Source organism: Clostridium amazonense, assembly GCF_056431285.1.
This window is the reverse complement of sequence record NZ_JBWKMH010000028.1, coordinates 1-115,343: the sequence shown is the minus strand read 5'-3', so window position 1 is coordinate 115,343 and position 115,343 is coordinate 1. Positions and strand designations below refer to the sequence as shown.

The 115,343-nt window shown below is 26.6% G+C and carries 81 protein-coding genes, 1 tRNA gene, 1 pseudogene and 3 riboswitches; of the genes and pseudogenes, 15 read left to right on the top strand and 68 right to left on the bottom strand.

Going from position 1 to position 115,343, the window contains the following annotated elements:
- Window positions 1-668: 668 nt before the first annotated feature.
- Window positions 669-2,861: a catalase/peroxidase HPI gene (gene katG, locus AC07E4_RS12050; protein WP_478216519.1), complete on the bottom strand. Its 2,193-nt coding sequence runs from the start codon at window positions 2,859-2,861 to the stop codon at window positions 669-671.
- A gap of 598 nt (window positions 2,862-3,459) precedes the next feature.
- Between katG and AC07E4_RS12045 the strand changes: the two genes are divergently transcribed.
- Window positions 3,460-3,903 carry a hypothetical protein gene (locus AC07E4_RS12045; protein WP_478216518.1) on the top strand — a complete coding sequence of 148 codons (444 nt, stop codon included), beginning with the start codon at window positions 3,460-3,462 and terminating at the stop codon, window positions 3,901-3,903.
- Between the two features lie 106 nt (window positions 3,904-4,009).
- Here the strand turns inward: AC07E4_RS12045 and AC07E4_RS12040 are convergent, their stop codons facing one another.
- The 5 genes from AC07E4_RS12040 to AC07E4_RS12020 all read right to left on the bottom strand — a co-directional run bounded on the left by AC07E4_RS12040 (window position 4,010) and on the right by AC07E4_RS12020 (window position 8,508).
- Entirely contained in the window at window positions 4,010-4,735 is a 726-nt protein-coding gene (locus AC07E4_RS12040) for a DUF421 domain-containing protein (RefSeq protein ID WP_478216517.1), read from the bottom strand.
- A 267-nt stretch (window positions 4,736-5,002) separates the two neighbouring features.
- Window positions 5,003-5,752, bottom strand: coding sequence for a propanediol utilization microcompartment protein PduB (gene pduB, locus AC07E4_RS12035; protein WP_478216573.1), 750 nt, complete (start codon window positions 5,750-5,752; stop codon window positions 5,003-5,005).
- Window positions 5,753-5,867: 115 nt separating this feature from the next.
- On the bottom strand, window positions 5,868-6,737 hold the full coding sequence (locus tag AC07E4_RS12030) for a PhzF family phenazine biosynthesis protein (protein WP_478216516.1): 870 nt from the start codon (window positions 6,735-6,737) through the stop codon (window positions 5,868-5,870).
- A gap of 69 nt (window positions 6,738-6,806) precedes the next feature.
- Window positions 6,807-7,415, bottom strand: a complete 609-nt coding sequence (locus AC07E4_RS12025) for a methyltransferase (protein WP_478216515.1) — start codon at window positions 7,413-7,415, stop codon at window positions 6,807-6,809.
- Window positions 7,416-8,202: 787 nt separating this feature from the next.
- Window positions 8,203-8,508 (bottom strand): hypothetical protein, encoded by a 306-nt coding sequence (locus AC07E4_RS12020; protein WP_478216514.1) that lies wholly within the window; start codon window positions 8,506-8,508, stop codon window positions 8,203-8,205.
- A 154-nt stretch (window positions 8,509-8,662) separates the two neighbouring features.
- Between AC07E4_RS12020 and AC07E4_RS12015 the strand changes: the two genes are divergently transcribed.
- Window positions 8,663-11,629: a DEAD/DEAH box helicase gene (locus AC07E4_RS12015; RefSeq protein WP_478216513.1), complete on the top strand. Its 2,967-nt coding sequence runs from the start codon at window positions 8,663-8,665 to the stop codon at window positions 11,627-11,629.
- 42 nt (window positions 11,630-11,671) lie between these two features.
- Here the strand turns inward: AC07E4_RS12015 and AC07E4_RS12010 are convergent, their stop codons facing one another.
- The gene (locus AC07E4_RS12010) at window positions 11,672-12,061 is read right to left on the bottom strand and encodes a (deoxy)nucleoside triphosphate pyrophosphohydrolase (RefSeq protein WP_040329565.1); all 390 of its coding nucleotides are present in this window, start codon (window positions 12,059-12,061) and stop codon (window positions 11,672-11,674) included.
- Between the two features lie 439 nt (window positions 12,062-12,500).
- On the opposite strand from AC07E4_RS12010, the gene AC07E4_RS12005 reads away from it, so the two are divergent.
- Window positions 12,501-12,935, top strand: coding sequence for a VanZ family protein (locus AC07E4_RS12005; protein WP_040329567.1), 435 nt, complete (start codon window positions 12,501-12,503; stop codon window positions 12,933-12,935).
- A gap of 668 nt (window positions 12,936-13,603) precedes the next feature.
- On the opposite strand, the gene AC07E4_RS12000 is transcribed toward AC07E4_RS12005, so the two are convergent.
- The 4 genes from AC07E4_RS12000 to AC07E4_RS11985 all read right to left on the bottom strand — a co-directional run bounded on the left by AC07E4_RS12000 (window position 13,604) and on the right by AC07E4_RS11985 (window position 19,425).
- Window positions 13,604-15,109 (bottom strand): CotH kinase family protein, encoded by a 1,506-nt coding sequence (locus AC07E4_RS12000; protein ID WP_478216512.1) that lies wholly within the window; start codon window positions 15,107-15,109, stop codon window positions 13,604-13,606.
- Window positions 15,110-15,452: 343 nt separating this feature from the next.
- Window positions 15,453-17,201 carry a 1-deoxy-D-xylulose-5-phosphate synthase gene (locus AC07E4_RS11995; protein ID WP_478216511.1) on the bottom strand — a complete coding sequence of 583 codons (1,749 nt, stop codon included), beginning with the start codon at window positions 17,199-17,201 and terminating at the stop codon, window positions 15,453-15,455.
- 220 nt (window positions 17,202-17,421) lie between these two features.
- Window positions 17,422-17,952, bottom strand: coding sequence for a hypothetical protein (locus AC07E4_RS11990; RefSeq protein ID WP_478216510.1), 531 nt, complete (start codon window positions 17,950-17,952; stop codon window positions 17,422-17,424).
- A gap of 174 nt (window positions 17,953-18,126) precedes the next feature.
- Window positions 18,127-19,425, bottom strand: coding sequence for an MATE family efflux transporter (locus AC07E4_RS11985; protein WP_040329570.1), 1,299 nt, complete (start codon window positions 19,423-19,425; stop codon window positions 18,127-18,129).
- Between the two features lie 254 nt (window positions 19,426-19,679).
- On the opposite strand from AC07E4_RS11985, the gene AC07E4_RS11980 reads away from it, so the two are divergent.
- Window positions 19,680-20,426: a hypothetical protein gene (locus tag AC07E4_RS11980; protein WP_478216509.1), complete on the top strand. Its 747-nt coding sequence runs from the start codon at window positions 19,680-19,682 to the stop codon at window positions 20,424-20,426.
- Between the two features lie 169 nt (window positions 20,427-20,595).
- Here AC07E4_RS11980 and AC07E4_RS11975 read toward each other — a convergent pair whose 3' ends face one another.
- The gene (locus tag AC07E4_RS11975) at window positions 20,596-24,549 is read right to left on the bottom strand and encodes a glycosyl hydrolase family 18 protein (RefSeq protein ID WP_430828567.1); all 3,954 of its coding nucleotides are present in this window, start codon (window positions 24,547-24,549) and stop codon (window positions 20,596-20,598) included.
- Between the two features lie 62 nt (window positions 24,550-24,611).
- Window positions 24,612-24,696: riboswitch (cyclic di-GMP riboswitch) on the bottom strand.
- Between the two features lie 193 nt (window positions 24,697-24,889).
- Between AC07E4_RS11975 and AC07E4_RS11970 the strand changes: the two genes are divergently transcribed.
- Window positions 24,890-25,621: a LytR/AlgR family response regulator transcription factor gene (locus AC07E4_RS11970; protein WP_040329572.1), complete on the top strand. Its 732-nt coding sequence runs from the start codon at window positions 24,890-24,892 to the stop codon at window positions 25,619-25,621.
- A 607-nt stretch (window positions 25,622-26,228) separates the two neighbouring features.
- Window positions 26,229-26,966: a sensor histidine kinase gene (locus tag AC07E4_RS11965; RefSeq protein WP_478216508.1), complete on the top strand. Its 738-nt coding sequence runs from the start codon at window positions 26,229-26,231 to the stop codon at window positions 26,964-26,966.
- 41 nt (window positions 26,967-27,007) lie between these two features.
- Here the strand turns inward: AC07E4_RS11965 and AC07E4_RS11960 are convergent, their stop codons facing one another.
- The 19 genes from AC07E4_RS11960 to AC07E4_RS11870 all read right to left on the bottom strand — a co-directional run bounded on the left by AC07E4_RS11960 (window position 27,008) and on the right by AC07E4_RS11870 (window position 58,710).
- Entirely contained in the window at window positions 27,008-28,840 is a 1,833-nt protein-coding gene (locus AC07E4_RS11960; protein ID WP_478216507.1) for a hypothetical protein, read from the bottom strand.
- Between the two features lie 135 nt (window positions 28,841-28,975).
- Entirely contained in the window at window positions 28,976-30,043 is a 1,068-nt protein-coding gene (locus tag AC07E4_RS11955; protein ID WP_040328307.1) for an FUSC family protein, read from the bottom strand.
- Between the two features lie 2 nt (window positions 30,044-30,045).
- A complete protein-coding gene (locus tag AC07E4_RS11950; RefSeq protein WP_040328305.1) occupies window positions 30,046-30,492 on the bottom strand; it encodes a MarR family winged helix-turn-helix transcriptional regulator in 447 nt (148 codons plus the stop codon).
- A 208-nt stretch (window positions 30,493-30,700) separates the two neighbouring features.
- A complete protein-coding gene (locus tag AC07E4_RS11945; protein WP_478216506.1) occupies window positions 30,701-31,444 on the bottom strand; it encodes an HAD family hydrolase in 744 nt (247 codons plus the stop codon).
- A 43-nt stretch (window positions 31,445-31,487) separates the two neighbouring features.
- Entirely contained in the window at window positions 31,488-32,684 is a 1,197-nt protein-coding gene (locus AC07E4_RS11940) for a phosphoribosyltransferase domain-containing protein (RefSeq protein WP_040328303.1), read from the bottom strand.
- 9 nt (window positions 32,685-32,693) lie between these two features.
- On the bottom strand, window positions 32,694-33,776 hold the full coding sequence (locus tag AC07E4_RS11935) for an HpcH/HpaI aldolase/citrate lyase family protein (RefSeq protein ID WP_040328301.1): 1,083 nt from the start codon (window positions 33,774-33,776) through the stop codon (window positions 32,694-32,696).
- Window positions 33,777-33,978: 202 nt separating this feature from the next.
- Complete coding sequence (gene potE, locus AC07E4_RS11930) at window positions 33,979-35,322, bottom strand: putrescine-ornithine antiporter (protein WP_040328300.1); 1,344 nt, start codon at window positions 35,320-35,322, stop codon at window positions 33,979-33,981.
- A 121-nt stretch (window positions 35,323-35,443) separates the two neighbouring features.
- Window positions 35,444-37,693: an ornithine decarboxylase gene (locus AC07E4_RS11925; protein ID WP_478216505.1), complete on the bottom strand. Its 2,250-nt coding sequence runs from the start codon at window positions 37,691-37,693 to the stop codon at window positions 35,444-35,446.
- A gap of 215 nt (window positions 37,694-37,908) precedes the next feature.
- A complete protein-coding gene (locus AC07E4_RS11920) occupies window positions 37,909-39,054 on the bottom strand; it encodes a PucR family transcriptional regulator (RefSeq protein WP_478216504.1) in 1,146 nt (381 codons plus the stop codon).
- A gap of 373 nt (window positions 39,055-39,427) precedes the next feature.
- Window positions 39,428-40,942: a bifunctional metallophosphatase/5'-nucleotidase gene (locus AC07E4_RS11915; RefSeq protein ID WP_040328297.1), complete on the bottom strand. Its 1,515-nt coding sequence runs from the start codon at window positions 40,940-40,942 to the stop codon at window positions 39,428-39,430.
- A 104-nt stretch (window positions 40,943-41,046) separates the two neighbouring features.
- Window positions 41,047-42,315 (bottom strand): ABC transporter substrate-binding protein, encoded by a 1,269-nt coding sequence (locus tag AC07E4_RS11910; protein ID WP_040328294.1) that lies wholly within the window; start codon window positions 42,313-42,315, stop codon window positions 41,047-41,049.
- Between the two features lie 17 nt (window positions 42,316-42,332).
- On the bottom strand, window positions 42,333-43,628 hold the full coding sequence (locus AC07E4_RS11905) for an MBL fold metallo-hydrolase (protein ID WP_478216503.1): 1,296 nt from the start codon (window positions 43,626-43,628) through the stop codon (window positions 42,333-42,335).
- Window positions 43,612-44,430 carry a carbohydrate ABC transporter permease gene (locus AC07E4_RS11900; protein ID WP_040328290.1) on the bottom strand — a complete coding sequence of 273 codons (819 nt, stop codon included), beginning with the start codon at window positions 44,428-44,430 and terminating at the stop codon, window positions 43,612-43,614. Before AC07E4_RS11900 ends, AC07E4_RS11905 begins: the two co-directional genes overlap by 17 nt.
- A gap of 8 nt (window positions 44,431-44,438) precedes the next feature.
- The gene (locus AC07E4_RS11895; RefSeq protein ID WP_040328289.1) at window positions 44,439-45,320 is read right to left on the bottom strand and encodes a carbohydrate ABC transporter permease; all 882 of its coding nucleotides are present in this window, start codon (window positions 45,318-45,320) and stop codon (window positions 44,439-44,441) included.
- The gene (locus AC07E4_RS11890) at window positions 45,320-46,390 is read right to left on the bottom strand and encodes an ABC transporter ATP-binding protein (RefSeq protein ID WP_040328288.1); all 1,071 of its coding nucleotides are present in this window, start codon (window positions 46,388-46,390) and stop codon (window positions 45,320-45,322) included. Before AC07E4_RS11890 ends, AC07E4_RS11895 begins: the two co-directional genes overlap by 1 nt.
- Window positions 46,391-46,704: 314 nt before the next feature.
- Window positions 46,705-47,364 (bottom strand): class II aldolase/adducin family protein, encoded by a 660-nt coding sequence (locus AC07E4_RS11885; protein WP_040328287.1) that lies wholly within the window; start codon window positions 47,362-47,364, stop codon window positions 46,705-46,707.
- A 28-nt stretch (window positions 47,365-47,392) separates the two neighbouring features.
- On the bottom strand, window positions 47,393-48,448 hold the full coding sequence (gene mtnA, locus AC07E4_RS11880) for an S-methyl-5-thioribose-1-phosphate isomerase (protein ID WP_478216502.1): 1,056 nt from the start codon (window positions 48,446-48,448) through the stop codon (window positions 47,393-47,395).
- Between the two features lie 766 nt (window positions 48,449-49,214).
- The gene (mtnK, locus tag AC07E4_RS11875; RefSeq protein WP_478216501.1) at window positions 49,215-50,426 is read right to left on the bottom strand and encodes an S-methyl-5-thioribose kinase; all 1,212 of its coding nucleotides are present in this window, start codon (window positions 50,424-50,426) and stop codon (window positions 49,215-49,217) included.
- Window positions 50,427-50,631: 205 nt separating this feature from the next.
- A complete protein-coding gene (locus AC07E4_RS11870) occupies window positions 50,632-58,710 on the bottom strand; it encodes a DUF7507 domain-containing protein (RefSeq protein WP_478216500.1) in 8,079 nt (2,692 codons plus the stop codon).
- Window positions 58,711-58,904: 194 nt separating this feature from the next.
- Between AC07E4_RS11870 and AC07E4_RS11865 the strand changes: the two genes are divergently transcribed.
- Window positions 58,905-62,342 (top strand): COG1361 family protein, encoded by a 3,438-nt coding sequence (locus AC07E4_RS11865; RefSeq protein ID WP_478216499.1) that lies wholly within the window; start codon window positions 58,905-58,907, stop codon window positions 62,340-62,342.
- Window positions 62,343-62,386: 44 nt separating this feature from the next.
- On the opposite strand, the gene AC07E4_RS11860 is transcribed toward AC07E4_RS11865, so the two are convergent.
- The 14 genes and pseudogenes from AC07E4_RS11860 to AC07E4_RS11795 form a co-directional block, all read right to left on the bottom strand.
- Window positions 62,387-63,250 (bottom strand): DUF11 domain-containing protein, encoded by an 864-nt coding sequence (locus AC07E4_RS11860; protein WP_040328279.1) that lies wholly within the window; start codon window positions 63,248-63,250, stop codon window positions 62,387-62,389.
- Window positions 63,251-63,286: 36 nt separating this feature from the next.
- Window positions 63,287-63,814 carry an SPOCS domain-containing protein gene (locus AC07E4_RS11855; RefSeq protein ID WP_051540256.1) on the bottom strand — a complete coding sequence of 176 codons (528 nt, stop codon included), beginning with the start codon at window positions 63,812-63,814 and terminating at the stop codon, window positions 63,287-63,289.
- A gap of 125 nt (window positions 63,815-63,939) precedes the next feature.
- Window positions 63,940-64,959, bottom strand: a complete 1,020-nt coding sequence (locus AC07E4_RS11850; protein WP_478216498.1) for an ABC transporter ATP-binding protein — start codon at window positions 64,957-64,959, stop codon at window positions 63,940-63,942.
- Window positions 64,959-65,945 (bottom strand): ABC transporter ATP-binding protein, encoded by a 987-nt coding sequence (locus AC07E4_RS11845; protein WP_478216497.1) that lies wholly within the window; start codon window positions 65,943-65,945, stop codon window positions 64,959-64,961. The genes AC07E4_RS11850 and AC07E4_RS11845 overlap by 1 nt, the downstream gene beginning before the upstream one ends.
- An 11-nt stretch (window positions 65,946-65,956) precedes the next feature.
- Window positions 65,957-66,802 (bottom strand): oligopeptide ABC transporter permease, encoded by an 846-nt coding sequence (opp4C, locus tag AC07E4_RS11840; RefSeq protein ID WP_478216496.1) that lies wholly within the window; start codon window positions 66,800-66,802, stop codon window positions 65,957-65,959.
- 36 nt (window positions 66,803-66,838) lie between these two features.
- Window positions 66,839-67,807, bottom strand: coding sequence for an ABC transporter permease (locus AC07E4_RS11835; protein ID WP_040328272.1), 969 nt, complete (start codon window positions 67,805-67,807; stop codon window positions 66,839-66,841).
- A 102-nt stretch (window positions 67,808-67,909) separates the two neighbouring features.
- Window positions 67,910-69,559, bottom strand: a complete 1,650-nt coding sequence (locus tag AC07E4_RS11830; protein ID WP_478216495.1) for an ABC transporter substrate-binding protein — start codon at window positions 69,557-69,559, stop codon at window positions 67,910-67,912.
- Window positions 69,560-70,016: 457 nt separating this feature from the next.
- On the bottom strand, window positions 70,017-70,844 hold the full coding sequence (locus tag AC07E4_RS11825; protein ID WP_040328270.1) for an energy-coupling factor transporter transmembrane component T family protein: 828 nt from the start codon (window positions 70,842-70,844) through the stop codon (window positions 70,017-70,019).
- Window positions 70,841-72,532, bottom strand: a complete 1,692-nt coding sequence (locus tag AC07E4_RS11820) for an ABC transporter ATP-binding protein (RefSeq protein ID WP_040328311.1) — start codon at window positions 72,530-72,532, stop codon at window positions 70,841-70,843. Before AC07E4_RS11820 ends, AC07E4_RS11825 begins: the two co-directional genes overlap by 4 nt.
- A gap of 147 nt (window positions 72,533-72,679) precedes the next feature.
- Window positions 72,680-73,108 (bottom strand): annotated as a pseudogene (locus AC07E4_RS11815) (ECF-type riboflavin transporter substrate-binding protein); the annotation flags it as partial.
- Between the two features lie 169 nt (window positions 73,109-73,277).
- A riboswitch (SAM riboswitch) is annotated at window positions 73,278-73,394 on the bottom strand.
- Window positions 73,395-73,577: 183 nt separating this feature from the next.
- Entirely contained in the window at window positions 73,578-75,272 is a 1,695-nt protein-coding gene (locus tag AC07E4_RS11810; RefSeq protein ID WP_478216494.1) for a methyl-accepting chemotaxis protein, read from the bottom strand.
- A gap of 520 nt (window positions 75,273-75,792) precedes the next feature.
- A riboswitch (SAM riboswitch) is annotated at window positions 75,793-75,909 on the bottom strand.
- Window positions 75,910-75,991: 82 nt separating this feature from the next.
- A complete protein-coding gene (locus tag AC07E4_RS11805; protein ID WP_040328268.1) occupies window positions 75,992-76,468 on the bottom strand; it encodes a GyrI-like domain-containing protein in 477 nt (158 codons plus the stop codon).
- 95 nt (window positions 76,469-76,563) lie between these two features.
- Window positions 76,564-77,094 carry a glutathione peroxidase gene (locus AC07E4_RS11800; protein ID WP_478216493.1) on the bottom strand — a complete coding sequence of 177 codons (531 nt, stop codon included), beginning with the start codon at window positions 77,092-77,094 and terminating at the stop codon, window positions 76,564-76,566.
- Window positions 77,095-77,404: 310 nt separating this feature from the next.
- Complete coding sequence (locus tag AC07E4_RS11795; protein ID WP_430828538.1) at window positions 77,405-78,538, bottom strand: deaminase domain-containing protein; 1,134 nt, start codon at window positions 78,536-78,538, stop codon at window positions 77,405-77,407.
- An 888-nt stretch (window positions 78,539-79,426) separates the two neighbouring features.
- Between AC07E4_RS11795 and AC07E4_RS11790 the strand changes: the two genes are divergently transcribed.
- Complete coding sequence (locus tag AC07E4_RS11790) at window positions 79,427-79,894, top strand: GreA/GreB family elongation factor (protein ID WP_430828537.1); 468 nt, start codon at window positions 79,427-79,429, stop codon at window positions 79,892-79,894.
- Window positions 79,895-79,982: 88 nt separating this feature from the next.
- Here AC07E4_RS11790 and AC07E4_RS11785 read toward each other — a convergent pair whose 3' ends face one another.
- The 5 genes from AC07E4_RS11785 to aroC all read right to left on the bottom strand — a co-directional run bounded on the left by AC07E4_RS11785 (window position 79,983) and on the right by aroC (window position 90,882).
- Window positions 79,983-85,268, bottom strand: coding sequence for a DUF7507 domain-containing protein (locus AC07E4_RS11785; RefSeq protein WP_478216492.1), 5,286 nt, complete (start codon window positions 85,266-85,268; stop codon window positions 79,983-79,985).
- A gap of 694 nt (window positions 85,269-85,962) precedes the next feature.
- Entirely contained in the window at window positions 85,963-86,520 is a 558-nt protein-coding gene (locus AC07E4_RS11780) for a lytic transglycosylase domain-containing protein (protein WP_040329121.1), read from the bottom strand.
- Window positions 86,507-87,136 (bottom strand): dephospho-CoA kinase, encoded by a 630-nt coding sequence (gene coaE, locus AC07E4_RS11775; protein WP_040329124.1) that lies wholly within the window; start codon window positions 87,134-87,136, stop codon window positions 86,507-86,509. The genes AC07E4_RS11780 and coaE overlap by 14 nt, the downstream gene beginning before the upstream one ends.
- Window positions 87,123-89,744, bottom strand: a complete 2,622-nt coding sequence (gene polA, locus AC07E4_RS11770) for a DNA polymerase I (RefSeq protein ID WP_478216491.1) — start codon at window positions 89,742-89,744, stop codon at window positions 87,123-87,125. Before polA ends, coaE begins: the two co-directional genes overlap by 14 nt.
- Window positions 89,737-90,882: a chorismate synthase gene (gene aroC, locus AC07E4_RS11765; RefSeq protein WP_478216490.1), complete on the bottom strand. Its 1,146-nt coding sequence runs from the start codon at window positions 90,880-90,882 to the stop codon at window positions 89,737-89,739. The genes polA and aroC overlap by 8 nt, the downstream gene beginning before the upstream one ends.
- Window positions 90,883-91,322: 440 nt before the next feature.
- Between aroC and glsA the strand changes: the two genes are divergently transcribed.
- Together glsA and AC07E4_RS11755 are read left to right on the top strand one after the other, a co-directional pair.
- The gene (gene glsA / locus AC07E4_RS11760) at window positions 91,323-92,237 is read left to right on the top strand and encodes a glutaminase A (RefSeq protein ID WP_040329127.1); all 915 of its coding nucleotides are present in this window, start codon (window positions 91,323-91,325) and stop codon (window positions 92,235-92,237) included.
- Window positions 92,238-92,891: 654 nt separating this feature from the next.
- Window positions 92,892-92,973: transfer RNA gene (locus tag AC07E4_RS11755), tRNA-Leu, on the top strand.
- Between the two features lie 742 nt (window positions 92,974-93,715).
- Here AC07E4_RS11755 and AC07E4_RS11750 read toward each other — a convergent pair.
- Window positions 93,716-94,465: a hypothetical protein gene (locus tag AC07E4_RS11750; RefSeq protein ID WP_040329128.1), complete on the bottom strand. Its 750-nt coding sequence runs from the start codon at window positions 94,463-94,465 to the stop codon at window positions 93,716-93,718.
- A gap of 186 nt (window positions 94,466-94,651) precedes the next feature.
- Between AC07E4_RS11750 and AC07E4_RS11745 the strand changes: the two genes are divergently transcribed.
- Window positions 94,652-95,137 carry a DUF4883 family protein gene (locus tag AC07E4_RS11745; protein WP_040329130.1) on the top strand — a complete coding sequence of 162 codons (486 nt, stop codon included), beginning with the start codon at window positions 94,652-94,654 and terminating at the stop codon, window positions 95,135-95,137.
- Window positions 95,138-95,263: 126 nt separating this feature from the next.
- Here AC07E4_RS11745 and folK read toward each other — a convergent pair whose 3' ends face one another.
- From folK to AC07E4_RS11710, 7 genes are all read right to left on the bottom strand, one after another.
- A complete protein-coding gene (gene folK, locus AC07E4_RS11740) occupies window positions 95,264-96,088 on the bottom strand; it encodes a 2-amino-4-hydroxy-6-hydroxymethyldihydropteridine diphosphokinase (RefSeq protein ID WP_478216489.1) in 825 nt (274 codons plus the stop codon).
- 45 nt (window positions 96,089-96,133) lie between these two features.
- Window positions 96,134-96,946 (bottom strand): dihydropteroate synthase, encoded by an 813-nt coding sequence (gene folP / locus AC07E4_RS11735; protein WP_430828838.1) that lies wholly within the window; start codon window positions 96,944-96,946, stop codon window positions 96,134-96,136.
- Window positions 96,947-96,985: 39 nt separating this feature from the next.
- On the bottom strand, window positions 96,986-97,462 hold the full coding sequence (locus AC07E4_RS11730) for an HD domain-containing protein (protein WP_040329134.1): 477 nt from the start codon (window positions 97,460-97,462) through the stop codon (window positions 96,986-96,988).
- Window positions 97,463-97,487: 25 nt separating this feature from the next.
- The gene (gene folE, locus AC07E4_RS11725) at window positions 97,488-98,042 is read right to left on the bottom strand and encodes a GTP cyclohydrolase I FolE (protein ID WP_478216572.1); all 555 of its coding nucleotides are present in this window, start codon (window positions 98,040-98,042) and stop codon (window positions 97,488-97,490) included.
- 145 nt (window positions 98,043-98,187) lie between these two features.
- Window positions 98,188-98,928, bottom strand: a complete 741-nt coding sequence (locus tag AC07E4_RS11720) for an aminotransferase class IV (RefSeq protein ID WP_242838431.1) — start codon at window positions 98,926-98,928, stop codon at window positions 98,188-98,190.
- Window positions 98,929-98,975: 47 nt separating this feature from the next.
- Window positions 98,976-100,331: an aminodeoxychorismate synthase component I gene (pabB, locus tag AC07E4_RS11715; RefSeq protein ID WP_478216488.1), complete on the bottom strand. Its 1,356-nt coding sequence runs from the start codon at window positions 100,329-100,331 to the stop codon at window positions 98,976-98,978.
- 19 nt (window positions 100,332-100,350) lie between these two features.
- A complete protein-coding gene (locus AC07E4_RS11710; RefSeq protein ID WP_478216487.1) occupies window positions 100,351-100,944 on the bottom strand; it encodes an anthranilate synthase component II in 594 nt (197 codons plus the stop codon).
- 291 nt (window positions 100,945-101,235) lie between these two features.
- Between AC07E4_RS11710 and AC07E4_RS11705 the strand changes: the two genes are divergently transcribed.
- The gene (locus AC07E4_RS11705; RefSeq protein ID WP_478216486.1) at window positions 101,236-102,051 is read left to right on the top strand and encodes a PHP domain-containing protein; all 816 of its coding nucleotides are present in this window, start codon (window positions 101,236-101,238) and stop codon (window positions 102,049-102,051) included.
- A 435-nt stretch (window positions 102,052-102,486) separates the two neighbouring features.
- Window positions 102,487-103,026, top strand: coding sequence for a 50S ribosomal protein L25 (locus AC07E4_RS11700; protein ID WP_430828524.1), 540 nt, complete (start codon window positions 102,487-102,489; stop codon window positions 103,024-103,026).
- Window positions 103,027-103,102: 76 nt separating this feature from the next.
- On the opposite strand, the gene AC07E4_RS11695 is transcribed toward AC07E4_RS11700, so the two are convergent.
- The 5 genes from AC07E4_RS11695 to AC07E4_RS11675 form a co-directional block, all read right to left on the bottom strand.
- The gene (locus AC07E4_RS11695; RefSeq protein ID WP_478216485.1) at window positions 103,103-103,987 is read right to left on the bottom strand and encodes a class I SAM-dependent methyltransferase; all 885 of its coding nucleotides are present in this window, start codon (window positions 103,985-103,987) and stop codon (window positions 103,103-103,105) included.
- A 21-nt stretch (window positions 103,988-104,008) separates the two neighbouring features.
- Window positions 104,009-105,052 (bottom strand): DNA polymerase IV, encoded by a 1,044-nt coding sequence (locus tag AC07E4_RS11690; RefSeq protein ID WP_040329145.1) that lies wholly within the window; start codon window positions 105,050-105,052, stop codon window positions 104,009-104,011.
- A gap of 161 nt (window positions 105,053-105,213) precedes the next feature.
- Entirely contained in the window at window positions 105,214-106,599 is a 1,386-nt protein-coding gene (locus AC07E4_RS11685) for an aminopeptidase (protein ID WP_040329146.1), read from the bottom strand.
- 164 nt (window positions 106,600-106,763) lie between these two features.
- Window positions 106,764-107,678 carry an HPr(Ser) kinase/phosphatase gene (gene hprK, locus AC07E4_RS11680; RefSeq protein ID WP_040329148.1) on the bottom strand — a complete coding sequence of 305 codons (915 nt, stop codon included), beginning with the start codon at window positions 107,676-107,678 and terminating at the stop codon, window positions 106,764-106,766.
- A 14-nt stretch (window positions 107,679-107,692) separates the two neighbouring features.
- Entirely contained in the window at window positions 107,693-107,878 is a 186-nt protein-coding gene (locus AC07E4_RS11675; protein ID WP_040329149.1) for a DUF896 domain-containing protein, read from the bottom strand.
- A gap of 269 nt (window positions 107,879-108,147) precedes the next feature.
- Between AC07E4_RS11675 and AC07E4_RS11670 the strand changes: the two genes are divergently transcribed.
- The gene (locus AC07E4_RS11670; protein ID WP_074432712.1) at window positions 108,148-108,309 is read left to right on the top strand and encodes an aspartyl-phosphate phosphatase Spo0E family protein; all 162 of its coding nucleotides are present in this window, start codon (window positions 108,148-108,150) and stop codon (window positions 108,307-108,309) included.
- 78 nt (window positions 108,310-108,387) lie between these two features.
- Here AC07E4_RS11670 and AC07E4_RS11665 read toward each other — a convergent pair whose 3' ends face one another.
- Window positions 108,388-108,786 (bottom strand): hypothetical protein, encoded by a 399-nt coding sequence (locus AC07E4_RS11665; RefSeq protein ID WP_040329150.1) that lies wholly within the window; start codon window positions 108,784-108,786, stop codon window positions 108,388-108,390.
- Window positions 108,787-108,969: 183 nt separating this feature from the next.
- Here AC07E4_RS11665 and rocF point away from each other — a divergent pair, with 183 nt between their 5' ends.
- Window positions 108,970-109,866: an arginase gene (rocF, locus tag AC07E4_RS11660; protein WP_040329152.1), complete on the top strand. Its 897-nt coding sequence runs from the start codon at window positions 108,970-108,972 to the stop codon at window positions 109,864-109,866.
- A gap of 40 nt (window positions 109,867-109,906) precedes the next feature.
- Here the strand turns inward: rocF and AC07E4_RS11655 are convergent, their stop codons facing one another.
- The 4 genes from AC07E4_RS11655 to AC07E4_RS11640 form a co-directional block, all read right to left on the bottom strand.
- Window positions 109,907-111,085: an FprA family A-type flavoprotein gene (locus tag AC07E4_RS11655; protein ID WP_478216484.1), complete on the bottom strand. Its 1,179-nt coding sequence runs from the start codon at window positions 111,083-111,085 to the stop codon at window positions 109,907-109,909.
- Between the two features lie 199 nt (window positions 111,086-111,284).
- Window positions 111,285-113,570, bottom strand: coding sequence for an RNA polymerase recycling motor HelD (helD, locus tag AC07E4_RS11650; RefSeq protein WP_478216483.1), 2,286 nt, complete (start codon window positions 113,568-113,570; stop codon window positions 111,285-111,287).
- Between the two features lie 305 nt (window positions 113,571-113,875).
- Entirely contained in the window at window positions 113,876-114,349 is a 474-nt protein-coding gene (gene def / locus AC07E4_RS11645) for a peptide deformylase (protein ID WP_040329155.1), read from the bottom strand.
- A 104-nt stretch (window positions 114,350-114,453) separates the two neighbouring features.
- Window positions 114,454-115,005: a hypothetical protein gene (locus AC07E4_RS11640; RefSeq protein ID WP_040329156.1), complete on the bottom strand. Its 552-nt coding sequence runs from the start codon at window positions 115,003-115,005 to the stop codon at window positions 114,454-114,456.
- Window positions 115,006-115,343: the final 338 nt, after the last annotated feature.

The window sequence follows — 115,343 nt, the reverse complement described above, 5'->3', positions numbered from 1 at the left end:
ATTGATTTAGAAAATCTTATTAATTTGTGTTTTATTTTCAAGACCTGAACCCAAGGACGGGTTCAGCGATTGCCTAGACAGGACGTCGTGTGAACTAAATTTAGAAATATGTAATTGAAAATTCAATGTATATTTTTTATAAATCAAGGAAGTAATTCACATCAATAATGGTATTTTATTAATGTGAATTGCTAACGAAGAGTTATGAAAAATAGACTAGAATTTAATTACATAGCTCTGAATTTAGTTCACTAATAGCCGTTTAGTCTTGAAAATAAAATGGCAAATTTATTAGAGTTTCTTTCAAATTTTTATGAATACCGTTTTAAATAATTCCTGTTTCCTTTACTAATATTATTCTCATTTCATATTTAAATAATTTTAAATTTCATCTTGAATCCTTATATATTTTTCATTTAATTTTTAAGACCTAATCCAAGGGCGGATTAGCTGTTGCACCAGACAAGGACGTCGCTTCAACAGGTAGTCTTTAAAATTAAATGGAAAGATATTTACAGCTTCTTTGAAAATTTCACAGATTAGTGTTTTAAATTTTTTCATTATATATGTTACTATTAAGATTTTTTATTTTTTCTAATGTTTAACTATATAACCTTAATTCAAAAAATAAAAACCCCTTAAATTGAGAGGTTTTCATTTTATTTATACTATTTTTTTATATCAAATCTATCTGCATTCATAACTTTATTCCAAGCAGCTACAAAATCTTTAATGAATTTTTCCTTGTTGTCATTACATGCATATACTTCAGCAACTGCTCTAAGTTCAGAATTAGATCCAAATATAAGGTCAACTCTTGTACCTGTCCATTTTTCTTTTCCTGTTTTTCTATCATAACCTATAAATTTTTCTTCTTTAGATATTGGTTTCCAAATAGTATTTATATCAAGAAGATTTACAAAGAAATCATTTGTAAGACATTCTAATTTATGAGTAAATACACCATCTTTAGAATTATTATAGTTTACATTTAATACCCTCATTCCACCAATTAATACAGTCATTTCAGGAACAGTTAATGTTAGCAGTTGTGCACGATCAATTAACGCTTCCTCTGGTTTTAATGTATTTTTATCTTTTATATAGTTTCTAAATCCATCTGCCATAGGTTCAAGTACAGCAAAAGAATTTACATCTGTTTGTTCCTGAGTTGCATCAGTCCTGCCTGGAGTAAATGGTACTTCTATATGATATCCTGCATTTCTTGCAGCTTTTTCAATAGCAGCACATCCACCAAGAACAATAATGTCTGCCAATGAAACTTTTTTACTTCCTGATTGTGATTTATTAAATCTTATTTGAATTTTTTCTAATTCATTTAATGTTTCTTTAAGCGTTTCTGGCTCATTAACCTCCCACTGTATTTGAGGCTCAAGACAAATCCTTGCACCGTTAGCTCCCCCACGCTTATCAGAACCACGAAAAGTTGATGAAGATGCCCAAGCTGTTTTAACAAGTTCTGATACTGATAGTCCTGAATCTAAAATCTTTTTCTTAAGATGTGAAATATCTTTCTTATTAATAAGTTTACAATCAACTGATGGTACAGGATCTTGCCAAATAAATATTTCTTTTGGAACTTCTGGTCCTAGATATCTTGAAATAGGTCCCATATCTCTATGAGTCAATTTAAACCATGCACGAGCAAAATCCACTTCAAATTTTTTAGGATTCTCTAAGTAATTTCTAGCTATAGGTTCATATATTCTATCAAAAATTAATGATAAATCTGCTGTAGTCATCATAGGCCTATGAAGCTTTAATGGGTCAAATGCATCCTCTACCATATCTTCTTCATCTACATTTTTAGCTAACCATTGGTATGCTCCTGCTGGACTTTTAACCAATTCCCAGTCATATTTAAATAAGGTTTTTAAGTAATTCATATTCCACTGTGTAGGATTTTTCTTCCATGCACCTTCGATACCACTACTTATAGTATCTTCACCTTTTCCACTTTTGAAAGTACTCTTCCATCCAAGCCCTTGCTGCTGAATAGGTGCAGCTTCTGGTTCTGGTCCAACATAAGTTGCAGGACCTGCCCCATGACATTTACCAAAAGTATGTCCACCTGCTATAAGCGCAACAGTCTCTTCATCATTCATAGCCATACGCCTAAAAGTTTCTCTAACATCATGAGCTGATGCCACTGGATCAGGTTTTCCATTTGGCCCTTCTGGATTTACATAGATTAGTCCCATTTGAACAGCTGCAAGAGGATTTTCAAGTTCTCCACCTATAGGTTCACGATCACTATCAAGCCATTTTTTTTCACTTCCCCAGTAAATATCTTCTTGAGGCTCCCAAACATCCTCACGTCCTCCACCAAATCCAATTAAATTTACTCCCATAGATTCTAATGCACAATTACCAGCTAGAATCATAAGGTCAGCCCAAGATATTTTATTTCCATATTTCTTTTTAATTGGCCAAAGTAAACGTCGTGCTTTATCTAGATTAATGTTATCTGGCCAACTATTTAGTGGTGGAAACCGTTGTGTTCCTAGTCCTCCGCCACCTCTACCATCAGAAACTCTATAAGTTCCTGCACTATGCCATGCCATACGAATAAAAAGTGGTCCATAATGACCATAATCAGCAGGCCACCACTCCTGAGAATCTGTCATTAACTTAGATAAGTCTTCCTTTACAGCTTTAAAATCTAGCTTCATAAACTCTTCACAATAATTAAATCCTTTAGTCATAGGATTACTTAGTTCAGAGTTTTGACGTAAAACTTGAAGCTTTAATTGATTTGGCCACCAATCTTTATTGGTATTTCCATCACTTGTCATACTTTTATTTCTATTACCTGTCACAGGACACTTCATCTCCATCATAATATAAAATCTCCTCATATACATTATTAACACTATTACAATTTATTATATAAATAGTAGAATTATACTATTGCTTCAGTATAAATCTGTACTTTGTACATATAATTTTTAATGTTAAATCATCATTTTAAAAATTTTTAGAGTGATTTTTGTATTCTTCTAATTATATGTCATATTAAATTTTTAAGTCTTATATCTATAACATGATGGACAGTCATTTGTATATTTAATTCCTTTTATTTATTGTATCTTCCTATTATTTAATAAGATACTAATTATAATAATCAAAGCAAGTCCCTATATCTATGAAGGTTCTACTTTCTACCATGAATTACAATTACAAATTTAAAATATTCTTTTTATTAATTGAAAATTCATTTCTACTTTTTCAAGAAATATAATTTTTCATTATTGACATTTATATTAATTTAAAATTATACATTTATAGTTAAGTTAATTAATAGATTTTATTGAGATATTATGGTAATATCAAATAAATATTATCATTACCCACACTAGAAGTAATTTTAATTTACATAAATATAGGTGAAAATTTACAGTGTTATGAAAATGATATTTATACAGTAGGAGGATATTTATGAGCTTAGATTTTAAAGAACTTTTTATGATGAATCCCAACACAAACAATGAATACCCAAATTTTGAAAATAAATTACAACCTCGTATAGAATTCGATAATACTTCTCTTAAAGAATTATTTATAAAACACCAGGTTGAAATTATGGAAATAGTTTCAAATGAAACAAGAGAATACTTGGAAAATGAAGATCTTTGTAATGATGATGAAAATATGTTTCCTCGTAGATGTGAACTGACAGGCGAATGGTATGTTGGTGATATTACTATTAGTGAATGTGATGAGAACATTTTTCTTAGTGTTGAAGCACGTTTTTTAGGTTTTTATGAAAATCCTTCTCTTAGATTTCCAGTGGATGATTATTTAGGCTTAGAAGTTTGGTTATATTATGATACTGAAAAAGAACATTTTACTTATGATTGTATCAATAGTGCTTCTATTTAAAATACATAAAATGATTTTTAGGTGTTCAAGTTCCAAAATATAATCTTGAACACCAATATATTCAATTCCAAGCTTAATATTATTTTAAACATATTTTATTTAATAGTTATTCTACTCCAAACTTACTTTCTGGATTAAAATTATTAGGATACTTTTCTGAAATAATAAGCTTTTTATTTTTATCTACACCTGCATAAAAAATATCTTTAATATTATTTATATTTTTCTTTTTTATTTCAGCTTGTAACCATTTTTTATCTATGCCTGCTATTTTAAGATTCTTATCTATTATTTTTCCGTCAATTATAATATCATTTAGCAATGAACTATTTTTTACATTTAACTCCATATCATATGGTGTTACTGGCTTTTTATTAGATTTTATTAAAACTGATAATTGACCATTTCGCTCCATTATTGCAAATTGTACATCCTCTAAATTGAAAACATCCTTTTCTCTTAACTTCATCATAAGTTCATTTACTGTAATCTTAAGTTTTCTTACATTCTTATCAATAATGCGCCCATTTTCTATTAGTATCAGAGTCTTAGCATTCATTATCCTTCTAGCTGTATAACTTTTTAAATTTAAATAGCTAGTTGCTATAGTTAATAATGTAAACATTAGTAATGCTGTAATTCCTGAAAATACTACATGATCTTTATCAATAACAATTTTAGCAATCATTGACCCTACGGAAACACCCATTATAAAATCGAAGAAATTCATCTGTGAAATAATTTTAATACCAATTAATTTACTAAGTATTAATGACAATATATATATTAAAATACATTTAATTATTGTGATAAATAATATGCTACTATACATAAAAATTACTCTCCTTATTTTAACTATAGATATATTTTAATCAAGTGCAGTAATTATATGCATTTTCATTATTTACTTCATCAATAAAATTATTTTACCATTTTTAAATTACAAATGATTTTATCACCTATTTTATAAGCTTTTTAAAATATTTATTTTTATAAGAATGAATATACAGAAAAACCCCAATACAACAAATTATTTTGTTATACTGAGGTACATTAAGTATATATTTATATTACATCTGATAAATATATACAAACTTTATTATAGATATGGTTTTCCTGTAATAGATGTAGGATTTTGCCCCATTGATTTAGCAATAGATAGTCCTACTTCTCTAGCTGCAATTACCGCTTGTCTTACAGCATCTGCATCTCCTGTTACAGTTATTATAACTTCATTTGAATGTGCAGTTCCTTTGTTTGGACTTAAATAATTAACAAGCTCAACATTTGCAGTTTTCATTGCAGTATCTGCCATTACAACTCCAATTCCTGCTGGTGCCCCTACAATTATTCCAAAAGCTTTTCCTATAGGTGCATTAAATCCTTTATTTAAAGCAAGACTTGCTCTTGCAGTATAGTGCATATCTAAATGACCTGCATCAAATACATAAACTTCTCCAAAATTTCTTTCTACATTCTCAAGAGTAATCTCTACAGCTTTTCTTACATCAGATACATCTTCTGATGCAAGTATAATTAATGAGCCATGGCCTGGTCCACCTTTTGTATCTCTTGGAAGTTCAATGCTAACTACTTTTGCATTTGTAGCTTTTACCGCTTCGTCTGCCGCCATAATTTGAGAGCCTGCTCCTGTCCTGTTACTTATAATTCCTACTGCTCTCTGACTTTTATCTAATCCCATATTTTCACGCAATACACTGTCTACATTTGCTATAACAAGTCCTACTGTATCGCCATATTTTACTGCACCCACAAATTCAGATATTGGTGATAGTTCATTCATTGCCTCATACTCCTTTTGAGATAATTTTTTATCTTTTGATTTTATAATTTTACTAATTTAATTCTTTGTAGTCAAATTTTCTTCAGTTCTTAAAGTTTTCGTTACAATTTTAACTTTTTAACTTTGTTTAAATCTTGTTTTTATAAAATCCTATAATTAACTATATTTCAATTTCCATCTCTTTTAAATTAAAAGCACTTCCTCCTACTTTTATATCTATAACTTCATTATTTTTAACTTTAAGTTCTACATTTATTTTTGAAGGTTTATTCATTGAATAACCTTGTTCCATTGTCATATTTATCTGTTTACAAGAACTAACTTTTCCATATTTAAATAAATAACAAGCAAGTGCTCCATTTGACGTTCCCGTTGCTGACTCTTCATCTATACCATAAAGTGGAGCTAGATTTCTACACTGTGCCACTGAATTCTCTATAGTTTCAAGAGTGAAAATATGATACCCAACAACATTATACTTTTCACTTACTTTTGAAATAGCATCAAAATTTGGTTTTATATTATTTAATATTTCTATACTTTTCACAGGAATAATAATATCTTTAAGCCCTGTTGATACTATTTGAATTGGAAGATTTTCCATAAATGACTCTGTACTAATATTTAATGTTTCAGCTATTAGTTCCCTATCTAAAACTTTTCCATATATTGGTTTATTTTGATTCATCATAATAGATAAATCTTCATTAACATTAACTTTTAATATTCCTGCCTTGGTTTCCTGAGTATATTCACCACTTTCTATAATTCCTTTATTTGCAAGTAATGAAAATGTAGCTATGGTTGCATGTCCACAAATATCTACTTCCTCTATAGGTGTGAAAAATCTTACTTTAACATCTGCCATTTTTGATTTCATAACAAATGCTGTTTCGCTAAACCCTATAATAGATGCTATTTTTTTCATTTCTTTCTCTGATAAATTATCGGCTTCAAGCACTACTCCTGCAGGATTTCCTCCATCTACCGATTTTCCAAATGAATTTAATATATATGTTTTTACCTTCATAAATGATTCCCCTTTTCAACTCTACATTTTAAAACCCTATCTACACTTACTTATACTATTTTCATTGATTTATATATAAGCCAATTTATATATTAAAAACTTATATCTTCTATCATTTTTAACGTTATCTACTTTTATTTCTTTATGTAATGTAAAAAGCGTATACTCATCTAAAAATGATATATACTCATCTGCTGGATAAAAAAGTATAATTTCAATATCTCTTTTAGTCTCATAAACTGATTCTAAAATATTATTTACTACCTTCATAAATATTTCCATTGAAAATGGATTAAAAAAATAAAATTTATTATCCTCTGGCTTAATATCATATTTTTCAGCAAATGTACAAACAAAATTAACTTTGCTTTCATCAATTTTATGTTTTTCTAAAAAACTTTTTTTATTGTCCAACGCTTGTTTATAAAAATATGTATTCATTTCTATTCCTGTAACTTTACATTTACAAAAGTAATTCAAATAAAAATTCAATCTACCTTTTCCACATCCAAAATCTACTACGGAATCTAACTTATCTATTTTACATTCTTCACATAATTTATTTAATGCTTCATAATCTGTTGGTTCATATCTATTGTAATGTATAGTTGTTTCTTTCAAATCTTGCTTTCCTGAAGTTTTTACATTTAATAATTTTTCATAATATTGTTCTTCCATCTATAATCCTCTTATTTGTTATAATTTTAATTTATTTCAATATATCGGGTTCCAAGCTCAAATTTAAAGCAATCTCTTTCTCAAATGATACTCTTAAGCTTACAGTTTATTCCTGTTTTTGTATTTGGAAGAAAGTAAGAGTGAATAGTGAAAAGTTATGGTGAATATTACGGGGATTGAAATCCCCACTACAATGTTTTATTTGTACTTCAAATAAAATCAGTATAATATTTATCCATAAAAAGTTCATTTTGGAGAATAAATTCCCCATTACAATGTTCTTACTAATCACAGTTTCAATAGTAACTATCCCTATTACTTTGGATATTTTATAAAATTCGGTTTTTATATTGTGTTTAAATAATTTGCTTTGCAAATCTAATAAAAAATCATTTTTTTAAATTGGATCTCCAATTTTTACATTCACTTTCAACTTTCAATTTTCCATTTTCAATTAAATTAATTAGAATTCCCAAATGAAACAAAAATAATTGTACTTTTCAACTTGTATTCCTATATAGGGTTCCAAGTTAATCTTCATAATTATTAGTTCCAAAACTTGGATACCCTTAAGAGTGAGACTAGCTTGGAATCATTTTATACTAAGTATTTCTTTTGAAATCAATATATTTACAGCTTTAAAAATAGTTTTGAATTTGAACTTGTTTCCCTATATTATATCACATATTAATATTGAAATATTTTTCCATAAAAAGTAGGTAAACCATTAAAGATTTACCTACTTTTTATTTTATTACATTTTAAAATCTTATTACTAAATCAAAATTTATTCTTTACAACAATTTACATGTGTATAACTAATATGTTCATCTGGAAATTTAGCATTACATATTTTATCACCAATATTTATAGTTTCCTTACAGTATTCACATGTGCTAGTTTTTATTGCCTTGAACTCAACTCCATTTTTCTTAGGTTTATTTTGTTGTAATTTATTAATTTCATCCTTATTTATATCATATAATAATGAATTAATATAATTAGAAAAATTACCATTACACTTTATTTTAGCTTTTTTGTTTGCAATTATAAAAACATCTTCTTGTAACGCTATAGTCTTTTTTACAGTCATATAAAATCTCTCCATATATTAATTTATACTACCATAGTATGAATACACATATTTCTTGTAAGTCTAAATATTATTTTTTATCCTTATTTAGTTAATGTTTAAACGTTATCATGTTATAATAAAATTACTATTTTGTATATAAAAGGGTGAATTTATGAGTATTTTAAAAAGTAATAATTTAAAAGATTCTTTAAGTAGTATTAATGTGAAATCAATTAAAGAAAATAATTTTGCATTAAAAGAAGAACTGCTTAAAGCTAGTGAAACAGGTTTAATTAATAGTATGGTTGATTCAAATTTAGCACTGACACCAAAGTTAATTATTAATGATTATTCTAAAGGTAGCAAAGTATTAAATGAAATTATATATGAGTTAAATAAATGTGAAGAGTTTTTTATTTCTGTTGCATTTATAACTAATAGTGGCATATTACCTCTTTTAGAAACTTTAAAAACACTAAATAAAAAAGGCATTAAGGGTAAAATATTAACAACTGATTATCTTAATTTTAGCGAACCTAAAGCATTAAAAAAGCTTCTAGAATTTTCCAATATTGAGGTTAGAGTATATAACAAAGAAAACTTTCATACTAAGGGATATATATTTAAACATAGTAATCATTATAAACTAATTGTTGGTAGTTCTAATTTAACACAAACTGCTTTAACTAAAAATAAAGAATGGAATTTAAAAGTTTCTTCTCTTGAAGAAGGACTTTTAACCGAAAATGTTGTTTGTGAATTTAACACTCTTTGGAATGATGCTAACGACTTAACTTTAGATTGGATAAATACATATGAAAATATCTATAGAAAGCAGCTTGAATATACTAAAAAAACTACTATCCCAAGCATTGCTCAATATAAATTAAGACCTAATAAGATGCAGGTAGCCGCAATTGAAAGTTTAAATAAACTAAGAGAAAGTGGAGAGCATAAAGGACTTCTTATTTCAGCCACTGGAACTGGGAAAACATACTTATCAGCATTTGAACTTAGAAACTATAATCCTAAGAAAGCTTTATTTGTTGTACATAGAGAACAAATAGCAAGACAAGCATTAGAAAGTTATAAAAATGTATTTGGAGACACTAAATCTATGGGGATTTTATCTGGTAATAGTAAAGATTTAAATAAAGAAATTATATTTTCTACAATACAAACTTTATCTAAAGATAAGATTTTAAATAGTTTTAGTAACGATGAATTTGATTACATTATAATTGATGAGGTTCATAAAGCTGGTGCTAATACGTATCAAAAAATAGTCAATTATTTTAATCCTGACTTTCTTCTTGGTATGACAGCTACCCCTGAAAGAAGTGATGATTTTGATATATTTAAAATGTTTAATTACAATATCGCATACGAAATAAGGCTTAAGCAAGCTTTAGAAGAAGATTTATTATGTCCATTTCACTATTTTGCAATTTCTGATATAACTGTTGATGGTACTCAGCTTAATGAAAAATCTGATTTTAAGTTTTTGGTAGCCCATGAGCGAATTAATTACATTATAGATACAATTAATTTTTATGGTTACTGTGGAGATAGAGTTAAAGGTCTAGTATTTTGCAGTAATAAAAATGAAGCTATAATGCTTTCCAATATTTTTAATTCTCGTGGATACAATACTGTTGCACTAACTGGTGATAATACTCAAGAAGAAAGAAATACCGCTATCGAAAAATTAGAACAAGATGAAAAAAATAATTCCTTGGACTATATTTTTACAGTAGATATTTTTAATGAAGGTGTAGATATTCCTTCTGTTAATCAAGTTGTAATGCTAAGGCCAACTGAATCATCTATAGTGTTTATTCAACAATTAGGTAGAGGTCTTAGAAAAAACAAATCAAAGGAATATGTTGTAATCATTGATTTTGTCGGTAATTATGATAAAAACTTTTTGATTCCTATTGCATTATCTGGTGATAGAACTTTTAATAAAGATACTCTTAGAAAATATGTTTTAGAAGGCTCAAGAATAATTCCAGGTTGTTCCACAATTAATTTTGACGAAATATCTAAAAAGAAAATTTTTGAATCTATTGATGTTGCTAATTTCAATGATATAAAACTAATTAAAGAAAGCTATAAAAGTTTAAAACAAAAACTTGGCAAAATTCCAACATTATATGATTTTGATAAATATGAAGCTATAGATCCACTAAGAATTTTTGATAACAAAAATTTAGGTTCTTACCATATATTCTTAAAAAAATACGAAAAAGATTATGACGTCCAATTAAATGATACTGAGGAATTATTTATAGAGTTTATTTCTAAAAAATTAGCATCAGGTAAAAGACCTCATGAACTTTTATTATTAAAATCTATACTAAAAAATGAAACTAATCTAATAGATAATTTAATTGTAACTTTAAAAGATACCTATAATATTAATTTCAATAATATTACTAAAACTAATATTATTAATATCTTAACAAATGAATTCCCTACTGGTACAGGAAGAAAAACTTATTCTAAATGTATCTTTATTGAAAAAACAGATAATGAATATGTTGCATCTAAAGAATTTCTTAGTCTTTTAAAAAATGTATTTTTTAAAGATATGATTTATGAATTAATTGACTTTGGACTTAGAAGATACTCTAAAAATTACAGTAATTCATATAAAGACACATGTTTTCAACTTTATCAAAAGTATACTTATGAAGATGTTTGTAGATTATTAGAATGGGAAAAAGGCGAAGTTGCTCTTAATATAGGTGGTTATAAATTTGATAAAACAACTAAAACCTATCCAGTTTTTATTAATTATGATAAACATGATGGCATTGATGATTCTATTAATTATGAAGATAAGTTTATATCAGAGTCAAAATTAATTGCAATATCTAAATCTGGAAGAACTACATCTTCTGATGATGTTGTCCAAGCTTACAATGCAGATAAAGACAATGTAAAAATGTATCTATTTGTTAGGAAAAATAAAGATGATAAAATCTCTAAAGAATTTTATTTTTTAGGAAGTATTCGTGCTATCGGTAATCCAAATCAGTTTATTATGAAAAATACTAATAAAACTGCTGTTGAAATAGAATATCAATTGCTTACACCTGTTAGATCTGATATTTATGAATATATAACTTATTAATTTTTTAAATATAAATAGGCAATGAAGTTTAAATTCCATTGCCTATTTATATTTATCTTTTATACTTTCAACTACTAAAATATCAGCTGGCACCCATCTTTCATTATCTAATTCATCTATCGTTACCCATTTAACATCATTATGTGCATTTAAATGTAACGTTCCTCCTGCTATTTCACAGACATAGCAATGCATTGTTAAATGAAAATTAGAATAATCATACTCTACTGTTGTTAAATATTCTAATTTATCTATATCTAATTCAAGCTCTTCTTTTATTTCACGATGAAGTGCCTCTTCTCTATTTTCTCCACTTTCTATTTTCCCACCTGGGAATTCCCACATATCAATAAATTCCCCATATCCTCTACAAGTAATAAAAAACTTATCTTCTTTTCTAATTACAGCAGCAACTACTTCTATTGTCTTCATCTGTATAACACCTCTTTTAATCTTTTTGTAAAACTGTAAATTTTATCTACATTAATTTTAACACATAATCTTTTTTTATAATAATATTAATAATTCTCTCTAACTTAAATTAATTATCCTTCTATTCCTCATAACTTAACTGGTTTGATCCTAAAAACATATTACACAAAATTCAATAGACATTAGAATTTTCTAATTTGCTTGTATTTAGTTTTTATATTAACTTAATTTATTGAAAATTTATAAAGAATTTTAACTAATAGCATAGTATTTAGCTTTGGCATTCCACATGTTAGCATATAGATTTCCTTTTTTTAATAAATATGATCAATTCCTTATATTTATTTAAAAGAAAATTTAGTAAAGCCTACAATTTGCATCACTATTAAAAATTGTGATTTAATTAGAATATAATAGTTTTTGCATTGGAGGGTTATTTATGAAAAGAAGAGTTATTTTCTGGACTTTATCTATATTTACTATGTTTTTTATATTTCTTATGTCGCATAGGGATGCCACTACTTCAAATTCTTTAAGTGTTCCCCTTGTTAATTTGTGTGGCTTTTTAGGTCTTGATGTTACAAGTTCCAATTTTGATATTATACATACTTTAATTAGAAAGCTTGGTCATATAAGTGAGTTTTTCTTTTTAGATTTTTGTTTATATAATGGACTAATTTGTGATTTTACTTTTAAGAAGTCTGTATTTTTGGCTTTTATAATTAGCTTCTTATATGCTATATCTGATGAGTTTCATCAATTATTTATTCCTGGAAGATGTGGCAACATTACCGATGTTATGATAGATTCATTGGGTATGCTACTCTTTATTTCAATTCTTCTAATTTATAAAAATATAATAAAAAGTAGATAAACCATAAAAGACTATTTATTTTTATCTTAATTAACTATATTACATTAAAAATAGTATTTATTCAACGTCCTTGTTCTTTGACTATTTTATATGCTTTAAATCCATTTCAAATATAATTTCAAGTGTTATAAATTCTTTGTGATTATCGTATATTTTAGTTTTATTTCGCAATTAAATTCTAACATCCCTAATCTACTATTAATTTTTTATTAGTCCGATTTGATTTTACATAAATAATCTTGCTGAACCTTTTCATCCTCAACAATTGCTATCTTCATTTTTTCACCCCTCTTCATTTAAATTATACATTTTTTACTAATTTCAACTTATACAAACATGTAAATTATACTTATATCCCAATTATAGTGTTCCAAGTTCAATTTCAAAATAACAAATTTGTCAATTGAAAAATTTTTTTCTTTAATCAATGAAAAGGAATTATTTAAATAAGTATTTCTTTTAAAATTGATTTAGAAAATTTATTAGAGTTTCTTTGAAATTTTTATGAATAACGTTTTAAATAATTACTGTTTCCTTTACTGACATTATTCTCATTTGATATTTGAATAAGTCTAAATTTACATATAATAAAAAAACAGATAATGATTAATTCACTATCTGCTTTTTATTACTTGACATATTTAATTTGCACTTCATATTTTATGCTTTTATTTATTTAATTGATTTTTGATACTTTTACTCATTTGTTCTGCTAATTCTAATATTCCAGGTAAAGTTTGAGTTTTGCCTCCTTTTTCTTTCATACCATTTTCCTCAAACTTCTCATTAACTCCTTCTGGTAATTCCATTTCTTGTGGCAATTCTGTTTTTTTCATATCATTAGGGTTTCTCATTTCACCTCTATCTTCGGGAGGCTGTTTATCCATATTATCTTTATTAAGCATATCCATACCTTCTGGTGGATTCATATTTTTACCCATATTTTGTTTTGTATTTTCTATAGATGTTTTTATGTTTGTTTCAAATTCTTCATAAGTATAAAAAGCACTTGGATCATTTTTTACATCTTTTGAAATCAAATTATAAATGTCTTCTGTCATATTCTTTAGATAATCAGAATCTAAATATTTGTTTACTATTTCATCAAGATAATTATAATATTTTTCTTTATATTCTTCATTGGAAAATAAAGTATTTATAAGTGGTCTTTGCTCTAATTTAACCATTGATGGTGAATCAATATTAATCAGTTCTTCACTATTGGAATTTCCTTGCTGAAAACCACCAAAAGCCATATTAAAATCCCATGGTATAATTGTAAACTTGCCATTTTGTTCATACAAGTAATAATTATGAGCAAAAGTTCCTTGATAGCTATCTAAATTTAATATAGCAGTATTTATTGCTATATACTTTAAAGCTGAATCAACATCTAAATACTTTTCTATATCTTCACCACTATTTAATGCAGATATCATATTAATAACTTTTTGAAAATCTGCATCTGAATCGCTTTTTAGTTCTAAATTTTTGTAGTTGTCTATACTCTCTCCATTATAAATTAAAGCACCGCCATCCTTACCTGTAGATTTATATAAATCTCCTTTAGTATATTCAAAGTTATTTTCAATAAATGGTTCCAATATACTTTCTACAGCTAAATATAATCCATGATATTCACCATTTATCCATATCTTTGCATAGGCAAACTCTGGTGTTTTTAGACCCATATCTTTAAATATACTATATGCTATAAATTCCCTCATATAAGTTGGATCAGAATAACAATTATTTAGATTTAATTGAGTAAGTCCACTCATTGTTTGATTTTTTTCATATTTATCAAAGTTTATTTTAAAACTATATCCGTTTGATTCATCATCACTTGCCACTGCATTTAAACTTGAATTTCCTTTAGTTCTTATTGCAACATTATTATATTTATCTCCATTTATAGTTACATTAGCATTTTTATGTTCTTCATCTTTAGCATTATCAAACATATCTTTTAGTTCATTTTCATCAATATCAATATTTATTTCCATTATTTTGCTAGCGTCAAAATACTTTTCTCCATATCCATTGCCCACCTGTAATTTATCATTACTTTCACTTACTACTTTATCTTTATTAGTTAAATTAGATGACAATATTAAAATACTTAAAATAGCTAATACAGCTATAATTACTATAATATTTTTCTTGTTTTTCATAAGATTCTACCCTCCAATATAATTACTTATTTCTATGTAATTATACAAATACTACCTTAATCCAAACTTAAATTTATAGTCTTATTTAAATAAAAATGGGGTTGTATCAAAATAACTTAGTTAATAAATGAATTAATAAGTTTAATTTAAAATTATAAACTATATTATTAAATTAATGAAAAATATAAGGCTATTGGTAAACTTTAAATACCAATAGCCTGTTCCTTGATTAACATTATTCTCATTTAATATTTGAGTAATTTCATTTTTCAACTTGTAACCCTATATTTTAACAAAAATATTTTTGATACAGCCCCATTTTCTACTAAATACTTTTGAAAATTTATTCAATTATATTTTTTAAATCTGCTATTATTAACTCTTCTGTTAAATGATATCTTTTATATAATTCATTTAATTGAACATTATCTGTAAATTCTTTAGTTGCACCAAAATTTAATACTTTCATATTTTTATCGCCATAAAATCTTGTAATTTTTTCACCAAATCCACCATCTAATACTCCATCTTCTAAAGTTATTATTATTTCATGATTTTTTAATAATTCATTTAACACATTTTCATCTATTCCACTTGCAAATCTAGGATTAATTAAAGTAGCATTTATATCTAATTCTGCTTTTAATTTTTCTTTTACTTTTTTTCCAAGACTATAGAAATTTCCTAACCCTATTATGGCTACTTTATTTCCAGATTCAACTACTTCATAAGTATTTATATTGTCAAAATTAGGTTCAACATAATTTCCAGTTGATACTACCTCCATATTAGGAACACGTATAGCTACTGGGTATTTATTTTGATTTATTCCCCACTTCATCATAGCTACATATTCTTCTTTATTTGCTGGAGCTAAGTACACTATATTAGGTATATTAGATACTAATGGTATATCAAAAATTCCTAAATGTGTAACATCTCCCCCAGTAATTCCTCCACAGTAAATCATAATAAGTGCAGGATTATTATTTATTGCAAGATCTTGTGATAATTGATCATAAGTTCTTTGTATAAATGAACTATGAAAACCTAAAACTGGCTTACCACCTTGAGATGCTATTCCTGATGCAAGTGCAACTGCATGTTCTTCTGCTATTCCAACATCTATATATTGATTCTTTAATTTTTGTCTAAATGTTCCCATTCCTACTACATTAGGCGTTGCTGCTGTTATTGCTACAATACTACTATCTTTCATAGCCATTTGTATTAGTAATTCTTCGCCTATGCCTTCATAACTTTCTTTATTAAATTCAACTAAAGGTTTCTTTGTTTCCAAATCAAAAGGCATAACCCAATGGAATGATTCCTTATTTTCTTCTGCATCTTTATACCCTTTTCCTTTTAATGTATTTATATGAACAACTACTGGATGATTTATATCTTTAACTTTTGAAAATGCTTCAATTAAAGATTTAATATCATTTCCATTATTAACATAATAATAATCAAGTCCTAATGATTTAAAAAAGTTGTTATCTGCTTTTCCATCAGTTTCACGAAGTAATTTTAGATTTTTGTAAAGTCCCCCGTGGTTTTCTGCAATTGACATATCATTATCATTTACAACTATTATTATATTTTTTCCGTATTCAGCTGCATTATTTAATCCCTCATATGCTTCTCCACCACTTAAAGATCCATCTCCTATAACAGCTATAATATTTTCACTACTACCTTTTATATCTCTAGCCTTTGCTAATCCACATGCTAAACTCACAGATGTAGATGTATGACCTACTGTAAAAAAGTCATGTTCACTTTCATTAGGTTCTGTATACCCTGAAATAGTTTTGTATTCATTGGAATTTATAAATGCACTCTTCCTACCTGTTAAAATTTTATGAGTATATGATTGATGTGAAACATCATATACTATTTTATCTATTGGTGAATTAAAAACATAATGCATTGCAATTGTAGCTTCAACCATTCCTAAATTAGGTCCAAAGTGTCCACCTGTTGAACTTACTTTTTTTATTAATACTTCTCTTATTTCATCACCTAAAATTATTAATTCATCACTACTAAGCTTCTTTAAATCTTTAACTTCATTTATATTATTTAACATAAAAATTCCTCCTAAATATCGTTTATATACTTTTAAAGTTTTAAAATTATAACCATATATTTATTGTTAACTTTGAACTTCTACATTAGTATAAACTTTGGAGTTAACTCTAAGTCAATAATTATTTTTAATTTTATTTTATATTTAAGTATTTATAGCAAAAAAAATAGATAGAATATTTACATCTATCTATCTTTTTATTATATATTTTATCAATTATTTATACATTAATATTCAATTCATTTGTAGTCTCTTCTATACTTTCATTTACATAGCTTATATTTACATTATTTGCTGAATTGCTATCAGCTTTATAAGAACTACTCATTTCTCTCATTTTAGCACTGTTTTCTAAATAATTAATATGTGATGTATCTAATTCCTTCATTTTTTCTGCATCAAATCCATTTTCATTAATAGCATCTGTTAAATCTTGTCCAGCTTTTAACCCCGCTTCTTTAAATGCTACCATAATTTCATTTACATCTTCTGATGTTAAAGTTTCTTCATCATATTCTTCAAGTATTAAACTTACTAAATCCTCTTCTTCATCGCTTAAAGCATTACTTCCACCTTTAGTTGGTGGGGGTCCTTGTGGTGGTGCACCCTTAACATTTTCTGTGTCATTTGCAATTTCTGTATCAGTTACATTATCTGTTTTACTTGAATTATCTGTAGATTGAGCTTGTCTTGCAGCATATTGTTGCCAAACATTTATACTTTGCCCACCTTGTCCAATTGAACTTATCATAAATTTCTCCTTTCGTAACTTAATATTTAAAATGTAGTAATATTTTCATAATTTATTATAATTTTTAATGCTTAAACCAATCTTAAATTTAAAAATTATTTATACAAGATTTGAATCTAAACATAAATAAATTCACAAAAATAGATAGGCTTTAAAAAACCTATCTATTTATCCTTATTTTTTCATTTTATTGCTATATAACAAAGCTAGTAGTAAATAATTTATTGTTATTCCAATGTATATTCCAAATAGTCCAAATTTTTTGGATAAAAATGAAATCCAAATTGTAGATGCTATTGAAACTACTATTGTGCATTTCAATACAAATTTTTCACTATTCTTACCTTGTAAATAACTTTTATAAATTTGATGAAAAACATTTATTAATTGTACTAAGATAACAATTATAAATATCTCTATTACTCTTTGAATAACTTTTATATCATTACTTATAACACCAAAAGTTAGTTTTGGAAAAGTCATTATTAAAATTCCAATTGTGGTAACTACAATACAAGACAAAGTTATAGCAGACTTTAATATATTTCTAGCACAATTCTCTTCACCCGAAAAACTCTTTTGCAGTGACAATGTCATTGCCGCAGATGAAAATGCAAATATTGGTAATGAAATAATACTTGCCATACTTTCAGAAAGACCATAAGCAGCAATTTCATATACATTAAGCCTGGAAATAATGCCCGTTAACATAAATGTAAATACTGTACATTCCATAAGATCTTGTCCTAAAAGTGGAACATATAATTTAATAAGTTTTTTTATTGTTTCTTTATCACAACAAATCTTAAGTTCGAATGTATCATCTTTATAGATTTTTATGATATAAACTAATATTCCACATAATAAACCTAAAACACTTCCAATTGCTGCACCTTTTACTCCACACTCTGGAAATCCAAATTTTCCATAAACTAAAATGTAATCAAATACTATATTTATGACAGTAGCCACTATTGTACTATATAATGTTATTATTGTATTTTTTAGATTTCTATAATAAGCAGAGAAGATAAATATAATCATATTTAACATTATTGTTACTGATGAAATATAAAAATAGTCTAAACATTTTTTTAGTATATTATCTTCAATTGCAAAGATATATTTAAATAAAAAATTTCCTCCTAATAATGATACGATTATCACAATAAATCCAACTAATATAGAAATAATCATTGTTAACTTAAAATCTTCTCTAAATTTATCAATATGATTTTTTCCCATACGTTCTGCTGCAATTATATTATATGCCACTGAAAGCATTCCTAAAGAACCAGTCACAGTATATATAACTGAACTTGCAATACTTATTGCTGCAAAACCTTCTGTAGAATAGTTTCCTACAATTGCTTTATCAAAAACTTCAAATAATGTAGTAACTAAATAGTTCATTAATATAGGAAATGACATTCCTAGTAAAATCCTATAATATTCTCTTTTTTCTTTTATCATAGTTATTCTCCATTTTTCAAATAATCTTTTATATTTTTACTTGATTAAAGAAGAATAGCTGTTTTTATAGCCTATTCTTCCAATAGGCTGAAAACATACAGATAATTCATTAAAATCTCTCCTTTTTACATTTTATGATTATATTGTATCACAACATAAAAAATAATTTAAAATTAATTGATATTTTTCTATAATTTGTAATATAAACTTGAGAATGTTATTATTTTAATGTACATAAAATTAATTTCTAAGAGGTGATTAAAATTAAAAATAAGAAAAAAGCTACGCTGATAATAATTTTTACATTAATGTTTTTCTTTTTTAGCATTAACACATATTATAAAACATTTAATAAAAAAAATATTATTAAAAATGATAAGGTATATGATCTTAACAATTCAGATTACATTTTATCTCAAAACAAATTACAAAGTGATAATAATATAAATACAGATAACCTAGCTAACTATTATTATATAAATGAATACACTAAAAGACATAATAATTATAGAGACCTATTAGGTGTTTATATAGATTTATTTGTGCCTCCAAATCTTCCTTTAGGTGGCGTTATTGATTGCACATTAAATATTAAAGTTACTAACAGTTTTCTTAAAAACTTAAATTCTAATAAAACTATGAATTCCAAAATTCAAATGTGCAAAAATGAAAACATAATTGTTGAATTATATCTTGATGATGATAGTAATGATTGTTTTGACTGGAGTTCTATTCGTAACCTTAATGACACTAAAAGTGAAGCTTACTATAATAATTTTGATAGCAATGTACTTACTAAAAATATTAAAGTTGAATATGGTAAAAATACTACTTTAGATTCTTTTAATCTCAATTTTATGATTAGAAGCTTTAGTAAATTAAAATCACCACCTAAAAAAGTAACTGCTTTTATTAGCATTCCTTTTTATAATAAAGCTACCAATAAAACAGAAGTAGTAAAATTTAAAAAAGCTATTGAATATAATGATAGTACAATTTAACAATTTGTTTAAAAACTATATTTATTCATATCTATATAAAAAAACCTCAAAGACACATTTTTGAAATTATATCTTTGAGGTTTGCTTTCTTATAGTGATTCAAACTTGCATTCAAAATTATCAATTATAAGATTTGAGTTTGTTTTCCTATAATTTTACATTTTTATTTTTATCCTACTACTCTCCATGATTCATCGCTGCCTGGAAGAGTATTTGTCCACCACTTAGCTTCATATACTTTTCCATTATAAACTACACGTGTTCCACCTACACAAATCATTCCTTCATAATAATCTAAACTTCCATCTTCATTTGGTATAATTTCTTTTTCCCATGCTTGTGATTTATCTGGATTTTCTCCTTTTACCCACCATTTTGCTGTGTACTTGTCACCTTTATATATTACAGTATCTCCTTGTAAGTATACCTTATTTGCATCATAAGTATCACTAGTTTGTGATTCCTCTTTTACTGTTATTACTCTAGTTGCTGTTGCTGTTTTTCCATTGCTATCAGATACCTTATATATTAATTTGTATTTACCTGACTTACTAGTATCTACTTCACCTTCAATTTCTATTTTATCTGTTAAAGTTCCATCTTCTTTATCACTTGCAGTTACACCTTCCATTGGGTCAAAATTATCTCCAACTTTTATAGTCTTATCAATTACTCCTTTTAATATTGGAGCTGAATTTATTCCTGGATTTACTTCGCCATCTATACCAAAATTCTTAAATATATTACTAAATTCATATTGATTTAATACACCTTCATTAGATTCAGCCATAGAATCTCTATTTATAGACCACATTGATGTCATGCCTATCCCTTTATCTATTGCATGATTAACCACTAGTTCAGTCCATTCTGTTGTAAATAGTGGATGGGCTGCTCCTTCAAATCCTATTGATGGAGTTGTTCCTATCTTTCTATAAGCTTCTTCATCTGTAAGTGTTACATCAGCATATTTTTTAAAATAATTTTTTAATTGATCTTTTGTGCTATCTACAGCTCTTAATGATCCAGTTCCATAATTTTCTCCTGGAAGCAATGTTCCATTGCCATAAGCCATAGTCATAATATTTACTAATTTAACATCTACACCTTGTGATAAATATGCTTCTAAAACATCTAGTTGTACTGATGTAAGCCCACTTGGTAGTACTGCTAATGTTAATACTACGTCAACCCCTGTTGCATCTTGTAATTTTTTTATAGCTTTAGCATTAGCTATATTATGATTCTTATTAGTTGCTGGTCCACCTTCAATATCTAAATCAAGCCTTGTTAAACCATATCCCTCTACTATTTCCTTGTAAGTGTTAAATAGTATATCCACATCTTGAGTTACTTCCCAAATTGATACTCCATTTAATCCGCCTAAAGATATTGTTACATCACCACCAAGTTCTCTAACATCTTTTATAGATTTTTTTATTCCTTGGTATTGGGAATTATCTGCATTTTTCTCATTTAATACATCATATCCTCCCCAACCCCAATTTACTTTTCCATTAGATATTCCACTTGTTGATTGGATAAATCCTAAATTGAAGAATTTTACCCCTGTATCTTCAGCAATTTTCTTTAAATTTAAAGCTCCATCATTAGAAAATTCTCCACTATTCCAACGAGTCATATCTGCATATGGAGAATTTACTTGTGATGGCCACTCTATACCTTGTCCAACCCCAAAGTCTGATTTTGGATCTTCTGGCTCTCCTGTTATGCTCTCTTCAACGGTTATAGTTCTATTTCTATTGACAGTTTCACCTTTACTATCACTTACAGAATATGTTAATTTATATTTTCCTACTTTATTTGTATCAACATTTCCTTCTACAACTATTTTATCTGTTAAATCTCCATCTTCTTTATCATTTGCAGTTATTCCTTCTAATGAATCAAATTTGTCTCCAATATTTATAGTTTTGTCTATGACACCCTTTAAGATTGGTGCTTCATTTATTTCTGGTTCTGGAGTTGTAGTTTTTTCTTCTACAGTTATAATTCTATTTTTTGTTGTAGTCTCACCTTTGCTATCACTTACAGAATACTTTAATGTATACTTTCCTTGTTTATTTGTATCAACATTTCCTTCTACAACTATTTTATCTGTTAAATCTCCATCCTCTTTATCATTTGCAGTTACATCATGTAGTGGATCAAAGTCATCTCCAATATTTATAGTTTTATTGCTTAATCCTATTATAATTGGAGCATTATTTATTTCTGGCTTTACTTCTTCATCAACTTCTCCAAATATTGTTTGTCTATTCATATCAGGACTGTTTGACGACATACGTTGAACTAACTCTACACTTTCAATTTTAGCATCACCTAATAATTTAAATGTGTAACTTTGACCTTGCTCTATATTTTTGCCTTCCCATACAGATTGTAAATCAACTACTGTATATCCATTTTCATAAGTTACCGTACCTGCTGTATAATCTCCACTCTTTAGTGACTTATCTGATTTTATATATAATTTAGGTGCTTTAATTGTTTCTGCACCTTTTTCAACTTCTCTTAATACTGAATCTGTTTCTTCTGATCTTTCATTATTTTTTATAGTTATTTCATATCCTTTTCTGTCTGCTCCCCATTGCTGTTCATATGTACTAACAGTAGCAGTTACATCTAAATCTGAATAATTTATTTCATACTCAGGTAATTTTTCATCACCAAACAATACATTTTTAGTGGCACTTTGTAATTCATCTCTTTTACTAGTATTATTAGTTGATGCATCTTGAGAAGACATCCAACCTATAATTCCACCTAAATTATTTTCATGAACATATTTTCCTTTTTCTTCTATGGACTTAACATTATCATAAGTAAAAAACTTGCCTGTGCTTTCATCATAAAGATATGGTGCTTTTGCTTTTTCATCCCAATACTCTTTTAAACCAGGATATTGAGATTTTAATTTATCTAAACTTCTATATGCCCATACTCCACTAGCTCGTCCACCATCACCAGATTTTAATGGTGCTTCATTTGGTGCTCCATAAGAAGGAGTTTGATCTGCATCTCTTCCATTTTTTTCAGCTTCTCCAAACAATCCTGGAAGCTCAGCATTACTTCCTTTTTCTACCTTGTTCCAACCTCTTGTATAATAAGCAGCTCCTATAACTATCTTTTCTGGTTCAGCACCTTTTTCAATAAGGTAATTTACTGATTCATCAACTGATAATTTATTTCCTGACTGATTATTTATTGGATCATTTTCATTTGGATACAATCCTGTTTGATGACCACTATAATTATCCCATGCCCCTCTTAGGTCATATGTCATTATATTAGCAAAGTCAACAATATTGAATAATTTATCCACATCTATTCCTGAATCCACCTTACTTTTAGCTGCTGGAAGCGCTACTGTTAATTCATAATATTTATTTGTTTCTATACCTTTATTATTTAATTCTACTCTTAATTCTTCAAGTAGTTTTATATAATTTTCTTTATCTTGTGGTTTTGCATTTGGTGTTCCCTCGTCATTAGCATTATCAACTAAATCAGCTTCTCTAACTTCACTTGGATATTCCCAATCTAAATCTACAAAATCCATGTTAGTGTAATCTATAAATTTGATTATGTTTTTTATAAAATTCTCTCTTGATTTAGAATTTGAAGCCATCTCAGAAAAATCTCCTGATTTAGACCATCCACCTACTGATATACCCAATTTTAGATTTGGATTTTCAGCTCTTAATTGTTGTAGTGCAATTAAAATACCTGCATTTGGAGCACCCCACTGTACACCTTCTTGTCCAACTGGTGCACCTACTGCTGCATCTTTATCTGTAAATATTAAATTACCATTTGCATCAAAATCTATAAACGCAAAGTTTAGATGTGTTAATTGATCTGCTGGAATATCTTTAGGATAAAAGTTACCTTGACCACCCCATATTGACCAATCTCCATAATACATAACATTACGTTTTCCTAATGAATCTTTATTATCACTTTTAGATACTTCTTCACTTTTAACTGTTTGTGCAAAAACTTCCATACTCGGTATTAATGCACCTGCTCCCATTGAAGATATCATTGTTGTCATCATTGTTGCTACTAATACTTTTTTCATTAATTCTTTATTTTTCATCCTTCATTTCTCCTTCAATTAATTTTTTTGTTAAATTAATCCTCAGAGCCTATAAAATACTCCTCGGTAGCTGGCTGACATAGTTTTAACACCTTAGTCCCTATAGCTTTGCGTCCTTAAATTTCTTTAAGTTTGCCTTTTCTTCATATTTTAAATAATATGTTTTTTCTTTACACTGCTAGTATATAAATTAAAATCATCAAGGTATATACCTTTGAAAGTTTTGATATGTTTTTTGTAAGTTTTAGATAATAATATTTTTCTATTTTATTGTGATTTTTTTTGAAGTAATATATAATCTTTTTACAGTATATTTAAACAGAAAGGATTTTTATTAATTATGATAAAAATAGGACTTTGTGATGACAATAAATTATATCTAGAACAGCTATCTAAAATAATAAAAAATATATCCATTTCTACGGATATTAAATTTGAGATTAGTATTTTTAATTCTGGTGAAAGCCTACTTGATTTCTATTCTAACCATAAAGATTATTTTGATATACTTTTTTTAGATATATTAATGGACGGTATTAATGGTGTAGATTTAGCTAAATCTATACGAAACTATAATTACAATGAATATATAATATTTATTACTACTAGTAAGGAATATGCTTTGGATAGTTACAGTGTAAATGCTTACAATTACATATTAAAACCCTTTTCCTATGACACTATAGAAAAACTTATTTTAGATTTAAATGAAAAGATTAATTTAAATGGCAAAAACATTATTTATGTAAAAAATAATCAAGATATATGTTCATTTAACTTAAATAATGTAATATACTTTGAATCTAATCTACGAAAAATTACTGCTCATTTATTAAATGGAGAAAAAATTACATTTTATAATAAAATGTCTACTTTTGAAAATGAATTATCATCTAATATGTTTGTTAGATGTCATAGAAGTTTTTTAGTTAACTTAGTTTATCTTAAAAGCATTATAGGTTTTAACATTATAACTACTACAAATGATTCTGTACCTATAAGTAAAAAATATCTAAATTCAACACGAGACATATTTACTAATTTTATAAAATCTAAACTTTTAAATAATTAATAACTTTATCTAATAATGTATAAAGGAGTGATGAAAAATTAGCATAGAATATTTATTTATTATTCTTGGACTTATTGGTATATATTTACCTTATTCATACCATAAATTTTTTAAAATTAATTTAAAATGTTTTTTACATTTAACTACTCCATATTATACTTTGCTATCCACTTTGTTTTTGTTGGTTTATACAAACAAAATTGATTTGTTAAGATTTTCTCTCTATCTTTCTTTTATATGCTGTTTTATATATGTTTTCTCTAATAAAAACTTTTTTAGTTTTTTAATACTTTCACTTAAATCCTATTATATTTTTCTATTATCATTTACAACCATTTTTAGCTTATATGAAGTTGCTAGCAAAAATAATATTTATTTTTTAGCTTTATCCAATAATAAATTTATAAAATTATTCTTAGCTTCAATAATTTTATATTTTTTATGTGAATTTTTATTTTTTAAAAATTTTACAATTGATAAATTCAAGTTTATGTTTTCATCATTAAACATGTTTATACCTATTTTTATTTTTATTTTACTTATAGTAAAAAATTATAGTTTTTTCTTCATTCTTAATTTTTCAAAGCACTCTCATTTAGTAAGTACTATGTTTTTAACTTCTTCTCTAATTGAAATATTTTTTTGTATATTTATAATTATTGGTATATCTAAGGCTTATGATTTATCTATTTATAAACATAAAAATAAAATACTAAACATGCAATATGAACTTCAAGTAAGCAATCTAAATCAATTAGAAGAATATCAATCTGATATTAGACGAATATCCCATGATATTATAAATCACAAAATAATTTTATATAATTTAATGAAAAATGAAGATTATACAGAAGCCCTTAAATATTTAGAAAAATTCGGCACTGGATTTAATAGTACTAACTATGAAGTTTTTACCAATCATAAAATATTGAATGCTCTATTTTTAAAAAAGAAAGAAATCTGTATTTCCAATAATATTAATATAACATTAGATATAAATATACCTACTAAGGTAGAAATATCAGATTTTGATTTATGCATAATTATAGGTAATTTAATAGATAATTCTATAGATGCTTGTAAAAAATCTAAAAATGAAAAACCTAGTTATATAAATATAAAGTCAAAAATTATTAATAATAACTTTGTTTTTGAAATAAAAAACAACTTTGATGGTTTAATTAAGACTGAAAAAAAGATATTTTTAACTTCAAAAAAAGATTCAATTAACCATGGTTTTGGGTTATCTAACGTGAAAAGTACAGTTCTTAAATATAATGGTTGTTATGAGTTCTCCTTTGATTCTAATGAATTTTCTTCATTTGTTATGATTCCAATAAAATAAGAGTGCAAAATACTAAAATTGCACTCTTATTTTAAAATCTTTTATTTTCTTTTAAATATTTTTTTAATACTTAATATCCCTACACCAAAAACTATTAATAAAATCATAGCAGTATCTAATAATGCTTCAATTTCATTTTTTTTCTTACTTCCTTCTATTATATAATTACTTTTTATTATTTTGTCCTCTGAACTATTTTTAGTTACAATCAATTGTTCTTCTTTTTGTACACTTTCGTCTTTTTTAGTAATTTTACTAGTTAGAATTATATTTCTAATTTCTTCAACTTCATATTTATCATTTTTACCTGTAATATAATTAATGTTTCCATTCATATTTTCATTAATATTTATATCTAAATCATTAATTATATCACTGTCTAATTTATTTAACATTTCAATTATAGGCTTATAGGACTCTTTATCATTTTTATCAACTATAATTTCTATATAAAAATCATTATTATCATTAATTTTTAATACTTGACTTAAAATTTTATCCTGTACTCTTATATTGTATATGCTATATTCAGATGTTTCCCTTTTTTCTATTACTTTCAAATTCTTAAATTTTATCAATTTCTTTAAATACTCATCCATGGTATGTATTTTATTAATAGAAGCTAACTCTCTATTTACTTCTATTCTTACTGGATTCTCTTCATTTCCATACCCATCAAGTATAATCATATTCTTTAAATTTTGAGTTATTTCACTCTTAGGCACTTTAAAAACATCTTCAAATTTATTATTTTCTTCTTCATCTAAATTTTCATCTTCACTGGAGTTTTCATCTTCTCCTCCTAAATTACTATCTTCATTGGAGTTTCCTTCTCCTCCTCCTAAGTTACCATCTTCATTGGAGTTTCCTTCTTCTTCTCCTAAGTTACCATCTTCATTGGAGTTTCCTTCTTCTCCTCCTAAGTTACCATCTTCATTGGAGTTTCCTTCTTCTCCTCCTAAGTTACCATCTTCATTGGAGTTTCCTTCTTCTCCTCCTAAATTACCATCTTCATTGCTGTTTCCTTCTTCATCTCCTAAGTTACCCTCTCCATTAGAGTTTCCTTCTTCTCCTCCTAAATTACCATCTTCATTACTGTTTCCTTCTTCTCCTAAGTTATCATCTTCAGTTGAATTTTCTTCATTATACTTCTCTATATTAATTAATTTTTCTCTCATTTGTTCATAAGACTCATCGTTTTTTTCTAATCTTATCTCTAACTTAATATTATTTATTTCATCTATTGTGATAGTATGCATTTCATATTCATCATGTTCTAAATTAATAGATTCATTTGCTAATTTTCCAAGTTTAGATAACTTCTTTAAATATACATCTAGCTTTTCTATTTTTTCATTTGTTGAAATATTTTTATCAACTTCAACTTGAAGTGATTTTTGACTTGAAGTTATATTTTTGCTTAATACAGGAATAATATTACTTGAAATTAAATCGTTATTAAAATCATCATTAGAATATTGTTTCACATCCACTACTATATGTCTCATTGAATCTGTATTATCACTAGTTGATGCAATTATTTCTGCCCTTCCAACATTATTTGCATATAATATTGCTTTGCTCCCTACAGCATCTAAATTTACCACATTTGTTTTACCATCTAACTCTCGTATACTCCACAAAATGTTTTCATTTTTCTCTCCATTTACATATGCCTCTACAATAATATCTCCACCAAGATAAAAAGTAGTATTTTCATCTAACCATTTAATGTGTAAATCTTTTATTTCTTTCTTTTTTTCTTCAAAATCTCTATTTGACACATTTGTGTTATATTTTGCATATACATTGGAATATGTACTTAATGTAATTCCAATAACTAGTGATAATGCTATGCCTATTTTGCTACTCATTAATAATCTCCTATATTCTTTGTTTATTATATATATTTTTCGTATCAGTTCAAGGAATATTTATATTATAAAACATAAATAATAAGAGTATAGAAAATATTAAAATATTTTCTATACTCTTATCCAGTTGTTTTATTAGCTAGCTTCATTTATACTATCGCTAACAAATATATTTTCATGTACTTTATCAAAAATTTTATCAAAAATCTTGCTATATATAGCTCCTAAAAAATTATCTACTATACGTATAATTATTGCCCAGCCTATGCCAAACATAGGTACTGCTGCCGTTAATGCTCCAAAACAATTAAATGAAGTTTGCCACTGATAAGTAGCAGAAAATCCTACCATGAATCCACCTATCATTCCCATATAACCTCTAAATTGTTCTGGTAAAACAAAATAAATAATACCAAATATTATACAACCTAATATCATATAAATTGGTCTAGTTTTAATACGAAATTCCATTTTTTCCTTACTAGGTTGAAGTACTGACATACATGAGAATCCAATCCACATTACACGAGGTATATGTAAAAGTTCTCCTATTAAAATAGCTGTACATATTCCTAGTGAAAGTTTTAATTGCCATTTACTTCTCTCTGTGGTAAAATCAATATCTTTTATTATTTCTGAAAAACTATTTTTAAAGCTCATTTTTCTATGTTTAAAATAAAAAATTATTGAAACTATTATCCCACCTAATATCAATGCAAAAATACGATTTACATAGTTATCTACATTACTAACTCTATAACCATATAAAAGTAAATATGATAAAACTAATGTAGATTGATTAGCCATCATAACATTATGACATGATAAAATTACAATTGTCATTATTGATATAAAATTTATAATTAATCCTAATATTGGATTGACTATGGTAACTATATATGGACTGATAATAAATATTCCAAATATACCCAAAAGTGCAAATGTTGATTGTCCCACCTTAAAATCTAAATGTGAAAATCTAAAAGTCATCAAAGCTATAACTGTTACAACTCCAACAATACTATTTTCTGTTCCAAATACTACACTAAAAGTAGTAACAATAACCATACAAAATAATAAACATAAAAAATTCTTTATAACAAAAGCTATAATATATTTTCTTTTTAGTTTTTCATCAGTTGTCTCTTGTATTAACGGTTTTAATCTATTTGCGCCTAATTGCATTGCTTCATAAAAAGTCATTATTATTCCTCCTGTCTAGGCTCTTTCATTTTTATATTTGCTTTTTCTATACATTGAATAAGTTTTAAAAAATCCTCTTCCCCTACTCTTCTCCTTAATTCATATATTGGACCCAAATAATGCTTATATATATCATCCAATTTTTCTCTTCCCAAATCAGTTATGGATAAAAAATAACTCCTTTTGTCATTTTCGTCTCTAGTTTTAATTAAATATCCCTTAATATTTAATTGTTCTATTATTCTACTTATTATAGTTTTATTTACCCCCATAATTTTACTTAAGTTCATAGGTGTCATTTTTTCTTCACGAATAGCAAGTTGAGATAATAAATCAAGATGTTCTGATGGTATTTCATACTCTTTAGTAGCACGACGTATTAATGTTCTACTAAACAATCTTATTTCTTGCATTTTTTCCATCATATATTTCCAATCTATATCTTCCATTAATACAATTCACCACTTTTCTCTCTTAAAATTTTTTAATAAAATATAGTTTACTTTGTTAACTATATTTTATTAAAAAATTTTCCTTATGTCAATTTTATCAAAAATAATTTTTATTTTACATTTCATATATTAATTTAAATAAAATTAATATATCTCTAAATATTAAAATCCATGACATCTTATCATGGATTTTAGCTAATATAATTTAATATATCTCTACTATATTAAGTAACTCATCTGTAGCATATATTCCTTCTTGTTTTGTAATTATTGCATTTTCATGAGTAAATGTACTATGTTTAGGCAATATTGCCTGCCCTCTTTTAGTAAATTCTTTATCTACATCACTATCCCCTGATGTTATTAATTTATTTATATTGTATTTTTTTATTATATAATCAACCGCCTTTAACTTATTTATATTCTTATTAATTATAAAAACTTTTGCTGCTACTTGACCTACCATAAAATCCTTATCAAATTTATTACATATAATTTTATATTTTTCTATTGCATCTAAATCACTTTTAAATTTTACGTTAATATAAAAATCTTCTATATTTATAATTTCTTCATATTTAATATTTAATTTATTTATAACACTAATATTGTTTTCAATTTCACTTAATGTCACAAAACCTCTCATATAATTATCCCATTCTAAATCTAATTTTCCATTTATATATATTTGTGCACCATTAGAACATATCATTATTTTGGGATTGTATTCTCTTATAAATCCAACTCTTAAAGTCTGCTCAATACTTCTCATAGTACATGGAATAAAAATAAATTTATTTAGTTTTAATAATTGTTGAAGTTTATTATAACTATATTCAGTCATGTAAGTTATCTCTCTATCTCCAATAGATTCTACACATTTAAATCCCTTATTTCTTGAATGAATGATAGTTCTATCTAAGTCTGTTATTAAATATAATTTTTTCATAACTTATCACCTATCTAATTTTTATATTTAACTTAAGATAACTTTACAATTTTACTATTATTATATTTTTAGCAAGTTTTATATTAGAATCATCTTCTGTAATTAAAACTACCTTATCATATTCTTCTTCAATTTTAGATTTATTATAAAAATAGTATTTAACTCCGTTATGATAATAACTATTTTTTTCTTTAATAAAATAATCCTTTTCATCACTACAATAAATAGGACTTCTTGTAGTACTTTTAAAGTATACATCACCTTTAATATATGAGGCTATTCTTGAGGGTATATATATATTTTCTCCATGACCTAATACTAATATTTTTTTATATTCGCCTAATAATTCTTCAATTTTTTCTGCTGCTTTTTTACATTCTTCCTCTAACTTTTGAATATCATTAAATTCAATACCGAATCTTCCTGTAAACTTTAAATTTTCTTCATCTCTTCTTTTCAAAATATCTAGCTTATTTACACTCACTTTATCATCTAACATATTTTCTTCATTATCATAGAAAACACTATTTTCATCTGACTGAATCTCTCCTGAAATTAAAGCTTTTACATTTATATCTACATTGTTTTTCTTAATAAAATCTTCAAATAAATTTTTATAATTTATATTTCTCCAGTCCAAAATAGTTAAAATAGTATACTTTTTAACATTAGTAGTTTTTATAAGTTCTGTTATTATATTAAGCATTGATTTTCCTGTAGTAATTTCATCATCAACTAAAATTATTCTGTCTGCATTTTTTAGTTTATATGGGTTTTCCGGAAAACATTTATGTGTAGTTGAGTGAGAATGCTCTTCTTCAAAATTTAATATAGATTTTACACCCTTAACTTTTTCTCTTGTAGTTGTTATATAATAAGATTGTTCTATTGCAGCTGCTACAGCCATTCCTAATCCAGTTGCTGTTTCTGCAAAACCTAAGACTGTTATTTTTTCATTTGTCTTATAACTTTGATTCATAGCTTTTTTTGCTTGTACTTGAAATTTATTAGGATTTTCTAAGTAATTAATTAAAACATTTATATTATCATTTCTACCATATATAGTAGATGCCAATAAAAAGCCCATTGCTTTACATACATCTGGCTTAACCTCTATATGTTTACCTAATACTTTACTTATAAAAAGAAAATTTCTTTTGCTATTGTTAATTCTTTTACCTATTGAAAATAAATTTTCTGTATCTATTCCATATATATTATTTGTTACTTTAATTTTCAATTTTACATTTTACCCCCTAAATAAATCATTATAAGATAAATTTTTATTCATGACCCCAAAAACTTGTGCTCTATGGTATATTCTTTTTGCCCAATTATAATGTGGTAAAACTTCATTCATTTTGTTATTATTGTATCCTTTAAAAACTCCACCCGTTCTTTCAAAATTTAATATATCCATGGCATCTATATAATCTTCAAATTTAACTGAATAAATAGCATTTACATATAATCCTTGTGTTGGATGAATTATGGTTTTACCACAAAAACCATTTTCCTTATCTAATTCAATTTCCCTAATAAGTCCTTTAACTTCCTTTGAATTTATATCAGATGAAAAATATTCCCACACTGGTGCTGATATAATATAGTCATCTTCACTTCTTCCAAAAATATTAATTATATCAATAAGACAGTCATTAATAACTCCTATATCGTATATACTTCTATTTGAACTTCTTCTTATTCCAAACTTTGAAGAAAAATCTGTGCCTCCTACTCTAATGTTTAATATTAAATCTTTATAATCCCATAATAATTTTTTTAGATATATTCCTTCTGAAACTCTAGTTTCCTTATATATTATTTCTTCAGTTTCAAGTATAGGCATAGCATAAATTTTTTCATTAAACTTATTGTTTAATTTTAATAAATGTTCTAAATAAATTTTCCCACTACTTATATTAAATTTAGGAAATGTAAAGCCTGTAATTAATCTCATTTGTTTTTCAGATAATTTAGAAGTAAAGTTTAAAAATTGATTAATATTTCTTACCCTAATAAATATTAATGGAATTTCATCTTTTCTATTATCATCAAGTTTCAAATAATCATATATTATATCTAATGCTCTTAACAGGTTTTTTTCGCCATTCTCAACATCAGATTCTTTTATAGCATCTTCAAAACAAATTGTTATTGAACTTATATTTTCTAATTTTTTAAGTATTATCTTATTTTCTATGTCCATTAAAGCATTCATGTACAAATTAGAACCTACTGCATATTTTAGTAAATTTTTATTTGTATGTTTGTCAAAATTTATAGGTTCTTTATAAAAATTTTTTTTATCAATACTTTTTAAATGTCTCATAATAAATTCTCCATTTTATAGAATTAAATATTTTCCAAATCTATTTTATATTATGAGAGTTTCAATATTATGTTACTTTTTATACTCCAAGTAAATAATTAACTTATTTATTTTTATAATTAATATTTATATATAAAAATGGTGCACTCCCAATTTAAATTAGGAGTGCACCATTTACACTAAAATAATTATATTTTAAGGATTATGCATGCATTTTTGCATGCTCTAATTCATCAAAATCACTTTTTAAATCAAATCTGTCTGAAACAAAACCATATAATATCCAACCTGCAAATGTTACTATTGATCCATAGAACATTGGCTCAAAACCAGAAGAATATAACGCATATAAACTATATATTGACGCAATTATGGAAATACAAGTTGTAAATTTACGTTTTTTTGCTGGTACATTTTCTGATTTTAATATTACATTAACAGCTCCCATTGATAATAAATATGGTATAACATTTGTAACAACTGCTAAATTAACAAGTATATCAAATTGTTTTGATAAGCTTGGACTAATTGTCATTAAAGCAAGTAATGACTGCATTATAGTTATAATCACCATTCCTATTATTGGTGTTTCATTTTTAGTAACTTTTCCAAATATCTTAGGAAAATATCCTTCGATAGCAGATGTTCTAAATACACCTGCTATAGTAAATTGCCATCCTAATAAAGATCCAAAACAAGAAATTACCATCATTCCCATTACAATTTTACCAACTAATGGACTGAACATTCTTGCAAATGCTAATCCAAATGGGGCATTACTGCTTAATAAGTCTGCATTTGGTATAATTCCTGCAATAACATTAGTAGATACAATATATATAATTGCCGCACCTATTGTTCCACCTAAGCAAGCTATTGGAACATTTTTCTTTGGATTATCAACTGCATCCATATTAGCAGATGCTGATTCTAAGCCTAAAAATGCCCATAGTGTTATTGAAATTGACTTACCTATACCATCAAAGAATGAAAAGTTATTTGGATTCCAAGCAGCTGCATAGTCTGCTCCACTAAACCAAAACCAACCAACTGTTGAAATTACTATTACAGGAAGAATTACTCCCCAAACTGTAAATGAACCAATTTTACCAGTAATTCCTGCTCCTCCAAAATTTAGCACAGTGGCTAACCATAATGTAAATATTGTACATAAACATACTAATATTGGAGAAAGTTCTATATTAAATAGTACAGATGCATATCCTACTGCTGATATTGCTATTGCTATATTAGCTATTACTAGTGATAATCCATATGCATAGTTTGCCATAAAACTTCCAGATTTACCATGTGAATATTCTGCATATCCACCCATTCCACCTGAGTTACGACTAAACATTCCACATTGAGCAAAAGCATACGCTAATGCCATAGAACCTAAGCCTGTTACCATCCATGATAATATAGACATAGTTCCTACTTCCGCTAATTTAGTTGGAAGCATTATTATACCTGATCCCATCATGTTTATTGCAGTTATCATTGTTAACTGAACAACACTCATCTTATTTTTTTGTTCTTTCATAATTCTGCCTCTAATCCTTTTTATTTTAAACTGAATTTTTAATATAGGGTTTCAACTAAATAATCTTATTTTTCATTTTGAAACCCTATTTTAAATTATCTCACTAATTATATTTTACTTTTTAGATAAATTTATTATCTAACACATATCCAAATGCTTTAACTTTACCATTTTCCTGCTCTTCTAAATAAACACCTTGAATTTCTGGCGCAAATCCTGGGAATTCATTAATTCCATCTTGTAAAATTGTAAAGTATTTTTGAGCAGTTTCACTCCAAACCTCTCCTGGAACTACACAGAATACTCCTGGTGGGTATGGAAGTGCTCCTTCTAATGCTATTTCTCCAACTATGTCTTCTAAAGCAACTAATTTAGCATTATTTCTTATTAATGCCCATTTAGCATCTTGAGCTGTCATCATTCTTCCATTGTCTTGCTTTTTATCATTTAAAGATGTAGCTGCAACTTCATCATATGCTTCATTATTAGTTTTATCGTAAACAATTCCTCTTTTAGGTAAGTATTCAGCTCTAAATAATCTTTCTTGATATGTTTTTGCATCATTTTCTTTATAGAAATCATGCATTTCTTGACATAATTGTCTTATTGTATATCCTTTATAACGCTCTATATTTTTATTATATAAGCTTGGTAAAACTTCACTTAATGGAGCATCTTCATTTATTAATTTTTCAAATTTTATAAACTGAGCAACTAAATTCTCCATTTTTGTTGAAGTTTCTGCTGGAGTTAATAAGAATAATATAGAGTTTAAATCATTTTTCTCTGGAATTATTCCTACTTCTCTTAAATAATTTGCAAGTATAGTTGCAGGTATTCCAAAATCTTCATATTCTCCAGTTTCAGCATTTATTCCTGGTGTTGTTAACATAAATTTATTTGGATCAACAAAATATTGATTTTCTCCGTATCCTTTAAATGAGTGCCATTTTTCTCCTGGTACAAATCTAAAGAAATCAATATTGTTAGCTATTTCTTCTGTGTCATACTCTTCCCATTTCTTTCCGTTTACTACTGTTGGTATAAATGGTTTTATCATAGAACAATTTTTAAGTACTGATTTTCTAGTTTCAACACCTAGTTTTATACAATCTGCCCATAAACGTCTTCCTGCTTCGCCTTCTTGCATTTTAGCATTTACATCTAAAGTTGAATATAATGGATAAAATGGACTTGTTGATGCATATAGCATAAATGAATTATTAAATCTCTTATGATCAACATAACGACGTTGTCCTTTTATATGACTATCTTTTTTATGTATTTGTGATGCTTGTGAAAAACCTGCTTGTTGTTTATGTACTGATTGAGTTACAAATATTCCAGGATCATTTTCATTTAATTCAAGTAACAATGGAGAGCAATCTCTCATCATTGGAATAAACTGTTCATATCCAACCCATGCAGAATCAAATAATATGTAATCACATAAATGTCCTATTTTATCAACAACTTGTCTTGCATTATAAATACTTCCATCATATGTTCCAAGTTGAATTACTGCTAATCTAAATGGTCTTTTATCATTTTTTCTTTCTGGTGCAATTTTTTCTATTTCTTCTCTAATATATTTCTCATCGAAACAATGTGCATCAATTCCACCAATAAATCCAAATGGGTTACGTCCTGTTTCCATGTATATAGGTGTTGCGCCATTTTGAACTAAAGCTGAATTATATATTGATTTATGGTTGTTTCTATCAAATAATATTAAATCTCCTGGTGAAACTAAAGATCCTACAACAACATTATTTGATGCACTAGTACCATTCATTACAAAATATGTTTTATCTGCATTATAAATTCTAGCTGCATTTTGTTCTGCATCAACTGCTGGACCTTCATGAATTAATAAATCTCCTAATGCAACGTCTGCATTACATATATCTGATCTAAAAATATTTTCTCCATAAAAATCATAAAGATATCTACCAGCTGGATGTTTACGGAAATACTGTCCACCTTGATGTCCTGGACAATCAAATTGAATATTTCCTCTATCTACATAACTAGTTAAAGCTTTAAAGAAAGGTGGTAATATTTTATCTTCATATTGACTTGCTGCACTTTCAATAACTCTAGTATAAAGTTTTGAATCAAAAGTATTTCCATCAATTACACGATATGCCTTTTCAATAATTTCACTTGATAAGTCATCATTTATTTTTACTATAAATATTGGAACTCCAAATTTAGTATTATATGCTGCATTAATTAATTCTATTTCTGAATCAGTTAACACTACTGCTGCTACATCAGTAAAATCTGTTTTTCCTGCTAATACTACTTCTCTTGTAGTATCAAAATATCTTTTTGCTTCTTCTGTATAAGCAATTTTAAATTTTTTCATATCTTTCCTCCATAACTTTTATTTAATAAATCTTATTACACTTTATATAAACTTATAGGCAAATCTAATTTCCTATATTTAAAAATAATTAATTTATAATTCCTAGTTTTGCCACAAGAAATATGATACACCACTATTAATAAATATTGTTTTGTAATATTTTAAAATTAAAAACGTAATCCATTGTAAAATTTACAATAGATCACTTGTAAAATTTACAATGGATTACTAAGAAGTGTATATATTCTAACACCTACAGCTAATTCTTCATAAAAATGTTCATCTTTACAATGAGCACTAATTATTTTATTTATTTTATCAATTCTATATCTTACTGTATTACCATGTTGAAATAATTCTTCTGCTGTGGTTTTTATATCTCCATTATTTTCTATGTACTTTATAGCTGTCTTTAACAATTCTGAATCATTACTCTTATCATATTTTATTAATGGCTCTATTACTTCATTGTAATATTTTTTAACCCATGGATTATCTAAAATAGGTATGAAAACTCTATTAAGTCCTATTTTCTTAAAGAAAGATATTTCTTTCTTATATGTCTTAGAATGTTTAAATGCATATAAACTTTCTTGTATAGATTTATCTAAATTTTTGAGCCTATTATAAATATTGCTAACACCTATTATGTATTCTTTATGTGAAAAACCTAACCATTCTAATCTTCTCTGAATGATATTTTCAATATCATTATAATCTATGCTTTCAAAAGTATTGATAACTAAGTACCCATCCTTATATGGAATAACTTTACTATGATTGTCTTGCATATCATCATGTGAAAACTCACCTATACCATCCAAAGTGCTACTTTTTCTTTTGCAATATGCAACAATATTTACATCTTTAAAGTTAGGATTTATATTATAAGCAATTCTTTTTATAGCCTCTCCATTTAAATTATCATACAATATTTTATCTACTTGAAATGCTAAATTTTCACATTTTTTCTTTTTTGTTATGGCTCTATTTACTTGAACTATTACATCTTCTGTGAAAGTATCACTAAATAGCATTATTGGAAAATTATTTTTATTAGCAAGATTTATTACATTTTCGGGAATATAGTCAAAGTATATGTTTTTTATTCCTAAACAAGTAATTCCAATATCAATCATTCTTTTTACACTTTCATATAGTTCATTTATATCATCTTTTATTGCTACTAATGTACTTAATGCAAAATCTCCTGCTCTAAAGTTTTCCTTTAATAATTCTCCTCTTTCATAATCCCAAATAGCTACATTGGTTATATCTTTAATTAAACCATTCTTTCCTGCTATTACTTCAAATCCTTTTAGTATATCTAGTTCCAATGCTTCTTTAACTGTTATAGCCATAAAACTCCCCCTCTTCTACTAAGATAACTACTCATTCGTAAGTTTACTATTTTTAACTTTCGTTTATACATTTAAATACTGTAATTAATTTTATTTGTATTATTAATATTTTTTGTAAATTCTATGCGATATAAATTATAAATAAGAAAAGTTCTAAAATCAAATAAATTTATTATATAATTTAAAAATAAAACTATTTATTTTTTTGTGTTTTTTTAAAATAATTTTAATTTTATTAATATTTTGTATTTTTTCTTTATCTTTTTGATATATAAATTGTATTTTTCTACAAAAATTGCAAATTCATATATAAAAATACCACGAAAATTTTTCGTGGTCAATAAAAATATATATTTATAAAATTTGTTTACTTTTAATATTTAAAAATATAGTTACTATTTTCAATTAGTTTTACACTATGATTTTTTTGTAAATATTCTATTATTAGCTCACTAACATCCATGTTTATTTCTTTTACACATTCTGCATTTTCATAACATGGATATATAGCTGTATTACTAGCACGATAATTATTTAAAACAACTGTATAATAATCTTGTAAATTAATATCATTACCATCTTTTTTCATTGAAACTACTCGATTCCCAAAATTCCTAGTCAAATCAACCTCATATGTTAATCCTCCAAAGGTATCATAGTTATAATTTTGTATTTTAGGAACTAAAAATTCTTCGTTTATTTCTACTTTTCCATTTTCAATGACAAAGTAAGTAGCACTCTTTTCAATTGCTTCTTTTAATTTTTCTCCTGTTATTTTAAGGACTTTTATTGTGTTTGGATATGGATAATTTATTAATACATCTCTTATTGATACATTTTTCTTAAACCCAATAGCACTATCAAATAAGGATAAAACTGAAAAATCTGCCTTTGACACCTCTAATTGAACTTGATGTAAAAAATTAATGAATGGATGTCCTTTTAATCTTGCTTCAAAAATATCATCAAGTATCATATCCTTATCAAAATTTCCTATTTCCCTATCTAAGTATTTTTGTAGTTCAGCTTCTAAATCTGTAAATATACTTTCTAAATCACTATTTATTTTTTCTTGTAAATTAGATACACTAATTAATTCATAATTAATTTCTTTTGATTCTGTATCTAATACTATTTTTGTAAATGTCTCTCCATTATGCATAGGTTGAGTACAAATTACATTATTTATTTTTGTAATAAATGATCTATGTTGATGACCACTTAAAACAATATCAATTGAATCAAAAGTTTCTAAAAGTTCACTTCCTTGATTTTCTTTTGTTAACTTTTCTGTAGGTGTCATGTTCTCATCTAAACTCTTTTCAAATCCTCCATGATAACATACTATAATCATATCAGCTTTTTCTTTTAGTTCATTTTCATATTTTCTATATGCTTCAACAGGATTTAAAAATTTAATATCTTTAATATTTTTTTCTTGTTCCCAATTTGGTATGAATGATGTTGTAAGACCAATACATCCAATTTTAAATCCATTGAAATTAAATATTTCATATGGTTTTCCATTAAATGGCAACCCTTCAATATTTGCACTTAATACTTTATTTGAAACTTTTTCATATGCAGTTTTAAGATACTCTAACCCATAATTGAACTCATGATTTCCTAATACATATGAATTATAACCTATCATTTCTAAACATTTTATAATTGGATTTTCCTTAATATCCTTTTTAGACAAGTAATGAGTAAGTGCTGAACCTTGAACTAAATCTCCACAATCAATTTTTAATGCTGCATCATAGTTTTTTTCATCATTTAGTATGTAACTGCCAATTTTCAAAATTCCTAATGGTTTTTCAGTCACATAATTTGTTGGATATACATATCCATGTAAATCACTAGTTTGATATATAACAATTTTCATATCTATCCTCCATCATAAAAGGGGCTATCTTTTTAAAGACACCCCCCTTTATTAAATATATAAATCTAAAATTTGTAAAGCAAATTTTTTCATTTTAATTTATATTATTCCCAAATAGAACTTAAAGTAGTTTTAAATTCTTCTAATCTTTTAGTTACATCTATTTTAGTATCAGATAATATACTTTCCATAACTGTACCAGCTTCTCTATATGCTGCATCAGCACCACTTAATATAGGATTTGTATATAAGTTTTCTGTTGCTTTAGATAATATTGGAGCTATTAATCTTCCAGAATTCTTGTATTCCTCTGACTCAATTGCACTTTTTCTTACTGGTATATATCCAGTTTCTTCAGCCCATTTTATTTGGTTTTCTTTAGTAGTTAAGAATTTTAAGAATTCATATGCAGCAGTTTTTTGCTCTGGTGTGCCATTAGAGAATACATATAAATCAGTACCTTGTTGTAATGCTGTGCTTGTTGGGTAAGGTGCAACACCTATTTCAAATTTATCACCAACACCTTGTTTAATAAAGTTTTCACCAGCATTTGATCCAACATACATGCCTATAGTTTCATTTGCAAATGGTCCTGATAAATATTTATCTGTTCCAGCAATTCTAAAATAACCTTCTTTTACACCATCTAAGTAGTAGTTAACAGCTTTAACTGAAGCATCACTTGTTACATCAAGGTTTGAATCAAAGCTTTCTCCTTCTGTTTTTACAAAAGTAGTGTAATATGTATTTAATGCGTCAAATCCAGCACCAACTATACCTTTTTTTTCTTTTATTGTTTTAGATACATTTACAAGCTCTTCATAAGTTGTAGGCACTTGTAAATTTAATTCATTAAATAATGTTTTATTATACCATAAAACTTCTGTTGATTTATTGAAAGGCATTCCATATATTTTACCATCTATTTTAGCAGCCTCTCTAAAACTTGGTAATATATCTTCATAATTATCAAATTTTAATGTTTCATTTTCTATGTATGCAGTTAAATCCGTAACTAAATTTTCTTTTATAGGATTAAACATCCAATCAGGATATGCTTGAGTAATTGTTGGTAAGTCTTTTGGACTTGCAACTGTAGCAGTTATTTTTTGTTGTAAATCTTGATAACTTGATTGGTTTTGTAAAGTCACCTTAATGTTTGGATTTTGTTTTGTAAATTCATCTGATAAACTTTGTAAAGATTTTTCTAAATCTCCATTCATTGCATGCCAAAATGTTATTTCTACTGGCTCAGTTATTTCAGTTACTATTTCTTTATTTGATGCATCCCCATCTTTAGAAGAACATCCTGACATAACAGTAGCAGTTGTTAGTGCTGCTAGTGCAAGCGCTGTTATTTTCTTTAATTTCATTTGTTTACTCCTCCAATTTATATAGTTTGTTTTTTTTCTGGTAACAAAACATCACCTGATTTATTATATAGTTTTTCAGGACGGTAAGAATGTATAGGCACTAACAACTTAGGTTTAATTAAATCTATTATTTTAATTAAATCATTAGGATGTGCGTGACCGCTACATGAAACTTTTACAAACTCAATATTACATTCTCCAAATTTATTCACAAATGGTTCGTATGCTGGATCGAACTCCCCTAATGGAACTGCATTTGAATGAATGTATATTCCGCCTTTCTTTAATTTATCTATATACTTAATGGCAGAATTGTCTAATTGCCAGAAAAAATCACCTTCATCGTTTAATAAATCCTCAAAATCAATTTTATATTGCTCATTTAATCCATATTTATTTTCATTTAGTTCATAATAATAAGCTTCATATCCTGTGGCTTCTTTTAGAACATAAGCATAATATGCATCTAACACAACTTTTCTTGAATTTGTTTTTATTATATTTAAAATTCTTTCTATGTTAGAAATATAGTAATTAAACGTTATTTGCTTATTAGGATTCTCTTGCAAAATTTTATTTATTTTATCTATTAAATCTGGCTCATTGTATATTTCTTCACTACTTAATTCTTCATCAAATTCTTGAAAAGATACACTAACACCTTCTATTAACAGAACGTCACAATTTTCACTTTCCTTACAGAAATTTAATGTGTCATTTTTTCTATATCCGTGAAGTCTAATATCGCCAGTATAAGATATTACTAAATCTGGAGTTGTTATTAATAATCCACAGGCACCATATGCATCATGATCTACAGGCATTGCCTTTACTTTTATTTTTCCAACATTTACAATTTCATTTTCTTTTAATCCAGTGATATCTCTTGTGTTTTTCTCTTTCTTCTCATAAAGTGGGAAAAGAAAATCATCATTTATATTTAAAGTATTTAATAATGATTTTGTACCTTCTAGTGTATATAATGGTATAGAAGGATTTAAGTAATTTACTATCTTTGAATGATCTAAATGAACATGTGATAAAAATACAGCAGTATTTTTCCAATCATCTTCCATGGATTCGTATCCTTTTAATGGAATATTAGGATCATATATATTATTTAAATATGGAACTAATTTTTCATCCAATAGTTCTTGTAAATTTGTTGGTTGTACAGGTGCCTTTGGATTATACTCACTTCCAAAATCAAAGAATATATGACTATCTTCGTATGTAATTTCTATAATTGTTCCTCCAATAGTTAAAATACCATTGTGGAATGTAATTTTTGTTTTTTTATCCTTTAACTCCACTCTTAACAACTCCTCTAATAATTTGTTTTCTAAATACTAAATATAAAATTAAAATTGGAACTATAGCAATTGTTGATGCTGCCATTTGTAGTTGTACATTTGTACCACTTTCAGTCGCAAATGAACTTAGTCCATTACTAAGCAATCTCATTTCCTTACTATTAGTCACAAGTATTGGCCATAAAAATGAATTCCATCCATTAATAAAACTTAATATTCCCATAGTGAATAATGATGGTTTTGCTAAAGGAATTAATATTCTTCTAATAAATTCCAAATCACCACAACCATTAACTTTTGCTGCCTTATAATATGATGTAGGTATACTTGTAAGATATTCTTTTAAATAAAATATGTAGAATATACTTGCAAGTGATGGAACTATTAATGCAGTGTATGTATCTAATAATCCAAGCTTTGCAATAGTTTGATAGTTTGTAAATACTGTTACTTCATAAGGTACCATTAATAATGCAGCCATAACTAGTACCAAAATATTTTTAAATTTAAACTCTAACTGTACTAAAGCAAACGCTGATAATACTGATGTTATTACAACACCTATTGTTGATAATCCCGCAACTAAAATTGTGTTGAAGAAATATCTAACAAAGGGCGCTTGCTGCATAGCTAATGAAAAGTTTTCCCATTGAAGTTTTTTAGGAAATAATGTGGGAGGTATGCTAGTTGCCTCTTGAAAAGTCATTAAACTCGCTAAAATCATATATACAAAAGGAAATAATGTAATAATCGCCATAATAACAATAAATGCTTTAGATAAAATTGTGTTAATTTTTTTCATTTTTTCACCTACTTAGATATTCTTTTCAATACATAATTTTGGATTAATGTAAAAATTAAAATTAATATAAACAAGATAACTGCAGCTGCCATACCTTGGCCATATCTATTTTCAACATAGAATTTATTAAATATATAAAACACTGCCGTAGTAGCACTATCTGCAATTCCAGCTTTTCCATTAAATATTGCAAATACTTGAGCATATACTTTAAATGCATTGATAAAATTAATCATTAATAAAAATGTAATTATTGGTATCATTTGTGGTAAAGTTATTCTAAAGAATTGCTCTTTTTTTGTAGCGCCAAACATATCTGCTACTTTATAATAATTCGGCTCAACATTTCTAAGTCCTGAAAGTAAAATAATTATATTAAATGCTAATCCTGACCATATACCAAATATAATTAATGTTGTCATACTCATATTAGGGTCATCTAAAAAATTAATTGGACCTAAATTGAATATTCCCAATATATAATTTACAAATCCATAATCTCCATTTAATAAAAATCTAAATACAATACCAACTGCAATTATACTTGTTAAATATGGTATAAAGAATATGGTTTCTGAAAGACTTTTATTCTTTATTTTTTCATGTATAGTTATTGCTATGAACATTGCAATAATAAGGCATACTGGAACAACTATAAATGCATAAGTTGAAGTATTAAATAATGCTGTATGAAACTTAGGGTCACTTAAAACTATTTGAAAATTTTTAAATCCATTAAACTCAAGATTATTTAATGTTCCTTTTTGGAATGCCATTATAAAAGTTTTCATTAGAGGTAATACACTAAATATTCCTATTATAATTAATGTAGGTAAAAGAAATAACCATGCTTGTGGTGAATTTTCAGCTCTATATTTAAATTTTTTCATTAGTACACTCTAACTCCATTCTCATTGAAAATATAAATACTGTCGTATGTAATATCTAGTCCAATTTCATCACCTTCATTAATTCTACTAGTTATATCTGTAATTGATTTAGCATTTATATCACTAACATTAAAGTTAATAATACAATCTTTACCTATTAATTCCACTGATTCAACATTTACTTTAAATAATGGATTTTCACTTATTTCCAAATATTCTGGTCTAATTCCTACATAATATTTTTTTTCATTTAGTTCACCCTTAAATCTATCTTTTTTCAATAAATTAACATCTATTGAAAAATCTTTAGACTTTAACATTTCTCCTTCTTTTTCCATTTCAAAAATATTAATTATAGGGTTTCCCATAAATTTTGCAACAAAAAGGTTTGTTGGCTCTAAATATAAATTTTGCGGAACATCAAATTGTTGAACGACACCTTCATTCATAAGTACAATTCTATCACTTATAGATAATGCTTCTTCTTGATCATGAGTAACAAATATAGTAGTAATACCTATTTCTTTAACAAGTCTTCTGATTTCTTCTCTTATCTTAAGTCTAAGTCTTGCATCAAGGTTACTTAATGGTTCATCTAACAAAAGAACTTTTGGACTTTGTACTAACGCTCTTGTAATAGCGACCCTTTGTTGTTGACCACCAGACATTTCTCCTGGTTTTTTATCAGCTAGTCCTTCAATACTTGTAATTTTCATGAATTTTTCGGATATCTTTTTAGCTTCATGCTTAGATATTTTTTTCTTTCCAACTGTTAGAGGGAACATTACATTTTCTAAAACTGTCATATGTGGATACAATGCATAGTTTTGAAATACTAGTCCGATATTTCTGTCTTTTGGATGTTTATCAATAACTGATTCATTATCAAATTTGATATCTCCACTGGTTGGATCTAATAGTCCTGCTAAAAGATTTAATATTGTTGTCTTTCCGCAACCACTTGGTCCTAATAAACAAACAAGTTCTCCCTCATTAATTTCAAGATTGATGCTTTTTAAAGCTTCATAACCATTACCATAAACTTTTCTTAGTTTTTCAATCTGTATCATATTTCACCTCTATTATTTTTAACATTTATTTAATACTTAAATAAATAAATTTTAATTACACTAAAAAAAAAGCTTGCTTATATAATATATCTTGTTTCGACATTTTTTGCACTACTCTTTTACATTTTCTTTTATTTATTAACATAATTTTAATATAATCGAAATATATGCTGTACAATATAATAACTTTTCCAAATTTCTAACACTTCCTTTATACTTTTATATTATTTGTATTTTTCTATTATCTATGTACTAATATTAATTCAAAAAAAATTCCACTAATAATTGTGGAATTTTTAAAATTTATTTTCACTTTAATAATTTACTTCAGCTGGATACTTCCAAACTCCAAGTTCTTCTTTAGGTATTAATTCTGGTTCTTGTCCTTTGTTTATTTGAAGTGTTCGGTAATATATTTCTGCAATTTCTTCTACATATGCAGCTTTTAAGTATGCATCCTCAATATCTTTCTCTGAAACTGTAATCACACCATGATGTGCCATTAAGCATGCATTATCTTTTTTTATTATCTCTATAATACTTTTAGCAAGTTCTGGTGTTCCAGGCCTTTTATATGGCGCTACTTTTATTCTTCCACTACCTCCAATAACATTGACAATTTCATATACTATAGGTGGAATTTCCTTGTTTAAAACAGAAAATGCTGTAGCAAATTTTGAGTGTGTATGCACTATAGCTTTTACATCCTTTCTACATTTATATGTCTCTATATGCATTAGCAACTCACTAGTTGGTCTTACTTTTTCATTTACTTCTAATAAATTTAAATTCATATCTACTACACATATATGATTTTCAGTTAATTCTTCTCTTGAAACAGCTGAGGGTGTTACTAAAATATATCCTGATTTTTCATCTCTTATACTAAAGTTTCCTGATTTATGTTTACATAAACCAGCTTCATCTGCCTCTTTAGCTATTTTTACTAATTTTCTTTTCAAATCTTCTAACATAGCTTTACCCCTTTTACTTAAATTACCCTTATTTATTATTTAATAATTTGTATAAGTTTTCGTCAAAAGGAGGATATACAATTCCTTTTTCTGTTACAATAGCTGTTATATTTTTATTTTCTGTTACATCAAATGATGGATTATATACTTTTACATCTTTAGGAGCTGTCCAAACACCAAATCTACATGTAACTTCTTTAGTATCTCTTTCTTCTATAGGAATGTCTTTCCCAGTTGCAGTGTTTAAGTCTATGCTTGGTGTTGGTGCTGCAATATACATTGGAATATTAAAGTACTTAGCTAATATAGACACACCATATGTTCCAATTTTATTTGCAGTATCGCCATTAGCGGCTATTCTATCACATCCAACTATAACTGCATTTATTTTCCCCTCCGCCATAACTACTGCCGCCATATTATCTGTAATGGTTGTTACATCTATCCCTGCCATATTAAGTTCTAATGCTGTTAATGTAGAACCTTGTAGTCTTGGCCTTGTCTCATCTGAATATACTTTTAAATTCCACCCCTTTTTCTTTGCAAGATACATTGGTGCTGTTGCCGTACCATATTTTGAAGTTGCAAGTTGCCCAGCATTACAGTGAGTTAATATTCCCATACCATCCTTTAATAGTGTAAGTAGATTTTCTCCAATAGCTTTGCATATTTCTATATCCTCTTCATGAATTGTCTTAGCTTCATTTCTTAGTGCTATTTTTATATCTTTTATAGGCATTCCTTTTGATTCTTTAGCCTTCTTAAGCATTCTATTAACTGCCCATGAGAGATTTACAGCAGTTGGTCTACTTGAATTTAAATAGTCAGCATCTTTTTTAATTTCTAAATAGAAATCTTCAAAAGAATTTTCTGTAGCTTTCTTTGCTGCAAAATACATTCCATATCCAGCAGTAACCCCTATAGCTGGTGCCCCTCTAACTATCATATTCTTTATTGAAGAGTACACACCTTCTACTGAATTATAATTTATATATTCAATTTCATTTGGTAACTTTGTTTGATCTAATAAAATTAATTCATCTTTTTTCTCATCCCATTTAATAGATAATAGATCTTCCTCCATATAAAATCCCCCTATTCTTTAAATTCACTATTTATTGCCCCTCCCTGAGACTTTATTATATATAATTCCTAGTTTTCTATTTGGAAACAGTTCACAATTATCAATTATGGCGAATATCCCTGCTACAATGTTTTATTTGTGCTTCAAATAAAATTAATATAATATTTATCCGTAAAAACTCATTTTCGAGAATAAATTCACCATTATAATATTCTTACTAAATATAGTTTTAATAGTAAATATACTTTAAAATGATAATAATTTCATTTTCCATCTTCTATTCCTATATTCCAAGTTCAAATTTAAAATAACATCTTTCTCAATTGAAAAACTTTTTTTATTTCATCAAGAAACAGGAATTATTTAAATTAGTATTTCTTTAAAAATTGATTTAGAAACTCTTATTAATTTGTTTTTTATTTTCAAGACCTGAACCCAAGGACGGGTTCAGCGACTGCCTAGACAGGACATCGAGTGAACTAAATTTAGAAATATGCAATTGGAAATTCAATGTATATTTTTTATAAATCAAGGAAGTAATTCGCATCAATAATGGAATTTTATTAATGTGAATTGCTAACGAAGAGTTATGAAAAATAGACTAGAATTTAATTACATAGCTCTGAATTTAGTTCACTAATAGCCGTTTAGTCTTGGAAATAAAATGGCAAATTTATTAGAGTTTCTTTGAAATTTTTATGAATAACGTTTTAAATAATTTCTGTTTCTTGGAATACTACTATTCTCATTTAATATTTGAATAATTTCATTTTTCAGCTTGGAACCCTATATAATTTATAAATTCACTAAAAGAATTAATTTCATTTCTAGTAAGAATTAATTTTTTAGCTATCTTAAGTCCTAATATTTGTGCTTTAGCTCTAAGTTTTAAGTCTTCTATTTCATCTAAATCTTGGACATGTGCCATTCCTATAATTCTTCTCATAATTTCACATGAGCAAAATCCAATAGTTTCATGTAATAAATTTTTTATATACTCTTCTTCATATCTATCAATTTCAGTTATTACATCCTTAGATTCATTGTTCCATAAATAATTTAAATTTGCCAAAAATTCTTCCCATATTTCAGTACATAAATCTAATAGATATTTTCTATAACTTATTATTTCATTTTTAGACTTGTCCATTCTTCCTTCCCAAGATACATAATTTAGTAATATGTTGGCAAATAATAATCCTATATCATAACTATATGGTCCATAAAATGCAAACTCTGCATCAAAAACAACAGATTTACTTTCATCTATAAAAATAGAACCTGTGTGCAAATCTCCATGCAGTAATGCTTCTGACTTAGTCATAAATATTGTTTTTAACTTAGCTGTTTCAAGTCTAAGTTTATTTGAATTCCATATCTCACTTACAACAAAATCCTTAATATTTTCATTAATTTTATTATCTTTAGCATCCATATAAGGATTTGTAAAAACTAATCTTTCAGTTATATCACAAAGTTCTGGACTTATGAACTTTTTCATGTTTTTTTTCTTTTCCATCGGTCCCATTCCAAAGTCAGATGTTAAAAATAAGTTTCTAGCCATAAATTTACCTATTTGTTTTGGAAAGTTAGGATATTTTTGCATACCCATAAGACCTCTTCTTAAAATAATCATATTTTTTAAATCTTCCATAACAGTTAGTGCATATATATTATCATGATGATATACTTTGGAAACAGTACCTTCACAAACTGAATTTTGACATTTCATTGCTTCATATTCAATTCTATTTCTATCTAATGTTAATTTCCAACCATCTCCTGCTATTTTTAAATAAGGTAATGCTTGCTTAACAATTATTGTTTCATTTGTATTTAAATCTCTTACTCTAAACACATAATTTAAATTTCCATCACCAATTTCTTTACTAACAATTTCATGGTTTTCTGGGAAAATACCAAATTCTTTGATATATTCTACAATTAAAGCATCATTCATTTCTTTATAAGTGTTCATTAAATACCTCCATTCTACTTACCTCATATTGAAATAGTTTATAAATCGTAATAATTTCAAATTTAAGTAACAATATTTTTTAATTTCAATTTAGAATCATACATATTATTGTTCATAATTAAATTTATTCTTTAATCATTTATTTATTACATAAAAAAGCCCCCTTAATAACTTAAGGGAGCATATTTCTAATTAAAAGTTAAATTTAACATAAATCTATAACTTGAACTTTATAAACTACTGTTATAATTTGGCCTGGTGTCATTGTATTTAAACTAAATCCTGCTGAAGGATTATAATCTGGATATGATACTCCATTTACAGTTACTGAACCTAATACAAATGTTGAATTATGAGGAGTTTGATCTAAGAATACAACATTTGTCGCATCTACATTGCCTATATTTGTAACTGTAACTGTATAGGTTAATTGTTCACCTATAGTTGCATATTGTTTATTTACTGCTTTTGTTACACTTAAATTACCATATGCTATATTAGTTATAACAATATTAGAATAAGTTGTTTGACTATATGGTGGTTGTTTTGGATCTACCACAAATTCAAATGTGACAACAGCTTGGTTTGTTACTTGATTTGTTGCTGGTACTGAAATTACTGTGACTACAAATGATACTGTAACTACATTACCTATTCCTATATCACCTATATTAAATCCTGTAGTTGGGTTATAGGTTGGCTGAGACACATTATTAATCTTCACAGATCCAGCCTTAAAACTTACTCCAATTGATGGTGTATCCTGGAAGAATACATTATTATCAATAACATTTCCTACGTTTGTTAATGTTATTGTGTAAGTTAATTCATCTCCTATTGTTGCTATTGATTTATCTACTGTTTTAACTACATTTAACTTACCTAAAACTACATTTGTTGTTACAGTATTACTTGTTTGAGTTGTTGTTGTTACTGATCCACTTGGATCTATCTTATAACTAAATTGAACTAAAGAATTATTATTTACATATGCTTGGGTTGGTAATGCATTTATCTTAGCATTAAATGCTACAATTACACTTTGACCTGGAGCTAAATTTGATAATTCAAACCCAACTGTTGGGTCTAATGATGGATATACTACACCATTTATACTTACTGTTCCAGATATATAAGTTAATTCAGATTGTAATATATCGCTAAAGAATAAATTAGTTGCATTCACATTTCCTGTATTCACTATTGTTGAAGTGTAAGTCACTGTATCATTAACTTTTGCATACATCTTATCTACAGTTTTAGTATTTGATAAACTTCCTATATTAACATTAGTGGTTACAGTGTTTGATGTTGCAGTTATTGGATAAGTTGGTCCTTGTGGATCTACATGATATACTCCATTTGATATAGCATAGTTTGTTACTTGTGGTGGTGCTGGAAGTGTATTTATTATAGCTTGGAATTGAACTAAGGAAGTCACTCCTGCTAAAAGGCTATTTGGTAAATTAAATCCTACTGTTGGATCATAACTTGGATAACTTACTCCATCTATTGTTACTGTTCCTGCTTTAAACAACGCACCATTTGATAAAAAGTCTGTAAAGAACATATCTGAAATACTTGTATTTCCTGTATTCTTAACTAATACTCCATAATTCAAAACACCTTGTAGTGTTGAATAAATCTTGTCAACAGTTTTTGTTGCAGTTAAACTAGGCATTATTATTATAGTAGATACTGTATTTGATTGCGCAGTTTTACTATAATATTGTTCATTAGGATTTACCTTATATGAAAATGTTCCTAATGCATAGTTTAATACTGATGAATGAGTTGGATTTGCTATAACTGTAGCTGTAAATACTACTGTAACATAATTTAATGTTTCTATATTCCCTAAACTAAATCCTACGTTTGGATCATAATCTGGCTGAGTTACACCATTAATTTTTACAGAACCTCCATTAAATGTTACATCAGATTGTAAACTATCTGTAAATATTACATTGTCTGCCCTTACATTTCCGGTATTAGTAACTACTACTGTATAAGTTATTACATCTCCCATTGTAACATAACTTTTATCTACACTCTTATTAAGAGTTAATGATCCTACATTTATTTGAGTTGTTACAGTGTTAGAGCTCGCTGTACCTGGTATATCTGGTCCATTAGGATTTATACGATATACATAACTTATATTAGCTATATTGCTTACTAATGAAGGTGTTGGTAATGAAGTTACAGTTGCATCGAATTTAACAACTACAATATCACCAGATATTATATTTCCTAAACTAAAACTTGTATAAGGATCATAACTTGGATAAGATGTTCCATTTATTGTTACTGACCCTTGAACAAAAGTTAATCCATTTGGTATAACATCTCTAAAATTTACATTTTTAGCTACTGTGTTACCTGTATTATTTACACTTACTGTATAAGTGACTAAATCACCTATAGTGGCATAAGCCTTGTTAACTGCTTTAGTAGCTGTTAATGATCCTATATTTATTACTGTAGTTACTGTATTACTATTTCCAGTTTTAGAAATTGGTGGATTAGATGGGTCAATATAATAATTATAGCTATCTGTTGAATAGTTATAAATAGTGTAATCCATTGGTAATGTTTGTACTGTTGCAGCAAATGTAACTACAGTACTTCCATAACCAGGTATATCATCTAAACTAAAGCCTATATTTGGATTATAACTTCCATAAGTCACTCCATTTATTTTTACTGATCCATTTATAAAGCTAGCATTTGATTGTACTATATCCTTAAATAATACATTAAAACAATTAGCATTTCCTGTATTATTTATGGTTATTGTATAGTTTAATATATCACCTATTGTTGCATATGCTTTATCTACTGTTTTTGTAGCTGTTAAATTCCCTAACTTAATAAGTGTTGTAACCTTGTTAGAAGTAGCTACAATAGTCACTGGATTATCTGTTGGTGTTAATTTATAAGTGAAAGTAACATCCGCAGTGTTTTCTACTTTACCACTTTGTGGAAGAGAATCAACATGAATACTGAATGTTATTGTATGATATTGATTTGGTATTAAATCTGACAAATTAAATCCTGTGTTTGGATTAAATGCTGGCTGTGGGATACCATCAACAACTACTGTTCCAGCATTAAATGAAGTTGAATCTGGTATTAAATCCTTAAAATTTAAACTTGTTGCATCTACTGAACCAGTATTTTGAACTAATACTGTATATGCTATATTGTCTCCTACTGTTGCATATAACTTATCTACTGACTTAGTAACTGTAAGTTCACCTGCAGCAACATAAGTTTCAGTTGTATTAGTATTAATTGTAGCTGTTATAACTTCTGCTCCTACAATATAATCATAATTTACAGTAGCATAGTTATAAATTATATTATTTGCAGGTCTTGTATTTATTTTTGCTGAAAATACTACTGTTGTAGTTGCGTTACTTAATATATCATCAAGATTAAATCCTATATTTGGATTATATCCTATCTTCTGACTTCCATTTATATATACAGAATCAGTTATAAAAGATATATTTGAATCTAAAATATCTTTAAAGAATGCATGTTGAGCCGTAGTGTTTCCTTCATTCTTTATATCTATTGTAAAAATTAGAGTGTCATTTATTTTTGCTATTGATTTATTTACAGATTTATTTGCAGATACTATTGTGTCATAAACATATACTGTAGTTGTGTTAGATGTCTTAGTATTAGTTGTAGGACTTCCATTTGGATCTACATAATATGAGTAAGTCACATCTGCACTATTTAATAATTCATTATTCTTTGGTATTGAATTAGCTGTTACATCAAAACTAACTATAGTTTGTTGTCCTATTGGTATATCATCTAAAGCAAATCCTGTATTTGGGTTATAATTTAATTTATTAACACCATTTACATATACAGAACCTGTATTGAATGAAGATTCAGTTTGAACAATATCTTTAAATAATAAATTTTTTAATATAGTGTTTCCTGTATTTGCTATAACAAAACTATAGGTTATTATATTTGTTAATCTAACAATAGTTCTATTAGCAGATTTAGTTACTGTTAAATTACCTAAGTTAACATAAGTTGTAACAGTATTACTAGTTACACTAGATGATATATATTGTCCATTAGGATCTATTTTATATTGATAATTTATAATAGATGCATTAGTTATATATCCATCATTTGGCACACTATCAACAGTAACATCAAAAGTTACTGTAACATTCTTATTTGAATTTATAGTTCCCAATGTGAATCCAATATTAGGATCATAATTTGGATATGATGTTCCATCTATTTTTACTGATCCTGATACAAAAGTAGTATGAGTTGGAACTGTGTCTATAAAATTTGTATTTGTTATATTTACATTACCATTATTAGCTATTACTGAAGTGTAGGTTATGGCATTACCTACTGTTGCATAAGTTTTATTTACACTTTTAGTGTTAGTAACTGACATATTATTTATATTTGTAGTTACGGTGTTACTTGTTAAGCTTCCATCCACATAAGGTGATGTTGGACTTAATTGATATTTAAATGCAATATGAGCACTATTGTCAATCTTAGGTGGTGTTGGAACACTTGTTACTGTTGCTTTAAACATAACAACTACATTTCCACCTGGTAAAACATTACTTATTATAAAACCATTATTAGGATTTGCATCTGGTTTACTTACACCATCTACTACTACAGAACCAGATAAGAATGTTGCTCCAGCTGGTATTATATCTGTAAAGTTAACATTAGTTAAAGTTACCGTACCGGCATTAGCTGCTATAACTGTATAGTTTAAAACATCTCCTATTGTTGCATATGCTTTATCTACTGCTTTAGTTAAAGTGGCATTATAAGTGTTTATAACTGTGGTTACTGTATTACTTGTTGTAGTTTTAGTTATTGGCTGACCATTTGGATCTACATAATAGCTAAATGAAGTTGTTGCATTATTCTTTATAGTATTTGGACTTGGTAAACTATTTACTATTACTTTAAACTCAATAGTTACAACTTGACCATATTCCATTGATCCTAAAGTAAATCCTATTTGTGGATCATAATTTGGTTTACTTATTCCATTTACAATTACAGAACCTTGTACAAATGATGCTTCTGATTGAATAATATCTGTAAATAAAGTATTTATTGCAGTTGCATTTCCCATATTTGTTGCTGTAAATGTGTAAGTTAAAGTTTCACCTACTGCAGCATATAGTTTATCAACATTTTTAACTATATTCACTTGTGCATAAGGATCATAAGTTTTAACTACATTTGAATATACAGTCTTTGTTATTATTGGACTATCTGGATTTTGTTTATAACTAAGTGTAACCTCTGACATATTTGGTATATATCCTACAGGTGGATTATTTGCTATAGAAACACCAAATACTACTGTTGTGGTATCCCCTGGATTCATATTTGGAAGTGGAAATTGATTATCTGGATTAAGCTCTGGATAATTAACTCCATCTATATAAACACTGCCTTCATAAAATGATAAATATATTCCTGTAAAATCTGCAAATTTCATATTAGTTAAAGGTACTGTTCCTGTATTTTGTATAGTTGTTGTATAAACAAGAAAATCACCAACTTGTGCATAAGTTTTATCAACTGTTTTAACTACAGAATACTGTGCTTTATTTATAACAGTTTGAACTGTATTACTAAAAATTGTATTTGATATTGTGCTTCCGTTAGGATCTGGTTTATAACTATATACTAAGCTAGAACTATTATATATTATATTAGGATTTGGAAGAGTATTAACCTTAGCTGCAAAAGTAACTTCTATAGTGTCATCAGCACATACTGTACCTAGTGTAAATCCTTGATTTGGATCATATGATGGGTATGGTATACCATTAATGGCTACTGACCCAGATACAAATGATGCTTCTGATTGTATAACATCTAAAAATACAGTATTAGTAGCATTAATATTTCCATTATTACTTACATACACTTTATAATATAAAGTATTTCCTATTTCTGCATAAGATTTGTCTACACTCTTAACTATATTCATACATACATAATTAGCTATTGTATCAACTTTATTAGAATCTTTTTCTCCATTTATAACAGTTCCACCTGGTGATATTTGATACTTAAATGGAATGTTTGCTATATTTTCTATTAAATCAGCTGGATTAATGCTATTTATTAAAACTTTATATTCTACATTTGTGGTTTGCTGAGGATTTATAGGTGCTTGTAAAGTAAATCCATCAAATGGATTTAGTACTGGTTCTGAAGTTCCATTGACTTTTACACTTCCAGTAACAAATGATGCACCTGGTATTGTTGGCTCTAATACTTGAACATTACTTGCTGGAATATTTCCGATATTAGTTAACGCTAAGTTATAAGTTACTGTATCTCCTACCTTAGGATAATTGTTATTGTTACATCTTTCACCTATTACATCTACATATTGAATTTGAATTGACGTAACATTACTTGCTATAGTTCTTTTTCTTTCATATCCATATTGATTAAATATATATCCAAAAGTAATAAAACTTACATTAGTTACTTTAGTTGATGCTGGTAATGAGATAACTTTAAATTGAAATACTATCTCAGTACTTGCTCCAACTGATAAATTAGGTAATGAAAATCCCACTACTGGATCATAATCAGAATAATTTGTTCCATCTATAACTACAGTACCTGTAACAAAGGAACAACTTGCATCTATTTTATCTTGGAAAAATACGTCTTTAGCAAGTTCAGTACCCACATTGCTTATATTTATGGTATAAGTTACTATTTCATTTACACTCATAGTAGTTTTTGAAGCTGCTTTAGTTATTGCTAATAATCCATCTTGTACTATTACATCCATGGTATTTGTTTTACCATAGTTAGTTATTGTATCTATACCTGAAATAAATTGATAATTGTAGTTTACAAATTGATGTAATAACCCACCTGTTGGTACAGAGTTAATTCTAACTGAAAATAGTACATTTTTAACAGCTTTAGCATCAACAGTTCCTATATTAATTCCATTAATTATATTCGCTGTAGGATTTGATACGCCATTTATTGTAACTGAACCTGGTATAAAAGTAGTTGCTGAATTTATTGTTGCAGATAATATAACATTACTAGCTTGTATATCACCATCATTTTTTACTTGTACTGCATAAACTAATACTTCTCCAACTTCTGCATTATATTCGTTATCACCATCTATATCATATGCATCCAATGTGGCTATTATATTAGGTGCCTTTGCTAATACCTGGGTTCCTAATGCTACTAATTGAACACCATCCCCTACTGAACCTTCTGTTATTTGTCCTGCTAATATTGTTTGATTTGTTACTAATGTTTGAGATATATCTACATTAGTTATATCCCATTTATTTCTTCCTCCTAATTTTTGAATAGGAACAAAACCATCATTATTATTATTTCCATTAGTTCCATTAACATTTAAAAGTCCATTGCTAGAATTTAATGGATCTGCTACATTAATTACACCTGAGAAAAAACTATTTCCTGGGTTGTTTGGAGCTGTTCCTGGATTAGGATTAGGACTATTTACTATATTACCTATATTACTTAATTCTGCAAAAGATGGACCTGCAGACACAATTTCAACACCATTAAGGGGCACTCCATTTGCACATGCCATAAAAACATTACCTTTTAAACTTGATTGACTTGAACTAGTTGTAAAACCTGTAATAGTTGTCTGTAATGGCGTATCTGGTGTTGCTACAGCTATACCTGAATTATAAATAACTTTCTGTGGTAAAAAAGCATTGTTTCTATATACAACTGATAGTGACCATCCACCTCTAGAATTGCTTAATCCTGTATTTGGTATACTTATAGGAACATTTGATACTGTATAATTTCCAGATAATGCAGCCTGTACATAATTTGTTACATCTGCACCTCTATATCTATCTATAGTTCCAGAATTTGAAGTGTAACTATCAGTGTACTGAGGTGTTATTTGATAAGTTCCTTTTGATGTTGTAAATGACACTGGATTATCTTGTATACTTCTAAGGTCAGTAGCACCGGATACATTGCTTTTTACAGTTGAATACCATACAAGTTCAGCATAAAGTATTGTGCTATTAGTTAATATATTTAAATGAGCAGTACTTCCCGCCTGGGTCCAATCTCTTGTTGTAGAGCCATCTGGTTTAATAAGGTCAGAAGTATTTACAACTGGCTCAGTTGAACTTCCACAAACCATAAAACTATTTCCAGTAGCTACTAACATGGCCTTATCAATTGCTGAAAATCTTTGAATTAGCGCCATTATATTACCTCCTGTTTTTGTATTTTTTAAATACATTTTGAAGGTCCTATTAAAAAACCTTATTATATAATATTACACAAAAAACTTTTAGTGATTATTTTAAGTGAAATTAATGGCTACTTTTGTCTTATATTTTGTCGCATAAAATCGGATTTTGAATACAATGTAACATGTAAATTTTAAGGGGTGATACTATGCCTTCTAATATATTAAGTATGAGTATAGATAAAACTCAAAACATTCCCATAATAATTGGAAATACCTCATCATTTGATATAAGTATAAAAAATCTTAGCTCTACTCAAAGATTATATAACTTAGGGATTTCATTAACATTGCCTGATGGCATGACTCTTTCAACATCTACTATACCTCAAACCTCTAGCATTACTAATGCAGATAATAGCACTACCTATTCATGGGTAAACATAAAGGATCTTGCACCTATGGAGGTAAACTTTAAATTTAACATTACAGTAAAATGTAACACTAAGTTTAAAAATGGAACTACAGTTCCTTTTGGGTATAGCTTTTCTGGAATAAGTGTATCTTGTAGTCTAGACACTATGCCTAGAGGATTTTATGACATTGGTAATGAAGTTATTACTTCCCAGATATCTATGACTTATGTAACTGTTAGATTTACTAGTACTATAACCACAGCAGGAAAAGTTTTAAAAGGCGCTGGAACTTCTCTTTCTTTAAATGATTATACTCAAGTAACTACAGCTACCTGTAAATTTTCTAACAACTCAATTTCATCTTCCCTAGTAAATATATCTATATTATTAGATGATGGAATAAGATATATAGGAAATATTACAACGTCTGGTACTGATGCTTCTAAATTTTTAACTCCTACAATAAGCACAGTTAATATTAATGGTAAAATTTATACTCAATTATATTTTGGCAATATTAATCTTTCCATAAATAGTAGTACAACTTTAACTTTTAGTTATGCCGTATGGAATAAGTATAATAATAATCAGGGAAATTATATATATCATGGTACTATGTTAAATATGTATATTAATATGACAGCTGCTGATTCTATTATTTCAACTTCAGATAGTAGTACTAATTTTTTAGCTATGGATTTAATAATAACTACTTCTATAAGTAAATCTACTGTGGATGTACAAACAAATGTAACTTACACTTATGTATATAAAGTTGGACAATACTACAATATTCAAGATATTATAGTTCATTATTTCTTGCCAGATGGAATATTCTATATTTCTAGTTCACAAACACCAACTTCTGTAGTAGATAATCCTACTATGCAAGGTTACTATTTAACTTATAATTTTCCTTTAGCTACTCAAAATTCTACAAAAACAGTAACTATTAATGCAAAGGTTGACAGCTACTATAGATATAAAAAAGATACTCAAGGACTACCTTTACCTGTTGTCGCATATGACCCATTTTTAGCTACTACTGATATACTTGGAACTCTTGTAACATTATTAAATCAAGTCTCTGATAATGCCAGTGTTACTTCTAGTATAGGTATAGGCTCTATAACAAAACAATTTATTAAAGGTTATTATAAAGATGGAACTCCTAAAACTATAAACTCCTTAGCACCTGGAGATTCTGCTGAATATACCTTAACCTACAACGCTTCTACTTTGAAAGCAATTCAAAAGCAGGTTTATATAGATGACTTTTTTCCATTATCAACAGATCCTATAGATAATTTAAATTATATTTATACAGGTATTAATCCGGTTAGTTCACCACAATTAATTAGTCCTCACGGTGTTGATTTTTACTATGGTGATCTTTTGGGTTTATCATCAGGTACTATTAATTTTAAAGTGCCTATTGCCACTCTTGGATCATCTAGTCAAAATATAAATTTAATGAAGCTAAAAGGAATAAACACTTATGGATATGCTTATAGCAATCGTTCACAAGTAACCATTAATATAGGTACTCCAAATTTAAGCTTAACAAAATCTGTATTTGGCCCTAATAAAAACGCTATACAATCAAATGAAATTTACACTTATTCGGTAACTATAAGTAATTCAAATAATTTGGGCACTGAAACAGATGCTTTTGATTTCACACTTAGCGATACTTTATCTGATAACTGGTTTACACTTGATACAAATAGCCTAAATGTTTCTGGCTCTGGAAGTTTTAATGCTCCTGTAGTTCAAGGTAATAATATATCTGTTTATATTAATAAATTAGCTCCTGGACAATCAATAACTTTAACTTATAAAGTTATTATAAGTCCAACTCTTGCTCCAGGTGTTAGCATAACTACTACAGCTAGTAATACTAATCCATATTCTCAAGTATATAATTCTAGCTCCACTAATTTTCAATATAGCAACTTGATAAAAAATGCATCTGTAACATTATCATCACTTGCTATAGCACTTACAAAAACTAACTTTGCTGATACTTTTAAAGTTGGTTCTCCAATAACTTATACACTTACAGTAACTGTGCCACAAGGTACTATTGCATACGGACTATATGTGAAAGATACTTTACCAAGTGGTGGACAAGTTTATTTAGGACCTTCTTATAAAGATGGTATTCTTATTACTCCTACAGTTTCTTCAAATATAGTTACTTTTCCTACAATTGGAACTGTAGATGCTCGAACTTCAACTAAAACTATAACCTATATTATGACTGCCAAAATAAGCAATGCAACAAAGACTGTTAATTCTATAACCTCAACACAAACTAATACTATGCAATGTTTATATCAACAAACTCAAAGTGGAAGTTTTTTAACTCTTAGTAAAAGCTTAAGTATAACAGTAAATCATCCAAATTTAGTCTTAACTTTAAGTGCAACAGATAAAACAAATTCCACTAGTTATACTCAAACTGCTAATATAAACACCAATTCTATAATGCAGTTTAAATTAATTTTTCAAAACAATAGCATTATAAATTTATCTAACGGAACTATAGAAATTCCTATAGCTAACAACTTTTTATTTGTTTCCATAGATACTGCTGTATTATGTAGTGCAATTTATAATTCATCATCAAAAAAAATAATTATATCTGTACCTACATTAACTCCATCAACACTAGGTTATGTTATGTTCACTGTAATACCTCAATCTACTTTAAGAGCTGGTACTACTATAAATACTCAAGCAACTGCCATATCTTATTATAATGATATATCTCCTACTAAAGTATATAGTGGTGAAAAAAGTAATATTTTAAGTTGTATTTTACCTCCAGGTGTTTCTTTAATGCCAAATCCTTTGTATCAAATAGATGATTCAACTGCATTTATAGTTACTCCACCTGGAAATACTGCTATAATTCTTGATTACTTTAAAAATATTGGCGGTGGATATGATGATTTTACTTTGATAATACAAAAAGTTGCTATTCCTTATAGCTTATATATTGACGATATAAAAATAGCTGATATATCTAAAAATACACTTTATCAAGCAGATTTATCTGCAATGTCAAATTTAGCACCTAATACTTCTAAAGTTATAAAGATCACAGCTACTATTCCTATAGGAGAGTCTTTGGGAGTTAGATATGATTTTACGGTTACTACAAAATCTAAAACTAGTCCTTATCCTGAAAAAACAGTATTAAATATAGATCCTCATCCATTCTAAAAAAATAACAACCATTGATTATAGTTTCTATAATCAATGGTTGTTTAATAATATATTAATAAACTTGTAGTTATATATATACTATTTTTATTTAATAAATTAGCTTTTAAATACTCAATATTTATCTTTATATTATCTTTATTTGAATAAATCATACCTATAGGTGCCATCATACATGTAGAAAAACCAAAGGTATCTTCTATATATCTTTTATAGTGTAGTGATTTAAATAAAATTTCATACTTTATTTTACCTATTACTAAAACTGTACATTTGTCTAAATCTATAGAAGTTATCAATTTCGTTTTTATTATTTCTAATTTACAACTAATATCTAATATTTCTTCTATATAGGCATATGTCTTTATAGTATTTCCTAATACTGTTTGAAGAAAAACCTTATTCTTATATTTTACTTTTACCTCATTGCTTTTCTCATTTACTTTTATTGGAGGCTTTTCTATATTGTAAATATAATCATATTCTATATCTGAATAATTTTTTATAAGATTATGAAAATACATTGGTAATACTAACACTTTAAAAGTTATTTTTACTTTTTCTCCACTTGTTAAACAGCCTAAATAAAATCCTTCTTCTGGACTTATACATCTTCTTTTTCTATTATTTACTTCTACTGAATTTTCAATGAATTGTGTTCCTTTTTGTATAGTATCATGAAAAAAAATATTAGTTACATCAAATTCTCGTATATTTTCAATAATTATTGTATAAGTTAATATATCAAATGCATAGGTCTCTTTTTTATCTACATATTTAGTCATTTTTAAAGTATTCTCTATAATTTGTGTTGATACTAAATTACTAAAAATAGTTTTACTTATTACAGGGCTTTGTGGTGATAATCTATATTTAAAATCTATTCTACACTCATTAACTATATCCATTTTTAACCTTACACTCTTACTTGAATAAATTTACATTTAATATTCATCTAAATATTGTATTAATGTAGTGATACTTACCATAGCTTTACCTTTTCCTAAGTTTGCAATGCTCACATCTTCTATTAAATATCTTAAATATACTTTATCATCATTACATATATTTTGTGGTATTATTATAAAAGTACTAAATGGAATTTTAAGTTTTGCTACAGTTTTTTTGCACCTATCCCCTCTAATATAATAGGTTATTATTATACTTAGATTCAGCTCACCAACAATTACCAATTTTTTTCCTGTTAAATGTTGTCCCTCCACTGAAGTTCCTTCTATTGTACCTATTATTTTGCTTGATACTATATTTAAGATTGGATTTGTTGATTCAACCTTACAAATTTCTATTTTTCTATTATCATTATATATTTCATCACATAAATTATTTTCATGATACACATAACTTTTACAGTTAATTGTTTCATATATATTAAGTTGTTTAAAATATTTTAATTCTCCTATACTACTTGAACATGAAAGACTCGGAACCAGTTTTTGTAAATCTATATTCATCTTTTACTTCACTCCATAAACAAAAAATTATTATATATATATTTATCTTATATAATATGAAACCTTTCATTTTTATGTAACTAAATATATAAATTTCAACTTTTTATGTTTATACTGCTCTTCTTTTACTTAGTAGTATTTTTTATTTCAATAATATTATGACAAGCTACAAAATGATCTTGTTTTACTTCTAATAAATTTGGCTCATTACTTACACACTTTTTATTTAAATATGGACATCTTGAACTAAGTTTACATCCTGATACATAACTATCACAATTTGAAATATCTTCATTCAATCTTAATCTTTCTTTTTTCTTCTTTGGATGAATTTTAGGTATTGATGAAATTAAACATTTTGTGTATGGATGTATTGGATTTAAAAATAATTCCTCACAACTTGCTTCTTCTACAATTTTTCCAAGATACATAACACCTACTCTATCACAAAAATAATTTATAAGACTTAAATTATGAGATATAAACAGATATGTTAAATTCATTTCTTTTTTCAGTTTCTCCATTAGTATCAAAATTTGTGCTTGAATAGATACATCTAATGCTGAAGTAGGTTCATCACAAATTACAAATTTAGGCCTTATAGCTAAGGCTCTTGCTATGCCTATTCTCTGACGTTCCCCACCACTAAACTCATGTGGATACTTACCTATATCACAATCTCTTAGACCACATAACTCTAATATATTTATAATCTCCTTATTACATGTTTTCTTATTCACAACTTTATTTTTAATAAGACCTTGCTTTATAATATTTCCAACCGTCATATGTGGATCTAATGATGAATATGGATCTTGAAAAATCATTTGCATATTTTTTCTTATATCTTTAAATTCACTTCTTTTTATATTATGCTTTTTTTCTATATCAAATATTAATTTATTGTCAAACGTTAATGATCCACTAACTTTAGGAATTAAATCTAATATAGCTCTACCTGTTGTAGATTTGCCGCATCCTGATTCTCCAACCAACCCATATACCTCTCCTTTTTTTATATTAAAAGATATACCATCCACAGCTTTTACTATATTGCTATTTTTTTTCAATATACCACTATTATCATTAAAGTAGCATTTTAAATTCTTTACTTCTAATAATACATCCTTGCTTGTAGTACACATTACGCCTCACCATCCGATTTTAAATTATACTTGAAACAACTAACTTCATGTTCTATTCCAACAAAATTCAATTTAGGCCTTTCATTTTGACAAATATCCATTCTAAAATCACATCGTTCATAAAATGAGCATCCTTCTGGAAGTTCTGTAAGTTTAAGAACTTTTCCCTTTATACATTTAGGTATTTCTCCTCTTTTAAAGTTTTCTGGCCTTGAATTTATTAACCCTATAGTGTATGGATGTTTAGGACTATCAAAAATATCTTCAACCTTAGCTTTTTCAACAATTTTTCCAGCATACATAACCATAACTTCATCTGCGACCTCACAAATAACACCTAAATCATGAGTTATAAAAAGAACTGACATGTTAAACTTATTTTTAATATTATTTATAAGTTCTAATACTTGTGCTTGTACTGTTACATCTAATGCAGTTGTAGGTTCGTCTGCTATTAAAAGTTTAGGTATACATATTAAAGCCATAGCTATCATAACTCTTTGACACATACCTCCACTTAATTGATGAGGATATGAATTTAAAACTTCTTCTGCCCTTTTTATTCCAACTAAATTTAAAAATTCTAACACTTTTTTCTTATTCTCTTCTGCCACAATGTTTTTATGTACTTTTATCACTTCACCTATCTGATCTTTTATTTTTAATACAGGATTTAAGGCAATCATAGGTTCTTGAAATATCATAGCAATTTCATTGCCTCTTATTTTATCTAACTCATTTAGATCTAAAGATAATAGATTTTTTTCATTAAACATTATTTCACCATTATCTATATTTCCATTTTGACTCTCTATAAGTCCCATTATTGACATAGCTGTCATGCTTTTTCCACATCCTGATTCTCCAACTATACCTAAAACCTTTCCTTCTTTTAAATTAAAACTAACTCCATCAACAGCTTTAATTTTATTTTTATTTGTATTAAAGCTCGTTGTTAAATTTTTTACCTCTAATATATTTTTCATTTTCTATTTCACTACTCCTTTACTTTAGGATTTAATACTTCTCTAATTGCATCTCCTATAAAATTGATAGATAAAATAGTCAAAAAAATCATTATTCCAGCTGGTGCCCATTCCCACCAATATCTCATAAGTGATTTCATATTTCTAGCTGTAGATAACATATTTCCCCAACTAGGTATAGGTTGCTTAACACCCATTCCTAAATAACTTAATCCAGCCTCTGCTAATATAGCTCCTGCAATCCCCAATGTTGCATAAACAATTATAGTTGGAATACTATTGGGAATTATATGTTTTATTATAATTTCCATAGAATTCATGCCAACACATTTTGCAGCCTCCACAAACTGTCTTTGCTTTAACGCCATAACTTGACCTCTAACTATTCTTGCTATAGTTGTCCACCCTAAACATCCTATTATAAAAACTGAATTCCAAACACTTGCACCTATTAAATCTGCTAGTATAATTGCTATTACTAAAAATGGTAAACACATAAATATATCTATAAAAATCATTATAATATGATCTATAGCTCCACCATAATATCCAGCAATAGCTCCAAATGTTACACCTATAATTAAAGATATAGCTGTTGCTCCGATTCCCACTGCTAGTGATACTCTGCCACCATAGCTCAACCTTACAAAAACATCTCTACCTAAATCATCTGTTCCTAATATATGTTCAAAACTAGGTTTGCTATTAGCTATTGCTGTATTTATAAGATCTCTTTCATGACATGTAACAATGCTCCCAATCAAAGAAAGTAACATTATAAATATTAATATTGCACACCCTATTATTGCCTTTTTATTTTTTAAAAGTTTAAAAATTCTTTTATTGCTATTTATCATTTAACTTCACCTTTTCTACATTAATATTTTTATATTTTATTTAAACCTTATTCTAGGATCTACAATAGAGTAAATAAAATCTGAAAGTAAATTTGCTATTAATATACTTGCTGAAAAAATTAATGCACACCCCATAACTACTGGATAATCTCTGTTAGCTATAGATTGATAAAATAAAGTTCCCATTCCTGGCCATACAAATATAGTTTCGATTAATATAGTTCCTGTAAATATATAACCAAGAGACATACTTAATAATGTAACAATTGGTATTAAAGCATTTCTAAATGCATGTTTATATACTACAAGTTTTTCACCTAATCCCTTTGCCCTTGCAGTTTTTATATAATTTTCGCTAAATACATCCATCATAGCTGACCGTGTATATCTCATAAGTGAAGCTATTTCTATTATTGTCATAGATAAAATTGGCAAAATCATATGTTTACCTACATCACAAAATTTACTGAATCCCGTTAAATTTTTTCCTAAACTAGACATACCCGATATAGGAAACCACTTTAGGTTAACCGCGAAAATTTTAACTACAAGAAGTGCTACAAAAAATCCTGGTATTGAAATTCCTATAAATGCTAGTATTGTAAGTATTTTATCAGTTTTTGAATATGGTTTTACAGCTGATATTATTCCTAATGGTATAGCTATTATCGTTGTTAAGATTAATGTAATCATAGATAATAAAAAAGTATTCTTTATTCTTCTTTGAATTATATCTGAAACAGGTTCGTTATATCTTATAGATGTACCTAAATCCCCCTTTATAACTTTTCCTATCCATTTTCCATATTTAACATGCATTGGATCATAATATCCTATTGACTTCAATGCATCTTCTTTGTCAGATGCTGAAATGCTAATTTCACCTTCAACAATATTTGTATATGGATCCCCTGGTGCAATATTTATAAGAGTAAATATAATTATAGATAATCCTATAAATACTGGAATCATTGTAAAAATTCTTTTCAAAAAGTATTTGCTCATTTTTATACCCTCTAAATCTAAATTCATAAAAAGTAATTGCCTTTCTAAACTTAAATTATTATTAGAAAGGCAATCCTTAACATTATATTTTATTTATAAACTTTAATCTTCCACAAACCATTCATTAGAATACTGACTATATATAGGTTGAGCATTCTTAAAGTTTTTAATTCTATCACTTACAGCCATTGTGCTCTTCCAATGGTAGCTGTAAATTACCGGCAATTCATCATTCAATATTGTAGCAATCTCTTTAAGTATTGGCTCTCTCTCTTCTTTCGTTACCATTGTAGATGCTTTTTGGATAAGTTCATCTACTTTTGGATTATTATACCCAGTATAATTATAACCATTTGGAGGTGTTAATGTTGAAAGATAACTTGGACCTAAATCTCCATCATAGAAGTTTCCTATTCCCATAGAATAAGTATCAAAATCTCCATTCTTAACATCATTTGATAATGCAGTAAATTCCATTGGTTTTAATTCTACATCTATACCTATATCTTTGAAATTTTGTTGTAGCATTAGTGCATATTTAGTTTTTGACTCATCTCCACCAACATACTTATAAGTAAATGTAAATGGATTTCCATTATAATACATCTTTTTATCGTTTTCCTTGTATTCAAATCCAGCTTCTTTGAAAAGTTCTATAGACTTTTTAGGATTGAACTTATATTCATTTAATCCATCTGGATGAGCCCAAAAATTTGATGGATATGGATTGTATGCAACTTCACCTTTTCCTTTTAAAACTTCTTTTACAATTGTTTCTCTATCTAAAGCATAAGCTAAAGCTTGTCTTGTTTTTTTATCACTAAATTGAGGTTTTCTTAAATTAAGTCCAACATAATGATATGCATTATTAGTTATATCTTCAATTCTATAACCTTGCTCTTTATAAGTTTCTTCGTCTTCTTTAGTTAAATTTCCCACACCTATAATATCTACTTCTTTATTAAGTATTTCTGATTCTGCTGTTTCACTACTTACTAATTTAAAAACATACTTATCGATATTAGGTTTACCTTTCCAATAATATTCGTTTGCTACAAGTTCTACTCCTTGATCCGGTGTAAATGTTTCAAGTTTAAATGCACCTGTTCCAATTGGTTTTCTTATCAAATTTGTATCATTTTGTACTTTTTCTACAGTATCTTTATTCCATATATGTTCTGGTATAATTCTCATCATAAATCCAAAATTAATTAAAGCTGATCCATATACTTCATCTGTTGTTATTTCTATTATATAATCATCAATTTTTTTTACACCTTTCAGTTCTGTAGATTTTCCTGTTTTATAATCTTCATATCCAGTTATGTTTTTAACAAACATTGTATATGGTCCTTTATATTTTTCATCAGAACAAAATTTAAATGTAAAATCAACATCATCTGCAGTAAATTTTTCACCATCATGCCATTTCACGTCATTTCTTAGTTTAAAAGTTAATGTTTTGTTATCATTTGAAAATTCGTATGACTCAGCAAGATTTGGTGCTATATCCATATTTTCATCTAAAGATAATAATCCATCATATACAATATTGTTAATAGATGCATCATAGCTAAATGTAAATGATGTCGGTAAAAAAACACCACTTGGAGAAGTTCCTATTGCTTCTGTAACTACTCCACCTGTCTTAACTTTTTTAGCTTGTTCTTTCTTTTCTGCATCACCACAACCTGTAAATGCAAAGCAAACTGTGATGATTAAACTTAAAATTAAGCTTAACTTTCTCTTCATTTTAGTCCCCCTAAATTTGTCATATTTTTAATTTTTTTGTAAAATACTTTTTTACTATATCATTTAACAATCCTTTTTCTACATATTTTTCATATTATTTGAATTTCAAATAAATAACTTAGTATCTATAGAATATTTGATTTTATTAAATTTTTCTATTTGCAGTTTGTTAATAATATAGGGAAACAAGCTCGAATTTAAAACTATTTTTTTAGCTGTAAATATATTACTTTCAAAAGTAATACTAACTTTAAAATGATTCCGAGCTAGTCTCACTCTTAAGGGTATCCAAGTTTTGGAACTAATAATTATGAAGATGAACTTGGAACCCTATAGTTTCACTATAATATTTCTTTACTATATAATTTTTTAAAACAGAAAAAGATGTCATAAAATTTAATTTACAACATCTTTTATACGTTTATAGTTCTATATATACAACTATAAGTTTATATTATTATAAAAATGGATTATAAAAACGTCCTCCATTATATATATTGCAAGCTATAGCCATAAGTAAAATTGTCATCATAATTGCAACTGTTATATAATCTCCTATTTTAAAACTTCGTTCGCTATACCATGTACGTTTCTTTTTATTTCCAAATGCTCTTAATTCCATCCCAGTACTTATTGTTTCTATTTTATCTAGACTTGAAAAAATAAGTGGAATTAATATAGCTACTGATTGTTTTATTCTTTTAGATACCTTTTCCTTTTTAGACATGTCTATTCCTCTTGCTTGTTGTGCAAATGATATATCCATATAATCCTTTTGAATATCTGGAACATATCTTAATGCTATTGCTACTGAGTAAGCAATTTTATAATTTACACCAATTTTATTTAAAGATGCTGCAAATTCACTAGGATTTGTTGCCACTATAAATAATAATGCCATTGGTATTATAGAAAAATATTTTAATGTTATATTAAACTGATAAAATAATTGTTCTATTGTTACTGTGTATGGTCCTACAATCGTAAATAAATCTGTTCTACTATTATATATCTTTACACCTTCCATTGGTGAAAAGATAAATATAGCTATGTTGTTTATAAGTAAAAATACTAGTATAAAATATAGTACAAAAGAAACCTTTTTAAAAGGAACCTTTGAAATTTTAAATACTACTACACTAAATATAAACATTCCTATAAGCAAAAATGTATTATAGGTTACCATTGATGCTATTGCCCAAAGAATTAATGCAATGAGCTTTGATGCACCACTAAGTTTATGAATAGGCGAATCTATCTCAGAATATTCTAGCATTGTATTCATACTTTTCTAATCCTCCTATCATAATCAATAAATCTTTTAACAAAATTTCTTGGTTCTTCTAAATTTGCTTTTAATGCTAATTCATATAAAGATGTTTCTTTTAAGTTAGCTTCTTTTATAACTTCTTCATCTGTAAGTATATTGGAAGCACTATCTTCTGCTATTTTTAATCCATTTGATAATACTATTGCTCTATTAGTATATTCAAGCATTAAATGCATATCATGAGTTATCATTATTATAGTTACACCTTTTTCATTTATATATTTTAAGAACTCCATAATCTCACTATAATGTCTAAAGTCTTGTCCTGCTGTTGGTTCATCTAAAATTATAATTTCTGGATTTAATACAAGAATTGAAGCTATAGTTACTCGTTTCTTTTGACCAAAGCTTAAAGCTGATATTGGCCAATTCCTGAATTCATATAAACCACAAATTTTAAGTGTTTCATATACTCTTTCCTCTATTTCTTCTTCACTTATTCCTCTAATCTTAAGACCTAATGCAACTTCATCAAAAATCATTGACTTAGATATCATAGCATTAGGATTTTGCATAACTACTCCTATTTTTTCAGAACGTTCCTTTATAGTTTCATTTTCAATACTTCTTCCCTTTAATAATATATCTCCACTAGTTGGTTTATAAAAACCACATATAAGTTTAGATATAGTAGATTTTCCAGCACCATTTTTTCCAATAATGCTAACCATCTCACCTTTATTTATTTTAAATGAAACTCCCTTAAGAATTTCCTTATTTTCATCATATCCAAATTTTATGTCTTTAAGCTCAAGAATAGCATCGTTACCACTTTTATTAACAACTTCACTACTTTCTTGATACCAATTATTAAGTTTATGTTTTTCTTTATCTAATTTTAAAGTGTTTATAGCTTCTGGGCATAATTCCTCTGTTATTTGTATACCTGCGTATTTTAATGCTGTTATATATAAAGGTTCTCTTATACCAGTTTTATTTAATAAATTGGAACTTAATAATTCTCTAGTAGTTAAATCTCCAACAATCTTTCCATTATCAATTACTATTATCCTATCAATATCAGAGTGTAATACATCTTCTAATCTGTGTTCTATTATAACTATGGTTTTGTTATCTTTCTTATTTATATTATCAATAAGCTCCATAGCACTCTTACCTGTTGCAGGATCAAGACTTGCTAGTGGTTCATCAAATAAAAGTATATCTACATCTGAAACCATTACCCCACCTAATGTAACACGTTGTTTTTGTCCTCCAGATAAGCTATGAGGTGAAGATTTTAAATGACTATTTATATCCACAATTTTAGAAACTCTATCTACCTTTTCTTTCATCTTATCTTGTGATACACAATCATTTTCTAATCTAAATGCTATATCTTCAGCTACAGTTAATCCAATGAATTGACTATCTGGATCTTGAAGTACAGTTCCTACTACACTAGAAAGTTCAAATATGCTCATATCTTTTGTTTCTTTGCCTTTAACTTTAAGTGATCCTTGTATTTCACCTTCATATAAAAAAGGTACAAGCCCATTAATTGCATTTGAAAGTGTACTCTTGCCTGATCCTGATGGCCCTACAATAAGCACTTTTTCTCCTTCATATATAGTCAAATTAATATTTCTTAATGTTGGTTCTTTTTGTGAATTGTATTTAAATGTAAAGTTACTAAATTCAATTACCGGCTTTTGGGAACTTTTCTTTGAACCATTTTTTAAACTTAAATCATAGTTTTCATAAGAAACTTTACTTTTTTCTTCATTTACTTCTTTAATTAAACTGCCCTTTTGGGTTCTGCTTTTAGCATATGTATACAATAATGTAGTTCCTAAAAATCCTACTATTATTATATTAGATATACTTGCTACCGCACCTTGAATATAAAGTTTATCTATTGGTTCACTATAAATTACAATATCTAATGTTGGTGCTACTACACACCAAGCTATTATATTTGCTAACACTTGATAAATATTAAATATTATTGCATGTTTTTTCGTAAATTTTCCTTTTGAAATATCCACTGATTTTTTTGCAAATCCAATAATAAATCCAGTAACACTAGATGCTATTATCCAACTAAACCAAGGACTACCCCACATCATTAAATCCTTTAAAGTATGTCCTACAAATCCAATTGCAGCTCCTGCTATTGGCCCAAATATAACTGACATTAATCCTAAAAATGCATAACTTGTTTCTAGATTTGTATTTGGAATCCCCGTAGGAATCGATCCAAATCGCCCTAATATCATAAATACAGCTGCCCCAATACCTATAGCTACTATTGTTTTAATGGGTAGCTTATTATTTTTTTTCATCTATTTTTCTCCTTATTTTCTTGTATTTTTTAACTTTATTATATATTATTCAAAACAAAAACGCTAGATAACTCATACCTAGCGTTGAAAAAACATATAATTTTTCTCATCTACTAGCTAAAAGCTACAGGATTTAGCACCACACTTTATATATCATTTATATATAAAAATAGGTTGCTGGGTATCATAGGGCCAGTCCCTCTACCACTCTTGATAAGAATTCAATATTAAATTTACTAATTAATGATATATTACAATATCTTTAATGTCAATAGTATACTCTATAGTTTTGAATTTAATAATAAGATTTCAACTTATATTATCATAAAGTTTATTATTCTTTTAGTCATATTAATCGTTGATATATTAGGAAAACTCTCATTATCTTTATTTAATAACTATCTTATATTTTTTTTATTTTAAATTGTGACACCATATTATTTAAGTTAATAGCCTGTGCTGTTAATTCTTGACTTGCTGCTGCACTTTCTTCTGATATAGCTGAATTTGATTGCACTACTTCTGCTATCTGTTGTATTCCATCATTTATTTGTTCAATTGATTGTGCTTGCTCTTTTGATGCATTTGTTATTTCAAAAATTAATTCAGTAGATTTACTTACTGAATCCACCACTTTTACCAACTTTTCAGCAGTACTATTCACTAATTGTTTCCCATTTTTTACAGAATCTATAGATTTTCCAATTAACTCCATAGTATTTTTTACTGCTTGTCCTGATTGTTGTGATAACTCTTTTACTTTATTGGCTACTACAGCAAAACCTTTTCCTGCATCGCCTGCTCTAGCTGCTTCTATACTAGCATTTAATGCTAGTAGATTAGTTTCTGTAGCTATTGATTCAATGTCTTTAATAATACTACTAATGTTTATAGATGATTTTTCAATATCTTCCATTGCACTTACCATTTCTTTCATACTTTTATTTCCCTCATTTACAACAACCATAGATTCATGTGACATCTCATTTACATCATTAGCTATTTTTACAGTGTTTTGAACTTCATTGCTAATTTCCCCAATAGATGCTGAAAGCTCTTCAATTGCACTTGCTTGTTCAGCAGCTCCTTGTGCAAGATTTTGTGATCCTTCTGCTAATTGATCTGATCCACTGGAAACTTGATTTGATGCTTCATTTATTTCTATTATAATATCACTAAGCTGTCTAATAATTTTATATATAGAATCTTTTATTGGTTCAAATATACCAATAAATTCAACTTCAGGTTCAATATTAAAGTTACCATTAGAAATTTCTCTTAAACCCCTAGCCGTGTCTTTTAGTACATCATTAGTTACTTTTATCATTTTTCTCATGCTATTTGATAATAATCCAAGTTCATCTTCAGAATAATAATTAAGTTCTACATTAAACTCTCCATTTGCCATCTTATCTGCCGCTGTTTCAATTTCTAATATTGGATTTGTCAAACTATTAGTAATATATATAGCTAAAATAGCTGTAATTCCAATTGTAATACCTGCAACTATTATCAAAATAACAATTGTAATTATTTGTATCACTCTCAAAGTTTTATATTTATTTGTTGCAATTTCTTGAGATTGTTTATACATTGATTCTAAGTATGTGTTTGCTTCTAATAGTATTGGCTGATAATTTTCAAAAAATATTTTTCTTCCCTCATCATTAGCATTAACTAAAGCCAATTCATATATTTTTTCCTTAAAATCTTTTGAAGTATTCATTGTATTATCAAATTTTTCTATCAATATCTTATCACCTAAAAAATTATTATTTAAGTAATCTAAATCATCTTTTATCGAATCAAGTTCTTCTTTTGCATTATTTATATATTCTTCTGTTTTACTTTTATCTGGGGTACCAAATGCATAATTTATAAATTTTGAATATGATTGAATTGTTCTACGTATTTCCATGACTTTATTTGTGTTTTGATAAGGACCGTTGTAAAATGTTGTGAAACTTCTTCCTACTAATACTAAGCTTACAATTGATGATATTACTGTAATAATTAGCATAAAAATAATAATAGAAAATATAGTTTTTAATTTCTTTTCAATTTTAAAATCTTTAATCTTATCTTTTAGTTTTTTCATACATACACACTCCTATTTTTTTACAAATTAATATCATGTATTTTCATTATTCTATATTACGACTTATTATTCTAAATATTAATAAAACTTAAATGTATTTAATATAAATTTAATACTTTAATTTTTTTTAAAATTTATTTTAATATATTTAAATATAAATTATTCTTTTTATAATAAAAGTATAAAAATGTAATTGTTTTTTTAAACTTTATATAGTCAAATAAATTTAAATCTCCATCTTCCTTATTAGCTATCAAAATAACTTTTTCTTTATAATCTTCTAACATATTTAACTATAAAAATACAGTAATATGAATTTCTTATATTATAATTTTTTAAAATTTAACCCTCTATATAATAAAATAATCACTTAGGTTTTTCTTAAACCTAAGTGATTATTCATTGTATTTTCTATTCACCATATTTTACTTGTAATTTTATATTAGGATGTTTTTTGCAAAACTGAGTAATTATAAAAACGCTAGATACTTTCCCTCTAGCGTTTGAAATACATAATTTGTTCTCATCTACTAGCTAAAAGCTACAGGATTTAGCAGCACACTTTATATATCATTTATATATAAAAATAGATTGCTGGGTATCATGGGTCCAGTCCCTCTACCACTCTTGATAAGAATTCAATATTAAATTTATTAATCCAATCTATTTATTTTTAATTTAATTATTTAAAATATATTTAATTTTTTCAAAAATAAAATTTATTCCGGTGTTTTCATTTTTATTGGAACAAAGTTATCTGCTTGATGATAATTTAAAGCCTTTATAGCACATTGTGGTGTTATAACATGAACCATAATAGGTCTACTGTTATCAACTTCTATTTGTTCATTTTTTTCTATCCATTCTGAAATACTCTTAATAACTCTTGCACCGTCCTCATCATCTCCGTCTATTGAAGTTGCAACAGCATATAATCCACCGTTAAAATCCATAATTTCATATTCACAATCACTTATTTCTTCTTCAATAGCATAATACCAAACAAGTCCTTCATTTTTAAAATCATACCATATAAAGTCTCTTGGAAAAAATTTATCTTTTCTATTCTTATCATATGCACTCCACCACTTATCAAATTTACCCAAAATTCCTGTTTCTGAAAAATCACAATTCACATCACAACCTGATGAAACCATTTTACATTTAGGCAACTCAATTAATCTAATATTTTCCATTTTCATCCCCCATTTTCAATTTATCTGACAATATAATTATATTATCATCTTACCTAATTAATATATAAAAATAATTTGTAAATTTTTATATGTTTTTACAGTAACTTTTCAATTGCACTTTCTATTTTTTCTGGTTCTACTGTTGGCGCAAACCTTTCTACAACTTTTCCATTTCTGTTTATAAGGAATTTAGTAAAATTCCATTTTATATCATCATCTTTTGTGTTAAATCCTAATGATGTTAGTTTATCATAAAAAGATTTTGATGCTTCATCTTCATAAGCTTTTGGTGCTTCTTTTCTTAAATATTTATATAATTCAACTGCCTTTTCTCCATTTACATCAATTTTTCCAAAAGTTTTAAATGTTGTTCCATAGTTTGTTTTACAAAAGTTAACTATTTCTTCATTGCTTCCTGGGGCTTGCTCAAAGAATTGATTTGATGGAAAATCTAAAATTTCAAATTCTCTATCTTTATATTTATCATATATTTTTTGAAGACCCTCATATTGTGGTGTAAATCCACATCCTGTTGCAGTATTAACTATCAAAAGAACCTTTCCTTTATAATCTTCTAATGAAATTTCTTTTCCCATTACATCTTTTACTTTGAAATCATAGATCATTTTTAACTCCTCCATACTAAAATTATAATATGTTTAATTATTTACATAACTTATCATTTACTATTAACATTAAATAATTCACTCCTGTTAAATTTTTTTCATTTTACTTTATATATATATAACTATTTATTCACACTAATTCATTCTTTAAATCCAAATTATCAATAACTAAACTTTATACTACATATCCAGAAGCATGTCTCACAAGTAAACTAATATCAATACCTATGCAATACTCTCACATTTTTAAATTTCTATAAAAAATCACCTAGGTTTTTCTTAAACCTAAGTGATTTTTCATTATATTTTTCTATTCACCATATTTTTTAATATATTTTACTTGTAATTGTATATTAGGATGTTTTTTACAAAACTGACTAATTACAAAATAGCAACTTGGACATGGTTCCCACTTGCTGTAAAGAATAAGTTTTCCTTTATCCTTTAAAAATTTTTTTTCTATTTGCTTATGTATTTCTTCCAATATCTTCTTTTCACTATCATTAACTCTTTCATATCCAACACCCAAATTTCCCAACTTATTTACCTTTAAACTTTTAAAAACTGACTTTTCCATAGGTGGTGCTGCACAATAATTTGATATTTCATTTTTCCCACTTATTGCTTTAAATTCCTTATTATCATATGTTGCAATTGCTATATTTATAGAATCTTGCAATGCTTCACTTTGATTTATATGAAATGTTGCTTTTTCTTTTTCATCTACTCTCATATATTTATTTATATTTTTTATTAAGCGTTTAACTCTTGGTATATTATTTTTTAAATGCTCATGATATTCTACAGTTCCTTTTTTAACTTTAAAATATTCACACTCTATTTTTTTAGGTATCTCTAATGATATTGTTTTTACTTTACTTTTATCATTGTAATTTTCTTTTAAACTATCATTTCCTACTAAAATCATTCTCTTTAATAATTCTATATCTTTTGCATAAAGATATTCATTATCTAATTCCTTCTCTAACTTTATTAATTCAAACTTTTCTTCTAAACTTATTTTTTTATCTACTCTAGTTTTTATTTCTTCTATTTCATCTAAAATCTCTTCAACACTTTCTTTTAAACTAGGTTCTCTCTCATATTCAATTCTATCTATATACATTTTTTTAATTTTACATATACTCTCACATAATTTATTATGATTATTTTCAAATATAGTAATTCTTTTTACATAATCTATAAAATCATTAATATCATCTGCCTTATATGTAGTCTTAGTGTCATTAATACATACATTTAACATATTCATTGAATTATTATCTAATTTAAAAGTATCTATAACTTTCTTTCTAAACTTTAGTTCATCAAATTCATTTATATTGTACCCTTCTGTTTTTAATGCATTTTTAAAATCATCTGAATTACTGATTTTTATTCGTTCTTTTTTTCTTTCTTTTAATAAGCCATTTTTTCCCGTCATATTAACCCCTTATCTTTAGTTTGTAAGTAATAAGTCTATTTATAATTATATATATAATATTAATTACTTTACAATATTTATTATTACAATTTCTCAACTATAGGAAACTTAACTTTATAGCTATAACTTTTACAATAGAGGTTTTATTTTTTTCTATATATTATATAATATTATAGGGTTACAAGCTGAAAAATAAAATTATTTTTGTTTCATTTGGGAATTCTAATTAATTTAAAATGGAAAATTGAAAGTTGAAAGTGAATGTAAAAATTGGAGATTCAATTTTTAAAAATGATTTTTTATTAGATTTGCAAAGCAAATTATTTAAACGCAATATAAAAATTTAGCTTTATAAAATATCCAAAGTAATAATGATAGTTACTATTAAAACTATGATTAGTAAGAATATTATGATGGGGAATTTATTCTCCAAAATGAACTTTTTATGGATAAATATTATACTGATTTTATTTGAAGTACAAATAAAACATTGTAGTGGGGATTTCAATCCCCGGGATATTCACCATCACTTTTCACTCTTACTTTTTAATTGGTTTCCAACATGATAATAGAATAAACTGTAAGCTTAATAATATCACTTGATAAAGATGTTATTTAAACTTCGAACTTGGAACCCTATATAGGGTTCCAAGTTCATCTTCATAATTATTAGTTTCAAAACTTGGATACCCTTAAGAGTGAGACTAGCTCGGAATCATTTTATAGTAAGTATTTCTTTTGAAAGCAATATATTTTCAGCTTAAAAAATAGTTTTGAATTCGAGCTTGTTTCCCTATATTTAAGGGTGTTAATTTTTGAAACAAATTAAATTGTAAGATTAGTTTAAAGCCCTATGACATAATATATTTTGTGGGAGGTTTATTTTTTATGAAGAATCATCAACTGACAGAAGAAAACATAAAAAAATTAAGAGAAGAATTAGATTATAGAATGACTGTAAAAAGAGCTGAAATTGCTAAAGAGAAACTAGTAGCTGCTGCACATGGAGATAGATCTGAGAATGCTGAATATAAAGAAGCTTGTGCAAACTATAGAGAAAATGATAATAGAATTCAATATTTATTAACTATGATATCTACAGCAACTGTAATAGATGGCGATAACATAGATAAATCAGTATTAGGTGTTAATGGTAAAGCTAAAATTAAATTTGTTGATACTGAGGATGAAGATATTATAACACTTGTAACTACACTAGATGCATCTCCTGAAGATATGTGTATAAGCATAGAATCTGATTTAGGTAAAGCTTTATCTGGTAAAAAAGCTGGAGATATAGTTGAAGTTACTGCTCCTGGAGAAAATTATTCAATAGAAATATTAGAAATACTTTAAAGTTTTTTATATTATAATTTATAAACAATTAGTCTATAATCATAATATTTTCAAATAAAAAAGTGAGTATACTACTCACTTTTCTATTTTATTTACAACAACCTAAACATGATTTTATTAAAACAGTATTATTTATAAATACATTCCTATTATCTAATTTATTAAAATATATATCTTCTATAAATCCTTCAATTTTTACATTGTTATCCTCGGCATAATTAGATAATACTATAAATGTTGAAAATGGTATATTATAATGAGCTGAATGAACAGATTGACTTTTACATAATGCAGTATATTCAACTACTTCAGTTAATACTCCATGAACAATCAACTTATAACCTCCTAATTTCTGACCTTCATTAGATTCACCATTAGAAGTTTCTACTACATACTTATTTATTATCTCTATTTCACCCTTAACATTTAATATTCCCTCTATATCTGGCTTTTGTAATGGTATTTGAATTACTTTTTCTACACTAAATTGTTTAAAATTTGATATTCCAACATCTACTATTGTACTTGAGCTTTTACTTATGCTCTTTTCTAATTTATTAATATTTTCTTTTAATATATAATTAAATTTAACACTAGCTTTGTTAATTATTTGTTGTTTGCAATTAGATTTAATTACTTTTACAGTATACTTAATTATAACTTCATCACCTTTTTTTATATCCCCTATATTAACTCCTTCTCTAATATTAATATTATTAATAACTTTTCCATCTATAGAAAAACTACCTTCTATTACTTCAACTTCAAATGGTAAATCATCTTTAAATATTACATTGTAAGCATCTAAAGTTCCTGTATTCTTTAATATTACTGTATAAGTTATATTATCTTTTAGAACTACAAATTTTTCATCTGCAGTTTTTTCAATATCTATATTGGCTATTTCCGGATATATTTCAACTTGATTACTAGATGATATACCTGTTTCTGAATTTTCGCCTGGTAACTTAAATCCATATTTTGCTTTTGATATATTAGTTATTGGTACTATTTCATTAGATATAACCTTTGCTTTAAAAGTTATTGTAACACTTTCACCTGGTTTTAATACTCCTATATCTATACCTGATATAATACCTGATTGTAAATCTTCAACTCCATTTACAGTTACTGTTCCATATATAAACTCTAAGCTTGAACTCAATATATCTGAAATAGTAATTGGATTAACATCTACATCGCCTAAAGTTATATCTCCTGTATTTTCAGCAAATAACGTATATGTGACTATATCTCCTACTACAACATACTTTTTGTCTACACTCTTAATTAAAGTTAACTGTGGATTAAAAACTTGAACACCAGTATTATCAGTAGCTATCTTATTTATTTTATTGGGATCTGTTTCAGAGTTTACAGTTACCTTAGCTGTTCCTACTATAATATTTTTAAATATTTCATTTAAATCAGAAATTACTTTAACTTCTATTTCAACAGTTTTATTTTCACCTATACTTATATTTCCAATATCAATTCCTGTTTTTAAATCTCCAGTAATAACCACTCCATTTAACTTTATGCTTAAAACTTGAAATTCTAATGGTAAGTCATCTTTAATAATAAAATTATTTATTTCTATATTTCCTGTGTTTTTAATCTCAATGGTATATACAAATATTTCTCCAACCTTAACTGAGCTTTTATTTGAAATTTTGCTTATTGTAAAATTAGGATTATATACATTAATTTTATTTTCATTACTAGTTGAATTTCCATTAAAATTATTTTTAGATACTATATAATTAAACTTTGAAATTGAAATATTAGTTATAACCCCACTTTTAGGAATAGATGTTACTTTTGTATCAAATGATATTATTTTTTCTTCTCCAATTTCTAAATTACCAATATTAACTCCAGTTAATATACTTTGATTTGAAGGTATATTATTTATAGTTAACTTTCCTTCATAATTTAAATTTGATGATAATTCATCACTAACTATGACATTTTGTAATAAAACTTCTCCAGCATTAATTGCCTTTATTGAATACCTTATGGTATTTCCAACTAAAGCTTTAACTTTATCAGATGATTTAACTAAAGTTAAGTTTGCTTTTATTACATGTATATTAACTTTATTTGTGACAATTTTACTTTTAATTGGTGGAAGATTATCATTAACTCTATACTCATAATTTATCTCTGCATCATTTGTTAAAACACTTGGAGCACTTTGCAATACCTTCACTTTAAAAGTTGTAGTAATAGTTTCACCTGGCGCAATGCTACCAACATTTATTCCTAAATTTGGATTTTGCAAAGGTTCTAATTCACCATTGATAGTAACTGTACCTGATATAAATTCTGTTCCTTCTGGAACAATATCATTTACAATTGTATTAATAACACTTACATTTCCTGTGTTTTTCAAATTTATAGTATAAGTTATTATATCTCCTGGTGTTGTAACTATTTTATCTGATGACTTTTCTGCATTTTGTGGCAATATTTCACCATGGTTAACCTTTGTATATACAGTGTTTGTATAGCCACTTCCACTTACTGAATTAGGGTTAGATGGATTAACTGTGTAGGTATATTTTATATATGCAGTATTTGGGATTGGGTTTGGCACTGGAATTTTATCTACTTTCACTGAGTAACTCAAAATTATTTTTTGATTAGGCAAAATTCCATTTGTAATATTAATTCCACTAGATGGACTTCCAGTTATAGGAACATTTGATACTAAACTTCCCTCAATATAAATTGTTCCATTAGGAATAGCGTCTGATATTACAACATTGTTAGCAATTGTATTACCTGTATTATTAACATTAATTGTGTAAGTTATTTCTTCTCCTATATCTGCATATTGTTTATCTACAGATTTAACTAAATTCCCTGATGATACTAAATCTGCATATACAACCTTTATATCAACTGATGAAGTGTTATTATTTGGATTAGGATCCTTTGTTGTACTACTTACCTTAGCTGTATTTGTAACTATACCTAATGCAGAATTAGTTATAGTTCCTCTAATAAGAATGGTTTTTGATTCATTTACTATTAACGTTCCTATATTATAAGGACTTATCCATACGCTCCAATCAGTTCCTCCATTCGTAGAAAATTCAACATTGGATATTTCTTTTGGTACTACATCCTCTATAATTACATCTTGTGCATTTGATGGTCCACTATTGTTAATAACTAAGGTATAAACTACTGTATTTCCTCTATTTACAAAACTATTATTTACTGTTTTTTTAATACTTATATCCGCTAAAGAATTTATAGGTGTTCCAATTGTATCAGTATTATTATTTTGATTTGGATCTTTTGTTGTGCTGCTTACTGTAGCTGTATTTTGTAAAATTCCAGTTACATCCTTAGGCACTATACCTCTTATTAAAACTACCTTAGATTCATTATCTTGTAATGTTCCTAAATTTAAACTTCCTTTCCATGGTAACCAATTTAATGAACCCTCTAACATATATTCAGGATTTTCTAGTATTACAGCATCTTTAAGTTTAACACCTTGTGAGTATGATGGACCTAAATTTGATATAACTATAGTGTAGGTCAACATTTCTCCTGATACTATCGGACTAGGGCTTGCTGTCTTTTTAACAGTTATATCAGCCAAAGTATCTACTACAGTTGTTGATTTTGATGTATTATTATCTGGACTAGGATCTGGTGTTGTTGATTTAGCAGTAGCTGTATTTTCTATATTTTCTATACATGATGAGTTTACATTTCCTCTTATTTGTACATTTATTTCAGGTGCTTCTGCTTCTATATTCCCTAAATTAATTTTATTTTGAAGCCATGGCTTCCATGGTAATATTCCATTAATTAAATATTCTGGATTTAATATACATTGTGGAACTATATCTTCTAATATTACTTCCTGTGCATTTGATGGTCCTAAATTCATTATTTCTATATTATACGTTAATAAGTCCCCTGCAATTACTGGATTAGGATTACCTGTTTTCTTCACAATTATATCTGCTAATGTGTTTACTTTTGTGGTTGTTGTGGAAGTATTATTATCAGGATTTGGATCTGGTGTTGTTGAGGCTATCTTTGCTGTATTAATTATATTTTCTATACAAGATTTATTTACAGTCCCCCTTATTTGTACATTTATATCTTTTGCTCCATAAATTAATGTTCTTAATGTTATTCCATTTTGAGGCCATGGTTTCCATGGTAATACTCCATCAATTGAATACTCTGGATTTAATATACAGGATGGAATTGTATCACTCAATATTACATTTTGAGCATTATCCGGGCCTTGATTAGTTATAACTATTGTATAATTAATATTATTTCCTGCAATTACAGGATTAGGATTTGCCGTTTTTATTATTCTTAAATCAGCTTTTTTAGGTGTGTTAGTTATTGTATATTTTATTATATCACCAAGTTGTAATGTTACTGATTCTGGTAACTGTGTTATTGGAGGTATTTGTCCACCATTAGATAAATTGATAACAGATATTGTTTGATTATAATCTGTTAATGAATTTTCACTTTCTAAACTCATTGACTCATCTATTGTATAAGTATTATTAACTTTACCAAATACATTTGCTGTCTCTATTTGTATTCCATTTGAATTTCCTGTTGTGGTTACTTTATTATTTGGTATTCCATTTATACTTAAAGTAAATTGATCTAATGGACTTCTTCTTGATGTAATATTTTTTAACACTTCTATTTTATTTATAGCAAAACCAATTGCAATTCCTTGTCTTCCGCCTCCTCCAATAGATGAACTTATAACTCTTACATTAATATCAGTTGCATTTTTTGTTACAATGACAGGTGCTGAAACAATATACCCACTTGTACCTTCTTCTTTAAATATATTTGTTCCAATTCCACTAATTGCTGGTGTAGTTGCTATACCTCCACCTACTGGTGGTATATTTATTAATAAATCCCAAACACCTTGATTAGTAGTATATATAATACCTTCTTCCAAATTTGTAGTTTCTCCATCAGCTAAAATAACAGAGTAATTGGGAATGTTCATTCCTTCTTTATCCAAAACTTTTATATTAAAAATCCTTAACTCAGTTACTCTATTATTAAAATTACCATTTGGCTCATATAAAACTACATTTCCATTAATCCCTGTATACCCTGTATTTCCAAAAGCTGCTCCTCCTGATGTTGGTGATGGTGTTGCTACAAATGATCTTCCCCCTAATGCAATTGCAGTATTGGTTAAATCAAACTTAACTGTTGAACCATCTAATAATGTGGCAGTTATATCAGTTATTGTTTCACCTGGATTTATAGTAAAATTTCCAAAATTAACCCATCCAATACCACCTGCACTCGGTGAATTTCCACCAGGATTTGCATAAACTAATGATGCCATAAAAGTTCCCCTCCTCAATAAAATTTTATTAAAATCTATATAAATAAAACTTTTCTCTATGAGCTATTTTCTAAAAATATCACAATATAGTATATTCACAATTAAATCTTTGTTGATTTTTGAGCAGTTCTATTTTCTATTTATTCAAGAAATTATATAAGGTTATCTCGCATTTATATTTTCAAAATTTAAGTCTATAGGGTTCCAAATTCAAAATAACAAATTTATCAATTGAAAAACTTTTTTCTTTCATCAAGAAACAGGAATTATTTAAATTAGTATTTCTTTAAAAATTGATTTAGAAACTCTTATTAATTTGTTTTTTATTTTCAAGACCTGAACCCAAGGACGAGTTCAGCGACTGCCTAGACAGGACGTCGTGTGAACTAAATTTAGAAATATGCAATTCAAAATATACTAGAATTTAATTACATAGCTCTGAATTCAGTTCACTTATAGCCGTTTAGTCTTGGAAATAAAATGGCAAATTCATTAGAGTATCTTTGAAATTTTTATGAATAACGTTTTAAATAATTTCTGTTTCCGTTACTACTACCATTCTCATTTAATATTTGAATAATTTCATTTTTTAGCTTGGAACCCTATAACATTTATTAGATTTTTAAATTATAAAACCTAAAATAAAACTAGACTATTACACAATTAAAATACTTAACTTTGTAATAGTCTAGTTTTATTTCAAATCATACAATTCTTTATAGATTTTATAATTTCTATTTACTTTTTTTACATATCTTTTTGTTTCATTAAATGGAATTAAGTGTAAATTTTCTCCATCCTTTGAGTATTCATCATTTTTTAACCACTTTTGAACATTTCCTCTACCACCATTGTATGCAGCCATCATGAGCTCAATATTACCATTAAACTCTACACTTAAGTTGTCTAAATACCAACATCCCATTCTTATATTAATTTCTGGATTATATAGCATATCATAAGTTATATCATCCATTCCAATTTGAGAAGCTATCCAATCTGCAGTATCTGGCATTATTTGCATTAATCCATATGCACCTTTATGAGATATTGCATCTTCATCAAAATTACTTTCTGCTTTAATTACAGCTGCAACTAAGTTAGGGTCCACATTATATTTGGTAGAATAAGTCATTATGTATGCCTCATATTTAAGTGGATATATTCTTTTAAGCAAAAAGTCTTTATTTAAAAATATAATAATTACTAAAACAAACAAAATAATTTTTATTAATGCCTTAAATCTCTTCATTTTTCCCCCTCAAATATATTTCAGTTAAAATAGAATCTAATTGAGTTTTAGCAAATTGTATATCTTTACTATTATCAATTATATAATCAGCAAATTTAATTTTTTTCTTTATTGGCAGTTGACTATTTATCCTCTTTTTTACTTCAATTTCACTTTGTAAATCCCTTTTCATAACTCGTTCAATTTGAATTTTTTCATCCACTACTACTAAAACTACAATATCCATATCATATTGTAAATTATTTTCTATCAAAGTTGGTGCATCTACTATACAAATTTTTTCCATATTTTCTTTGCACTTTTTTATTTTATCAAAAATTTCTCTTTTAATATAGGGTATTATTATATTTTCTAAATCTTTTTTAAGTTTTTTACTGGAAAATACATATGCCCCTAATTTTTTTCTGTTTAAAGTTCCATCTTCATAAAAATATTCTTTTCCAAATGCTTGTTCTATTTCTAAAAGAATTTCAGGATAAATACTTAAAACGTCTCTTGAGATTTTATCGGCATCAATAACTGTTATATTTTTTTGTACTAGCATATTGGAAATGGTACTTTTACCACTTCCAATACCTCCAGTAAGTCCAACTACTATAGTTTTATTTGGCGTCATACCAACTATCCCCTATATTTATATCAACTTCTAGGGGAACATCCAAAGTTAATACTTTTTCCATCTCATTTTTCACTAATTCTTTCACTACTTCAAGTTCATCTTTATATACATTTAAAATAAGTTCATCATGAACTTGTAATATAAGTGTACTCTTAAGCTTTCTGTTTTTAAGTTCTTTATATACATTAACCATAGAAAGTTTAATTATATCTGCAGCACTTCCTTGAATTGGTGCATTCATTGCTAGTCTTTTTCCAAGGGCTTTTAATATTTTATTTGAAGACATTATTTCTGGTATAAATCTTCTTCTATTTAAAATAGTTGTTACATAGCTTTTATTCTCTGCTTCACTAATTATGTTATCTATATATTCTTTTACCTTTGGATATCTTGCTAAATAAATATCTATATACTCTTTTGCTTCTTTTCTTGTTATATTCAAATCTTGAGCTAAACTAAAATCACCAATACCATATACAATTCCAAAGTTTACTGCTTTTGCATTGCTTCTCATTTGAGGTGTAACATCTTCTATATTAACATTAAAAACCTCTGAAGCTGTAGTTGTGTGTATATCATTATGTTTTTTGAAAGCATTTATTAAATTTTCATCATCTGCTATATGTGCAAGAACTCTAAGTTCAATTTGAGAATAGTCTGCTGATAATAAAACACTCTCTTCATTATGAGGAATAAATACTTTTCTTATTTTTCTTCCCATTTCATATTTTATAGGTATATTTTGAAGATTAGGTTCTGTACTTGAAAGCCTTCCAGTAGTTGTAACTGTTTGATTAAAACTTGAATGTATTCTTGAATCTGAATCAATAACTGGTTTCAATCCTTCAACATAAGTAGAATATAATTTCGCTAGTTGTCTATAATAAACAATTTTATCTATTATAGGATGTTTATCTTTTAATGCATCTAATACTTCTGCATTAGTTGAATATCCTGTTTTTGTTTTTTTAATAACTGGTAGATCTAACTTTTCAAATAATATTTTTCCTAATTGTTTAGGTGAATTTATATTAAACTCTTCTCCTGCAAGTTCATATATTTCACTAGTGTAATCATCTAATTCTTTCTTAAAACTTACCCCTAATTCATAAAGAGAATCTTTGTCTATTGTAAAACCTTCACATTCCATATTTGATATAGCTTTAGTTAGAGGTTGCTCAACATCATATAGAAGCTCTTCCATATTTAATTCTTCTATCTTTTCTTTTTCTTTTATATATACATCTTCTAATTTAGATAATAATATCATTTGAACTTTATCATCATCTTCTTTGATTTCTTCCATAAGCAAGTTTGAAATTAATGTTTTCAAACTATATTCTGACTTTGATGAATCTATTAAATAAGCTGCTATTTCAGTGTCAAATTTAATACCATTAAGTTCTATACCATCTTTACTTAATGCTGTGTAAAGACTTTTTACTCCATGAGATATCTTATCTATATTCTCATTTTCAAAAAACTTCTTTAATACTTTTACAGTTTTTTCTTTGTCATCTTCTTTTATTTTAGATAACCTAATTAAATAAAGTTGTTCTTTTATCTTTATATATATTTCATTTATATAAATTTTAGAATAAAACTTATCATCTTTTACACTAAAAGTAAAAAACACTTTTTCATTTATTTCACTTAAAATATTTTCTAACTTATCAATATTATCTACAACTTCAAATTCAACATTTTGAGATTTTGCATTTTCTTCACTAGGCATTTCTGATTCTAATCTTGCTATTTGGTTTTTCATTTGAAGTTTATAAAATAATTCTTTTAATCCTTTAATATCATATTCTTTTTTAGATTTTATTTCTTCTAAATTTATTTCAACAGGTGCATTTTTTACTATAGTTGCTAATTTTTTACTAAAAATTGCTTGTTCACTATATTCTAATAAATTTTCTTTAAGTTTTTTACCACTTACTTTATCTAAGTTTTGAAGTAAATTTTCGATACTCTTATATTCCTTTATAAGCTTAAATGCAGTTTTTTCTCCTATACCAGGTACACCTGGTATATTATCTGATTTATCTCCCATAAGCCCTTTAACATCAATAAATTCATCTGGTGTAACTCCAAAATCTTCAATCATTCTATTTCTATCATAAATTTCTTTCTCAGTTACACCTTTTTTATTTATAACTACTTTTATATTGTCAGTAGCAAGCTGTAATGCATCTCTATCTCCTGTAACAATATATACTTCCATACTATTATTTTCTGCAAAGTTTGCTAATGTTCCTATTAAATCATCTGCTTCATATCCATCTAGTTCAAAAATATTTATAGCCATTTTATTAAGCATTTCTCTTACTATAGGAAATTGCATTTTTAATTCATCTGGCATATGCTTTCTTCCTGCTTTATACTCTTCAAAAGCTTCATGTCTAAAAGTTGGCTTTGATCTATCAAAAGTTGTTACTATATAATCTGGCTCTATTTCATCAATCATTTTAAATAACATATTTGAAAAACCATAAATTGCTCCAGTAAATAGCCCTTCCGAATTAGATAAATTTGGCATAGCATAAAATGCTCTGTACATTAGACTATGTCCATCTAAAATAAGTAGTTTTTCCTTACTCACGTATAATCACCTCATTTTTTAAAATCATTTCCTTTAGTTTTTTAAAATCATCATTAGGGTAAACCTTTAATATTTCATTTAATATTTCAAATGCTAATATATTTTCAATTACAATGGATGCAGGTACTACTCCGCAAACATCAGATCGTTCATATCTTGTTGTAACATTTTTTCTATTTTTCAAATCTACTGATTTTATATCTAACTTTACTGATGGTATAGGTTTCATAAAAGCTTTAACTCTTATATTTTCACCATTGGAAACACCAGCCTCAATGCCACCACCACTATTGGACTTTCTTTTTATAGTGTCTTCGTCAAAATATATTTCATCTATATAGTCACTTCCAAGAAACTTTTCTTTGCTTAAAGCATCGCCAATTTCTATACTTTTAATTCCTTGAAGTGACATTATTGCCATACTTAAAATCCCATCTAATTTTCTATCATAATGAGCATAACTTCCAATTCCTAACGGCACACCTTTAATTTCTGCAATTATAGTTCCTCCAACAGTGTTTCCTTGTTTTTTGCATATGTCTATAAGATTTTTTATATCTTTTTCTGTGTCCTTATCAAATACTCTAACTTCACTGTTATTAACTTTATCATATACCCTATCATCAAATAAGTTCATATGTACATCTTCGTATTTTCCTATAGATTGAACTTTACTTCTTATTTCTATATTTAAACCTCTTAATATATCTTTACAAACTGCTCCAACGGCAGTTCTTATTGCGGTTTCTCTCGCTGAAGTCCTCTCAATAGAATTTCTAATATCAGAAGTATTATATTTATAAAATCCAACTAAATCACCATGTCCTGGTCTTGGAATTATAATCTTTTCATCTTCTAATGCATCTCTTTCCATGAATTCTTTCCAATTTTCAAAGTCTCTATTAAAAATTACCAACGTTATGGGATTTCCTGTAGTTATATTCCCTCTTATACCTGACCATATTTCCACTTTATCATTTTCTATCTTCATTCTACTTCCACGGCCATACCCACATTGTCTTCTTTTAAGTTCATTATTAATATAATCTAAATCTATCTTAAAATTAGCTGGAATTCCTTCTAATATTGCCACTAACGCTTTTCCATGTGATTCTCCAGCATCTAAAAATCTTATCATTTTAATATTCCCTTTCTAAAATTTAAAACTTCTAATAAATCATATATTGTAATAGTTTATTATAGCATTCCTACATATTATTAACAATGTTCTATTAAATAATATGTGCCTTTATATTAAATTTAAACAAAATGTACTATTAATGTACTATTTTCGTCGAAATTTTAATTTTCATAATTGTATTAATATACCATATTATAAATTTTATTATATAAATTTATTCATATAATAAAAATCTTTCATTGCAATTTTTTATTCATGTATATTATAATAAGAATGTACGAATTTTCTTAAAGATTTTTTTGTTTATAAATTTCGTACTTGGGAATGCTTTCCATGAAAAGCTATTCATAAGATATTTTTTTGCTTTTATTTTAGTACTACTTAATATTATTAAATTTTTATAAAATACATTACAACAAAGGAGAGTGCACATTCTTATGAAAAGAATTTTAGATAACATAATAAATGATAGTAGAGACTCAGCCAATACAGGAAAAGTTGCAGATTACATACCTGAACTTGCAAAAGCTAACCCGCAAGCTCTAGGAATTTGTGTTACAACTCTTGATGGAAAAGAATATTACGCAGGAGATTACGATACAAAATTCACTATTCAAAGTATTTCAAAAGTTATTACATTAATGGTTGCTATTTTAGAAAATGGAGCTGAGTATGTATTTTCTAAGGTAGGTATGGAACCTACAGAACTTGCATTTAACTCAATAACTAATTTAGAAACAAGCCCTCAAAAGCGCCCATTAAATCCAATGATAAATGCTGGTGCTATTGCAGTCACTTCTTTACTTAATGGAAAAACTCCTGAGGATAAAATTAACACAATCCTTAATTTAACTCGTAAAATTTGTGAAAACGATTCTATCGCTATAAATGAAGAAGTTTACAGAAGTGAAAAAGCTACTGGCAATAGAAATAGAGCTTTAGCATATTATATGAAAAGCAATGGAATTTTTGATGGTGACATAGAGGAAATTTTGGATGTTTATTTCAAAGCTTGCTCTATGGAAGTAACTTGTAGAGATTTAGCAAGAATTGGTGCAATGCTTGCTAATGATGGCGTTCTTATAAGTGGAGAAAGAATTGTTTCAAGAGATATATGTAGAATTATAAAAACTATAATGGTTACTTGTGGTATGTATGATGCTTCTGGTAAATTTGCTGTACATATTGGAATTCCTGCAAAAAGCGGAGTTGGTGGTGGAATAATGGCTGCTGTTCCTAGAAGAATGGGAATAGGTCTTGTAGGTCCAGCACTAGATTCTAAAGGAAATAGTTCTGGCGGTCTTAAAGCTTTAGAATTATTATCTAGAGAATTTGATTTAAGTATATTTTAAATATATAGTTTTTACTAACATCTGTAAAAATCAAAGCAATCACAGTTTTCAATTTTGTAACTGTGATTGTTTTTATATATAGGGTTCCAAGTTCAAATTCAAAGTAATCTCTTTCTTAAATGATACTATTAAGCTTACAATTTATTGCTATTTTTATATTTGAAACCAAGTAAGAGTTAAGAGTGATGGTGAATATCCCGGGGATTGAAATCCCCACTACAATGTTTTATTTGTACTTCAAATAAAATCAGTATAATATTTATCCATAAAAAGTTCATTTTGGAGAATAAATTCCCCATCATAATATTCTTACTAATCATAGTTTTAATAGTAACTATCATTATTACTTTGGATATTTTATAAAGCTAAATTTTTATATTGTGTTTAAATAATTTGCTTTGCAAATCTAATAAAAATTCATTTTTTAAAATTGGATCTCCAATTTTTACATTCACTTTCAACTTTCAATTTTTCATTTTCAATTAAATTAATTAGAATTCCCAAATGAAACAAAAATAATTGTACTTTTCAACTTGTTTCTCTATATAATTATATATATGAAAAATTTTTCATCTAATTTTAAAGGAAAATATTGAAAAGTTATTGATTTTATTATTGCATTATGTTAAAATAATTTTTGTCAGGTTGTGACATGCTAGTGTGGCGGAATGGCAGACGCATTCGACTCAAAATCGAACGGGAAACCGTACGAGTTCGACTCTCGTCACTAGTACCATATAAGATCATGAATTTATATTCATGATCTTATTTTTTTATATAAAATCACTAACTTCCTATAATATATAATTATATAAAAAAATCCCTTGAATAATAGTACTATTTTATAAGTAAATGTTATTAATAACATCCTCTCTCATTTATGTATTATAATTTAATTATTTAAAGTAAATATATTTTTTTCCTTTTTATTAAATTTAAATTTATTTTTATATTTTTTCATCTATTTTGTATCATTTCTTAATACATCCTCATATGTTATATTATCAAAATAAATTTTATCAAAGTAAAAGTAAATTTTTAACATCAAAGTTTAAGCTTAATATTTAACTTGCAAAATTTACTTTTAAATTTATAAAGTGAGGTTTTTTAGAAATGACAAATCAATATAATTTCTATATATGCTCTGATGATGACTGTCAAGGTTGTTCAAATTGCTCAAATAATTGCAACAACAACAATAATAATTGTAACAATTCATGTAATAACAATAATAATTGTAATAACTCATGTAATAATAACTGCTGTGATGATTGTTTTTGGAATCCGTTTTTTTGGTTATTTTTCTGGTAATAGTTTAAAAACTCAATTATAAATTTATTTAAAGTCCTTATAAGTATATATGACATAAACTACTAAAGTTAGTTGTTTAATTTTATAACACCCTATGTATATTTAACATTCTTACCTTATAATTCATAAAAATAGAAGGGCTCCTCCCTTCTATTTTTTGTACAAAGTTAATCTGCATTCTCACTTTTATCATTATTAACTTTTTCTATTTTCTTTGTGCTTTCTTCATCATTATTACTTTTGTTATTCTTCTTAACGAATTCATCATCATTTTCAATTTTATTTATATTAGATTTATTAACCTCTAAATTAATTCTTCTTTCTAATCCGTTTATTCCTTTTGTAAGTTTTCTAATATGTTTGTTTACATATGAATTTTCATTTGAATTTGCTTCTACGTATAGACTTTCACTTTTCCTATTTTTTAAATAACCTAACTCTACCTTTAAATTTGCTTTAGTTGATTTTAATATCTTAGCATTGTCTAAGTGATTATTTGATTCCATTAATTCAATAAGGGAACCTGAAACTATAACACCATCTCTTTCTTCATCCTTGTGTTCATTTTTCACTTTTTCTTTAATTTTATTTTCAGCCTTTTCTCGCTCTTTCTCTTTTTCCATAATTTGAGCATTACAAATTTCTTGTTCTATTTTCATTATTTCTTCATTTACGGATTTTAACTTTTCTTTTAATTCTTCTGGTTCCAGTCCCTTTTCTTGTAATTCTTGTTTTTTCTTCAATAAATTTTCTTTCACTTTGTTTAAATTTTCTATAATGTTATTATTATTTTTAGTATTAATCTTAATAGATTGTGTATTCTTTTGTTCATTGTTCATTTTGTTGTTTTCATTATTATATTTCATACCAAAGCTTGTGTAATTGTTTAAACTTAAATCTACTGACCTAATATTCATAAATCTTCACCTCTATCTATTCTTTCGTATATATCTATCCTAAGTTTATATATCACTTTAAAAACATAACCTTATATTTAAATTTGTAATAAACATGAACTATTTTTCATAAGTTATTATATAATCTTTAGATAAAATATTTTAAAGACTATTAAATAAACTTTACTAAGGAGTTGATTTTTTATTATGTATAAAAGGCTTACTGCTATCATTCTTATATTATTCATAACATTAGGACTTACAGGTTGTTCTTCTGATTTAAAATTTATTTTTAAAAAGGAAAAACTCTCTTATAATTTTTACACTGACCAATTAATTAATTCGTACATAAAAAATCCACCATTAGAAGTATATGTTTTTGATGTAAATATGTACAAGCAAATAAATTTATCTCAAGATCAAAGTTTTGATATATTAAAATTTGTAAATTCTTTAAAACCTGAATATTGTAATCCTGATATAAAAAATTCTATTGGAGATAAAAAATCAATATACAAAGTTTTTATATCTTTTGCAGATACTAAGTATGCTATAAACATATATGATGAAAATTATATCTCCATTTCACCTTGGGATGGTTCATTAGACAAGGATTATGTGGATATGAAGGATATCCCTCTTTCTCTAAATTTATATGGATTATGTAAATACTATGTAGAAAATAACAGATAACTTTAAATTTAATATAGCAGTAGATTTTTTATACTAATGTTCATATTTATGTTATATTTTTAAAAAGTTTAAATTTCTATACAGTAAAGAATCAGCATTATAATTTATAATGCTGATTCTTTATGTTTATTTACTCTTTTGCAATAAATTGTCTCTTAGTTCAACAACTCTCTTATTTAAGATAGGATGTACTTTATATGGTACTATATCACATAAAGGATCTAACACAAAAATCCTTTCTTCCATTCTTGGATGTGGTATTATTATATCTTTTTCGTAACTTACAATATCATCATAAAATATTATATCTAAATCTAAAGTTCTTGGTCCATATTTTATTATTCTTTCTCTTTTCATTTCTAACTCTACATCTAATAAATATCTCATTAATTTTTTAGGACTTAATATAGTTTTTACTTTTATTGCCGTATTCAAAAATTTATCCTGAGCTTCATATCCCCATGGCTCTGTTTCATAATAATTTGCTATTTCCAATATTTTTGTATGATTAGAATTATTTATAGAACTAAATGCATCTAATATATTTTTCTTTTTATCTCCCATATTGCTTCCTACAGCTATTATAGCTTCATGCCAAGTTCTTTCCATTTTTATTGAGACATAGTCTAAGTGTTTTTTTACCGGAGCCCATGGCTTCTTAAGTTCTAATCTTACAGTTTTTATTTCATCATATTTAAACATTATAAATTTAATTAATTCTTCACTTGCTTTTTCTATAAGATCATAACTTTTTCTTGTAAATTCTTTCTCTATTTCATCACATAATATACCATAGTGTACTGTATTATTTAAATCATCATCATTACCAGCTTTGCTTAAATCTAAATCAACTTCCATAGTTAAAATAAATTTTTGTCCTAAACTCTTTTCTTCCTCAAAATATCCATGGTTCGCAAAAACCTCTAAATCCTTTATATATATTTTGTCCATTCAAACACCTCTTGCTAATTGTCTTGTCATTTTATAATTTTTCTACTATTTACATTTTAGTATAGCTTCTGTCATCATAGCAGTACGTTTATTAGCTTTAACATCATGAACTCTAACAAATTCACACCCGCTCATAATTCCCATAACAGTAGTTACCATAGTACCTTCTACTCTATCTTTAGGTTCTTCTATATTTAAAGCTTTCCCTATAAATGATTTTCTTGATGTTCCCAATAAAACTGGATAACCCATTTCTTTTATTTTTTTAAGATTTTTCATAACTACAAGATTATCTTCATAAGTTTTAGCAAATCCTATACCTGGATCTAAAATTATATTTTCTTTTTTTACACCATTTTTTATTGCTATATCTATGCTTTTTTGTAAATCCACAATCATATCTTCTATTATATCATTGTAATTCTTATCTTCTCTATTATGCATTAAGCAACATGGCACATTATATTTTCCTGCAACTTCTGCAATGTATTCATCTTTCTTAAATCCCCAAACATCATTTATAAGCGATGCTCCATTTTTTATTGCTTCTTCTGCAACTTTTCCCTTATATGTATCTACCGAAATTGGAATGTCACTAACTTCTCTTATCGCTTTTATAATCGGTATAACTCTTTCAAGTTCTTCTTCTAAACCTACTGATTTATGTCCTGGTCTTGTAGATTCTCCACCTATGTCTATTATGTCTACACCTTCTTCAATCATCTCTAATGCCCTTTTAACAGCGTTTTCTATGGTATTATAATTTCCTCCATCCGAAAATGAATCTGGAGTTACATTAAGTATACCCATTATTATAGTTCTTTCATCTAAATCAAAATTTTTCTTTTCAATTTTCATTATTCTAGTCAAATCACTCACCCCTATAAAAATTTCTCATTAATATTTAATTATAAAATTTTTCTTTTTTTTATCCCAATAACAATCTAGTTCGCTTTTACATGCAAAGCACATTCTAGATAGTTTATCACTTTTATAAAGAATTTCTCCTAATTCACTTTTGCTTTCTTCTTTTCTATGAAATTTTATAGCATTTAAAATCATATCTATATCTTCATCACAATAATTACATTCCTTTAGTATTATCTTTCCTAAAATTAAACTTCCTTCTTCATGTGGAATATTTTCTTCATATTGAAGTACTCTTCCCAAATCATGCAAAAGTGCTGCACCATATATTATTTCTTTATCTATCTTTAAATTATTTTCTAAAACCATAATATATGCAATTCTAGCTACATCTAAAGAATGCTCTATACCATGTTTGCAAAAAACTCTATTTTTCTCAAGTTCTTGTAATTTTTTTAAATTTTTTTTAAAAGTTTCGTTATTAATTATAAGTTCTATTTTTTTCATAATATTTTAGTCCTTGTTTTATATATTAAAATTTAATTAAAGATATAATTTGATTTTGCATATCTATATTATCTCTTAAAATTCCCCTTCCAACTATAGTAGTTGTTTTAGTTCCAGGTTTTTTAATTCCTCTCATAGTCATGCACATATGTTCTGCTTCAATTATTACAAGAACTCCTTTTGTATCCAAATTTTCCATTATAGCTTCTGCTATCTGTGCTGTTAATCTTTCTTGTAATTGTGGTCTTTTAGCAAATACCTCTACTGTTCTTGCAAGTTTACTAAGTCCAGTCACTTTACCATTAGGTATATACGCTATATGTGCTTTCCCGTAAAAAGGTATAAAATGATGTTCACACATAGAATAAAATGTAATATCCTTTTCTATAACTATATCATCATTTTCTACTGTAAAAACTTTTTCTAAATGTTTCTTTGGATTTTCTTCTAATCCACCAAATATTTCTTCATACATTCTAGCAATTCTATTAGGTGTTTCTAAAAGCCCTTCTCTATTGGGATCCTCACCTATAGCTTCTATAATCATAGTTACTGCTTTTTCAATTTTTTCCTTATCTATCATATTAAACACTTCCATTTCTATAGTTGTATTAACATTTGTAGGTCATTTTTAATCTTATATTATAATTTTTTACCTAATTATAGTGTTATAAGTTTATTTTAGTTGCAACTAAATTGTCAATTAAAATACTTTAAGTTATGTTTTATAAAAATTTAAGATAAAATTCTCTAATTTCATTTATTAAAGGACTTTCTTTCATTTTTGTCTTTTCTATTTCTGAAACTTTCATAACTCCCATTAAACTATTAGTTAAAAATACTCCATCTGCATTTAACACTTCTTCTTTTGTTAAATTTTTTTGTATAATCCTGTACCCTATAGTTTCTATGTTATCTATCAAAAATCCTCTTATTATTCCTGGTAAAATTCCACAATTAACTTTTGGAGTATAAATTATATCATCTTTTATTATAAATATATTTGATACTGAACCCTCAGCTAAAAAACCATTTGTGTTTAAAAATATGCTTTCATCAAATCCATCTTTTTTAGCATCTTCTTTTGCTATAATATTTTCTAAATAATTTAATGATTTAACATATGTTAAAGTAGAATATTCATTTTTTCTTATCTTGCTAAATTTTATTTTAAATCCATCTTCATAATTTTTTTCCAAATATCCAATATCTCTAACTTTATATACAACATTGTCACTTGAAACCATGATTTTTAGTGCTTTATTTCTAATATCTAGTTCTTTTATTTTGCTAATTACATCTTCTATCCTTAATTCATTATCCACATTTAAAGTTTTCAGCGAATAATTTAATCTATTGATATGTTCTTCTAAAAATATAGGTTTATCTTTTATAAGTATTGTCTCAAAGCATCCTCTTCCAAATATAAATCCATCATCTAAAATTATTTTACTTCTGCTTTCCAAAAAACTCACACTCTCTTCTTATATAATCTATATAATTATACAATTTTTTAACTTAACGCTCTCATTAAAGCTTTAGCTTTATCTATAGTTTCTTCATATTCCATTTCTTCATTAGACTCAAAAGTAATTCCTCCACCTACTCCAAAATATGCTTTATTATCTTTTATGAATATAGTTCTTATAGCTATATTTAAATCTACATTACCATCTAACCCTAAATATCCAATTGCACCAGTATATATATTTCTTTTAACCTTTTCAATTTCATCTATTATTTCCATTGACCTTATTTTTGGTGCACCAGTTATTGATCCCCCTGGGAAAGTTGCTTTTATTAAATCTATGCTTGAACACTCATTTTTTAGTTTTCCAATTACTGTGGATACTAAATGAAATACAGTACTATATTCTTCTAGCTTAAATAATTCTGTAACCTTTACTGAATTTTTTTCACAAACTTTACTTAAATCATTTCTTTCTAAATCTACTATCATTAAAAGTTCTGACTTATCTTTTTCACTTTCTAAAAGTTCAGTTTTAAATTTAAAATCTTCTTCATCATTACCCCCACGAGGTCTAGTTCCCTTTATAGGTCTAGTTTCTACTATCCCTTCTTTAACACTTAAGAATCGTTCTGGTGATGATGATAAAATTTTAAAATCATTTAAATTCATATATGATGCAAAAGGTGCTGGATTTATAGTTCTCAATTTTTCATATATTTCAAAAGCATCTTTTTCTATTTCTTTTTGAAACCTTTGTGTTAAATTAGTTATATAAATATCACCATTTCTTATATACTCTCTAACCTTTGAAACCGCTTCTATGTATTCATCTTTTCCAAAGTTTGATTTAAAATCATCAACATTATATTGTAACATTGAAAAATCCTTTTTCTTAACTTTTTTACCATTATTAATAAGTTGTTCTATATTGTCAATGCTCCTCATTTCATCACATAATTTTCCAAGTGCTGTTATTGTACATTTTCTTTTTAAATTATCAAATATAATTATATTATCATAGAAATTAAAGTAACACTCTGGAATCACAACATCTTCCACTGCTATTTCATTTATTTCTTCTATATTCTTAAGTAAATTATAAGAGAAATATCCCATTGCACCACCTATAAAAGGAAAGTCTGTTTTATTTTCAATTTTATCCTCTAAAAATATTTTATCTAATTCTTTAAAACAATCACCCTTGAAAGTTTTCCCATTTATATTGCATATATCATCTTTATACATAAATGTCTTATATGGATTTAATCCTATAAATGAATATCTCCCTAAACTTTCAAAATCTCTACCACTATCTAAAAATATAACCTCATTATATTCTTTGAATATGTTGAAAACTTCAAAAGGATTTAAACTACACTCTATCTCTTTTATATACATTTCATAAGTCCCCCTAAATTTACGCTTTAAACTCTTTATTCCATGACTTAGCATTTTTTGTGAAATTTTTTATAATCTCATGTCCAAATTCAGTAAGTTCTGCTTCTGGATGAAATTGAACTCCTTCTATTGGATAATTTTTGTGTCTAACACCCATTATTACATTATCTTCTGTTTCAGCCGTAATTTTAAGTTCTTTTGGTAATGAACTTTTTTCAATTATTAATGAATGATATCTTGTAACATTTATTGTGTTTTTTATATTTAAAAATACACCTTCTCCATCATGTTTTATAGCAGATACTTTTCCATGCATAGGCATTTTACCTTTAAGTATATTTGCTCCAAAAGCATGTCCAATAGCTTGATGTCCTAAACAAACACCAAATATAGGTATTTTGCCTTTAAATTCATTTATTACATCTAAAACTATACCACTTTCCTTGGGTGATTTAGGTCCTGGTGAAATTATTATACCTTCTGGATTTAATTTATAAATTTCTTCTATTGTTATTTTATCATTTCTGTAAATTATAGTTTCTTCATTTATTTCATCTAAATATCTTACCAAGTTATATACAAAAGAATCGTAATTATCTATCATCAAAAACATTGTCTTCTCCCCTTTTATTAAAAAGTTTGTTAAATTTATATAATTATATAGTGAAAATGTAAATATTAAAATTTATTAATTATTTAAAAACATCTTAAAATTCAATAATCTATTTACAAGTTGAATTTACTATGTAAAATATATTAATCATTGTTTTTCTAATGCTTTATATCTATGTTATATTAGTAATAATAATATTATTATGTTTTCTTATTTAAGAATACAATTTTATTGGAAATAAAACAATTCATTGCGCTATAGTAAAGAATTACATTTAAAGGAGATGTTAATTTGAAGATTGATTTACATACACATACAACTGCTTCTGATGGAGTTTTAACACCAGTGAAGCTAATAGATAAAGCCCTTAAAAACACTTTAGATATACTAGCTATCACAGATCATGATACAACAAATGGTTTAGAAGAAGCACTGACATATAGTAAAACTAAAAATATAACTATAATTCCTGGTATTGAACTTTCTACAATGCATAATAATGAAAGCATTCATATATTAGGTTATTTTAAAGATGATAGTTATAAAGATAAATCATTTCAAAATTTTTTAAATGATTTAAAAAGTTCTAGAATAGAAAGAGCTAAAAAGATAATCTCAAACTTAGAAAAATTTTTTAATATATCAATTTCATATGAGGATATTAGGGATAACTACATAATAGCAAGGCCTCACATAGCTAAAGCAATAATAAAGAATGGATATAATTATACTTTTGATGAAATTTTTAAGAAATTCATTAATAAAGATAGTCCTGCATATGTAGAAAATAAAAATATTTCACTTGAAGAAGGTATTGATATACTTAAAAAATATAATGCTTTTGTTTCACTTGCTCATCCTGTATTAATAAAAAAATCTAATATTGAAGATTTAATGGAATTAAAATTTGATGGTATTGAAGCGTATTATTCAATTAATAGTGATTATGATACAGCTAAGTATATTAATCTTGCTAGAAAATATAATAAAATTTTGACATGTGGTTCAGATTTTCATGGAATTGAAAAAGATTCTAACCATGGAGATATTGGTTGTGTATCATTAGATGATAAAAGAATATCTATCTTTATGAATTCTTTAACTTAAATTTAACTTAAATTATATTTAATTACAGTTTTATGTAAACATATTAATTTATTGTTAATATTTTCTTTTTTTATTTTATTATTTCCATTTTTGAGTTATAATTTATTTTGTATAAAATAGAATAAAAAAGGAGAGTGATGCATATGTGGAGGATTATTCCTAATTTCTATTGTAGAATTAAGACCTCCTAATATGTAATTAATGTTGTCTTAATTTTCTTTGGAAATTATATATATATATCTATAATTTTTTTATAAATTATGAGTATATATAGGATAAGTTACATACTTGAAAATATTTTAATTCATAAATATAAATAATTTTTATATTCAAGTTTGTTTTACTCTACATTAATTAAAACATATAAAAAACTAACATATTAATTAAATTGACTTATTATTTTGTTTATGTGTTTAAAGAAAGAAGGAATTTAAGATGAATAAATCAATAATTTTAGCAGAAGAAAGACTTAAAAACGAAACGGGTAAAAAAGTAAGAAAGCTTGGAAAGGTTCCTGGAATAATTTATGGCGAATTTCTAGAAACTAATATTCCTGTAAAAATGGATGAACCTTCACTATTAAAGCTGCTTAATGCTAATTCAGATGGTTCTATAATACAACTTAAAGTTAACGATTGTATGAAACGTTGTGTTGTAAAAAAAGTTGAGAAGGATTGTGTTACTAATAAAATTATGCATGTTGAATTCCAATATGTAAAAGAGAATGAAGTAATAAAACTAAGACTTCCTGTAAAATTCGTTGGTCATGAGAATTTAGCACTTAAAAGACTAGTTCTTGAAAATAACTTAAATGACATAGAACTTCAAGGTCCAGTTGAAAAAATACCTGAATACTTAGAAATAGATGTTAGTAGTTTAGAATATAATGATAAAATATTTGTAAAGGATATCAATCTACCAGATGATATTAAACTTATAACTAATCCTGATACACTTGTAGCTTTAGTAAATTAATGTATTTTTATTATATAAGGGTTTATCTCAGTAATGAGATAAACCCTTTATCTTTATTTAATATATTATTTCAATTTTATTTTGCCTCTATAGCAATAACAGCATACCATTCATTAATAAGTGGAATTAAATCAAATTTATTTTCATTACAAATACCCTCTCCAATTGTTACTAATTTAACATTATCAAACCCTCCATTTTTATGAATATTGTATACATCTTTTTCAAATACCATTTCACCAATACTATCTAAATTACATAATTTTAAAGCATCATTTATCTTTGACTTAATGTTTTCATTATCTTCTTCTATCATTGCGGAATTTATAAGTTTTCCACTTTGCTTAAGTACTCTTTTGCATTCTTTAATTCCTTCAAGTTGAATTCCAATCATATTACATATTCCAAAGAAACTTACACATCTATCTATAGTTTTATCTTTTAATGGCAAATTCAAGCAATCACAAGCTATAAAATTAACTTTCAAAGAACTGTTTATATTTTTTAATTTTATCCTATCATATTTTAATACTTCAAAACTTAAATCTGTTAAAATTATTGTTGGATTATAATTAATATTGGCAGCCATATATCTTGCAAGCATTCCTCTTCCAGATGCTATATCTAACACAACCTCTGGCATACTGCAATTTAGATCATCTATAATGTACTTTTTTAATTTATTATTTAAGTCACTTATTATAACGTCAGTATTTTCTTCTATTTTTTTATCTAATTCATCATAATTAAGCTCCTTATAAGACTCACTCCATTGATTCATAGATTCTTGTTCTTTTGAGTTAAAATCTAGTACACCATCCTTTATTGAATACTTCTCTCCACAATTACAAAAAATTTCTCCATCTAATATCTCATTATCTTCCTCTTTTGTAATGTTATTAATCTTAAATTTTCCATTGCACTTTGGACACTTAACTATTTCTAATAAATCTAAATACATAACATCTTACCCCCTTAATATTTAAAACAACTTCAGTTGTTCTATTTCACACTCCCCAAGTGATGAGATTGTCAATCCTATTAATCGTATATCTTCTTTTAATTCTATACTATTTAGTATTTCTAAAGCTTCAATATAAATTTCCTCATTAGTACTAATATATGTATTTAACGTTCTACTTTTTGTGTGATTTTCAAAAGATGCTGTTTTTATTTTAACTGTTAAAGTCCTTCCTGATAAATTATTTCTTTTTAAGTATTCTTCTATTTTAAATGAAAATATTTTCAAATACTTTTTCAATTCATCTTTATCTTTTGTATCATTTTTCAATGTTATTTCTTTTCCAATGGATTTTCTTTCTCTAGTTGTAATTACTTCTCTATTATCCATTCCTCTAATTCTATAATAAATTTCTATTCCTTGTTTCCCAAAATATTCATAGAGAAATTCTTTATCTAAATCATACAGTTCTTTTATATTAAAAATAGCCATATTATTAAGTTTTCTTTCCATTTGTTTTCCTAGTCCATGAACTTTTCCTATAGAAAGAGGCCATAATATCCTAGGTATCATTTCTTTATCTATAATCTTTATACCATTAGGTTTATTCCAATCTGATGCTAACTTTGCTAAAAATTTATTATATGATATGCCTACCGATAAAGTAAGTTTTACCTCATCCATTACAAGTTTTTTTATTCTTTTTGCAACTATATATGCATCTTCATTTATATCCGTTATGTCTAAATATGCTTCGTCTATACTAACAGGTTCTATTTTTCCTGTAATTCTATGTAAAATTTCAAAAACTTTACTTGATACTTCTTTATATCTTGAAATTCTTGTAGGTAAAAATATTGCATTTGGACATAGTGCTTTAGCCTTATATATAGGCATAGCTGACCTTATTCCATATTTTCTAGCTTCATAAGAGCATGTAGCTACAACACCTCTTTCTGAAACTCCCCCAACAACAACTGGCTTCCCTCTTAATTTAGGATTATCCAAAACCTCTACAGATGAAAAAAATGCATCCATATCTATATGAATGATTACTCGCTCCAAATATTTCACCTCTGCTACTTTTTATATTTTCATAACTTCTATTATATCATTTTATAGCTTTTCTTTTTAAAATTATAAATAAAATTTACAATTATTTATCAATATAAAAAAATAAAGTCCTGCTATAAGCAGAACCTTATTTTTTATATTATAAATTTTAATTAAGCTTCTATTAAGAATGCTTCATATGCTCTTCTTGCTTCATATATATCAGCTTTACTTGCTATTTCATATGGAGCGTGCATGTTGTGTAGAGCAACTCCTGAGTCGATAACTTCCATTCCATACTCAGCTAAGATGTAAGCGATTGTACCACCGCCGCCTTGGTCAACTTTTCCAAGCTCTGATGTTTGCCAAGAAACATTGTGTTTTTCCATTATGCTTCTTAACTCAGCAATGAATTCTGGGTTAGCATCGTTACAGCCACCTTTTCCTCTTGCTCCAGTATATTTATTGAATACAATACCTTTTCCGAAGAATGCATTGTTTTGTTTTTCACTTACTGATGGATAGTTTGGATCAAATGCAGCACTTACGTCTGAAGATAACATTTTTGAGTTAGCTAATGCTCTTCTTACTTTTAAGTCACTGTAATCTCCCATTAAGTTTACAACTTCAGCAACCATGTTTTCGAAGAATCTTGATTGCATTCCTGTAGCACCTTGGCTTCCAACTTCTTCTTTATCAACTAATAAAGTTACACAAGTTTTCTTTGTTTCTGTTAAAGCTGCCATTGCTTCATATGAAGTATAAGCACAGATTCTATCATCATGTCCATATGCCATAACCATAGAATTGTCTAATCCATAATGTCTAGCTCTTCCAGCTGGAACTACTTCAAGTTCTGCTGAAACGAAATCTTCTTCATCTATTCCGTATTTTTCATTTAATAATCTTAATGCATTTAATTTAACTCTATTTTTAGCTTCTTTGTCTTCAACTGGAATACTTCCTATGCAAACATTTAAGTCTTCACCTTCGATACCTTTTGCTAAAGTTTTAGCCATTTGGTCTCCTGATAAGTGAATTAATAAGTCAGAAATTCCAACTACTGGTTCATTTTCATCTTCACCTAGAACAACATTAACTATTGATCCATCTTTTTTACAGAATACTCCGTGTATTGCTAATGGAAGAGTTGTCCATTGATATTTTTTAATTCCACCATAGTAGTGAGTTTTTAACATTGCAAAATCTGCATCTTCATATAATGGATTTTGTTTTAAGTCTAATCTTGGTGAGTCAATGTGAGCTCCTAAGATGTTAAATCCTTTTTCTATTGGTTCTGAACCGATTAAGAATAATGCTAAAGTTTTTCCCATGCAATTAGCATATACTTTATCTCCAGCTTTTAAAGATTTATATGTATTTATATCTTTATAACCTTGAGCTTCTGCTAATTTAGTGAATTCTACAACACATTCTCTTTCTGTTTTGCATTTAGACATGAAGTCTACATATCTATTTGATAATGCAAATACCTTTTCTAAATCTTCTTTAGTGTATTTGTCCCAAGCTAATTCATATTTTTTTGTTAAATCTGCCATATTTTTTTCCTCCCTAAAATTTAAATTTTGAAAAAATTTATATCATTTCAAATTTTTATATCTCTCGGAATATATTGTACATAATATTTCTAATAATTACAAATGTTATTTTCTTATTTTTTTTAAATTGTTCAATAATTATTAACATTTTCTTAACTTTTTCTTCAAATCTCTATGTTATTTAAATCTTCTAACCTTTTTTCAATAGTTTCTACTGCAGTAATATTTTGAGTAGCATTATATCTAAAATTAACCGCTGCTGCTTCTATTATAACTGCTAAATTTCTACCTGGCCTTATTGGTAAAGTTATTTTTGGAACTTTAACATTTAATATTTCTATTTCTTCTTTATCAATTCCCAATCTTTCATAATATTTATCAGGATTCCAATTTTCAATAGATATAACTAGTTTTATAAATTTTCTAGGGATTATAGCACTTAATCCATATATAGCAGAAATATCTATTATGCCTAATCCTCTAACTTCTAACATTCCCTTAGTTACATAGGGACATGTTCCTTGAAGTGTTCCATCTATTTCTTTTATATCTACAGCATCATCTGCAACTAGTCTATGTCCTCTTTTTATAAGCTCTAATGCTGTTTCACTTTTCCCAATTCCACTTTCACCTAAGATAAGTATTCCTATACCATACACATCTACTAGAACTCCATGCATTCTAGTTTCTGGCGCTAATTCTGTTTCTAAAAAGTTAGTGATTCTTCCTGTAAATTTGCTAGCTTTTAATTTTGTTCTCAAAATCCATATCCCATGAGTTTTAGCGCATTGTAAAAGTTCATCATCTACTTCTAATCCACGAGTTATAATTATACAAGGAATATCTAAAGAAAAGAACTTATCTATTCTTTCACTCCTTAATTCTTTCGAAAGCGACTTTAAGTAGTAATATTCGCTTTTACCAATTACTTGTATTCTTTTCGTGTCGAAATAATCATAATACCCAGATAATTGAAGTCCAGGCCTGTTTATATCACAGGCCTTTATTTCTTTTTCTGTATTTCCTTCAATTAAAACTTCTACATTAAAATTTTTTATTATATCTTCAACAGTTACCATACTTAAATTTCTCCTTAACTTCTTGGTTTTGGTGGAATTCTTTCTATTCCCTCTAACTGTGCTCTAAAATTTCTTTTTACATTGTTTATGTATCTTTGTCTTAATTCTTGTTGTTCTTCTTTTTCTTCTTCAGTTAATCCTTCATTTTGACTTTTTTTGTACAAATAGTTTATTCTTTCTATCATTTTATCAAAATCCATAATAATACCTCTTTCTTAATTCGATTGCTTTTTACATTTTTTTCTTTATATATTTTTTAAAATTGCTTCTTTAATACTGGTATCTGTCTATTTACTAGCTTTTTTTCTTTTTTATGAATATACTTTCATAATTTTTTATATATTGTAAAAAAATAATTAAAAATGTATTTTTTTGACAAAACTTTTCTCTTAACATTACTAATTATTTCTGATACAATTTAATTTGTAAAAATCAGTAAAAAAAATAATATTTATGTAGGAGAAAGAAAATGAATGTTGATGCCAAAATTTTACAAGAAAAAATTGACTACTACAAATCTATCTTAAATTCATTAGTTTTAAAAAATTCAATAACTGATAATGAGATAGTCAATTATTCCCAAATGTTAGATAAATATATAGTTGAATATCAAAAACTTATTTTTAATTAATTAGATAAAATTTCATATATACGTTAAATACATATATTGTTCAAGCTTCAGATATTTATTCCTTTCTGAAGGCTTGATTTATTTTTTATCTAAATTTAACATTATTAAATCTATATCATCTATTTCATTTTTAGAAAATACTGCTATAAAATTCATAACATCATAACACACTTCAGTTGGTTCATAACATATCACTTCATAATTTAATTCTACTTCTTCACTACACTCTTCTACAATCTCTTCCACATTATCCATTGCAAAATCAGTTAAATATGGCAATAGATATTCATAATACCAACTTTCACTTTTACTTTCTTCCTCACATTCATCATTTGCATATTCTTCTGCTGCCTCTAGTTCTAAATCATCAAAGTAATAATTAAATTTTAATATTATTCTTGAATCATCATAAGATAACTCTTTTATATCCTCTAGATCACATTCTGCTAAAAACTCTACTATTTTCTTCTTATCCAAAACATTACCTCCTCTAATTATTATAAATCTATTATATTATATACTCAAATAGCAAATGCTTTTATTATAATTTTAACATTTTTCTTAATTTTTATAATGTTGAAATTTAAAGTTTTTTTTCAAAACTACTTATATTTTTTTTCATTTTGTTATATAATTTTAAATCGCAAAGGAGGAATAATTATGCAAATAAATGTTATAGGTGTGCCTTTATTTTTAGGCTGCGACAAAAAAGGTGTAGATTTATCACCAAATCAATTAAGAGAACAAGGTATGTTAGATATTTTGAGAAAGAATAATCATACAGTTTTCGACTTAGGAAACTTATATGTTCCTTCTATTAGTGAATGTGATAAGTTTTCTTCTCACCCTAAAATGAAATATCTTAATACTATAGTTGAGGTAAATTCAAATTTAGCTCAAACTGTTTACTCTTCATTAAATTCTAATTCTTTTCCTTTAGTTATTGGAGGAGATCACTCTTTAGGATTAGGTAGTATTTGTGGTGCTAGTAAATACTATGAAAATCTTGGAGTAATATGGATTGATGCTCATGGTGATATAAATACACCAGAAACTTCACCTACTGGAAATGTTCATGGAATGCCTTTAGGTGCTGCAATGGGTTTTGGAGACAAAACTTTAACTAATTTATATTTTAATGGTTCTAAAGTTAATCCTAAAAACGTTTTTATCATTGGTGCTAGAGATTTAGATAAAGGCGAATTAGAATTAATATCTAAAGAAGGTATAAATGTATATTCTACTAAAGATGTAGAAAGCAAAGGTATACTTTCTATACTAGAAGATATAAACAATATATTAAACAAAAATAATGTAGAAAACATACATCTTAGCTTTGATATAGACTCTATTGATCCTGAGTTTGCATCTGGAACTGGAACACCAGTACCTGATGGTATGACAGTGGATGATGTAAAAACCTTATTATCTAACCTTTTAAAAACAGGTAAAATAAAATCTATGGATTTTGTAGAATTAAACACAAAGCTTGAAGATGGTACTATTACTATAAACTTATGTTTAGATCTTTTGGATGTTATATCTGAAAGCTTATAATAAAAAAACTATAGGCAAAATTTGCCTATAGTTTTTTACATTACTTTATTAATTTTAAATACTCATCTATAAAGTTTTTACATTCCTCATATTCTTTTTCACTAGGTACAAAATTAAATTTAAATCCATTATCTAATGTTTTAAATTTTAATTCTTTTAATCTATTATGAAGCATTGATACCCCTTCACCGCTCCAACCAAAAGATCCAAATGATTCTGCTGCTTTTCCCTTATTAACTACAGCACTAATACCAGTTAATAAATTCCATGCAGGCGCTACTGCATCTTGATTTATTGTTGGTGATCCTACTAATATTCCACTTGCTTTATCAACTTTGTCAATTAAATTTATTAAATTATGACTTGTTATTTCATGCGCTTCTGCTTTTATCCCTCTTTCATTTATTAAATCTCTCATGAAAAATGCTATTTTTTCTGTATTACCATAAGCAGAAATATAGAATATTTGTACATTCTTTTCCTTTATTGGTTCTTCTTCAGCCCATTTTCTATATAAATCTATATACTTAAATATTTGTCTTTTTGTATGAATTGGTCCATGACTTGGAGCTACTAAATCAAGGTCTAAATCTTCTATTTTATCTAGTCCCATATTTACGAATTTCTTGAATGGTCCCATTATGCAATCGAAATATAATTTCATTTCACTTTCATAATCTCCACCACAATCTCCAGTTATACATCCTGTTGGACAATAATGACATCCCATTACATCACAAGTAAATAATGTTCTATCATATTCATCATATGTGAACATTGTATCTGGCCAATGTAAATTTGGTGCTGATATAAATTTTAATGTTCTCTTTCCTATATTTAGTTCTTTATCTGCTACTAATTTATTGAATGGTCTATTTAAAATGTTTTCTAAATACTTTAATGCCGCTTTAGATGCTACTATAGTAGCATTAGGATATACATCTAAAACCTTTTCTAAAGATCCACTATGGTCAAGTTCAGTATGGTGAACTACTATATAATCAATACCTTTATCACCTATTACTGATTTTATATTTTCTAAAAACATATCTGAAAATCTATTTTTTACAGAGTCAAATAGAACTATTTTTTCATCTTGTATTAAGTAAGAATTATAAGTAGTTCCTCTTTTAGTTTCCATTATTATATCAAAAACTCTAAGTTCAGGGTCACTAACACCTACCCAATATAAATCTTCTTTTAATTTTTCTGGTTTCATAAAAACACCCTCTCTAATAAAACATTTACAAATACTTTTACTAATTTTTCATTCATAATATTTATTTTAAATTTTTTATATTAAATATAGGATTCCATAATATTAATAAATTTATTATCCTTTATAAAAAATTATTAACAATTTATTCACTAAATATATATTATCATATCAAATATTTCTTTTCAAGTAATAGTTATTATTAAGAAGTTAACATTTTAGATAATTCTCCATTGAAAAAAATAAATTCTTTATGCAATGCTCTTGTTAAGTTAACATAAAGTATTTTTTTATCTAATTCACTTGTTATATTATAATTATTTTCGCTACAATTATATATTATAGTAGTATCAAACTCTAATCCTTTAGTCATATAACTAGGTATTATTATTCTTTTACCTTTAATTTTAGAAGTACTATTACTTATGCATTCCCATTGTTTATTCATTTTTTTTGCATATTTAAAAATTTCTTTACATTCGCTTAGTGTTTTGCATATTATAGCTATTGTTGTTTTATTTTCAACATCTATTTCATTTATTATCTCTTCAACTTTTCTTATAAAATCTTCATTAGATTTAAACTTTAATATTTTAGGTTTATCTCCATGTCTTAAAACGGGTTTAGCCGGTATTATATCTAACTTTTGCTCTTTTAATACCTCATTTGCAAAATCTATAATTTCTACTGTTGATCTATAACTTTGTGTTAAATTTATATATGTTGTATCATCATTATATACTGAACTTATAACTTTTTTCCAATTGTCAATTCCCTTATAATTGTAAATTCCTTGTCCTAAATCTCCAACAATTGTTACTGAATTTTGAGTGCTTAAAAGTTTTATTATATGCATCTCAAACATACTATAATCTTGTGCTTCATCTACTATTATATGAATAAAATTCTTATCTATTCCTTCAATTTTCATCTTCAAATATAGTATATGACATAAGTCTTCACTATCAATAACCTTATTATCTATATTATTTTTACTACTTTCCACAATATAATTTACTATTTTAGAAGGCAACTTATTATTAGTTATATTATTAAAAAATTCTTTACTTGAATATAATTCATTATATAGTTCAATAACATTTCTACTTTTCCATTGTTTGAAAAATTCTTTTAATACTTCTGATGAATTTCTTTTAAGCATAGAAATTTCTCTATCTCTTTCATCATAAAGTTCTATAATTTTTTTTCTTTTTTCAAGTTCATCAATTTCTAAATTTTTTATATCTTTTATCATAAAAAAGTAATCTTTTTCTATTTCATCTTTAAGTTTATCTATTCTATTATGCAATTGTTTCTTAAAATATCTTTCTATTTCTTCTTTTCTTTTCTTTATTGGCAAATGTATTAAATCCCTCACGTATAATCTTTTTATTTCATTTTGAGAGTATAATGTATATTTTCCTACCTTTATATCATCTAAATTTATATCTTGTTTCTCTAAATACATTACATATTTGTCTATCAATGTTTTATAAGTAAGAGAACCTTTAATTTTACTAATAGCTTTTATATATTTACATTCTTCCTCATTTACAGCCTCTATTAAATACGCAAGCTTTTCATCTTTATTTAAAGTCTTACCTTTATAACCTATAAATTCTTTACATATACCATCAAAAGTATTTTGCTTTATATTGTAAACTCCTAAATTAGGTAATATCTCTGATATATAATCTAAGAAAATTTTATTTGGTGCTACTACTAATATATCTTTATCCTTTACTTCTTCTTCATACTGATAAACTAAATATGCTAACCTATGAAGTGCTACAGTTGTTTTTCCTGAACCAGCTGACCCCTGTATAATTATAGGTTTGTTTTTATATGCTCTTATTATTTCATTTTGTTCTTTTTGTATTGTTGCCACTACATCCTTAAGTTTACTACTTACATTTTGATCTAGTGTAACTTTTAAAAATTCATCTACTAATTCATCGCCTTCTGCATTTGATTTTAATATTATCTCATTTATTCCTTCATCAAAGGCATCAACTAGCGCTCCATCTCTAATTAAAAACTTCCTTTTCAACTCTAATTCACCTTCTACTTTACCTGCTGGTGAATTGTATGAGCACTTTCCATATGTCCCACTGTAATATAAATTGGCTAAAGGTGCTCTCCAATCTATTATTACCTCTTCATTTTTCAAGTCATCATTTAATCCAAATTTTCCAATATAAAAACTTTCCTTTTCATTATATTTTTCTTTAAAATCTATTCTTGAAAAATAAGGAATATTTTTTGATTCGTTAAATTCATGTAAGTTTCTAGAAATAAATTTAAACCTTTGCTCACATAAAATTAAATCTGTACTGTATGTGCCTCCACTTGCTTTTTTCAAATTTGAAATTCTTTCTTTACATTCTTCATTTTTTATAGTTAAATCATCAACTTTATCTTCTATCCAAGTCTTTACATTTTGAAATTTTTTAATTTCAAGCTTCATCTCATTACTTCTTATAGCCATAAATACACCTCTACATAAATTTATATTTTGAGTTAATTTTTATGGACTTTGAAAATTATTTATTTCATTTTCTTTACATATAAACAGATATTAAACAGATATTTTCTTAATAACCTTTAAACTTACTATCAATTATATCAGAAAATTTAGTTTTTTAACCAATATTTTCATTATATTATAAATTAAAATTTGTTTAATTTGTTAACTTTTTGTTCATACTTTGTTTGAAATTTCACAAAAAAAATAATCATAACTCTAAGAATTTCTTCTTTTAAGTTATAATTATTTATCACAGAGTATATATTTTATTCTTCTTCTTCAACTAATTCATACATAACTTCAGCTTTTGACATATACATTATACCTGATAAATGATCTATTTCATGGCAAAAAGCTCTTGCTAAAAATCCTTTAGCTTCATACATTACTTTTTTTCCTTCTACTGTCATTCCTTCTACAACAACTTTAGTAGGTCTAACTACTTCACCTTCATGCATAACATAGCTTAAACAACCTTCAAAGTCTTTTTTACTTCCAGAACTTTTAACAATCTTAGGATTTAAAAGCACTATTGCATCGGAACCATCCCTAAGGTCTATTAATATAGCCTTTTTTAAAACACCTATTTGTGGTGCAGCAAGTCCTACTCCATCACAACTATACAATGTATCTTTTAAATCTTGCACTAACTCAAGTACCTCATCGTTTATTTCTGTTATATCTTCACATACAGTATTTAATATGTCATCACCGTATTGTAAAATTTCTCTTATTGCCATAAATATCTCCTTCCAAAACTTTTCTTCTTGATAGTTTAAATTCTATTACAACGTATTTTAAGTTTATTTCCTATATATTATATAACAAACAAGAATTTTTTTCATCATTTCTTTATATTACTTTCATCTATAACGTTTATAATAACTTTATTGTTTCTTCCGGCTTTTTCTTCCTCATTATAAATAAATTTTAAATCTATTGTCGTACTTCCCACACCTTTAGAATATAAATTTAAATTCTGTCTTCTTATTAGTTCTCTCGCTCCATTTCTTATTCCTAATTTATTTTTAGTTGGAGTTATATAATCATCACCTAAATAAGATATTATCTGTTCATTTATTTCACTATCTATTCTCCATTTATAGGATACCATTGAATTCGCAGGTAATGATATTTTAAACTCTTTTCCAATAGGTATAGTAATTTGTATACTTTCATTATCTTCAACATTATGTTTTTCAAACTTAATTAAATTATCTTCTTTATATATTACATAAATATTTTGAGAAGTATCATCTGTTTCAATATAATTATGATTAGTTATAAGCCACTTATCATTACCTATACTAAAATTTACACTAGAAAAGTATTGAACTAAAGAAAAACAGAGTAATACAATTATTAATAATACAATAAATATTATCTTTTTTTTCATCTAACATCACTCTTTTCTCAAAGCTATAATATTTATTATATTCACAATACATTATTTCTCTATTATATATATGTTAAAATTTAAATTATTTATATAGGAATCCAAGTTGAACCTTTAAGTTATTCATGTTTCAGTTGAGAATTTTAATTTTAAGTTTTAATCTATATTTCAAAAAAATTGACAATGGACAATTGACAGTGGACAGTGAAGGTCTCATAGGCCCCTATAGAAATGTAGACTCATAATTCAAATGGAATTATACTAGGATTAATGAATGGAGGGGTGCATTATGAGTGAAAATTTTATTAGAAAATATACTGAAGAAGAACGAGTGAAAA

What these genes read in the sequence shown, in the direction of transcription:
- helD (WP_478216483.1), bottom strand. Translation starts at nt 113,570, where the DNA reads ATGGCTATAAGAAGTAATGAGATGAAGCTTGAAATTAAAAAATTTCAA.
- AC07E4_RS11710 (WP_478216487.1), bottom strand. Translation starts at nt 100,944, where the DNA reads ATGTTTTTGATGATAGATAATTACGATTCTTTTGTATATAACTTGGTA.
- AC07E4_RS11900 (WP_040328290.1), bottom strand. Translation starts at nt 44,430, where the DNA reads ATGAAAAAAATTAACACAATTTTATCTAAAGCATTTATTGTTATTATG.
- glsA (WP_040329127.1), top strand. Translation starts at nt 91,323, where the DNA reads ATGAAAAGAATTTTAGATAACATAATAAATGATAGTAGAGACTCAGCC.
- coaE (WP_040329124.1), bottom strand. Translation starts at nt 87,136, where the DNA reads ATGACGCCAAATAAAACTATAGTAGTTGGACTTACTGGAGGTATTGGA.
- AC07E4_RS12005 (WP_040329567.1), top strand. Translation starts at nt 12,501, where the DNA reads ATGAAAAGAAGAGTTATTTTCTGGACTTTATCTATATTTACTATGTTT.
- AC07E4_RS11855 (WP_051540256.1), bottom strand. Translation starts at nt 63,814, where the DNA reads ATGAATATAGATTTACAAAAACTGGTTCCGAGTCTTTCATGTTCAAGT.
- AC07E4_RS11850 (WP_478216498.1), bottom strand. Translation starts at nt 64,959, where the DNA reads ATGTGTACTACAAGCAAGGATGTATTATTAGAAGTAAAGAATTTAAAA.
- AC07E4_RS11810 (WP_478216494.1), bottom strand. Translation starts at nt 75,272, where the DNA reads ATGAAAAAACTAAAAGATAAGATTAAAGATTTTAAAATTGAAAAGAAA.
- aroC (WP_478216490.1), bottom strand. Translation starts at nt 90,882, where the DNA reads ATGATAAGATTTTTAGATGCTGGAGAATCACATGGAAAAGCGTTAGTG.
- mtnA (WP_478216502.1), bottom strand. Translation starts at nt 48,448, where the DNA reads ATGGAGGAAGATCTATTATCTATTAAATGGGATGAGAAAAAAGATGAA.
- AC07E4_RS11995 (WP_478216511.1), bottom strand. Translation starts at nt 17,201, where the DNA reads ATGTTAAATAATATAAATGAAGTTAAAGATTTAAAGAAGCTTAGTAGT.
- AC07E4_RS11860 (WP_040328279.1), bottom strand. Translation starts at nt 63,250, where the DNA reads ATGGATATAGTTAATGAGTGTAGAATAGATTTTAAATATAGATTATCA.
- AC07E4_RS12030 (WP_478216516.1), bottom strand. Translation starts at nt 6,737, where the DNA reads ATGAAGGTAAAAACATATATATTAAATTCATTTGGAAAATCGGTAGAT.
- AC07E4_RS11655 (WP_478216484.1), bottom strand. Translation starts at nt 111,085, where the DNA reads ATGAAACCAGAAAAATTAAAAGAAGATTTATATTGGGTAGGTGTTAGT.
- AC07E4_RS11925 (WP_478216505.1), bottom strand. Translation starts at nt 37,693, where the DNA reads ATGAAAAAATTTAAAATTGCTTATACAGAAGAAGCAAAAAGATATTTT.
- AC07E4_RS11955 (WP_040328307.1), bottom strand. Translation starts at nt 30,043, where the DNA reads ATGACTTTTTATGAAGCAATGCAATTAGGCGCAAATAGATTAAAACCG.
- AC07E4_RS11730 (WP_040329134.1), bottom strand. Translation starts at nt 97,462, where the DNA reads ATGAAAAAAATAGAACTTATAATTAATAACGAAACTTTTAAAAAAAAT.
- AC07E4_RS11685 (WP_040329146.1), bottom strand. Translation starts at nt 106,599, where the DNA reads ATGGCAGATTTAACAAAAAAATATGAATTAGCTTGGGACAAATACACT.
- AC07E4_RS12015 (WP_478216513.1), top strand. Translation starts at nt 8,663, where the DNA reads ATGAGTATTTTAAAAAGTAATAATTTAAAAGATTCTTTAAGTAGTATT.
- hprK (WP_040329148.1), bottom strand. Translation starts at nt 107,678, where the DNA reads ATGGTAACTGTTGAAGATATAATAAAAAATTTTAATGTAGAAGTTTTA.
- AC07E4_RS11800 (WP_478216493.1), bottom strand. Translation starts at nt 77,094, where the DNA reads ATGATCTATGATTTCAAAGTAAAAGATGTAATGGGAAAAGAAATTTCA.
- AC07E4_RS11835 (WP_040328272.1), bottom strand. Translation starts at nt 67,807, where the DNA reads ATGAGCAAATACTTTTTGAAAAGAATTTTTACAATGATTCCAGTATTT.
- AC07E4_RS11885 (WP_040328287.1), bottom strand. Translation starts at nt 47,364, where the DNA reads ATGTTAGAAGATTTGAAAAGAAAATTAGTAAAAATAGCTAAAGAGGCA.
- AC07E4_RS11865 (WP_478216499.1), top strand. Translation starts at nt 58,905, where the DNA reads ATGCCTTCTAATATATTAAGTATGAGTATAGATAAAACTCAAAACATT.
- AC07E4_RS11965 (WP_478216508.1), top strand. Translation starts at nt 26,229, where the DNA reads ATGTTTTTAACTTCTTCTCTAATTGAAATATTTTTTTGTATATTTATA.
- folP (WP_430828838.1), bottom strand. Translation starts at nt 96,946, where the DNA reads ATGAAAATTGAAAAGAAAAATTTTGATTTAGATGAAAGAACTATAATA.
- AC07E4_RS11890 (WP_040328288.1), bottom strand. Translation starts at nt 46,390, where the DNA reads ATGATACAGATTGAAAAACTAAGAAAAGTTTATGGTAATGGTTATGAA.
- AC07E4_RS11830 (WP_478216495.1), bottom strand. Translation starts at nt 69,559, where the DNA reads ATGAAGAGAAAGTTAAGCTTAATTTTAAGTTTAATCATCACAGTTTGC.
- AC07E4_RS12045 (WP_478216518.1), top strand. Translation starts at nt 3,460, where the DNA reads ATGAGCTTAGATTTTAAAGAACTTTTTATGATGAATCCCAACACAAAC.
- def (WP_040329155.1), bottom strand. Translation starts at nt 114,349, where the DNA reads ATGGCAATAAGAGAAATTTTACAATACGGTGATGACATATTAAATACT.
- AC07E4_RS11895 (WP_040328289.1), bottom strand. Translation starts at nt 45,320, where the DNA reads ATGAAAAAATTTAAATATAGAGCTGAAAATTCACCACAAGCATGGTTA.
- AC07E4_RS12040 (WP_478216517.1), bottom strand. Translation starts at nt 4,735, where the DNA reads ATGTATAGTAGCATATTATTTATCACAATAATTAAATGTATTTTAATA.
- potE (WP_040328300.1), bottom strand. Translation starts at nt 35,322, where the DNA reads ATGAAAGAACAAAAAAATAAGATGAGTGTTGTTCAGTTAACAATGATA.
- AC07E4_RS11935 (WP_040328301.1), bottom strand. Translation starts at nt 33,776, where the DNA reads ATGAGACATTTAAAAAGTATTGATAAAAAAAATTTTTATAAAGAACCT.
- AC07E4_RS11790 (WP_430828537.1), top strand. Translation starts at nt 79,427, where the DNA reads ATGAAGAATCATCAACTGACAGAAGAAAACATAAAAAAATTAAGAGAA.
- mtnK (WP_478216501.1), bottom strand. Translation starts at nt 50,426, where the DNA reads ATGAACACTTATAAAGAAATGAATGATGCTTTAATTGTAGAATATATC.
- AC07E4_RS11910 (WP_040328294.1), bottom strand. Translation starts at nt 42,315, where the DNA reads ATGAAATTAAAGAAAATAACAGCGCTTGCACTAGCAGCACTAACAACT.
- AC07E4_RS11990 (WP_478216510.1), bottom strand. Translation starts at nt 17,952, where the DNA reads ATGATAAGTTCAATTGGACAAGGTGGGCAAAGTATAAATGTTTGGCAA.
- AC07E4_RS11975 (WP_430828567.1), bottom strand. Translation starts at nt 24,549, where the DNA reads ATGAAAAATAAAGAATTAATGAAAAAAGTATTAGTAGCAACAATGATG.
- AC07E4_RS11845 (WP_478216497.1), bottom strand. Translation starts at nt 65,945, where the DNA reads ATGAAAAATATATTAGAGGTAAAAAATTTAACAACGAGCTTTAATACA.
- katG (WP_478216519.1), bottom strand. Translation starts at nt 2,861, where the DNA reads ATGATGGAGATGAAGTGTCCTGTGACAGGTAATAGAAATAAAAGTATG.
- AC07E4_RS11785 (WP_478216492.1), bottom strand. Translation starts at nt 85,268, where the DNA reads ATGGCATCATTAGTTTATGCAAATCCTGGTGGAAATTCACCGAGTGCA.
- AC07E4_RS12020 (WP_478216514.1), bottom strand. Translation starts at nt 8,508, where the DNA reads ATGACTGTAAAAAAGACTATAGCGTTACAAGAAGATGTTTTTATAATT.
- AC07E4_RS11805 (WP_040328268.1), bottom strand. Translation starts at nt 76,468, where the DNA reads ATGGAAAATATTAGATTAATTGAGTTGCCTAAATGTAAAATGGTTTCA.
- AC07E4_RS11750 (WP_040329128.1), bottom strand. Translation starts at nt 94,465, where the DNA reads ATGAATATTAGGTCAGTAGATTTAAGTTTAAACAATTACACAAGCTTT.
- folK (WP_478216489.1), bottom strand. Translation starts at nt 96,088, where the DNA reads ATGGACAAAATATATATAAAGGATTTAGAGGTTTTTGCGAACCATGGA.
- AC07E4_RS11795 (WP_430828538.1), bottom strand. Translation starts at nt 78,538, where the DNA reads ATGACGGGAAAAAATGGCTTATTAAAAGAAAGAAAAAAAGAACGAATA.
- AC07E4_RS11960 (WP_478216507.1), bottom strand. Translation starts at nt 28,840, where the DNA reads ATGAGTAGCAAAATAGGCATAGCATTATCACTAGTTATTGGAATTACA.
- AC07E4_RS11970 (WP_040329572.1), top strand. Translation starts at nt 24,890, where the DNA reads ATGATAAAAATAGGACTTTGTGATGACAATAAATTATATCTAGAACAG.
- AC07E4_RS11640 (WP_040329156.1), bottom strand. Translation starts at nt 115,005, where the DNA reads ATGAAAAAAAAGATAATATTTATTGTATTATTAATAATTGTATTACTC.
- AC07E4_RS11825 (WP_040328270.1), bottom strand. Translation starts at nt 70,844, where the DNA reads ATGAATACAATGCTAGAATATTCTGAGATAGATTCGCCTATTCATAAA.
- rocF (WP_040329152.1), top strand. Translation starts at nt 108,970, where the DNA reads ATGCAAATAAATGTTATAGGTGTGCCTTTATTTTTAGGCTGCGACAAA.
- AC07E4_RS11950 (WP_040328305.1), bottom strand. Translation starts at nt 30,492, where the DNA reads ATGGAAGATATAGATTGGAAATATATGATGGAAAAAATGCAAGAAATA.
- AC07E4_RS11915 (WP_040328297.1), bottom strand. Translation starts at nt 40,942, where the DNA reads ATGAAAATTGTTATATATCAAACTAGTGATTTACATGGATATGTATAT.
- pabB (WP_478216488.1), bottom strand. Translation starts at nt 100,331, where the DNA reads ATGTATATAAAAGAGATAGAGTGTAGTTTAAATCCTTTTGAAGTTTTC.
- AC07E4_RS11920 (WP_478216504.1), bottom strand. Translation starts at nt 39,054, where the DNA reads ATGGCTATAACAGTTAAAGAAGCATTGGAACTAGATATACTAAAAGGA.
- AC07E4_RS11695 (WP_478216485.1), bottom strand. Translation starts at nt 103,987, where the DNA reads ATGTATTTAGATTTATTAGAAATAGTTAAGTGTCCAAAGTGCAATGGA.
- opp4C (WP_478216496.1), bottom strand. Translation starts at nt 66,802, where the DNA reads ATGATAAATAGCAATAAAAGAATTTTTAAACTTTTAAAAAATAAAAAG.
- AC07E4_RS11670 (WP_074432712.1), top strand. Translation starts at nt 108,148, where the DNA reads ATGAATGTTGATGCCAAAATTTTACAAGAAAAAATTGACTACTACAAA.
- AC07E4_RS11985 (WP_040329570.1), bottom strand. Translation starts at nt 19,425, where the DNA reads ATGATAAAAGAAAAAAGAGAATATTATAGGATTTTACTAGGAATGTCA.
- AC07E4_RS12010 (WP_040329565.1), bottom strand. Translation starts at nt 12,061, where the DNA reads ATGAAGACAATAGAAGTAGTTGCTGCTGTAATTAGAAAAGAAGATAAG.
- AC07E4_RS11870 (WP_478216500.1), bottom strand. Translation starts at nt 58,710, where the DNA reads ATGGCGCTAATTCAAAGATTTTCAGCAATTGATAAGGCCATGTTAGTA.
- AC07E4_RS12025 (WP_478216515.1), bottom strand. Translation starts at nt 7,415, where the DNA reads ATGGAAGAACAATATTATGAAAAATTATTAAATGTAAAAACTTCAGGA.
- AC07E4_RS11745 (WP_040329130.1), top strand. Translation starts at nt 94,652, where the DNA reads ATGTATAAAAGGCTTACTGCTATCATTCTTATATTATTCATAACATTA.
- AC07E4_RS12000 (WP_478216512.1), bottom strand. Translation starts at nt 15,109, where the DNA reads ATGAAAAACAAGAAAAATATTATAGTAATTATAGCTGTATTAGCTATT.
- AC07E4_RS11700 (WP_430828524.1), top strand. Translation starts at nt 102,487, where the DNA reads ATGAATAAATCAATAATTTTAGCAGAAGAAAGACTTAAAAACGAAACG.
- AC07E4_RS11675 (WP_040329149.1), bottom strand. Translation starts at nt 107,878, where the DNA reads ATGGATTTTGATAAAATGATAGAAAGAATAAACTATTTGTACAAAAAA.
- AC07E4_RS11945 (WP_478216506.1), bottom strand. Translation starts at nt 31,444, where the DNA reads ATGAAAAAATTATATTTAATAACAGACTTAGATAGAACTATCATTCAT.
- AC07E4_RS11780 (WP_040329121.1), bottom strand. Translation starts at nt 86,520, where the DNA reads ATGAAGAGATTTAAGGCATTAATAAAAATTATTTTGTTTGTTTTAGTA.